This window comes from Chryseobacterium sp. 22543, assembly GCF_052044565.1.
Classification (GTDB): Bacteria; Bacteroidota; Bacteroidia; order Flavobacteriales; family Weeksellaceae; genus Chryseobacterium.
Map to the genome: position 1 here is coordinate 733,358 of NZ_JBQENH010000002.1, position 115,343 is coordinate 848,700.

General features: G+C 36.9%; 98 protein-coding genes, 3 tRNA genes and 1 pseudogene (1 of these 102 cut by a window edge). 59 read left to right on the top strand and 43 right to left on the bottom strand.

The annotated features are described in order from the left end of the window. Positions 1-12 precede the first annotated feature (12 nt). Entirely contained in the window at positions 13-411 is a 399-nt protein-coding gene (locus tag ACTJIP_RS09110) for an ACT domain-containing protein (RefSeq protein WP_440704461.1), read from the top strand. Between the two features lie 152 nt (positions 412-563). Beyond that, positions 564-1,511: an alpha/beta fold hydrolase gene (locus ACTJIP_RS09115; protein WP_440704462.1), complete on the top strand. Its 948-nt coding sequence runs from the start codon at positions 564-566 to the stop codon at positions 1,509-1,511. Between the two features lie 176 nt (positions 1,512-1,687). Here ACTJIP_RS09115 and ACTJIP_RS09120 read toward each other — a convergent pair whose 3' ends face one another. Both ACTJIP_RS09120 and ACTJIP_RS09125 read right to left on the bottom strand, forming a co-directional pair. Beyond that, positions 1,688-2,083, bottom strand: a complete 396-nt coding sequence (locus ACTJIP_RS09120; RefSeq protein WP_077414774.1) for a VOC family protein — start codon at positions 2,081-2,083, stop codon at positions 1,688-1,690. Positions 2,084-2,182: 99 nt separating this feature from the next. Continuing rightward, positions 2,183-2,869 carry a Crp/Fnr family transcriptional regulator gene (locus ACTJIP_RS09125; RefSeq protein ID WP_180565626.1) on the bottom strand — a complete coding sequence of 229 codons (687 nt, stop codon included), beginning with the start codon at positions 2,867-2,869 and terminating at the stop codon, positions 2,183-2,185. 368 nt (positions 2,870-3,237) lie between these two features. Between ACTJIP_RS09125 and ACTJIP_RS09130 the strand changes: the two genes are divergently transcribed. Further along, entirely contained in the window at positions 3,238-3,963 is a 726-nt protein-coding gene (locus ACTJIP_RS09130) for a YoaK family protein (protein ID WP_077414770.1), read from the top strand. A gap of 47 nt (positions 3,964-4,010) precedes the next feature. Here ACTJIP_RS09130 and ACTJIP_RS09135 read toward each other — a convergent pair whose 3' ends face one another. Continuing rightward, positions 4,011-4,826 carry a DUF4249 domain-containing protein gene (locus ACTJIP_RS09135; protein ID WP_180565628.1) on the bottom strand — a complete coding sequence of 272 codons (816 nt, stop codon included), beginning with the start codon at positions 4,824-4,826 and terminating at the stop codon, positions 4,011-4,013. A 3-nt stretch (positions 4,827-4,829) separates the two neighbouring features. Further along, positions 4,830-7,160: a TonB-dependent receptor gene (locus tag ACTJIP_RS09140; RefSeq protein ID WP_077414766.1), complete on the bottom strand. Its 2,331-nt coding sequence runs from the start codon at positions 7,158-7,160 to the stop codon at positions 4,830-4,832. A 416-nt stretch (positions 7,161-7,576) separates the two neighbouring features. Here ACTJIP_RS09140 and ACTJIP_RS09145 point away from each other — a divergent pair, with 416 nt between their 5' ends. From ACTJIP_RS09145 to ACTJIP_RS09165, 5 genes are all read left to right on the top strand, one after another. Beyond that, positions 7,577-8,179, top strand: coding sequence for a TlpA family protein disulfide reductase (locus ACTJIP_RS09145; protein ID WP_077414764.1), 603 nt, complete (start codon positions 7,577-7,579; stop codon positions 8,177-8,179). Positions 8,180-8,288: 109 nt separating this feature from the next. Beyond that, positions 8,289-8,852: a Crp/Fnr family transcriptional regulator gene (locus ACTJIP_RS09150; RefSeq protein ID WP_077414762.1), complete on the top strand. Its 564-nt coding sequence runs from the start codon at positions 8,289-8,291 to the stop codon at positions 8,850-8,852. A 100-nt stretch (positions 8,853-8,952) separates the two neighbouring features. Next, positions 8,953-9,342 carry a RidA family protein gene (locus ACTJIP_RS09155; protein WP_077414760.1) on the top strand — a complete coding sequence of 130 codons (390 nt, stop codon included), beginning with the start codon at positions 8,953-8,955 and terminating at the stop codon, positions 9,340-9,342. Between the two features lie 94 nt (positions 9,343-9,436). Then, the gene (locus ACTJIP_RS09160; protein ID WP_077414758.1) at positions 9,437-10,225 is read left to right on the top strand and encodes an SDR family oxidoreductase; all 789 of its coding nucleotides are present in this window, start codon (positions 9,437-9,439) and stop codon (positions 10,223-10,225) included. Between the two features lie 266 nt (positions 10,226-10,491). Continuing rightward, complete coding sequence (locus ACTJIP_RS09165) at positions 10,492-13,977, top strand: glycosyltransferase family 117 protein (protein ID WP_440704463.1); 3,486 nt, start codon at positions 10,492-10,494, stop codon at positions 13,975-13,977. A gap of 72 nt (positions 13,978-14,049) precedes the next feature. On the opposite strand, the gene ACTJIP_RS09170 is transcribed toward ACTJIP_RS09165, so the two are convergent. The 11 genes and pseudogenes from ACTJIP_RS09170 to ACTJIP_RS09220 all read right to left on the bottom strand — a co-directional run bounded on the left by ACTJIP_RS09170 (position 14,050) and on the right by ACTJIP_RS09220 (position 23,541). Further along, positions 14,050-14,502 carry a hemerythrin domain-containing protein gene (locus ACTJIP_RS09170; RefSeq protein ID WP_428168137.1) on the bottom strand — a complete coding sequence of 151 codons (453 nt, stop codon included), beginning with the start codon at positions 14,500-14,502 and terminating at the stop codon, positions 14,050-14,052. A 66-nt stretch (positions 14,503-14,568) separates the two neighbouring features. Then, positions 14,569-16,812: a nitric-oxide reductase large subunit gene (locus ACTJIP_RS09175; protein WP_077414752.1), complete on the bottom strand. Its 2,244-nt coding sequence runs from the start codon at positions 16,810-16,812 to the stop codon at positions 14,569-14,571. 13 nt (positions 16,813-16,825) lie between these two features. After that, a complete protein-coding gene (ric, locus tag ACTJIP_RS09180) occupies positions 16,826-17,551 on the bottom strand; it encodes an iron-sulfur cluster repair di-iron protein (RefSeq protein ID WP_219072496.1) in 726 nt (241 codons plus the stop codon). Positions 17,552-17,596: 45 nt separating this feature from the next. After that, complete coding sequence (locus ACTJIP_RS09185; protein ID WP_077415858.1) at positions 17,597-18,022, bottom strand: c-type cytochrome; 426 nt, start codon at positions 18,020-18,022, stop codon at positions 17,597-17,599. Between the two features lie 12 nt (positions 18,023-18,034). Beyond that, on the bottom strand, positions 18,035-18,598 hold the full coding sequence (locus tag ACTJIP_RS09190; protein ID WP_077414748.1) for an SCO family protein: 564 nt from the start codon (positions 18,596-18,598) through the stop codon (positions 18,035-18,037). 5 nt (positions 18,599-18,603) lie between these two features. Beyond that, on the bottom strand, positions 18,604-19,434 hold the full coding sequence (locus ACTJIP_RS09195) for a formylglycine-generating enzyme family protein (protein ID WP_440704464.1): 831 nt from the start codon (positions 19,432-19,434) through the stop codon (positions 18,604-18,606). A 39-nt stretch (positions 19,435-19,473) separates the two neighbouring features. Continuing rightward, a pseudogene (gene nirK / locus ACTJIP_RS09200) lies at positions 19,474-20,508 on the bottom strand (copper-containing nitrite reductase); the annotation flags it as partial. 58 nt (positions 20,509-20,566) lie between these two features. Next, positions 20,567-21,019, bottom strand: coding sequence for a hypothetical protein (locus tag ACTJIP_RS09205; protein ID WP_180565636.1), 453 nt, complete (start codon positions 21,017-21,019; stop codon positions 20,567-20,569). 300 nt (positions 21,020-21,319) lie between these two features. Continuing rightward, on the bottom strand, positions 21,320-22,096 hold the full coding sequence (locus ACTJIP_RS09210; protein ID WP_180565637.1) for a class I SAM-dependent methyltransferase: 777 nt from the start codon (positions 22,094-22,096) through the stop codon (positions 21,320-21,322). Between the two features lie 100 nt (positions 22,097-22,196). Beyond that, positions 22,197-22,628, bottom strand: coding sequence for an RrF2 family transcriptional regulator (locus tag ACTJIP_RS09215; protein ID WP_047384164.1), 432 nt, complete (start codon positions 22,626-22,628; stop codon positions 22,197-22,199). Positions 22,629-22,728: 100 nt separating this feature from the next. Then, positions 22,729-23,541, bottom strand: coding sequence for an AraC family transcriptional regulator (locus ACTJIP_RS09220; protein WP_077414738.1), 813 nt, complete (start codon positions 23,539-23,541; stop codon positions 22,729-22,731). A gap of 132 nt (positions 23,542-23,673) precedes the next feature. On the opposite strand from ACTJIP_RS09220, the gene ACTJIP_RS09225 reads away from it, so the two are divergent. From ACTJIP_RS09225 to ACTJIP_RS09245, 5 genes are all read left to right on the top strand, one after another. Beyond that, positions 23,674-24,996, top strand: a complete 1,323-nt coding sequence (locus ACTJIP_RS09225; RefSeq protein ID WP_077414736.1) for a TolC family protein — start codon at positions 23,674-23,676, stop codon at positions 24,994-24,996. 4 nt (positions 24,997-25,000) lie between these two features. Continuing rightward, positions 25,001-26,065 (top strand): HlyD family secretion protein, encoded by a 1,065-nt coding sequence (locus ACTJIP_RS09230; RefSeq protein WP_077414734.1) that lies wholly within the window; start codon positions 25,001-25,003, stop codon positions 26,063-26,065. Next, on the top strand, positions 26,058-27,650 hold the full coding sequence (locus tag ACTJIP_RS09235) for a beta-carotene 15,15'-monooxygenase (RefSeq protein WP_440704465.1): 1,593 nt from the start codon (positions 26,058-26,060) through the stop codon (positions 27,648-27,650). The genes ACTJIP_RS09230 and ACTJIP_RS09235 overlap by 8 nt, the downstream gene beginning before the upstream one ends. Before the next feature lie 195 nt (positions 27,651-27,845). Next, positions 27,846-28,847: a GlxA family transcriptional regulator gene (locus ACTJIP_RS09240; protein ID WP_077414732.1), complete on the top strand. Its 1,002-nt coding sequence runs from the start codon at positions 27,846-27,848 to the stop codon at positions 28,845-28,847. Positions 28,848-28,949: 102 nt separating this feature from the next. After that, entirely contained in the window at positions 28,950-29,588 is a 639-nt protein-coding gene (locus ACTJIP_RS09245) for a DJ-1/PfpI family protein (RefSeq protein ID WP_077414730.1), read from the top strand. Between the two features lie 66 nt (positions 29,589-29,654). Here ACTJIP_RS09245 and ACTJIP_RS09250 read toward each other — a convergent pair whose 3' ends face one another. Together ACTJIP_RS09250 and ACTJIP_RS09255 are read right to left on the bottom strand one after the other, a co-directional pair. Then, complete coding sequence (locus ACTJIP_RS09250) at positions 29,655-30,158, bottom strand: transposase (protein ID WP_440704466.1); 504 nt, start codon at positions 30,156-30,158, stop codon at positions 29,655-29,657. 15 nt (positions 30,159-30,173) lie between these two features. Beyond that, the gene (locus ACTJIP_RS09255) at positions 30,174-30,629 is read right to left on the bottom strand and encodes a MarR family winged helix-turn-helix transcriptional regulator (protein ID WP_077414726.1); all 456 of its coding nucleotides are present in this window, start codon (positions 30,627-30,629) and stop codon (positions 30,174-30,176) included. A gap of 284 nt (positions 30,630-30,913) precedes the next feature. Here ACTJIP_RS09255 and ACTJIP_RS09260 point away from each other — a divergent pair. From ACTJIP_RS09260 to ACTJIP_RS09270, 3 genes are all read left to right on the top strand, one after another. Beyond that, a tRNA-Lys gene (locus tag ACTJIP_RS09260) sits at positions 30,914-30,986 on the top strand. Between the two features lie 244 nt (positions 30,987-31,230). Then, a tRNA-Lys gene (locus ACTJIP_RS09265) sits at positions 31,231-31,303 on the top strand. A gap of 210 nt (positions 31,304-31,513) precedes the next feature. After that, positions 31,514-33,259, top strand: coding sequence for a CocE/NonD family hydrolase (locus tag ACTJIP_RS09270; protein WP_440704467.1), 1,746 nt, complete (start codon positions 31,514-31,516; stop codon positions 33,257-33,259). 99 nt (positions 33,260-33,358) lie between these two features. On the opposite strand, the gene ACTJIP_RS09275 is transcribed toward ACTJIP_RS09270, so the two are convergent. Further along, entirely contained in the window at positions 33,359-34,909 is a 1,551-nt protein-coding gene (locus ACTJIP_RS09275; RefSeq protein WP_175627208.1) for a helix-turn-helix domain-containing protein, read from the bottom strand. A gap of 426 nt (positions 34,910-35,335) precedes the next feature. Here ACTJIP_RS09275 and ACTJIP_RS09280 point away from each other — a divergent pair, with 426 nt between their 5' ends. From ACTJIP_RS09280 to ACTJIP_RS09295, 4 genes are all read left to right on the top strand, one after another. Then, on the top strand, positions 35,336-36,733 hold the full coding sequence (locus tag ACTJIP_RS09280) for a hypothetical protein (protein ID WP_077414720.1): 1,398 nt from the start codon (positions 35,336-35,338) through the stop codon (positions 36,731-36,733). After that, the gene (locus tag ACTJIP_RS09285) at positions 36,733-37,002 is read left to right on the top strand and encodes a hypothetical protein (RefSeq protein WP_175627202.1); all 270 of its coding nucleotides are present in this window, start codon (positions 36,733-36,735) and stop codon (positions 37,000-37,002) included. The genes ACTJIP_RS09280 and ACTJIP_RS09285 overlap by 1 nt, the downstream gene beginning before the upstream one ends. Positions 37,003-37,176: 174 nt before the next feature. Next, a complete protein-coding gene (locus ACTJIP_RS09290; protein WP_077414718.1) occupies positions 37,177-37,605 on the top strand; it encodes a transposase in 429 nt (142 codons plus the stop codon). A gap of 16 nt (positions 37,606-37,621) precedes the next feature. After that, positions 37,622-37,939, top strand: a complete 318-nt coding sequence (locus ACTJIP_RS09295) for a helix-turn-helix domain-containing protein (protein WP_428167889.1) — start codon at positions 37,622-37,624, stop codon at positions 37,937-37,939. Between the two features lie 184 nt (positions 37,940-38,123). Here ACTJIP_RS09295 and ACTJIP_RS09300 read toward each other — a convergent pair whose 3' ends face one another. Both ACTJIP_RS09300 and ACTJIP_RS09305 read right to left on the bottom strand, forming a co-directional pair. Next, on the bottom strand, positions 38,124-38,822 hold the full coding sequence (locus ACTJIP_RS09300; RefSeq protein WP_077414714.1) for a LytR/AlgR family response regulator transcription factor: 699 nt from the start codon (positions 38,820-38,822) through the stop codon (positions 38,124-38,126). Further along, positions 38,819-40,489 (bottom strand): histidine kinase, encoded by a 1,671-nt coding sequence (locus ACTJIP_RS09305; protein WP_077414712.1) that lies wholly within the window; start codon positions 40,487-40,489, stop codon positions 38,819-38,821. The genes ACTJIP_RS09300 and ACTJIP_RS09305 overlap by 4 nt, the downstream gene beginning before the upstream one ends. Before the next feature lie 110 nt (positions 40,490-40,599). Here ACTJIP_RS09305 and ACTJIP_RS09310 point away from each other — a divergent pair, with 110 nt between their 5' ends. The 4 genes from ACTJIP_RS09310 to ACTJIP_RS09325 all read left to right on the top strand — a co-directional run bounded on the left by ACTJIP_RS09310 (position 40,600) and on the right by ACTJIP_RS09325 (position 48,511). Further along, positions 40,600-42,975: a TonB-dependent receptor domain-containing protein gene (locus ACTJIP_RS09310; protein ID WP_440704468.1), complete on the top strand. Its 2,376-nt coding sequence runs from the start codon at positions 40,600-40,602 to the stop codon at positions 42,973-42,975. A gap of 180 nt (positions 42,976-43,155) precedes the next feature. Beyond that, positions 43,156-46,161, top strand: coding sequence for a ligand-binding sensor domain-containing protein (locus tag ACTJIP_RS09315; RefSeq protein ID WP_440704469.1), 3,006 nt, complete (start codon positions 43,156-43,158; stop codon positions 46,159-46,161). Then, on the top strand, positions 46,154-46,768 hold the full coding sequence (locus ACTJIP_RS09320; RefSeq protein ID WP_180565592.1) for a response regulator transcription factor: 615 nt from the start codon (positions 46,154-46,156) through the stop codon (positions 46,766-46,768). Before ACTJIP_RS09315 ends, ACTJIP_RS09320 begins: the two co-directional genes overlap by 8 nt. Before the next feature lie 165 nt (positions 46,769-46,933). Next, positions 46,934-48,511 carry a hypothetical protein gene (locus ACTJIP_RS09325; protein ID WP_077414704.1) on the top strand — a complete coding sequence of 526 codons (1,578 nt, stop codon included), beginning with the start codon at positions 46,934-46,936 and terminating at the stop codon, positions 48,509-48,511. 237 nt (positions 48,512-48,748) lie between these two features. Here ACTJIP_RS09325 and ACTJIP_RS09330 read toward each other — a convergent pair whose 3' ends face one another. The 4 genes from ACTJIP_RS09330 to ACTJIP_RS09345 form a co-directional block, all read right to left on the bottom strand. Then, complete coding sequence (locus ACTJIP_RS09330; RefSeq protein ID WP_440704470.1) at positions 48,749-49,390, bottom strand: cysteine hydrolase family protein; 642 nt, start codon at positions 49,388-49,390, stop codon at positions 48,749-48,751. Positions 49,391-49,419: 29 nt separating this feature from the next. Further along, positions 49,420-49,944 (bottom strand): hypothetical protein, encoded by a 525-nt coding sequence (locus ACTJIP_RS09335; protein ID WP_077414700.1) that lies wholly within the window; start codon positions 49,942-49,944, stop codon positions 49,420-49,422. A gap of 30 nt (positions 49,945-49,974) precedes the next feature. Next, positions 49,975-50,463, bottom strand: a complete 489-nt coding sequence (locus ACTJIP_RS09340; RefSeq protein WP_198424149.1) for a cupin domain-containing protein — start codon at positions 50,461-50,463, stop codon at positions 49,975-49,977. A 340-nt stretch (positions 50,464-50,803) separates the two neighbouring features. Then, positions 50,804-51,280: a GNAT family N-acetyltransferase gene (locus ACTJIP_RS09345; RefSeq protein ID WP_440704471.1), complete on the bottom strand. Its 477-nt coding sequence runs from the start codon at positions 51,278-51,280 to the stop codon at positions 50,804-50,806. Between the two features lie 416 nt (positions 51,281-51,696). Between ACTJIP_RS09345 and ACTJIP_RS09350 the strand changes: the two genes are divergently transcribed. The 3 genes from ACTJIP_RS09350 to ACTJIP_RS09360 all read left to right on the top strand — a co-directional run bounded on the left by ACTJIP_RS09350 (position 51,697) and on the right by ACTJIP_RS09360 (position 58,421). Beyond that, positions 51,697-53,190 (top strand): tetratricopeptide repeat protein, encoded by a 1,494-nt coding sequence (locus ACTJIP_RS09350; RefSeq protein ID WP_440704472.1) that lies wholly within the window; start codon positions 51,697-51,699, stop codon positions 53,188-53,190. A gap of 162 nt (positions 53,191-53,352) precedes the next feature. After that, a complete protein-coding gene (locus ACTJIP_RS09355) occupies positions 53,353-54,777 on the top strand; it encodes a tetratricopeptide repeat protein (protein ID WP_077414696.1) in 1,425 nt (474 codons plus the stop codon). Between the two features lie 644 nt (positions 54,778-55,421). After that, positions 55,422-58,421 (top strand): reprolysin-like metallopeptidase, encoded by a 3,000-nt coding sequence (locus ACTJIP_RS09360; protein WP_440704473.1) that lies wholly within the window; start codon positions 55,422-55,424, stop codon positions 58,419-58,421. A gap of 95 nt (positions 58,422-58,516) precedes the next feature. Here ACTJIP_RS09360 and ACTJIP_RS09365 read toward each other — a convergent pair whose 3' ends face one another. Both ACTJIP_RS09365 and ACTJIP_RS09370 read right to left on the bottom strand, forming a co-directional pair. Beyond that, a complete protein-coding gene (locus ACTJIP_RS09365; RefSeq protein ID WP_440704474.1) occupies positions 58,517-59,683 on the bottom strand; it encodes an FAD-dependent oxidoreductase in 1,167 nt (388 codons plus the stop codon). Positions 59,684-59,710: 27 nt separating this feature from the next. After that, complete coding sequence (locus ACTJIP_RS09370) at positions 59,711-60,466, bottom strand: helix-turn-helix domain-containing protein (protein ID WP_219072505.1); 756 nt, start codon at positions 60,464-60,466, stop codon at positions 59,711-59,713. Between the two features lie 249 nt (positions 60,467-60,715). On the opposite strand from ACTJIP_RS09370, the gene ACTJIP_RS09375 reads away from it, so the two are divergent. Together ACTJIP_RS09375 and ACTJIP_RS09380 are read left to right on the top strand one after the other, a co-directional pair. After that, the gene (locus ACTJIP_RS09375; protein ID WP_440704475.1) at positions 60,716-61,297 is read left to right on the top strand and encodes a Crp/Fnr family transcriptional regulator; all 582 of its coding nucleotides are present in this window, start codon (positions 60,716-60,718) and stop codon (positions 61,295-61,297) included. A 63-nt stretch (positions 61,298-61,360) separates the two neighbouring features. Further along, a complete protein-coding gene (locus ACTJIP_RS09380) occupies positions 61,361-62,296 on the top strand; it encodes a ketopantoate reductase family protein (RefSeq protein ID WP_440704476.1) in 936 nt (311 codons plus the stop codon). A gap of 83 nt (positions 62,297-62,379) precedes the next feature. Here the strand turns inward: ACTJIP_RS09380 and ACTJIP_RS09385 are convergent, their stop codons facing one another. From ACTJIP_RS09385 to ACTJIP_RS09400, 4 genes are all read right to left on the bottom strand, one after another. Beyond that, positions 62,380-62,730: a 4Fe-4S dicluster domain-containing protein gene (locus tag ACTJIP_RS09385; protein WP_077414683.1), complete on the bottom strand. Its 351-nt coding sequence runs from the start codon at positions 62,728-62,730 to the stop codon at positions 62,380-62,382. A gap of 206 nt (positions 62,731-62,936) precedes the next feature. Continuing rightward, complete coding sequence (locus tag ACTJIP_RS09390; protein WP_440704477.1) at positions 62,937-63,521, bottom strand: NADPH-dependent FMN reductase; 585 nt, start codon at positions 63,519-63,521, stop codon at positions 62,937-62,939. A gap of 3 nt (positions 63,522-63,524) precedes the next feature. Next, positions 63,525-64,025 (bottom strand): DUF2480 family protein, encoded by a 501-nt coding sequence (locus tag ACTJIP_RS09395; protein ID WP_077414679.1) that lies wholly within the window; start codon positions 64,023-64,025, stop codon positions 63,525-63,527. A gap of 22 nt (positions 64,026-64,047) precedes the next feature. After that, positions 64,048-64,674 carry a superoxide dismutase gene (locus ACTJIP_RS09400; protein ID WP_440704478.1) on the bottom strand — a complete coding sequence of 209 codons (627 nt, stop codon included), beginning with the start codon at positions 64,672-64,674 and terminating at the stop codon, positions 64,048-64,050. A 194-nt stretch (positions 64,675-64,868) separates the two neighbouring features. Here ACTJIP_RS09400 and ACTJIP_RS09405 point away from each other — a divergent pair, with 194 nt between their 5' ends. Both ACTJIP_RS09405 and hxpB read left to right on the top strand, forming a co-directional pair. Beyond that, a complete protein-coding gene (locus ACTJIP_RS09405) occupies positions 64,869-65,489 on the top strand; it encodes a helix-turn-helix transcriptional regulator (protein WP_219072507.1) in 621 nt (206 codons plus the stop codon). 20 nt (positions 65,490-65,509) lie between these two features. Next, on the top strand, positions 65,510-66,157 hold the full coding sequence (gene hxpB / locus ACTJIP_RS09410; RefSeq protein ID WP_219072508.1) for a hexitol phosphatase HxpB: 648 nt from the start codon (positions 65,510-65,512) through the stop codon (positions 66,155-66,157). A gap of 171 nt (positions 66,158-66,328) precedes the next feature. Here hxpB and ACTJIP_RS09415 read toward each other — a convergent pair whose 3' ends face one another. Beyond that, positions 66,329-66,955, bottom strand: coding sequence for an RNA polymerase sigma factor (locus ACTJIP_RS09415; RefSeq protein WP_440704479.1), 627 nt, complete (start codon positions 66,953-66,955; stop codon positions 66,329-66,331). Positions 66,956-67,197: 242 nt separating this feature from the next. Here ACTJIP_RS09415 and ACTJIP_RS09420 point away from each other — a divergent pair, with 242 nt between their 5' ends. The 8 genes from ACTJIP_RS09420 (at position 67,198) to ACTJIP_RS09455 (ending at position 77,706) form a co-directional block, all read left to right on the top strand. Continuing rightward, positions 67,198-68,154 (top strand): FecR family protein, encoded by a 957-nt coding sequence (locus ACTJIP_RS09420; RefSeq protein WP_257468878.1) that lies wholly within the window; start codon positions 67,198-67,200, stop codon positions 68,152-68,154. Positions 68,155-68,203: 49 nt separating this feature from the next. Continuing rightward, complete coding sequence (locus ACTJIP_RS09425) at positions 68,204-71,491, top strand: TonB-dependent receptor domain-containing protein (RefSeq protein ID WP_440704480.1); 3,288 nt, start codon at positions 68,204-68,206, stop codon at positions 71,489-71,491. 308 nt (positions 71,492-71,799) lie between these two features. Next, positions 71,800-73,092, top strand: coding sequence for a hypothetical protein (locus tag ACTJIP_RS09430; protein ID WP_077415850.1), 1,293 nt, complete (start codon positions 71,800-71,802; stop codon positions 73,090-73,092). A 76-nt stretch (positions 73,093-73,168) separates the two neighbouring features. After that, positions 73,169-74,092, top strand: coding sequence for a T9SS-dependent choice-of-anchor J family protein (locus tag ACTJIP_RS09435; protein ID WP_077414665.1), 924 nt, complete (start codon positions 73,169-73,171; stop codon positions 74,090-74,092). 178 nt (positions 74,093-74,270) lie between these two features. Beyond that, positions 74,271-75,014: a hypothetical protein gene (locus ACTJIP_RS09440; RefSeq protein ID WP_228408694.1), complete on the top strand. Its 744-nt coding sequence runs from the start codon at positions 74,271-74,273 to the stop codon at positions 75,012-75,014. 6 nt (positions 75,015-75,020) lie between these two features. Next, positions 75,021-76,361, top strand: a complete 1,341-nt coding sequence (locus ACTJIP_RS09445) for a S41 family peptidase (protein WP_077414661.1) — start codon at positions 75,021-75,023, stop codon at positions 76,359-76,361. Positions 76,362-76,634: 273 nt separating this feature from the next. Next, complete coding sequence (locus tag ACTJIP_RS09450; protein ID WP_077414659.1) at positions 76,635-76,904, top strand: hypothetical protein; 270 nt, start codon at positions 76,635-76,637, stop codon at positions 76,902-76,904. 79 nt (positions 76,905-76,983) lie between these two features. Next, complete coding sequence (locus ACTJIP_RS09455; protein ID WP_077414657.1) at positions 76,984-77,706, top strand: sterol desaturase family protein; 723 nt, start codon at positions 76,984-76,986, stop codon at positions 77,704-77,706. An 8-nt stretch (positions 77,707-77,714) separates the two neighbouring features. Here the strand turns inward: ACTJIP_RS09455 and ACTJIP_RS09460 are convergent, their stop codons facing one another. After that, complete coding sequence (locus ACTJIP_RS09460) at positions 77,715-78,137, bottom strand: MarR family winged helix-turn-helix transcriptional regulator (RefSeq protein ID WP_077414655.1); 423 nt, start codon at positions 78,135-78,137, stop codon at positions 77,715-77,717. A gap of 50 nt (positions 78,138-78,187) precedes the next feature. Here ACTJIP_RS09460 and ACTJIP_RS09465 point away from each other — a divergent pair, with 50 nt between their 5' ends. Further along, positions 78,188-80,437 carry an ATP-binding cassette domain-containing protein gene (locus ACTJIP_RS09465; protein ID WP_440704481.1) on the top strand — a complete coding sequence of 750 codons (2,250 nt, stop codon included), beginning with the start codon at positions 78,188-78,190 and terminating at the stop codon, positions 80,435-80,437. A gap of 130 nt (positions 80,438-80,567) precedes the next feature. On the opposite strand, the gene ACTJIP_RS09470 is transcribed toward ACTJIP_RS09465, so the two are convergent. From ACTJIP_RS09470 to ACTJIP_RS09490, 5 genes are all read right to left on the bottom strand, one after another. Further along, a complete protein-coding gene (locus ACTJIP_RS09470) occupies positions 80,568-81,602 on the bottom strand; it encodes a phytase (RefSeq protein ID WP_077414651.1) in 1,035 nt (344 codons plus the stop codon). 7 nt (positions 81,603-81,609) lie between these two features. Next, positions 81,610-84,420 carry a TonB-dependent receptor gene (locus ACTJIP_RS09475; protein WP_440704482.1) on the bottom strand — a complete coding sequence of 937 codons (2,811 nt, stop codon included), beginning with the start codon at positions 84,418-84,420 and terminating at the stop codon, positions 81,610-81,612. Between the two features lie 305 nt (positions 84,421-84,725). Beyond that, positions 84,726-85,265 carry a TetR/AcrR family transcriptional regulator gene (locus tag ACTJIP_RS09480; protein ID WP_219072513.1) on the bottom strand — a complete coding sequence of 180 codons (540 nt, stop codon included), beginning with the start codon at positions 85,263-85,265 and terminating at the stop codon, positions 84,726-84,728. A gap of 63 nt (positions 85,266-85,328) precedes the next feature. Continuing rightward, a complete protein-coding gene (locus ACTJIP_RS09485; RefSeq protein ID WP_180565607.1) occupies positions 85,329-86,042 on the bottom strand; it encodes a hypothetical protein in 714 nt (237 codons plus the stop codon). A 126-nt stretch (positions 86,043-86,168) separates the two neighbouring features. Further along, on the bottom strand, positions 86,169-87,050 hold the full coding sequence (locus ACTJIP_RS09490) for a cupin-like domain-containing protein (protein WP_077414643.1): 882 nt from the start codon (positions 87,048-87,050) through the stop codon (positions 86,169-86,171). 234 nt (positions 87,051-87,284) lie between these two features. On the opposite strand from ACTJIP_RS09490, the gene ACTJIP_RS09495 reads away from it, so the two are divergent. The 4 genes from ACTJIP_RS09495 (at position 87,285) to ACTJIP_RS09510 (ending at position 90,689) form a co-directional block, all read left to right on the top strand. Next, positions 87,285-88,586: an Ig-like domain-containing protein gene (locus ACTJIP_RS09495; protein WP_077414641.1), complete on the top strand. Its 1,302-nt coding sequence runs from the start codon at positions 87,285-87,287 to the stop codon at positions 88,584-88,586. A 312-nt stretch (positions 88,587-88,898) separates the two neighbouring features. Then, a complete protein-coding gene (locus ACTJIP_RS09500) occupies positions 88,899-89,810 on the top strand; it encodes a hypothetical protein (protein ID WP_077414639.1) in 912 nt (303 codons plus the stop codon). After that, positions 89,797-90,432 carry an ABC transporter ATP-binding protein gene (locus ACTJIP_RS09505; RefSeq protein WP_077414637.1) on the top strand — a complete coding sequence of 212 codons (636 nt, stop codon included), beginning with the start codon at positions 89,797-89,799 and terminating at the stop codon, positions 90,430-90,432. The genes ACTJIP_RS09500 and ACTJIP_RS09505 overlap by 14 nt, the downstream gene beginning before the upstream one ends. Before the next feature lie 92 nt (positions 90,433-90,524). Next, positions 90,525-90,689, top strand: coding sequence for a bacteriocin-like protein (locus tag ACTJIP_RS09510; protein ID WP_180565608.1), 165 nt, complete (start codon positions 90,525-90,527; stop codon positions 90,687-90,689). 52 nt (positions 90,690-90,741) lie between these two features. Here the strand turns inward: ACTJIP_RS09510 and ACTJIP_RS09515 are convergent, their stop codons facing one another. Continuing rightward, positions 90,742-91,887, bottom strand: coding sequence for an MFS transporter (locus tag ACTJIP_RS09515; protein WP_440704483.1), 1,146 nt, complete (start codon positions 91,885-91,887; stop codon positions 90,742-90,744). A gap of 107 nt (positions 91,888-91,994) precedes the next feature. On the opposite strand from ACTJIP_RS09515, the gene ACTJIP_RS09520 reads away from it, so the two are divergent. The 4 genes from ACTJIP_RS09520 to ACTJIP_RS09535 all read left to right on the top strand — a co-directional run bounded on the left by ACTJIP_RS09520 (position 91,995) and on the right by ACTJIP_RS09535 (position 94,639). Further along, on the top strand, positions 91,995-92,351 hold the full coding sequence (locus tag ACTJIP_RS09520; RefSeq protein WP_077414633.1) for a winged helix-turn-helix transcriptional regulator: 357 nt from the start codon (positions 91,995-91,997) through the stop codon (positions 92,349-92,351). A 50-nt stretch (positions 92,352-92,401) separates the two neighbouring features. Next, entirely contained in the window at positions 92,402-93,397 is a 996-nt protein-coding gene (locus tag ACTJIP_RS09525) for an MsnO8 family LLM class oxidoreductase (RefSeq protein WP_440704484.1), read from the top strand. A gap of 62 nt (positions 93,398-93,459) precedes the next feature. Next, positions 93,460-94,023, top strand: coding sequence for an AAA family ATPase (locus ACTJIP_RS09530; protein ID WP_440704485.1), 564 nt, complete (start codon positions 93,460-93,462; stop codon positions 94,021-94,023). 52 nt (positions 94,024-94,075) lie between these two features. Further along, positions 94,076-94,639, top strand: a complete 564-nt coding sequence (locus ACTJIP_RS09535; RefSeq protein WP_180565611.1) for a DUF6624 domain-containing protein — start codon at positions 94,076-94,078, stop codon at positions 94,637-94,639. 76 nt (positions 94,640-94,715) lie between these two features. Here the strand turns inward: ACTJIP_RS09535 and ACTJIP_RS09540 are convergent, their stop codons facing one another. The 3 genes from ACTJIP_RS09540 to ACTJIP_RS09550 form a co-directional block, all read right to left on the bottom strand. Continuing rightward, positions 94,716-95,060, bottom strand: a complete 345-nt coding sequence (locus ACTJIP_RS09540; RefSeq protein WP_428167875.1) for a YciI family protein — start codon at positions 95,058-95,060, stop codon at positions 94,716-94,718. Between the two features lie 136 nt (positions 95,061-95,196). Further along, on the bottom strand, positions 95,197-95,532 hold the full coding sequence (locus tag ACTJIP_RS09545; RefSeq protein ID WP_180565612.1) for a nuclear transport factor 2 family protein: 336 nt from the start codon (positions 95,530-95,532) through the stop codon (positions 95,197-95,199). 271 nt (positions 95,533-95,803) lie between these two features. Further along, positions 95,804-96,940, bottom strand: a complete 1,137-nt coding sequence (locus ACTJIP_RS09550; protein WP_440704486.1) for a tetratricopeptide repeat protein — start codon at positions 96,938-96,940, stop codon at positions 95,804-95,806. Positions 96,941-97,108: 168 nt separating this feature from the next. Here ACTJIP_RS09550 and ACTJIP_RS09555 point away from each other — a divergent pair, with 168 nt between their 5' ends. The 8 genes from ACTJIP_RS09555 to ACTJIP_RS09590 all read left to right on the top strand — a co-directional run bounded on the left by ACTJIP_RS09555 (position 97,109) and on the right by ACTJIP_RS09590 (position 109,919). Then, a complete protein-coding gene (locus ACTJIP_RS09555; RefSeq protein ID WP_077414619.1) occupies positions 97,109-97,612 on the top strand; it encodes a DinB family protein in 504 nt (167 codons plus the stop codon). Between the two features lie 72 nt (positions 97,613-97,684). Beyond that, positions 97,685-99,451 (top strand): S41 family peptidase, encoded by a 1,767-nt coding sequence (locus ACTJIP_RS09560; RefSeq protein WP_440704487.1) that lies wholly within the window; start codon positions 97,685-97,687, stop codon positions 99,449-99,451. A gap of 576 nt (positions 99,452-100,027) precedes the next feature. Continuing rightward, positions 100,028-102,190, top strand: coding sequence for a type VI secretion system Vgr family protein (locus tag ACTJIP_RS09565; protein ID WP_077414615.1), 2,163 nt, complete (start codon positions 100,028-100,030; stop codon positions 102,188-102,190). A gap of 6 nt (positions 102,191-102,196) precedes the next feature. Next, positions 102,197-103,456 carry a tetratricopeptide repeat protein gene (locus ACTJIP_RS09570; RefSeq protein ID WP_077414613.1) on the top strand — a complete coding sequence of 420 codons (1,260 nt, stop codon included), beginning with the start codon at positions 102,197-102,199 and terminating at the stop codon, positions 103,454-103,456. Between the two features lie 18 nt (positions 103,457-103,474). Beyond that, positions 103,475-108,232 carry an RHS repeat-associated core domain-containing protein gene (locus tag ACTJIP_RS09575; RefSeq protein WP_440704488.1) on the top strand — a complete coding sequence of 1,586 codons (4,758 nt, stop codon included), beginning with the start codon at positions 103,475-103,477 and terminating at the stop codon, positions 108,230-108,232. A 24-nt stretch (positions 108,233-108,256) separates the two neighbouring features. Then, a complete protein-coding gene (locus tag ACTJIP_RS09580; RefSeq protein WP_052198566.1) occupies positions 108,257-108,775 on the top strand; it encodes a hypothetical protein in 519 nt (172 codons plus the stop codon). Between the two features lie 347 nt (positions 108,776-109,122). After that, entirely contained in the window at positions 109,123-109,617 is a 495-nt protein-coding gene (locus ACTJIP_RS09585; protein WP_440704489.1) for a hypothetical protein, read from the top strand. A gap of 217 nt (positions 109,618-109,834) precedes the next feature. Beyond that, positions 109,835-109,919, top strand: a tRNA-Ser gene (locus tag ACTJIP_RS09590). A gap of 1,165 nt (positions 109,920-111,084) precedes the next feature. Here the strand turns inward: ACTJIP_RS09590 and ACTJIP_RS09595 are convergent. Beyond that, positions 111,085-111,900: an HNH endonuclease signature motif containing protein gene (locus ACTJIP_RS09595; protein WP_440704490.1), complete on the bottom strand. Its 816-nt coding sequence runs from the start codon at positions 111,898-111,900 to the stop codon at positions 111,085-111,087. Between the two features lie 361 nt (positions 111,901-112,261). Here ACTJIP_RS09595 and ACTJIP_RS09600 point away from each other — a divergent pair, with 361 nt between their 5' ends. Together ACTJIP_RS09600 and ACTJIP_RS09605 are read left to right on the top strand one after the other, a co-directional pair. Then, entirely contained in the window at positions 112,262-112,522 is a 261-nt protein-coding gene (locus ACTJIP_RS09600) for a DUF4274 domain-containing protein (protein WP_440704491.1), read from the top strand. A gap of 37 nt (positions 112,523-112,559) precedes the next feature. After that, positions 112,560-113,357, top strand: coding sequence for a hypothetical protein (locus ACTJIP_RS09605; protein ID WP_440704492.1), 798 nt, complete (start codon positions 112,560-112,562; stop codon positions 113,355-113,357). A gap of 77 nt (positions 113,358-113,434) precedes the next feature. Here the strand turns inward: ACTJIP_RS09605 and ACTJIP_RS09610 are convergent, their stop codons facing one another. Continuing rightward, positions 113,435-113,815, bottom strand: coding sequence for a helix-turn-helix domain-containing protein (locus tag ACTJIP_RS09610; RefSeq protein ID WP_180565651.1), 381 nt, complete (start codon positions 113,813-113,815; stop codon positions 113,435-113,437). A gap of 329 nt (positions 113,816-114,144) precedes the next feature. On the opposite strand from ACTJIP_RS09610, the gene ACTJIP_RS09615 reads away from it, so the two are divergent. Then, on the top strand, positions 114,145-115,343 hold the 5' portion of the coding sequence (locus ACTJIP_RS09615) for a T9SS type A sorting domain-containing protein (RefSeq protein WP_180565652.1). Its footprint extends 343 nt past the window's final position; only the first 1,199 of its 1,542 coding nucleotides appear in the window; it begins with the start codon at positions 114,145-114,147; the stop codon falls past the right edge of the window.

Below are 115,343 nucleotides of genomic sequence, written 5' to 3' on the forward strand. Positions count from 1 at the left end.
GCATTCAAAAAGATGACAGGAGAAAAAGATTTGGCTGTTCTGCTTCAGAACATGGAATCGGTATTAAATGCCGGAGAATATGTATTTTGTACTGTTGAAAACCTGAGTGAGATACCGGATATAGACAAGGTTTTGTTTTTCTTTCGGGAAACTGAAGCGGTTACTGTTGTTTTGAAAAAAGAGACGGCAAATGAATGGAGTATGATCTACAGTTATATTGCTTCATGGATTACTCTGAATATTCATTCTTCCCTGGAAGCTGTAGGGCTCACTGTGGCCTTTGCAAATGCCCTGAAACAGGAAAATATCAGTTGTAATGTAGTTGCTGCTTATTTTCATGATCATATTTTTATTGCAAAAGAAGATGCTGAAAAAGCAATGAAAGCTCTTCATGCATTGAAAATGGTTTAAGAAGTTTCAAAAAATGATCTTACACTTTCCACTTATCATTTTCACCTTCAAAAATGTCTAATCGAATTCCTAAAATGCCCTGTTGAGAAAGCTTTTGAGTGTTCTGCCTGTTTTTGTGTTTTATGTTTGCACCATAATCAAACAAAACTACAATGAAAGCAATCAGAAAAATCTCAGCCGTTAGCCTATTATGCTTAACTCTTTTTACCGTAATGACAGTTTCCTGCACTGAAGAAAATGAGCCTCCCACGGTACAGGAGGTACAAAACAGAAACCACCAAACTGCCAAAACCCAATTCATAAACGTTAAAGGAAATGCCATTGCATACCGTGTTTTAGGAAAAGAAGATGGAATTCCATTGGTGCTTCTGCCGGGATTGGGTGGGTCAATGGACGATTGGGATCCTGCCGTGACGGATGGACTGGCAAAGAAATACAAAGTAATTATCTTCGACAATAAAGGAGTTGCTTCTTCAAAGGGAATTACTCCCAATACCGTTCAGGCAATGGCTGATGATGCTGTCGATTTTATCAATGCATTGAACCTGAACAAAGTGAATATCATGGGATTTTCCATGGGTGGGTTTATTGCTCAGAGAATCGTACTGACCCATCCTTCACTGATTAATAAAGTGATTTTAACCGGAACAGGTCCGCAGGGGGCAATCGGGTTGTCTAATCTACCTAATATTATTGCAGGAACAGCCGGATTAAGCCCGGAAGCTTCCTATCTAAAATTTGGATTTACAGAATCGGCTCAAAGTATTGCAGAAGGAAAAGCATCTTTTGCAAGAGTTCAGCTTCGTACTACAGACAGAGACCTTCCGTTAAATGATGCTACTTCTAACTCGCAATTTACTGCCGTACTGGCCTGGGCTCAACCTAACGCTGATGCTCTTACAGAAATACAAAAGATCAAGAACCCAGTACTGATTGTTCATGGTGAAAATGACCTTCCGGTGTCTGTTCAGAATGCTAAAAATATGGCGCAGAATTTAGATCAGGCAGAATTGGTGATTTTCCCGGATTCAGGACATGCTTCTTTCTATCAATACCATGATACTTTTGTAGGGAAAGCAATTGAGTTCCTCGGGAAATAGATTTTAATTATAACAAAAAGAGACTGTCTCAAAAGTGTCATTCTGAATGAAATGAAATGGAGTGAAGAATCTAATATGTTCGGTTACTAATAAGATTCTTCCTTCGTCAGAATGACAAAAGTCAATTTATTTGACCTTTGAGGCAACCTCTTTTTATTTTTTATTGAAGGGGTGGCTTAGCTGAATTTTTGCACAGCTTCCACAGTTACCGGAGTAAAAAAGTTAATCAGATTTCCATCCGGATCACAGAACAAAAGTGATCTGTTTCCCCAAGGCATTGTTGTAGGTTTCTGGATAATTTCGGAGGCTAAACTTTTAATTCTTTCATATTCTTCATCTACATTTTTAACCATAAATTCAATAATGGTTGATTTTGTTCCCGCAAATTGGGTAAGACCTTCTGAAAACATTTGCATCGTCCGGATACTTCCGATTGCAATGGTTATGGAATCTGCAGAGAGTTCTGCAAAATCTTCAGTATACCATCTGGCTGTTGCTCCCATGATTTGTTCGTAAAATTCTACTGCCGCTTTGATGTCTTTGCTGATGAGTCTTAATGAGGTAAGTTTCATAAGGTATTTTTTGTTTAAACTAATTTTAAACAAAGGTAACAGGTAGTTATGACAACAGTTTGTCAGTAGAAAATTAAAGCTTTTAAACTAAATTATTTACTAATAAAAATTAGCAATATGAATTAACTGCTTAAAGTTGATAATCTGTATTTTACGACCTTCAGATCTGATGAGTTTTTCCTGTTTAAAATCATTAATAATCCGGGCTAAGGTTTCTCTGGCTGTTCCTACCATATTTGCCAGATCTATGCGGGAAAGGGAAATGAATACTTCCTGATCAGGTTCATTATTTGATTTGTACTTATCATGAAGAATAAGCAAACTCAAAGCAGCTCGCTCCCTGACCGTACGATGAGATAAAACGGCAATAAGATTGGCCATGACACTGAATTCGTGGCTTAAAGATTTCAGCAGCAGTCTTGAAAGTACTGATGACTGGCCTAGGATATCCAGAAAACTGTCTTTTGAAATGAATGAGATAACAGAACTTTCCAATGTAGAGGTAGTGTCTCCATAAGATTCATTGCTCAGAATAGCAGAATATCCGAAAAATTCACCAGAACTGTAAATGTAAATGATCTGTTCCCTTCCATCATTATCAACCTTGTATTTCTTTATTTTCCCTTCATTGAGGTAGTAAACGCCATTAGGTTTTGTCCCGTCAGTAAATATAGGCTCATTTTTACGGTAGTTCCTGGTTTTCATTGCTCCTGTAAGCAGATTTTTATCATATTCAGGGAGCTCATCAAAAAGATACTGATTATTAAAAATAAATTTTGAGATCATAATTTTTCTATACGGACTATTGAATAAACGCTAGGTTTTTTTAACTTAAATCACATTTTAAACTGATACAGATCACCAAGTTTTTTTCCTAAACGAATTACTTTTACAAAAGTAATAAAATTGATTCTGAATTAAAAAACAGAACATTTCAGAGCGTTGCAGAGAAGCTGTTTTACTTTCTGTAAAAGCCTCTAATTTATTATTAAGAATACAAAAAAGAGTACAGCAGATATAAAGAACACTGGATAAATACTTAAGCGGACATGTTTTTCACAGTTTGACACTGACATTTCTAAATTTATTTTTTACTTATTTATTTTATCCAGCTGTTTTTTGACAATAATACACAGCTCTTACAGAGATTTAAAATGTTCAGACACAAAGGGAAAAACAGAACCTATTTTCACAATCTTAAGCTGGCATCAGCACTTTCATTCGTTGCCGGAATAGTAAATATTGTAGGTGTTTTGTCTGTTAAAGTGCTGACAACCAATATAACAGGACATTTTGCTTTCTTTTCTGAAGAGATACTTCTAGATCATTACAACGAAGCACTTACTTACTTTCTGTTTATTATCTGTTTTCTGAGCGGAGCTTTTTGTTCAAGCTTTCTGGTTGAATTCTCGTCAGGGCACAGAACAGTTCGTCCGCATCTCATCCCTTTAATAACCGAAATTTTGATATTAGGATGTGTAGGAATGTCAGATTATAAGGAATTAAAAATCTCGTTATCTCCTTATATCACTGCAGGTCTTTTACTTTTTGCAATGGGAGTTCAGAACTCATTGGTTACAAGAGTATCACAGTCTGTAGTAAGAACAACTCATCTTACAGGGTTGTTTACAGATCTTGGAATAGAACTTTCAAAACTGTTTTTTAAGGAGAGAAAAAATGAACAGAGACAGCTTAAAAAGAATATTACCCTTAAACTGGTTATCATTGCATGCTTTTTTTCAGGATGTATTATTGGCGGCTATAGTTATAATATGATTCAATTAAAAACACTGATTATAACTGCGGGATTATTGTTCTTCGTTATCCGATATGATAAGCTTATGTATAGGTATTATGCCTTGAAAAGAAAGTTGAGATAAGACAAATAAAAAAGGATATTCCGTTGATTGGAATATCCTTTTTAAATTTATGGAGTTACAGGCTGGATTACAAAAGTCTCTGTATCTGTTGTATGGGCAGAAAAATAACCCAAAGCTCCATTATTGATATTACTTGGTGGATTGGCTGGAGTAGCACCTCCGCCATTGCCTCCGGAAATCTGAAGCAGAGCACTATAGTAAGTGAATATATTGTTATCTATAGACTGCATCTCTACATGGATTTTATCTCCCACAATCACTTCATGATCTCTACCTTTGTTATCGTCATTAGGCAGAATCAGTGGCTGTTGGTTCAGCATTCCGTTATTTACATTGTCTGAAAAGGTATTCATATATTTTTTAGGAAGATCATTGATCGTAAAACTAAAAAGATAACGATTCCCAAGCGGCATCGGATCGGTAAAGATCGGTAAAAGGGTATAAGTGGTTTTGTCACCAAATTTAAATGAACTCTGTTCAAGCCCGTCAAAATCAACAATTTCAGGCATACTGCTCTGAGCGGTATACTGTTTTCCTTCCGCCTGTATTTTCAGAGTATAGGTTCTTCCGGGCTGCCCCACAAAAGTAGTTGTCTGATACATTCCGTTTCCTGTGTACTGAAGGGTTTCGGTTTGGCCGGTATCATCACTTAAAATAACCTGAGCTCCGGTTACAGCCGGATACTGATTAGGCTCTGAGAAACTAACTGATTTTGTGATTTTTACGGTATAAGGCCCCGGTTGGTTGGTTACATTTCCTTCGATGACAATATTTCCGCCCTGATCATTCAGATCCAGATCGATCTCTTTTTCACAAGAGGTTAATGCAAAGAGAGATAATATGATATAAAAAGTATTTTTCATGATTTAAAATTTGAAATTATAAGTGATGTTGGGTACCCAGCGGAACAAAGAAGTCTGCATTGCACGTGTAGTTCCGGGATGGTCAGGATTGTCTTCAAAATTGATTGTGTAGGCATTTTCTCTACCATACAAATTATAAATACCGAAGGTCCATGAACCGCGGAATCGCTTATTGGAAGTTGGCTCATAAGTTGCGCTCAGATCCATTCTGTGATAGGCAGGCATTCTGTCAGCATTTCTGTTGCTGTACTGGAATATTGTTTGACCATTCAGCTCATATTTTCCGGTAGGGAAGGTAACGGCATTTCCTGTGCTGTAAACAAACAATCCTGAAAAGCTCCATTTCGGATTAAGCTGGTAGGTGGCAACGATGGATAGATCGTGTGTTTTATCCATTCTGGCGTTGTACCATTCATTATTATTAATTCCGTCGATCTTTCTTTCCGTTTTAGAAAGGGTATAGGAAATCCATCCTGTAAGTTTTCCGCTTTTCTTTTTGGCAATAAGTTCCAGCCCGTAAGCTCTTCCTTTTCCGAACAACAGTTCACTTTCTACATCAGATCCGGCATCAAATCCAATCTGAGCCCCGTTTTTGAAGTCGATTTGATTTTTCATGGATTTATAGTAAACTTCAGCATTCAATTCATAATTATTATTGTTGAAATTTCTGCTGTAGCCCACACTGATCTGATCTGCAATTTCAGGTTTTACCGTATAGCTGCTTCCTATCCACTGGTCAGTAGGATTTCCACTGTTGCTGTTGCTTAAAAGGTGAAGATTTTGTGTGTTGCGGGAATAACCTCCTTTCACACTGCTTACTTCATTGATGCGGTAGTTTGCACTGATTCGCGGTTCAGGATTCACATACGTTTTTCCGAATTTTCCTTTCTCCAGGAATTTACTGTCGGTAAGGACTCCGTTTTCATACGTATTGAATGTATCTCCTCCCAATACACTGAATATTGCAAGTCTTACTCCGTAATTAACGGTTAACTTTTCCGTTGCTTTAAAATCATCGTTGATGTAAACCGCGTTCTCCCATGAATATCTCGGATTTCTTGGAAAGCTGCTCACCGTAGTACCGGAAGCACTGCTTGGAGTAAGCGTATGATAAATAGACTGAAGACCGAAACGTACAGAATGCTTGTTCCCGGCAAACCAGGTAAAGTCCTGCTTAAGATTCCAGTCACGTATTTTTGAATTTAAATCAAATACAGTATCATCATTTTTCAGACTGATTTTATAGTCATAATTACTGTAGATAAAAGATGTATTGGAGAATAGCTTGCTGCTGATAATGCTGTTCCATCTTAAAGTTGCCGTTGTATTTCCCCAGTCTGTATTGAAAGTATCTCCCAATCCCAAAACATCTCTTCCGAAATATCCTGAAAGGTAAATACGGTTATTTTCGTTGATCTGATAATTGGCTTTCAGGTTGAGATCATAGAAGTATAACTTGTTGTCTTTATAATCTTTGTTGGTTTTAAGAAACAAATCGGCATATGTTCTTCTTCCCGAAACAATGAATGATGATTTTTCCTTCTGAATTGGTCCTTCTACACTCAGCCTGCTGCTGATCAGACCGATTCCTCCATTCAGGTTATAGTCTTTATTATTTCCGTCTTTCATTTTTACATCCAGAACAGAAGAAAGTCGGCCTCCATATTGGGCAGGGCTGTTTCCTTTGATGATGCTGGCATCTTTCAGGGCATCACTGTTGAATGTACTGAAAAAACCAAGAAGGTGAGACGCATTATAAACCGGAGCTTCATCCAGCAGGATCAGGTTTTGATCGGTAGCACCGCCTCTTACGCTGAATCCGCTGCTTCCTTCACCGTTACTTTTGATACCTGGTAAAAGCTGTATGGTTTTCATCACATCCTTTTCCCCAAAAAGAACAGGGAGCTTTTCTATACTTTTTATATTTAACGTTTCTGCTCCCATTTGAGCGGAGGTTAAATTTTTATCCTTTTTAACAGCAGTTACAACTACTTCGTCAATAGCCTTTGTTGTCTCTTCCTGAGGCAGAAGAGGGAGATCAAGTTTTATATTCTGATCTACTTTGATCTGCTGTTCAAAATCTTTATATCCCGGATTGGAAATAATGATGGTATAAGTACCTGCAGGCAGTGATAGAGAGTAAAATCCATACTCATTGGCTGCAACATTGATGGTAGGATCTTCACTTACTTTTACCGATACTCCGATTAACAGCTCACCGTTTTTTTTGTCTTTCACAGTTCCACTTACAGAATAGGTTTGTTGGGCTATTGCCAGGGTACTGAAACAGAGCGCTGCGGTGGCAGCGGTAATTTTTAAAAAGGATGTTTGCATTAGTTTATTTTAAAGTAGTAGATCTCTTGTATAGGAATTAATGTTTTGTTGATGTACGATTAGTTGGATGAACAGGGAATTTGTTACATGTAACAAATTAATTATGAAATAAATCCATTGAAAAAGTGTGTTTTTGAAAATGGTAAAAGCAAGAATAAAATAAGACTGTTACATAAAAAATAATATTATGCATTGTATACTGATTTATTAATTGTTTTTTAGTTAATTATGTTAAAAAATAAATTATTAACGGTTGTTATATGAGCTTTATTGCTGTTTGTTAGGAAAATTATGGAACTGAACACTCAAAAGTCTTTTATATCCTGTGATGGAAAGACTGTTAGCTTAAAAATGCTCCTTCAGAGCTTTGATCGGAATTTTAATCTTATCTTGGCTAAGAATTAAGAGGAACGAGTATGGAAAATGTAAAAATCTGGATCAGGAAAAATGGCTCTACAGTAATACTGACAATATTATTCATTATCGTATTGGTGAATAAAGATGCAAAGGCATGGCTGATGAGACAGGTTGCTTCCACGGGAATCCTCAATTCCAGCATATCAGAATCAAAAGAGCATCAAAATACTTCAGCACGGGTTTCTTATGCCGGGTTTCTGGTGAAAAATGAAGATGGAACGGTTATCAATACTGCTGCTTTACAAAACAAAGTCGTTTTCATTAACTTTTGGGCCTCGTGGTGTCCTCCCTGCAGGGCAGAATTTCCCTCTGTGCAAAAACTGTATGATCAATATAAGAACAATCCGGAGATGATATTTCTTACCGTGAATCTTGACGACAATGCTGCTTTTGGAAAATCCTATTTAAAAGAAAAAGGCTATACCATTCCTTTTCTGGTACCGGCTGGCAATATTCCTGGTGTACTTTACAGCGGATCATTACCCACAACAGTCGTGCTGGATAAAAAAGGCAGCATCCGTCTGCATCATAAAGGATTGGCAGATTACAGTAAAGATTCTTTTTACAAACAGATTGATGAACTGTTGAAACAAAAGCCATAATTTTTTCAGCTTATGACTTCTTTACCTTATTGACTTTTGCAGAAATAGAAGCCGAAATACTGAATGTCTTTATGAAAAAAGAATACTTTTATACCACAAGAAATAGAATATGCTGCATCAGCTAAGGACTCACATTGAAAAAATAATCCCTCTTCATGATGATGAATTTGAATTTATATCATCCTGTTTTACCTATAAAAAATATAAAAAACACCAGTTTCTAGTACAGGAAGGTGAACCGGTTCCTTATAATTATTTTGTATTGGAAGGTCTTCTGAAGCTGGTTTATACTGACGAAACCGGAAAAGAGCATATTATAGGATTTGCCATGGAAGATTGGTGGGAAACAGATTTTCCTGCTTACTATCAGCAAACTTTGGCAACGATGTCTTTGGAATGTCTTGAAGATACAGAAGTATTGTGCCTTCAGTTAGAGGATTACAAAAAGCTCTGTGCCCATCTGCCAAAATTGGAGCATTTCTTTCTGGAAAAAGCATATATGGGATTTATTACGGCTCAGCAACGAACCATTTCCATGATGACAACCGGAATAAAAGAGCGGTATGACCAGCTTTTGAAAAAATATCCTTCCCTTGTACAGCGCGTTCCGAAATCTCTTTTAGCTGCTTATTTAGGAGTTTCCAGGGAAACTTTGAGCCGTCTTCCACTATAAAACTGTGAGAGAACTCACTCCATAATCGTGATCCGGATCACAGGGTTTTGCTGTATTTGTTCTGCAATTTTGTACTGTAACAAATAACAAATTCAGGACAATGGAAAAAAGAACAGTTAATCCATGGGAATGGCAGGATGAAAGAAGTTATTCTCAGGCTGTAGAGGTGAAGAATGTTGAAAGTATTTTATATTGCTCAGGGCAGGCGGCTATTGATCCCGATGGAACATCCAGTGATAAGGATATGAAATCCCAGCTGGAACAGGCTATTGCCAATCTGGAAGAAGTGATCCGCACAGCGGGATATGAATGCAGCGGTATAGTAAGATTAAATATCTATACAACTTCTACTGAAGAACTCTGGCCTTATTTTCCCATTCTTCAGGAGTGGATTGCCCATCATAAAATACAGCAGGCCGTAACAATGCTTGAAGTAAATGGTTTATTCGAAACATTAAAAGTGGAACTTGAAGCAACAGTGGTGAAATAAGTGATAAATTTGAGTTAAAAGACAGGCCTTCAAAATATAATTTGGAGGTTTTTTCTTACATTTATTTATACCAATTAATATTGATCAAAATTTTATGAATATTCAACTTTTTTCAAAAAACGCTTTGGTGGGAGGGGCAACTCAGGGAATAGGAGCAGGAATTGCTCTGGAACTGGCAAAATGCGGCGCTAATGTTACCGTTATGGCCCGCAATGAAACAAAACTTAAAGATTTCGTTTCTTCCCTGCCGGTACTCAATCCGGAACAGAAACACGAATATCTGGTGGCTGACTTTTCGGACTTTGAAAGTTATAAGAAAATTATTACAGGATATTTTAATGATCATTCGATTGATATTCTGGTTAACAATACAAACGGTCCGGAACCAGGTTTGGCACTCGATAAAACCCCGGATGATTATCAGAAAGCTTTTGATCTTCTTTTCAAAACGGTTTGCGAAACAACATTATTGGTCTTACCTCATATGATCCAACAGAAAAACGGCCGTATTATCAATGTCTCTTCTTTGTCAGTTAAAGAACCGATCGGAAATCTTGCGCTCTCCAATTCTATCCGTTCTGCTGTCATTGCATGGGCAAAAACCCTGTCGAATGAAATTGCACAACATAATATCACCGTTAATAATGTTCTGACAGGATATTTTGATACCGAACGAATTCAAAAACTGGTTACTCATGAAGCCCAGCAAACGGGTGCTCCCGCGGAAGAAATAAAAAAAGCAAGAGAAAATAAGATTCCCATGAAAAGATTCGGGCAGCCGGAAGAATATGGTCATCTGGTAGCTTTTCTGGCTTCAGAATATTCAAATTATCTTACCGGAACAAGCATTCCTTTGGATGGAGGATTGAGTAATACGTATTAAAAAATTATATAAACCAAGATATTTTAAACCACAAAAGACACAAAAGTTTTTAAGTATTAAGCTTAATCATTAAAGTACACTTAAGTTTTTGAAAATCTTTTATTTTCTCTCTTATTTGAACTTTTTTATACATATCGTTTTAAACTAATAAATTGAAATAAAGCTTTTATGACTTTTGTGGTTAGAAAAAAAAATAATTAAATAGATTTTCTTTCATGTAATAAACCCTTTCCCCCGGTTGTCATATACATATTGAAAAATAGTATATGAAAAACTGGTCTTTTAAAAAATGGAACACCATACTGGGTTGGTTCCTTTTCGCTGTTGCACTTGTCACTTATCTTTCAACAATGGAGCATTCCCTGAGCTTCTGGGATTGCGGAGAATATATTTCTTCTGCGGTAAAACTTGAAGTGACCCATGCTCCGGGAGCCGCCTTATTCCAGATTATGGGAGCGGTGGCAAGTATTTTTGCGTTGGGGAACGAAGAGCATTATTCCCTTGTGATCAATGCGATGTCAGCAGTATTCAGTGCATTTACCATTTTGTTTCTGTTCTGGACGATTACCCATTTTTTAAGACGGCTTTTGAATAAGGATTTTGATGATATTACCAAATCTCAGGAAATTTCAATCCTGTTTGCCGGAGTCATCGGGGCTTTATGTTTTACTTTTTCAGATACATTCTGGTTTTCAGCGGTAGAAGGAGAGGTGTATGCAATGGCTTCACTGTTTATTGCGCTGCTGGTGTGGCTGATTACCAAATGGGAGAATGAATCTAAAGCTGCCGACAGTGAGAGATGGATCATTCTTATTTTCTTTGCCATAGGACTTTCTGTAGGCGTGCATATGATGTGTATGCTGGCTATTCCGGCCATATGTCTGGTATATTATGCCCGTAACTATACTTTTATATGGAAGAGTTTCATAGCTGCTAATCTGATTACATTAGGAATTCTTGCTTTTGTATTCAAGATTATTTTCCCTTTGGTGATGACCATGTTTGGGAAACTTGAAATTTTCTTTGTGAACGGGCTGGGACTTCCTTTCCATTCAGGGACAATTGTGGCATTTGTTCTTATGATTGCAATCAGTTATTTCCTGATTAAATATGCGAGGAAAACAAAAAGAAAAGTCTATCAGACGATCGTTTTATCCCTTGTGTATATGATGATTGGTTTCTCTTGCTGGCTGGTAATTCCCATCAGGGCAAACGCCAATCCACCGATGAACCTTAATGATCCGGATACAGCGATAGGAATGAGAGATTACTATAACAGGGTACAATATGGTGACTGGCCAACGATTTATGGACAAAACTATACTGCATTTCTCGACAGAAACGGTTTGGAAAAAGATGAGGACGGAAGTTACAAAAGAGAAGTGACAGGAGACATTTACGAAAAAGATGAAAAAACAGGAACCTACAGAAAAACCGGGGAACGATTCAATTATGTGTTTAATAAATCGCACATCAGCTTCATGCCAAGGATGTTCAATGAAGATAAAGAGGTTACCGCAAATTATATCGCCTTGTACGGTGCTCCTGATTTTACCTTCAATTATGATAATGAAGAGGTAGCAGACAATCCGGAGGCTAAAAGGATTTTTGATGAACTGAGAGCGAAATATGAAGGAGATTCCATTACCGCAGAAGATTACCTGAAAGTAAAACCCTATGATCTTATTAAGGTACAACGGCCTTCCTTTGCTCAGAATATGGAGTATTTCATCTCTTTCCAGAACGGATACTACTTTGTCCGGTATCTGATGTGGAATTTCGTAGGAAGACAGAACGATCTTGAGGGACATATGGAAAATACCAATGGCAACTGGATCTCAGGATTTTCCTTTATTGATAATGTTTTGCTGGGTGATCAGGATCATATGCCTGCTAAATTTAAAAATGAAAGTACCGTCAAATTTTTCTTTCTGCCATTGATTTTAGGACTTATCGGTTTCTTTTTTCAGCTGAACAGGGATTTCGGGCGATTTTATGCTATCCTGTCGCTGTTTGTTCTTACAAGTATGGGAATTGTCTTCTATACCGGGGTAAAGCCATTTGAAGTAAGAGAAAGAGACTATGCGATGGTAGGTTCATTCTATGCCTTTGCCATCTGGATTGGTCTGGGAGCAGGAGCTGTACTTTGGCTGATTCAGTCTAAACTTAAATCTAATGCAGTCAACATTATCTTGGGAGTCGTGTTGTTGGGAATTCCTTTTATGATGGGGTTCCAGAATTATACTTCACACGACAGGAGTAAAAAGACCGCAGCCCGTGATTATGCCTATTCATTCTTACGTTCGCTGCCTAAAGACGATATTCTTTTCATTTATGGTGATAATGATACTTTTCCCGTATGGGCAATTCAGGAGACAGAAAGATTCAGGGATGATGTGAAAACAGTCAATTTTACCCTTTTAGCCACTCCATGGAATATAGATCAGGTAAAAAGAAGAACATATAATGCCAAAGGAATTCCGGGAGAACTCACTCATGAAGAATACAGAGACGGTGTCAATGATCAGGTTTATCTGATGAAAAAAGAAGATTGGGAAGGCTTTTTCCAGATGTTGAAAGAACAGGGAGCACCAGACACTGCTTTTCAGGAGTTCAGAAAATATCTTACCCAGGATTCTCTGACGGTGAAGGATGCTATCAGATTCTTAAAACTTAAATCATCCGAAAAAGATGAATTGCTGAAGATGTACTTCGGGGAAAAGCAATATGAAAAATATAATATACTCCCGGTAAATAAATTTATACTTCCGGTAAATAAGGAAAATGCTGTAAAATCGGGGATTATCAATCAGGCTGATCTTTCTAAGACAGTAGATCAGATTATGATCAATTATGAAGCGAATACCCTTTACAAAAGCAATCTGATGATGTTGGATATGCTGGCTAATTTCGACTGGAAACGTCCCATTAATTTCTCATCAGGTGGAATGTATGAAAGTGAGAATATTTTTTACCTTGACGAATATCTGCAGTTTGATGGTTTCAGCTACAGACTTGTTCCTATTCACACGCCTCAGAGTCCGGATGGAGATAAAGGAAGGGTAGATGCCAATTCGCTTTATCAGGTGGTGAAAAACTTCAGATGGGGAAATTTTAAAGACCTCAGTATTTATTATAATGAAACGGCTACTTCCAATATTTTAAGCTACAGAATGTCGGTAAGCAGGGCTGTATCTGCACTTGTGGTAAGCGGCCAGAAAGCTAAAGCAGTAGAGCTGCTGGATCTTGTAGCGAAAGAAATTCCAGTGGAGAAATATAATGATCCACGGTCATTAAGCTCAATGGTAACAGGATATATTGTTGCAGGACAGGAGCAGAAAGGTCTTCAGCTGGCAGAAACCCTTAAGAAAGGAATATTTGAAGAATATGATTACTATCAAAATCTTTCTCCGGCATTTAAAGCAGCTGCCAGAAAGCAGATGAGGTCCAAACCAATGGAATATGCATTAGTTGTTTCAGCTGTTACAGAAGCTTACAAAACATTGGGGCAGAATGAAAAAGCACATGCCTATCTTCTAAAGTCAATTGAGCCGATTGATAAAAAATTCAGTGTTTTTATAAACGGACTGCTTCAAATGGGGAAAGAGAAAGCGATAAAAGAATCGGAAAATGTACGACAGATTGCTCCTTTTTACCAATATTTATTCAATGTTATGGAGCCTTTTGATTCTGCATATTCCAGGAAAAAGGAAATTGAAATTACCAATGCCATGATGAAAGCAACACAATAAATTATAGATAGAAAAGCCTTTAAATTCAATATTTAAAGGCTTTTTAATATAACATAAATAATAAAGTTAGGCCTATTTCCAGAATTCATCTTCATAGCCGTCTTTTTCTTCTGTATGAATATCATTCAGTTCTTTTCCGATTTTTTCCAGAGCAGGAACTTCCAATGTTTCTTCAAGATGGGGAAACCATTCACGTTCTTCAAAACGGATATGCTGTTCCAGAAGATCGGCAAAATCTGAGAAAAGATCAATGTTTTCTGAGGATGAAATTTGAGAAACAATATTCTGAATATGTCTGTGCTCTTTCCGTATGCGGAGCATATATTCATCTTCAAGATAAAGAAACAGAATTTCTTCTTCTTCCCTGAAATGTTTTTTCAGATGATGATTCCAGAAATACAGAATATAATCTCTGATCCGGGAAACGTCAATTTCTTTTTTCAGTCCCTGTCTTATTTTCCAGCTGCACAGAAGCCCGAAATGATGATCTTTGGAAAGCGGGATAATATTTTCATTTCGTTTCATGATTTTTTTGATTTAAGGTAATCAAACCTCATAAGTTGAATAACCATGAGGTTTGAATAAAGAATGCTAACGTTTTTCTTTCAACGACCAACCCAATTTAAGTCCGATGATGAATAGTACCAGAAGCAGCTCACCTGCAGCCAGTAAAATATCTCCCGGCACACGCATCCATCTGAGGAAGTGCATGATATCCGTCTGCATAAATTCCGCAGAACGGGCATACCAGTACCCTTCTTTTATAGAGGCTACCGACTGCATAATGCCTATAGGAAGAAGACTGATGGTTACCATGACCAGCAATCCGATATTGGTAAGCCAGAAAGCCCAGCCTATTAATTTGTCATTCCATTGTCTCTCAGGATAAAGTCCCCGTAATACAAACAGCATTAATCCGATTCCTAAAATTCCATATACTCCGAACAGGGCAGCATGACCATGAACAGCAGTGGTATTCAGCCCCTGAATATAGTAAAGCGCAATGGGAGGATTAATGGCAAATCCGAAGATTCCTGCACCCAGAAAGTTCCAGAAACACATCGCAATGAAGCAGTAGATTGGCCATTTATAAGCCTGAATCCATTTGGTTGATTTACTCAGCTGGTAATTTTGGTAGGCCTCGTAACCAATCAGGACAAGCGGTACAATTTCCAATGCACTGAAGGTAGCACCTAATGCCAGCACAGCTGTAGGAGTAGCACTGAAATAAAGGTGGTGGAATGTTCCTAAGATCCCTCCGGCAAGAAAAATAATTGTAGAAAACAATACCGAATTCGTAGCAGATTTCAATCTCAATAATCCTAATCGGGTGAATAAAAATGCTGCGACTACCGTTGCGAATACTTCAAAAAAGCCTTCTACCCAAAGGTGAACCACCCACCATCTCCAATATTCAGCAATGGCCATATGGGTTTGTCTTCCATACATTAATCCTGCCCCATAAAATAGCGCAATAGCTACGGCTGAAAGAGTAAACAGGGTCAGTAAATGACGATCTCCATCCTTACGTCTTAAAGCAGGCAGCAGGGCTCTCACCATTAAAACCAGCCATAAAATAAGGCCAATCAGCAGTAAAATCTGCCAGATTCTTCCCAGTTCCACATATTCATAACCCTGATGTCCCCAAAGGAAATTATCAACAAGGCCAAGCTTTTGCATGACGCCAAGCCATTGCCCGGTAAGAGATCCCAGAACAACGATCAGTAAAGCTCCGAATAAGATATTCACTCCCAGTTTCTGGTACTTCGGTTCATGTCCCGACACAGCCGGGGCAATATAAAGTCCTGTTGCCAGCCATGAGGTAGCAATCCAGAATATGGCAAGCTGTACATGCCAGCTTCTGGAAACTGACTGAGGTAAAAACTGATCCAGAGGAATACCATAAAATCCACTTCCTTCCACACCATAGTGAGCGGTAACGACTCCGGCAAGCATTTGAACCAAAATTAGTAAAGCAACTACCCATATGTATTTTAAAGTAGCTTTCATAGAAGGAGTAGGCTTCATATTTCGCAACGGATCTTCAAGGGGAAGGATTTCACTTACTTCTTCCTCTTTATTTCGGGCATGGTAAAACACCAGAAGACCTACAGCCCCCAACAGAAGTAATATGCTGAAACCTGACCATAAATGCAGTGAAGGGGGAGGAACGTTTCCTACCGATTCATCATGCGGCCAGTTGTTGGTATACGTCACATCATCTCCCGGTCTTTCCGTAATACAAACCCATGTGCTCCAGGCAAAGAAAGCATTCATTTGAGCCATTCTTCCGATATCTTTGATGGTATTCTCCGGGATTGCGTACTGATCCCGGAGTTTTGCCATAGAAGTATCATTCATAAATAATTTTGAATAATACTGAGCTAATTGTTTCTGTACTTCGGCCCGTTCGGGAGAGAAAACAATTTCATTATTGTTTTCATTAAAGGTGTTGGTACGAAGCTCTTTCTTCAGCAGTACCTTATATTTGGCCTGCTCATCATCCGGAAGGTCTTTATACACCTTACCATCTTTTTTGGCCAATTCATCAAGCAGCAGCACAGATTCCCTGTGAAGGTAATCCGCAGTCCAGTCCGGAGCAATATAAGCACCATGTCCCCAGATACTTCCTACCGTTTGCCCTCCAATAGACTGCCAGACATTCTGCCCGTCTTTTATATCCTGTTCGGTAGCGAGCACAGTTCCATCCGTGCTTACTACTTTATCAGGAATTGGGGGGATTTTTCTGTAAATTTCAGTTCCATAAAAGATAAGAACAGCAAACGAAGCAACCATTACTACAGCAAGCCATATCCAAAGTTTTTTAGGTGTCATTCTGTATTAGTTTTTAAGATTCAACGGCAAATTCTTTCTCCAGTCGGATAGCTTTTGGGAAAAGGATATTATTTTCAAGATGAATGTGTTTATGCAAGTCATTTTCAAAATCCTGAAGCATGGCAAATGCTACTTTGTATGTGTTGCAGGCATCTGCGGGAGGAAGATATTCATCCGTAATTTCGGCAATCTTTCTGAAACGTTCACCTTCCACTGTATGCTCGTGCTGCATCATATTAACAGGGTTTTCTACTGTTCCGAAAGCAGGTTGGGGGAGCGCTGTGCCTGATATTTTAGCCTTCATCATATTTCGTACAAAAGGAAACAGGATCAGTTCTTCTTTTTTCATGTGAGCGGCCAGATCGTGAGCCGATTCATTGAATAATGTATTAATTTCAAACAGCTCCGGATGTCTGTCTCCATGTACTTTACATAATTTATCAAGGAAAGCTTGCAGCACAGGCGTTTTTTCTTCTACATAACGATGATGGGTTTTCTCAATATAATCTGCCAGCAAATCCAAAGGCCAGCTATTGAAATCTATTGCAGATCCTTCATTTTTTGGAAGCGCTTCCAGTTCCTCATAAATTTTTTCCGGAGCCAATTTTTTATTACTGCAGGCTTCTTCTATGGTTCTTCCTCCTTTACAGCAGAAATCGATTCCATGTCTTTTAAAAATTGCTGCCGTTCTGAAATCTTCAGCAACCATATTTCCTATAAAGTCTGTTCTTGTATTCATAATATAATACTTTTTTATCTTTTATTATTTTAAATTTTTTAAAACCTATTTCTTAAGTGACAGAATGTATTTTACCATCAGCTTGGCGTTATCTTTGCTCAATCCTGCATGAGGAGTCATGGGAATTTCTCCCCAATTACCTTTACCGCCGTCAATAATTTTCTGTGCAAGCATATCAAGATCTGCTTCTTTGTACTTTGCTGCAACTTCCTGATATGCGGGGCCTACAAGTTTTGAATCGATTTTATGACACGATAAACAGTCTGTTCCTTCCACCAGGGATTTTCCTTCAGCAATTTCTGCATCAGCTCCTGAAAGTGGTGTGGATGCCGGAGTTGCAGCCTGGGGTTTTGGTTCTTCCAGCATTGTATTGGTTTCCTGCGGCTGAGGAATGGGATCTGTACCTTTTTTATCTGAACATGATGTTACAGCAAGTGAAAACAGTGAAACTGCTACAAGTAATTTTTTCATAATCTTATCCATTTAAAGTTGTATTTGTTTTTTTATTTCGCTCACAATAGCTTCGTAATCACTATCGAGACCTTCTTTTTGAAAAGCAAGAGTTCCCTTTTTTGAATACACTGTAATGATGTTGGAGTGGGAGAATTCTATAGGAGATATCTGCTTGTATTTTACAGCCATTATATTGGCCAGTTCTCTGGTATCTTCTTCATTACCCCGGATGAAAGTCCATTCTTTTTCATCGAATCGGTTTACATACAGGTATCTCTTCATTACTTTTGGAGTATCATTTTCCGGATCAATGGAAATTAATACATACTGAATATCCTCTGGATTTGTTTTTCCTACTTTCTGGGCGATCGTTCTCATTTCCGCGGTCAGTTTTGGGCAGGCCGTTTTACAGGAAGTGAAAATCATTGCAGTCACCAGTACTTTTCCTTTCAGATCCGAGAATGTAATATTCTCACCATTCTGTTTCTCCCAGTTTGTCTGTACATTGTAGATAGAATCAGGGGTTATCCCTTCATTTTTCTTGCTGCAGGATATCATCATCAAAGCCAGCAGCATGAGGGTTATATTTTTCATAAGGGTCAATTTTTGTTTTTAGCACATCTGAATCCGAGATTATTAAGGCAGTAATCTGCTTTTATACTTCCCCTTAATGCATACCGGATAAAGGCTGCATAATTTCTTAGATCAGAAGAAGTTACTGCTGCTCCGGCACAGAAGAGGTTGTCATTCACCGTATTATCTTTTCTGGATTCTCCACTCATCATTACCGAATTGAAATCATAAGTCCATTCCCAAACCATTCCATACATATTATAAATTCCGTAATAATTGGGTGATTCCTGTTTTATAGGTTGTTGGTTTTTATCCTTTTTTTGATAAGCTTTCAGAATATAATCTGTAAAAGCGGGATCCCTGGAGGCATCCGGAGTATATTGATCTGCCAGTGCCGCATATTCCCATTCGTCGATTGCCGGAAGTCTTTTTCCTGTACTTTTAGCATAGGCTTCAGCGGCAAACCATGAAATATTGGTGACAGGTGCTTCCGGGCTTATTCCTGCCGGGATTTCATAATCACTTTTCCAATGTTTAAGGTAATTACTGTCTGCATAGAGTCTTAGTACTTTGCTTCGTGTCCATTGAGGATTTGCTTTAAGAAACTCAAGATATTCCCGGTTCGTAACAGGGCTGTCATCCAGGTAAAAAGTCTGTACTCTTACAATCCTTCCTGAATCTTTGCCTATGAATGCCTTATATGTTCCTCCCTGTATTCTGATCATTTTTTTCTGACTTACAATCAGGTTTAAATGTTTTTGGGCTGGAATTTTTATTTTCGCTCTTTTCGTCTTTTCGGAACAACATGTCATTACTGAACAGACTGCCAGACCTACTATAATTACAAAAGTTCTCATTGTTTCTCTTTTAAAATCCCAATGAACCTTAATTCATTACTGGTTCTTTTTATACACTGCCGGATTGTCTGGTCCGGTTACTTTAATCTTACCTAGAGCACCTTTGTTGAATGCCCTGAAAATTGCATGATCTACAATCACATATTCTCCGGGAACTGTCGCTTTAAACTCTACAATAGACGCCCCGCCGGGAGGAATTACAGTGGTCTGTACATTATCATTTATTTTGCTGCCTCCTTCGATGTATACTTTGTCAAAGATTTCCCCGATAATATGGAAAGAAGAGGTAAGATTCGGGCCGCCGTTCCCTACAAAAAACCTTACTGTTTCCCCTGTTTTTACCTGAAGTTCTTTATCGCCTAAAAGAGAGGCTGTATTTCCATTGAAGACTACATATTCAGGATGCTCAGCAATCGCTTTATCCATGTCAAACTCCTGCAAACCTTTATCTCCGAATTTTCCTTTCGTGTAAAAATCTCCCTGCATGATATAGAATTCCTTGTCTACTTTTGGAAGTCCGCCTTCAGGCTCTATAAGAATAAGACCGTACATTCCGTTGGCAATATGCATTCCTACAGGTGCTGTTGCACAATGGTAGACATATAATCCGGGGTTGAGTGCTTTGAAAGTAAAGACAGCTTCTTTACCGGGAGCCACAAAAGTAGCTTCAGCACCACCGCCAGGTCCGTTTACAGCATGAAGGTCAATATTATGGGGGAAGGTATTATTTTCATGGTTTTTAAGATGAAGTTTAATATCATCTCCAACTCTTGCCCGGATAAAGCTTCCGGGAACTGTTCCGTTGAAAGTCCAGAAATTATACTGTGTCCCATCTGCAAGTTCTCCCGTTTTCTCTATCGTTTCCAGTTTTACAATGATTTTTTTAGCAGCACGGGTTCCAACAGGGGCGGGAACATGAGGTGGAGCTGGCATCTTTAATTCTTCACTTGTTCCATCCGTTTTTATATTCTCCGTATTGGTACCATTGACTGTATCGGATGAAGTGCTTTGTTTACAGGCATTGAATATCATTACTGTGCATAATGCTGTGGTGAGTACGATCGTTTTTTTCATAATAAGGGAATTAATAGTTTAAATTTTTCTGTTGGAGTAAATATTGTGCAGAGTTGCTTCAGTATTCATTTTTTTGTTTTATAAATTGTAAGCTGATGGCTATACACAGAAATATTGCTTTGGCAGATTCAGCATAGATGAAATAATTATGCATTTCTGACGATAAAACCGGTTTTCCAGCTGATAACAACTGGGCCCGGTTATCAAGGGCAGGGAGCATCCAGAATTTTTCTAACAGCAGGATGGCTAATAAAACGGCTATTATTATAAAGTCTGTTTTCGTGTATTTTTTTCTGCTTACGAACATTCCTGCTACAATAAGAATAAGGAAAACACATTGTATTTTAGTGGATATTCCGAACATCATCATTCCCAGCTCAAGGGCTACAGGAAGTGTCATTCCCGGAACCTGAAACTTCATGGGGGTTTCCAGAAAACTGACCGTGATAAAAACACCTGCCATCAGGCAAAGCATCATTAGCACCAATGGGTTTTTAGCATTCAGTTTCATTTTTATTATTATTTGAGATATTAATACCTTTTTATCTTTTATTAAATTGTTTTCTGAGAAAATTTTGTTAAATAATCGATAAATATTTAGTCTTTTAATTTTAAAAATAGGAACCAGATACTTATATCATGAGCAGGGATATCTTTATCCTGAACTGCTGATGAACTGTAATTTTTACCGGTTTTTGAAGGTGCTTTCTTCTCCTTTTCTTATACAAATATAAAATCTATTTTAAGGATAAAAGAGTGAATTGTTTTTTATTTGTTCTGACTTTTATCACCTTATTTTCACTTTCAAAATTTATTCTTTTGTTGCGATAATCACCACAGCACACATGTTTTGTTCATGTTTTTTGAATATCTTTTTCATTTTGAGCACTCTCTTTCTGATGGAAGGATTGAGTAATATATTTTTAGCAATTTTAATGGCTCCGGAAACCCCTTCGTCATCAATAATTCTTTGAGGTTCCAGAAGATGCATGGGTGCAGTTTCTACTTTCAGTACTTTAAATCCTTCTTTTTCCAATAATGCGGTCCACTCAGAAACGGTTAGCGGACGTGCATTCACCTTGATAGCCAAAGCCAGTTCCTTCTGAATATGCAGTTTTACATTACTGTCGAGATTCTCCGGTCTTAAAGCCAGTTCATGAATTGCATAATATCCTTTAGGTTTCAGGATTCTGTAGGCTTCCTGAATAATTTCTGCTTTCCGGTGATCTGCATGCATGCTCAGCATCGCTTCTCCATAGACTTTACTGGCCGATTGTTCAGGTAAAGAACTCTCTGCTGCATTTCCCAGTTTAAATTGGGCTGATATCCCTCCAAATTCCCTGTTAAGATACTCTACGGCACTTTGTTCCGCATCAATTCCTATATAAGAACCAGGTTTTTTTTCCAATGTCATGTGCGCGGTGAATCCAAGACCGGGAGCAAATTCCACCATATCATCAGCAGAGGTGATGTCCAGCATTGATAACATTTTTTTGGTCAGCGCAAGACCTCCGGGACGCAACACTTTTTTACCGATTTTAGCCAGTAACCAGTGTCCGGACATTTTCTCAATATTTTCTGTATACATTAGATTGTTATTTAATAAGTTAATTAAATTATAAGACCCCATTTTTTTGAATTTATTTAATATATAAAGACTTTTTTGTCTTTTATTTATTTAAATTTTTTTACACCTTCAGATGGGTTAGTTTTAAATCCAGGTTATCAACAAAAGCCTGAATTTTTGAAGTTTCAAGCATGATACGAAGATCTTGTCTGATGCTTTTAAACTGCTCATGCAAAGGGCAGGGATGTATTTCTGAGCATTGCTCCAGACCAAGTCCACAACCGGAGAAAAGCTTATCACCATCAATTTCCCTTACAATATCAGCAATGGAAGTATTCAGGTTTTTCTGATCCATATAAAAACCTCCATTCGGGCCTTTGGCAGATTGTACAAATCCTTTTCTGCTCAGGTCCTGCAAAATTTTGGCGATAAAGTGTTCCGGCGAATGAATGCTTTTTGAAATGTCTTTAATCCCGACCCTGCTGCCATTTTTAGACTGCTGGGCGATGTAGATCAAAGCTCTTAAGGCATATTCACAGGTTTTTGAAAACATTTTTCTGAGTTTTATGATACAAAGATAGAAAGATATTTTTAATAAAAGATAAATTACTCTTTTATTTTTTTAAAGCTGACGAAGGTCATAAATAAACTGGCTATCCGATGGAACTTTGAGTCGTTTTATTACTCTTTCTCAAGTCTGAAGGTCTGGATTGTGTAAATTCGCGAAAAGTATCACTAAAGGCGCTAATGGAACTGTAGCCTACATCATCAGCAATTTCATTGATAGGCTTGTCTGTATTTAAAAGTAATTCAATGGCTTTGATGATTCTTAATGTTTTCAGGTATTGAAGAAAAGAAATATCCATATCTGCTTTGAAAAGTCGGGACATAGAGCGTTCACTCAGGCCAAATCTGGTGCTTACATTGGCCAAAGTAAGTTTTTCGCTGATATTCCATTCCAGATAAGATACAATTTTCATCATTTGTTTGTTGTGAGTGGCAGGAAGAATGATGGGTAACGGCTGTTGATGGGTTTTGGGCAGTATTTTTTTTAAAGCGACCAGAAATTCAAAATTTTCGTCTTTTGCAGTAACATGTTTTTCATCCCATATTTCAGTATACTTGATCATCTGAATCAGCAGTTCTGATGCCGGATATATTCCCAGTCTGCTGTAGAAGGGATCTGAGAGGTCATCATGAGCATAGAAATAAAGAGAACGAAGAACTGTAGCAGAGTGTCCGATCTCTAAAATATGTTCCATTCCCTGCGGAATCCAGAAGAAATGCCGGGCCGGAACCACATACGTCCTGTTGCTGATCGTAATATAGGCAATACCACCTTCCACATAGCTCAGCTGTCCTTTCGTATGCTTGTGGAAAGGAATCAGTTTTTCCGATTTCTCGTGCATAACAAATACACTTTTGTCGTCTTTATCAATATCAGGAAGTGCAGCAATTAATCCCATAAAAAAATATAAAATACCAATGAGAATGCAAATATAATCATTTGGCCGGAATCATGTAAAAGTTGACTATTTTAGATAAATATAATTTCCGGATTGAGGATAAATTTGCAGTGCAATAATTCAAAAATTCAAATGAAAATTTATGTCGCCGGATTGCTGATGCTGGGAATTTCCTACACAATATCAGCTCAGACAGGCAGTTCAACAAAGGATACCCTACGACTCTCCTTAAAAGATGCATGGCAAAAAGCTGAAGAAAACAGCCGTCATATCAGAATCAATACCATCAATGTAGACATTGCGGAAGCTGAAGTAAAAGATGCAAAAAGAGAACGGCTTCCGGAAATAGAAGTTAAAGGTTCTGCAGAAAAAGCGTCCAACATTCCCATCTATGAAAACGGAATCTTTTCCAAACCAACCCAGCATGAAGTCATTCACACGCTTTACCGGGCGGGAGCAGATTTTTATCTGAACATTTATAACGGAAACAAGCTGAATCTTAAGATTAAGGAAAATCAGACTCTTCAGAAAATTAAGGATATCCAGAAAGAGCAGTCTGTTTCTGATATTCATTATAAAACTGCAGCGCTTTATCTTGAACTCCAGAAAGCTTTAATTTTCAGAAACCTTATACAGCAAGATATTGCCGATCAGAAGACACAGCTTAAAGAAATTCAGGCCCTTTATAAAAACGGAGTCGTTTTAAAAAGTGATGTTTTAAGGATTGAGCTTGAACTTTCAAAACGGAAGATGGCTTTAGTAACTATAGAAAATGATATTCTCATTGCTACACAAAAGCTGAACATTATCCTGGGTATTCCTGATGAGCAGATTGTTATTCCTGAAGCACCATTTAATCAATGGAATGAAAATACTCCTTACAATGACTATTTGAAACTGGCGCTGGATCACTCTTTCAGTTATCATGTCTCTGAACAGCAGACAGAACTGAGTAAGATAAAACTGAAGCAGGTAAAAGCCAATGTAAGACCTAAAATCGGGATGTATGGTGAATTCTACTATGCCAATCCGCAGATTTTTCTTTATCCCTACAATCCTTATTGGTATTCATTGGGAATAGTTGGAGTCAAGGCATCTTTTTCCATTTCTTCTCTTTATCATAATACCCATAAAGTAAAAGCCGCACAGTTGGAATTTGAAAAAGAAGAGGAGGTACACAAGGATACAGAAGATAAAGTAAGACAACAGGTGAAAGAAGCTTATCTGAGGTATCAGGAAGCTCTTGAGCAGATAAAGGTAGCGGAAGCCAATGTCATTCAGGCCAAAGAGAATGCACGTATTATTAAGAATACTTACTTCAGCCAGACTTCTCTTATTACAGAACTGCTGGATGCAGATATACAGCTTCTTCAGACAAAATTTGAACTGGAAGCAGCAAAAATTATGGCACAGAACAATTATTATTTACTACAAAACATTACAGGCGTTTTATAATACAATGAAAAAAAAATATACTCCCACGGACAGGTTGATCACAAAGATCACAGGATGGATTTCAGTCTTAATCGTTGCCGCACTTGCCATATGGGGCGGTTTTACTCTAAAGAACTATTATGCATATGAACAGACCAATGATGCACAGGTTCAGGAATATGTGAACCCTATTATTTCAAGAGCCGGAGGCTTTATCGTAGCTGTGAAATTTGAAGAAAATCAGGAAGTTAAAAAAGGGGATACGCTTCTGATTATAGATAACCGTGAATATATCCTTCAGCAAAAACAGACTCAGGCAGCTCTTCAGAAAGCCCGTGCCCAGCTGAAAGTATTGGAAAGCAACACAGGTACCACAGAAAAAGAAGCTGCAGCAGCAATGGCTCAGATAGATGCCAATAAAGCAAAAGTATGGAAGCAGCAGCTTGATTATAACAGATATAAAAAACTCTATGATGAAGAATCTGCCACAAAACAGCGGCTTGAAGATGTAAAAGCAACGTTGGATGTCAATGAAAGTGATTACAAATCTTCTCAGGATAATTATGCAGCTTCAAAATCAAAAATAAATGATATTCAGGCAGAAAAAACAGTTGTACTGGCAGAAATTGTAAGACTGGAAGCACTGCTGGACCGTCATAAACTTGATGTCAGCTATACCGCAGTTACTGCTGCTTATGACGGAAGAATGGGGAGAAGAACTGTTGAAGTTGGGCAGATGATTGATGCCGGAGAAACGTTGGCATTTATTGTCAATAATGAAACAGATAAATGGGTGGTTGCGAATTATAAGGAAACACAGATCAAGGATATGCATATCGGGGATCATGTGAAAATTGTAGCAGATTCTTATCCTGACAGGGAATTTAAAGGAACTATCATTTCGCTTTCCCCGGCTACCGGATCAAGTTTTTCATTACTGCCACCGGATAATTCTACCGGGAACTATGTGAAGATTGTACAGCGTATTCCTGTGAGAATAAAAGTAGATGGAACAAGAAAAGATATTGATGTGCTGAAAGTGGGAATGAATGTGAATGTATATGCCGACAAAAAACATTCTAATGGCTAAAAGACAAATGCCCTTTTTCAAAAAATGGGCACCGGAATGGCTGATCAAGATCATTCTCTTTTCGATGACTCTTCCGGGAATCATTATATTTTTTCTTCCTTTAGCTAATGTGAATGCAGCAGCGGGATATTATGGGAGCGAACCAGCGGATATTCAGTTTTCTGTAGCACTGTTTTATGCAGGATATGTAGGATTTTACAGTTTGGAAAGAAGATTTTTTAGCTTTCTGGCTGCAAAGGAATATTTTCTTCTGTTTACCACACTGCAGATTTTGGCCTGCCTCGTATGTTATTTTACCCGTGAAATTTATATCCTGTTTCCGGTGCGTTTCATGCAGGGAATGTTATTTGCAGGAAATGTGAATCTTTCGCTTACCCTGATTTTTACGAGGCTGAGCAGTGAAAGAGGAAGGGAGATTAGTTTTTCAGTGTTCTTCGGAATTCTGATCTGTGCGCTGCCGTTTAATAATCTGATCACTGCGGATCTTATTGATTCCTATAATTTTAATATTGTCTATAAAACGGCAATATTCTCTTACCTGCCGGGACTTATTTTCCTCACTCTTGCCATGAGCAATTACAGAACCCATGCGAGATTTCATCTGTATAAGCTGGATTGGCAGAGCTTCGGGCTGTTCAGTACGATCCTGGTACTGGTAGGATATATTACCATTTTTGGACAGGAATATTACTGGCTGGAAGATAACCGGATTCTGGGTAGTGTCATAGGAATTGTTGTTTTGGGAGGGATATCCATTTTCCGCCAGCAGGCCATTAAAAGACCCTATATTGATCTTCGGATTTTTAAATACAGAAACTTTAAAGTAGGGTTGCTGATCCTTTTTGTGATGTATATCTGTCGGTTTGCCTCAGGAATTGTCAACAATTATTTTGCTTCGGAACTGCATCTGGATCCGTTTCATATTTCCTATATCAATATTTTCAATCTTGCAGGGTTGGTTGCAGGGGTAATTATTGCCTGCTGTATGGTTTTGCAAAAGAAAAATATAAGGTATATCTGGGGCTTTGGATTTCTAATGCTTTTGATCTTTCATGGATTAATGTATTACTCTTTTGATGTTCAGGCTGATGAGTTTAATTATTATATTCCGTTGTTTCTCCAGGGATTGGGGGTAGGATTGATTATGGTTCCGACTATTATTTTTATTATTTCTTCAGTTCCTGCTATTATTGGTCCTTCAGCTGCTGCAACGGCTCTGGCAGTCCGATATCTGGGATTTTGCATCAGTATAGCACTGATCAATTTTTTTGAATTGTTTGAAAAAAGTCGCCATTATAATGCTTTTCAGGATCATTTAAGTGCTGTGGATTCGGCAGTCAAAAATTTTCTTCATCAGCAGACAGCTAAACTTATTTCCAGAGGGATGCCTGAAGACAAGGCGGTAAAAGCGGCCAATAAGCTGCTGGTAGGAAGAATGAATGTTCAGGATCATGTCCGTTTTGCTATGGATTATTATGAAATGATGATGTGGCTGCTTGCGGCTTCACTGTTATTGATTTTTCTTTTTCCCTATCTGAATCGTACAGCTCTTTATTTGAAATCACGAAGACTGTCACCAGCTTAGGTGAAATTTTTAATGATTTGGAAAGTATAGCTAGTTAAGCTAATTTTATAGTAGAGTGCTGAGACTGTCTTATAAATAAGGCAGTCTCTTTTGTTATGACAGAAAAAGTAAACGTATTTTGGCCGGAACTGTATGTTTTTTGTCATTGCAGACAAGGCACTTTCTCGCTACATTTGTACTCATACAGAATGAGATATGAAGAAAGAAGAACAGCATACCGGAAAGAAAAATATAGTGCTTTTAGCATTACCACAGGTACAGCTGCTTGATATTGCCGGACCGTGGGATGTTTTTACATCAGCAAACCGCTTTCTGAACAGCGAAAGTAAGGATTCGGGTTATCATGTTCATTTGGTATCCGGCACATCAGAAAAGATAATATATTCCGGTTCTGGAATGCCGTTGTCATGCAGTCACACCATTTATGATATCGACTTTCCTATAGATACTTTACTCGTAGCTGGTACCAACTTGAGTGTGCTGGACGAAATCAGTCCCGATGTCTATCTTTATCTTCAAAATATAACACCACAAGTAAGGCGGATGGGATCAGTATGTGTGGGAGCATTTGTACTTGCCAAAGCAGGCCTTCTGGATGGCCGGCAAGTCACTACCCATTGGAAATTTGCAGATATACTGCAGAAATCTTACCCAAAGTTAGAAGTCAATGTTAATCCATTTTTTATTTGTGACAAACCCATCTATACTTCTGGAGGTGTTTCTTCAGGAATGGATCTTGCGTTGGCACTCTTAGAGGAGGATTTTGGTAAAGCTTTGGCAGCAGAAGTTGCCTGCCATCTTGTTCTGCATTTAAAAAGACCCGGAATGCAGTCTCAGTTTGGAAATGCATTGCCGGAATATGAAACGATGTCTCCCTTTACAAAGCAGGTTCGAGATCTGTTGAAAGACAAACTCGGAGAGATGGTAACCGTAGAATTCATTGCTGACTCTCTGAATATGAGTGTCCGCAATTTTTCGAGGGTATTTGTAAAAGAATCAGGATTAACTCCTGGCCGGTTTCTGGAAAAAATGAGGCTGGATCAGGCCAGGAATCTGCTGGAATATACTGATATGAGTATAGAGATCATTGCTGATAAGTGTGGCTTTAGCAGTGTTGTTTCGCTGCGTCGTTTATTCATTAAAAATATTTCTCTTACCCCGGCACAATACCGGAAAACATTTAAGCGCATAGAATAATCATTTTTCCCTTGCTTACAATAAAACTGATGATCATCAATTGTCAGTAAGGAAGAGCTATGCCTTTATTCTCAAAATAATCATCTTAAAAATAACAGAATTATGAAACACGTACAAAACAGTAAAACAATGAATGTAGCGTTTTTAGTCTATGATCAGGTAGAAGTACTTGATTTAAATGGTCCTTTGGATGTTTTTGTCAAAGCAAATGTCATACAGCCCAACAGTTATTATTGCTTTACAGTCGGAAAAATAAAAGAAGCCATATACACCGAAGCAAATACGATGGCTGTTATTCCTACCTATGACTTACAGACGTGTCCAAAGCCGGATATCATTGTCATTCCCGGCGCAAACCCTGACCATATTATGAAATATATTCAGGATAAGGATTTTCGGGAAACTGTGCTGAAATGGATTAAAAATCAGTACGACACCGGAACTGTTGTATTTACTGTATGCACGGGAAGTATGCTGCTATCGGGGACGGGTATACTTGCTGGTCATAATATCACAACTCATAGTATGCTGTTAGACGTTTTGGAACAGCACAATCCTGAAGCTAATGTCATCCGGAACGTACGTTATATTGATCAGGAACAGCTGATAACAACTGCAGGAATTACAGCCGGAATTGATGCTGCTCTCTATCTTATTGGAAAGCATCTGGGCCAGGAAACCGTTGATACTATCGTTAAGCTTTTTGAATACCAGAATAGTAAAGCTGATGTTTCAATGTAAAAGAATTTGATTAATCATTTTTGCCGACTGTAATGAGCCGGCAATTTTTTTTAAAAGAGGGTTTAATTAATATCGGAAGCTGAATAGTTTAATACAAAGAGGAATAAGACCTATGGAAACAATAACATAAATAGCTACCCGAATATAGTTAAGGCTTTTCCAAAGTGAGATTCTGGATAATATTTCTTCTGAAACAGAAGAGGATGTTGCCAGGTTTTGAAACTGTATAATGTTTGGTGCGAAAAAGGCTAATGTCCAGACTCTTACTGCTGCATGAATGATGAATAAAGCCAGAAGCCAGTTCCTTACCGGATCAATTTTCCAGCAAAAAAAGAGGGCAAGAATGAAGGCAATTTCGTGAAGGGAATGAAGGATAATCCAAAAAAACTGCAGACTTGTTCCTTTTCCGTTCTGAAGCAGCTTAAAGGTGTCGGGTTGGGAAGAAGCCCATTTAGGCACAAATACAAGAGTTTCGAAAATCTGTGCACCATTCATAAGGAAGTAAAGCAATGTCGTAATGCAAAGCCATATTTCTGCACGGGTAATTGAAGTGACGGTTAAACTTTCCATGGGTTTATTATGGTTTTATGGGTTGTTTAAATGATCTGCTGTTTCTTTCATAAGGAGGGTCGCTTCCCTGAAATACCGTTCAATAGATTCTATTTCCTTTTGAGAAAAAGCAGCAATGAGGCTAAGTGTTTTTTTCTGCAGCTCATCGAAAATAGGTCCCAATAATTTCATACTATTCTCAACATTTGGAATGATGACTACCTTTCTTCGGTCTTCCCGGATAAATTGTCTTTTAAGAAGGTCTTTTTTCTCCAGACGATCTATCAACCCCGTCACAGCACCGGTAGTAAGACCTGTTAACTTTGATATTTCACCGGCTGTGATAGATTCATACTGCAAAATAAGTCCCAGATACTTGTGATCAGCACTGGAAAGACCTGCTTTTCTGGCAATAGCTTCGTGCATAAAAATAGAAGCATCAGAATAGGCTCTGCTGGCCTCACGAAAAAGAGATATAGTATCTTTAGTCATTAATTTAATTATTTAATAATTATCTTAGTTGCTAAGATATGTTTTATTTTTGACTTAGCAAAATATATTTTATGTCCAAAAAACCGGTTCATCCGGAGATTCCTGTTGTTCCTAAGATTGTATTGGAAAAAAAATAATTATCGTAATTAATTTATAAACAGGTGTTTGACTTTTTGGGTGTAAATTTTATTGTAAAAAAGCATAGAAAAATTTGGAATTAAAGACTGTTTTTCTATCTTTGCAGTCCCTTAAACAAAGGGATTTACTTGAAAAAGTAAGTGGCCGACTCGGTAGCTCAGCTGGTAGAGCAATACACTTTTAATGTATGGGTCCTGGGTTCGAATCCCAGCCGGGTCACTAGTAAAATGGATTGCTTAATTGAGCAATCCATTTTTAGTTTAATTATATTTCTTATTCATTTTATAATATTTGAAATTCAAATGATCTGATCTGCGATAGAACATGAAATTTTTGTCTCTGATTTTGTAAAAGTTAGCAGTATTTGGATCATAAAATGTTTGGGAAGTATTGTAAATAAAGAAAAAGTTTCTATCTTTGCAGTCCCTTAAACAAAGGGATTTACTTGAAAAAGTAAGTGACCGACTCGGTAGCTCAGCTGGTAGAGCAATACACTTTTAATGTATGGGTCCTGGGTTCGAATCCCAGCCGGGTCACTTAAAAGAGACAACTATTATTAGTTGTCTCTTTTTAATTTGTCTGAATTTCTGGGACACTTATAATTGCACTATTAATAATACTCAAAGAAACTCCTGTAATTATTTCCGGTCGGGAATTTATTTTAAATATTTAGCTCAATTAGATGTAATAAATTAGGGTTATAGTTGTCTTATAATAAATACCTGCTAATCACAATTATCCGTTTTATGAAGTACAAAACAATTTTTATTTTGCTGTTTATTATATTGGCTATGATTAATGCTAATGCTCAAAAGATATTATCTCAAAATCTCAGGAGTAAAGATGAAGTCTATGATATTCAGGACAGCATTATGATCAGAACGCGTGATGGAGCTCTGCTCTCCGCTATTGTTGTTCGTAAGAAAAGTGATACAAAACCTAAACCTGTTATACTGCAATTTACCATTTATGTTCGTGATAAAGACAGGGATTTACAATCACTTAAAGATGCTGCAGATCGCGATTATATTGGTGTAATTGCTTATACAAGAGGTAAAAGATACAGCCCCAATGAAATATACCCATATGAGACCGATGGAAACGACACTTACGATGTTATTGACTGGATTAGTAAACAATCATGGTGTAATGGGAGTGTCGGAATGTACGGAGGAAGCTATAATGGGTTTACACAGTGGGCTGCAACCAAGAAAGTTCATCCTGCACTGAAAACAATTGTTCCCTATGTCGCTAACCGGCCGGGAATGGGATTGCCTATGGAAAATAACATTTTCATCAATCCAAATTATGAATGGTCTTTTTATGTTAGTAATAACAAATACCTGGATACAGAAACCGGCAATAATAGAAACCGGTTCAGAGCTATGATGTTTAAATGGTGGGAAAGTGGTGCAGCCTATAAGAAAATGGACAGTATTGATGGAACACCTAACAGATTGTTTCAACGCTGGATAAGTCATCCTGATTTCGACGATTACTGGCAACAGATGGCTCCGTATAAAGAAGATTTTGCTCAGATAAGAATTCCGGTTTTGGCTTTTGATGGGTATTATAATGACTCCCAAAATTCAAGCCTATACTATTTACGGGAACTTAACAAATACAGTCCGGATACCCCGGTATATCTGGTGATAGGACCTTATGGACATTTTGGAACTCAGGTGGGAGGTGAAGAGATGATCAATGGATATAAAATAGATCCTGTGGCCCGCTTTAATATCAAAGAATATACTTACCAATGGTTTAATTTCATATTAAAAGGTGATAAGAAACCTGATTTTTTAAGAGATAAAATTAATTACCAGGTTATGGGTACTGACCAATGGCGCAGCGCACCTTCTTTAGATGCTATGCACAATACATATCTGAAGTTGTATTTGAGCAAAAACAAGTCGGGCAAATTCTATTCTTTAAGCTCTAACCAATCGAAAAACTCAGAATACTTTACCCAAGAAGTTGATTTTTCCGACCGAAAGAGCAGCAATAACGATTATTATCCGGATCCAATTGTTCGAGACAATATTGATGATAATGGTTTTGTCTTTGTTACTGAACCCTTTAAAGAGCCTTTTCTTATCAATGGCTCCTTTCTTGGGCAAATCAATTTAATCTGTAATAAAAAGGATCTTGATATAGGTCTCACATTATATGAAGTTACTGCTGAGGGTAAATATTTTCACTTGTCTTATTATATTGGTCGCGCAAGTTATGCAAAAGATCCTACCAAGCGCACTCTATTGACACCCGGAAAAAAAGAAACCATACCCTTTTCCAATACCCACCTGATAAGTAAGCAACTCCAAAAAGGAAGCAGGGTGGCAATTGTACTTAATGTTAATAAAAATGCTTTTTCCCAACTTAATTATGGCACAGGTAAAGAGGTCAGTGAAGAAACAATTCTTGATGCCGGGGAACCTTTAAACATTAAATGGTTTAATGACAGTTTCATTGAAATCCCTATTTTAAAATAGAAACTTTTTCTTGTGATCCCTTGTAATCTTTTGAAATAGGATAGTAGTCTAACTTAACAGTCGTAATCAATCAATGAAGAATTCTTTTTCTAACAAGCTTTATGAATTGGCTATATGTTTTTCATGTACCCTACAGGAAGCTTTCAGTTTATCAATAAAATAGGAGGGAGTTACACCATGTTCATTTTTAAAGGCGGTTACAAAAACCTTGTGGGTGACAAATCCACTTTCTTCAACGAGATAACTTATTTTATATTCTCTGTATTGGGGTTCATTATAGAGTTTGTGGACAACGTAGTTGATCCGTAATCCGTTGATGTAGTTTGAGAAATTTTTACCCCGGTGGATTTTGATAATTTCCGAAAGGTATTTAGTATTGGTGTTGAGGTTATTAGCGAGCCATGTAAGACTAACTTCTTTTTTCAGATATTTTTCTGAGGTTTCAAATTTCTCTAGTTTCTGAAGTAAGGCCTTTACAGTTTCGTCCGGTATAATAACAGAAGATTTGACCTCATTATTTGATGTCACCAGGTTGTTTTCTTCTTTCTTATTTTTTAATTTAGAAACCAGTTCCTCATATTTTTTTTGATGAATTTTGCTTTTTCTTCTCCAAAAAATGAAGATAATAATTGCAACTATCAATGCCAAAATGCATGTGATAGCCCATTGCTTTTTAGAATTTTCCTGATGTTCCTTATCTACTTGCTTAACCATCTTTTTCACAGTAGCATCTGTAGTGTTTTTTTCCATAAAACGAATACTGTCTTTAAGAGTAGTATACTTATCCATGTAAAACTTCGCTTTTTCCTTATTCCCTAATCCCAGATAATCAGAAGCTAGAATCTCATAAGAATCAACCTTGTTGTATGGATTGGGAAATTGTTTCTGCAGGTTAAGGGCTTGATTTCCGTATTGGATAGATTTATGGTATTCTTTCTTTTCCATATACAGCCAGCTGTATTGATTTAGTAGCATCGTTTTTTCTGTCTGCTCAATATCATACTCTTTATTTTCGTAAACAGTAGACGCTGCCAATAGATGCTCTTCAGCCTTATTAAGATTTCCTTTTACAGTAGGTTCCTCTAGACAATATATTGCTATTCTTATGTTGATAAAGGCAATAGCTCTGTATTTTTTCTTTTTGGATATCCCTTTACCATTATCAGTTACTTTTTTATTAGCTTCAAGGCTTTTATTAAGAAAGTATAATATGGAATCCTTATGTTTTTTTTCTCCATATCGTTTTGAATTACTGTAATATGCGGTCATATTTTCATAATAGGTTCCTCGAAAATAGTATCTTTTATTTTCATTGCTGATATCTTCAGTGTAATGTATTGCTGTTTTCAAATCTTTAAGACCTGCATCGTCAAGACCAAGTGTAAAGAAAGTCAGAGCACTCTTTCCATATATCTGAGACAGTATACCTGCAGTATCTTTTTTATTTTTAGCTATTTTTTTTAGCTCATCTCCTAAATTGAGTACATGTTCATTCTTACTTTCTCTAGAATATACCGTCATTAATGCACTTCCTGCAGTCAGAATTCCGAATTGGAAACCTATTTTTTTAGACTCATTAAGTAATCGGAGATATTCTTTTTCTCTGTAGTCATCTTTTTCATTTCTATTGACTTTTCTAATTTGTTTCATAATAGCGAGTTCGGAAGGATTGCTTTGTGCAGAAGCAAATTGAAAAGAAAAAAGAATAAGAAAAAAATTAAGTAATTTCTTCATGATAATAATGAGGGTTGTTAATTCAGGCAATTGTTTTTATGATAGTAATTTACTATTTGCATGCAAATTTAGAGTATAAATTCTGTAAATGTCCCTATTTCCACGTATGCATATTGGAAAACACATTTTGCCATGTAGAAATTAAGTTCTGGCTATAATGCGTTGAAAATCAGTAATTGTAATTTGTAAAATAAAAATTGAATATAGAAATAGTATAGAATAATTCGGAAAGCACCAAGTATAACCTTTGTTGGGGGAGGTATGTTCATCCTAATATTGTCATTGCTTATTGAATGGTCTTTTATTAAAATATCTCAAACTAATTTTAATTTATTAATACAAATGAAAAAACAAATTACCCTTTTAGGAACATTATTAATTTCCTCTATCGTATTTTCACAAGTGGGCATCAATACAGATGCTCCGAAGTCCACTTTAGACGTGGTAGGAAAAGCAGCTGACACCAGTTCATTGGACGGTATCATTGCCCCTAGAATTACAGGCAATCAACTAAGAGCTAAAGTATATACTACAGATCAGACGGGTGTGTTGGTATATGTAACAGCTGCAGATACAGCACCTTCAGGGCAGACTGTAGACGTTATCTCAATTGGATACTATTATTTCAATGGAATCAAATGGAAGAGTACGGGAAGTGATATTAATATTTACAAAGCAAACGGTTCATTGGCAGGAACACGAACACTTTCCCTAAATAGTAATGTCTTAAACTTTACAGGTACCGATCAAAAAACTTTTTGGAGCGCGGATGGAAGTATTAACCAAAATAATTTGTTATCCTCATCTGGTTTAGCTTCTATGGCTTTTTATGGAGGTAATAATGCCAATTTATATATTCAGCAGTTCAGAAGTGGAACATCACAGATTATAGCAAGTGGAAGTAATACGAATCTTCTCATAGGTACAGGAGGTACAGATGCACCTTCTTATATCCGTTTTGATACTTCTGCGGGAAGTGGAGCAGTTGGAACAGGAAAAATGTTCATTAGCTCTGTTGGTAATGTAGGGATTGGAAATAATAATACCTCAACAGAAAAGCTTGATGTTATAGAAGGTACAACAAGGATTAGACAGCTCCCATTTAACGGTGCTAGCAATGCTATTAATACAACACCAGGAGGTACGGCTTCAACAAATCAAGATCAGACATTCACAGCAACCAGAACCGTAGTAGCTGATGCCAATGGGGTTTTAGGCTATGTAACAGGACTTCCGACTACAGGTGGCGGAACTGCTCCGTCAGGATCTATTAATGTGGGTGAAACAATTTCGCAGGTATATTCTATCCCAGCATCAACTACGAACGTCAATACATTTAATCTGAACACCTATATTATGGCCAATAGCTTACCTGTATTACCGGTACTTGATGGTTTACGGATAGATATACAGGGAGTGAACGGATCTTACTATGATCCAAGGATTTATAACGTTTCCGGTAATACTCAGTTAATAAGCTATCAGTCATTTGCAACGCAGGTCAATGAGAACGAAACTTCACTCAATAATTCTGTAGCAACAGGAGGTTATGTACAAGTGGATAGTAATAATATTGTATACTGGATGACTTCAGCGGCAGAAGTTGAAACAACGAATGTACAGGTTCAGATAGATGCAAGCACATATAGATGGTATGAGTTCAAATGGTGGTGCATGGAAATAGGTACGGGGCCTGCGGCTACCAAGAAAATTTTCTTGTCCATCACTCGTAAGGCATAATGTCAAACAGGAGATTTCTTACGTATAGCCTTGTAATTGCTGGAAGTCAATATTCTCTCAACATTGAAATCAATATCCTGAGATTCGAGGATGCTTATGTGGATGTAAATAAAGCAATGATTCTTCCCAAAATAGCTAGTCCACACCTCAACATTGTCAACCCTGCCGCTGGCATGATGTATATGATACCACAAAAAAACAGCTGGCCATTTATAACGGAACTGTGTGGAGCTTTTGGAAACCATAAAAGGATTGATAAAAAACAGTAAACAGGTAATGTAAAAGTAGAAGGAGCCTGGTTGTATTCGATGGGCTCCAACTGGAACTACTGGAAATGATTTTTCGGAATTAAAGAACATTTTTTAACATAAAACACAATTTATATATATCATTTCATCCTGCCGGAAGAGGACTTTTGGCAGGACTTTTAATACAAAGATTAAATGAATTTTAAAGACATTCATATAGGAAGCATGATTCGGAAAGCAGTTATAGAAAACAATGTAGAAACTTCCCGTATCTGTAATTACTTTCAATGCACAGAAAAAGAAATAGAGAAAATGTATCTGTCAGGAAGCATAGATATCCAAATATTACTAAAATGGAGTAAGCTTTTGGAATATGATTTTTTCAGACTCTATTCCCAGCATATTATTCTGTATGCACCGTTATCACGGAAAAATATATCTGAAAAGCGAAAAAAGATAATCAGCCTTCCCCAGTTTCGTAAGACTATTTATACTCAGGAGGTCATAGATTTTATTCTGGAACAGATCAACACAGAAACCATGACGAAAAATGATGTGGTAGAACGATATGGTATACCCAAGACAACACTTTTTAGGTGGATTAATAAATATAACAACAGATAATAAAAACATTTTGAATATGAAAAAATATGTTACACCAGATTTTAGACAGATTTACAAAGACATTCTTACCAGAAAATATCCGGAAAAATATGAGACCTGTGAAGGGGTTTTGCTAAAAAAAAATATTTTTACTTTGGACATCCTGAAAATTAATGCCCTTATTTTTGGCATATCAGAGAAAAATAGCCAGAAATACCGTTCATATAAAGAGTCAGATATTCTGTACATGTTAGAATATCAGAAAAAAAATAAGCTTAATAACGGACAATTGGCTGATTATTTTAAACTAAGCAGGAATACTGTGACCAAATGGAAGAAAATATATAAAAGTTAAGAAATAAAACATAGTTTATTCAGCTGTTAGCTCAAACAGCTTATCCAGATTTTTTATAAAAGTGTTCAAAATGGTTGCTTTTATGTCTAAATATTAGTTTTTCAGATTGTTACTGATGTGGTGCTAATAGCTTTATTTTCAAACGATTCTCAATGTAAAAGCTGAAAAAATACTTTAATATATGCTAAATCACCTTATTTTTAAGTTCTTTATATTTTGAACGTCCTATGGGCAGTATTTCACCGGTTTTAATCTGCAGCCCATATCTTGAGCCGGGATTAATCAGTATTTTTTCTGCCTCTTGGAGATTGACGAGATAAGACTTATGAATCCTTTCAAATCTATCAGGAAGAAGCTGCTGCAAAAGTTCAAGTGATTTATCATGCAATTCCTGTTTCCCATTTTTAAGATGCAGTTCTGTATAGATTCCTGCTCCTTTGATATAGATAATTTCAGAAATGCTGATAAGCCGGATTTGTCCGGATTTCTTTACTGCAAGATATTTCATCCCATCATCCGATTTTAATGCAGGGCTAATAAATCGGTTCAGCGCCTGAAAAAACCTTTCTCTGTCAAAAGGTTTGGGAACGAAATCAAGTACACCATAAGCAAAAGCAGTAATAGCTTTGTCCGTATTGGCTGAAACAATAATGGTATGAAAAGAAGCCGCTACCATCTGTTCCAATACTTCAAAACCATTATCACCATTGAGATTCAGGTCTAGAAGAAGTAAATCCGGAAGTTGACTGGTAATTTGATCAAGCCCTCTCTGAAGAGAATCACAGATTGTGATCTGGATAGGCCTGTTTCCAAAGAATTCGGCAGTCATACGCTGTAAACGACGGGCGATTCTGGCTTCGTCTTCAATGATCAGTATATTCATGGTTTTAAAATTTGAATGGTAGATATCCAGCCGTTTTCTGTAGCATGCGAATCGAATCTCCAGTTTTGCTCATAGCTTTCAGTGAGGCGTGTCCGGATATATCTAAGCCCATTACCTCCTGCACGTTCTGTGAGAATATGCCGGTTCTTTGCGATGGTTTCAAAAACATATTGATGATAGCCTTCTTTCGTTACAACATAACGAAGTATGAATTTAACAGAGTTCTCTGGTAAGGGTTCACTGTGGGTGATACCATTTTCCAGCAATGTATGAATAATAGCGGGTGGTATCAGCTGACTTTCATCTATTCCGTTTTGCTCCCATATATAATTAATCTCCTTACGAAACCCCATTACCGACAGGTGTTGACGGCAAAGCTCCAATTCCTTTGTTATGGGAATCAGGGTTTGTTCAGAAATTTCGTTCATAATATCAAACTCTGCAGCCAGTGCCTGTATAAAACGCGCTCCTTCTTTTGGAGATTCTTCTACCCAGTCCATCATTGAAGTCAGGGTATTTCTTAAAAAGTGAGGCTGAATATTTTTTTTGAGCAGTTCCAACTGCAGCCTTGAGGAAAGTAAAATTGCATTCTGACGCTCAGCCTCCATAACACTTGTACGGATGGAATGCAGATAGAGCATGCTCAGAACAATGATAGTGAAACTGATGAACAGCCCAAAATCATAAACCACTAAACGATTGACCATCGCACTCATTAAAAGCGCGAGCATAGCTATAAACCCTCCTTTTTCCTTTTGAATGATACCATTCAAAACGACAATGAAAGAGGCAATAAGCATAGCTAAACTATAGAGCCTGGCAGTCAGATCATAGTGTCCGTAATTGGACCAGTAAAGAAATACTAAAGCTATCAGAAGTGCTGCCATCAGCCATTTTCCCTTTTTAAAATTGAATTGGATGATAAAATACAGCGGAACCAATAATGCATTAGCAAAAGTCAGCCAACCGATAATCTCAAGGCGTATGAAAAACTGGGAGTAAGGGATTGTAACATGAAACTTCAGATATTCCATGATCAGTAAGGAAAAAAACAGAAAACAGATGATTCCGAAGATCAATATATCCCATTGTTTTCGCTTGCTGTTTACATAAAGAAAAAAGTAATACACAGCTGCGATAAGGAAAGCTCCTGCCATGAGATTCATATAAGACATCGTAACCAATGGGCTTGTCAATAAGGAATTATAAGGATCTAATTTATATCCAATACCACGTTGTATGTGTGGAAGTAATGATTGTGAACTGCGTAGGGCAACTGTGTGAAGACCAGGCGAAATCAAATGATCCGGAATTCTGTAATAACTGCTTTCAGTACCGGGTATTTCCGGTTTGCCATTTTGTGGAATCTGACCGTTATGACCAATCAATATTCCGTCCCAGTATACTTCAAAAGAACCAAAGGATTCAATCTGAAGACCAAGCGGTAATACCTCATTTTCAACCTTACGCAGATCTAAATGAGTTCGTGACCAGAAAATTTTATCAGAAGTATTTGCTCTCTCGGGTGACCAGTTCTTATCATTATAATCCTTAGATGCCCAAGACATATCGTCACCTGTTTTGTAAACAGGTATAGGATCTTCATTACGAATAACAGATGGGTTCAGTATGCCGAGCAAAATCAGCAAAAACATAAAATTCTGCATAATGTAAATATACAAGGTAATTTATAAAAGCTGATGGCAGTTTGCAAGTCTGTAGAGCCGTTCAGATGTTTTTACTCGAAATGAGTACTTCTGGAATTTAATTTTACATCATGAAACAAATACTACTCATTTTTCTGATCATGTTAACTGTTCAAAATTCCTTTGCACAGCACGCACAAATAACGGGTGTCATTTATGAAAATCTTTCTGTTCCTATCCCGCATGTCAATGTAACACTAAAAGATAGTACGGAAAAAATAATTATGACCAGTATTTCGGATACCAAAGGAATATTCAAGATGGAAAATATACCAGCCGGAACCTATCATATCACTTATAATCTGATAGGTTTTAAGCCAGTCAGTAAACCAATAGAAGTGAGTACGGACCTGCTGACAGATGTTGGAATAATAACTTTAGAGGCTGACACAAAACTTTTGAAGGAGGTAGCATTAACCGGACATCGGAGTTCGATCAATTTAAAACTTGATAAGAAAGTTTTTGAAGTAGGTAAGGATGTTCTCTCTCAAACAGGAGCGGTAACTGATCTGTTGAACATTGTTCCATCAGTCAGTGTGAGTCCTACGGGTGCGATTAGTCTTCGTGGTAATGCTAATGTATTGATATTAATTAATGGACGACGAACCGGATTAACTCAGGGTAATGTCCTGGAACAGTTACCTGCTGATCAGGTGGAACGTGTTGAAGTAATTGCCAATCCTTCTTCCAGATTTGATGCCGGAGGGTCGGCAGGAATTATTAATATTATTCTTAAAAAAAATAAGAAAGATGGATTCAGCGGGCAGCTAAGGGTAGTTGGCGGTATTCCTAATGAAACACGTGTTAGTCCCAGTTTAAATTATAAATCAGATAAACTTAACCTATTTGCAACGTATGGTTTGCGATTATCAGATTATGTGGGTCTCTATAAAACAGAGCAATTTACCGGACTTTCAGGTAACGCGGTTTATCTGAGCCAACGCCAGGATGAGAACCGCCATGATAATGCCAAATTGCTTTATTTTGGTGCAGATTACCAGATTAATGACCATAATACGATTACTGCAGCCTTTCTTAGGAATTCTACACATGATCATGATAAGACCTGGCTGAACTATTTATATTCAGGAAAGGGTGGTGTCACTGATAGTACACTTAGCCGCAGTGGCGAATCATGGGAAAAGCGAAGTTACAATCAGTTGGAATTTAATTATACAAAAAGTTTTGAACGCACCGGCAAAAAATTTACTGTGGATATGCAATATGATTTCTGGGACAGTGATAAAGAATGGAATCTGGCAACTAATAGAGTTTTTCCAGCTCCTGTTATCTTTCCCACAATCAGAACAAGCTCGGTAGGAGGGAGTAAGGATCTGATGATTAAAACAGATCTGATACAGCCACTGGACAGTACTTCGACACTGGAATTTGGATTGAAACTGGAGAACAGGAGGGTTAACAGTGATTTCACTGCTGAACAGCAAAATTCTGCGGGCTGGGAAATTATTAATCAGATCGACAATCATCTTTTATATAAAGAACTTATTGGGAGTGCTTATGTGCAGTTTGCAGGCAAAATGGGGGAGTTGAGTTATCAGGGTGGTATAAGAGGCGAATTGACCCGTATAGGTATTGAAGACCGTATAGGAAGTTACACAAATGATAAAAAGTATAGCAGGTTATTTCCTACGTTAAATGTCAGTTACCGTTTTAATACAGGTGCCACCTTACAGGGGAGTTACAGTAAACGGATCAACAGGCCATCATTGGGAATGATTTATCCTTTCAATGAATTGACCGATCTGAATAGCCGTTATATTGGTAATCCGGATCTGAACCCATCTTATGCTCATGTGTTTGAACTGGCTTTCCTGAAGAACTGGAAGACCCTTACTTTTAATCCATCCCTTTATTATCAAAAAAATACTGGGGTCATTGAAGATTATACGTATCAAAATGCAGATGGTTTGTTTATTACCATGCCGGTTAATATCAACAAAGAAGAGCGCAGTGGTTTAGAGCTTTCCGTATTGTATAATCCTATTAAATGGTTACAGTTAAATACTGAACTTAATATATTTCACTATGTCAAACAGGGAAGTTATCAGAATCAGATCTTCGATTATTCAGGAAATACACTTACAGCCCGTGTAAGCGCTCAGGTGAAATTGAAGAATAAACTTGCTTTTCAGTCGGTGTATAATTTCAGGGGAGCCAATGCAACTGCCCAAACTTACTCAAACGCTTTGCATAGTATTGATTTTGGGTGCAGCAAAACTTTCTTAAAGGATAAAGCAACAGTGTCCTTTGATGTAAGTAACCTGTTCGATCTTCGAAAATCTATCAGCAAAACCACAGGAGCAGATTACCAGATCAATCAGACCAATATTCCCAATGCAGCCCGTTACCGATTAACACTTGTATATCGACTTAATTTAAGAGATAATCAGACCGTCCGGCAGGCTAAATCAGGTAACCGTAATTGATCGTATTTACATAACCCTCTCCAAAATAGAAATAATTTACTGCAATTAAATAAATGAAGAAGTTACGACTTGAGATCATTATACGAATTGAATGACTACTTTTTATATGAATGTTGGTATTTGATAATTTATTTATACATAAATGAATTATCTTTACAGTATCAATAAATAATAATAGGTTTGTACAGAAATATTCTTGTAGTCGGCTTTCTACTTGCTTTTCTTTCGATTTATTCCCAGCAATATACTACCCAGCTTTTCAATACGGATAACGGACTTCCTCAGAATAGTGTAAAAGACATTATTAAAGACAAATATGGTTTTATTTGGCTGACAACAGAAAACGGAATTGTACGATATGATGGCCTTAATTTTTTAGTATATAAAAATTTCCCCCTGAATAGCCAGAGGTTTACCTATTTTTATGGTAATCCTGAAAAGGATAGTATTTTTACAGATGGAGATTATGGAAAAACTGTGCTAATCCATCAGAAAGCTCCAAAGGTAATTAACAATATAAAGAAATCTCCCTCACTTATTGCTAGGGGGTATATAAATTATAGTTTATCTATTTCAAACTATACCTACAGCTATTTTTTTATGAACTTTAAAAAAGGGCGGTATTTCATTGCGGAGAATTCCATTATTTATGAGGGTCGGCATTCAAATTCCCAGATCCAGGTGATTGAGAAACCTGTTTATAAAAATAGTCCCAATACTTTTGTCATTGGAGAGACTTTATTTTATATTGATCATAATGCTAAAAAAGTAAGAACAATAGAAGAGGGAAGGTTTACGGCTGATTATGATGTGCCTGTTATTGCTGATGTCAGAAGTAAAGTATTCTGGAACAGAATGAGTGGACAAGGGTTTGTCTTAAATAATAATACTCTTTATCGGTATACCTATAGTAATGGAGCATTCAAAATATCAAAACTGGTTCAGCTGGAAAATGTAATTCAGAGCACCTTAATGAGTATTTATTATGATGAAAAATACAAAAAACTTTATTTGGGGAGCAGCACAGATGGGTTGAAAATTGTGAGTTTAACAGATTTCATTTCCTCGAAAAAAAAAAATCCAAAATCGCTGGCCGTTTTTTATGCTATTCAACCTTTTAGTGACTCATGTGTAATAACACCTGAAGGTGAAATATATAATAGAAATGGACTGGTTAAAAGTAAAAATTTTGGGAAAAACATATCCTATTTTTTAGGTTTTGATAAGTACAGAAATATTATTACAAGAAAGGAACAGACTCTTCTTGTATATGATAAGCAGAGAGATTTTTTGGATTTTCAAAGAATTTCTACAGGAGAAGAGACCGTTAAAGATTTTTTATTTGCTAATGGAAAATATTATGTCTTGTCCTCCAAACAAAAAAAGGGAAGTACTGAATTCACGGGTGTTTTGAGCATATATGAAGACTGGCCCTATAAATCTTTAAAGAAAAAATATTTTTTTGCCAGTGAACCCACCAGAATTATGTTGACAGATGGTGGCAATATTTTAGTAGGAACTATAAAAGGTTTGTTCAAACTCCCGGCTGTGCCAGGTAAAATATACAAGTTAAATGGTCATAATGAATTGTCGATCCGGGACGTGATACGCAGCAAAGATGGAAACATATGGATAACAACCCTGGGAAAAGGTTTTTATCTTTTAAAAAATAACAGTCTCATAAAATTGCCGGTCGATTCTGAAGGAAACCTTCTGTCATCCCACACCATATTGGAGGATAGAAATGGCTATTTTTGGATTTCCACGAACAATGGCTTGTACAAAATAAAGGAAAACATGTTGTTAAAATATGTTCAGAATCGAAATTTTAAAATACACTATTACAAATACTCAAAAGAAACAGGCTTTAGTACTAATGAATTTAATGGTGGAGCTAACATAAATGGTAATAAATTAAAAAATGAAGAGTTTGTGTTACCTTCCTTAGATGGTCTTGTTTTTTTTAATCCTTTAAAGGTCAAAAGTTATTATCCAACAGACATATACTTAGAAAGAGCCAGAATTGATGGTAAAGAAAGTTTTTTTGCAAATACTTTAACACTTAGTCAGGAAAACACGAGAGCAGAAATTTTTATTGATGTTCCTTACTATGCAAATCCTGATAATGTTATCATTCAGACACATCTTGATAATGAGAAAAAAAATGAATGGATATCTGTAGGAAAAGATAGAAAGATTTTGCTTGGAAGTCTTGGTAATGGTACACATATTCTTACTGTTAGAATGCTTGTTTCTGATCAGCAGAAATATATCTTCAAAAAAATAAAAATTACTGTTCCCCCTTTTTTTTATCAGACTCTCTGGTTCAAACTGTTAACATGCTTCCTGCTGTTATGCTTATTTTATCTCTCCATAAAATGGCGGACAAGTTTCCTTAGAAAGAAAAACTATGAATTGGAGGCAGTTATTCAGTTGAGGACCAAAATTTTATCAGAAACTGTCAATAATCTTGAAGTTACTCAAATAAAATTGGGAAAGGAAATTGAACAGCAGAAAAAGCTTATTGGTACTATTACCCATGATATTACTACACCGTTAAAGTTTATTGCTTTAACAAGTAAAGAAGTTTTAAATTATCAGGAAATGAGCGTATCCAATACGGAAAGGATTTTGAACTCTATTTACAAGTCGTCCAACCAACTCTATAATTTTACAAAGACTTTGAAGGAGTATGCTGATATTTACAATGAATACAGAACTGATGAGACTGAACTTTATTCGTTGTATAGCCTTGTGGAAGAAAAGAAAATTCTTTTTGAGGAAATTGCCAATAATCATAATACCACAATTGTAAATCTGGTCAGCAAACAATTAATGATCCGTACCAGCAAAAACATCTTGGCTGTTATTATTCATAATCTGATAGATAATTCAGTGAAATTTACAAGAAACGGAATTATTACGATCAATGGATCAGATAAGGATACATTGATAATTTTAGAAATTACCGATACAGGTATCGGGATGGATGACCAGAAAATTGAGTACTATACTAAACTTCAGGAGAATATTGAAAATGAGAAGTTATTATTACAAAAGTATGGTATGGGTCTTCATCTTGTACTGCAATTGCTCCAAATGATAGAAAGTAAAATTATAATCAAAAGAAACGAAGCAAAAGGAACTTCTTTCCAATTAATCTTAAAAAATCGGAATAATGATTAAAAAAATCCTCATAGCGGATGATCATGATATTGTATTAACGGGAACTTCTATCATTTTAGAATCACGTATTCCCAACACTGTAATAGATACGGCTGCAGACTATCCTGAGGTTCTGGATAAAATTTCCGGACAAAAATATGATTTACTCATATTGGATATTAATATGCCCGAAAGCAGGAATAAAAAAATGATTTCAGAAATTAAGAGCATCCAGCCTGAAATCAGGATACTTGTGTTTTCAGCATATGAAGAAGATATTGGAGTACAATATATCAAAGAAGGGGCAGATGGCTATATTAATAAATTAAGCAAGGTAGATACAATTTCTGAAGCAGTCATGAAAATGTTTGCAGAAGGCAATTATTATCCCAATGGTATTGTAAACAAACTCTTACAGCCATCTGCACTTGATGGCATTAAAAGTTTGTCGGAAAGAGAATATGAAATTTTCATATTAATGGTAAAAGGAAACGGAAACCTGGAAATTTCAAATGAAATGGAAATTCAGATGTCCACTATAAGTACTTATAAAAAAAGGATTCATAAAAAATTAAAAACAACCAATTTGGCAGACCTTATTAAATTATATGAAGCTTATATGTCATAGCTGTACTGTATTTTCAGTAGAAATTAGTTTTTCAAAGTGTAGAAAATTTTCTACAAATTGCTTAGTTTATTTCTACGTATTGTGATCTTTCCTGTAGTATTTATTCTAATACTTTTACATTATGTTAAACAACACGGTTTAGTAATGTAAATAAAATAATGATAAATGCTTAAAATTTCTACAAAACTAATTTTTGCAATGCTGGCTTTTAGCCCGGCCGTTGCTTTTGCCCAGGCTGGAAGTGTTGGGATTAATACTGTGAACCCTGGTTCTACCATGGATATTAACGGATCGTTAGCCGCAAGTTATAAAGCGGTGAATACAACGTCTTATAATTTAACATCATCAGACTTCCATGTTTCATATAACGGAGGGGCAGATGCTATATTTAACCTTCCATCTGCTATTAGTGGAGTCGGGAATTTTAAAGGGCGGATTTACAGAATTAAAAATAATACGAACTTTAAAATAACAGTCTTTTCTGCGGCTCCGGAAACAATTAATGGCAGTGCTACTATTTCAATTCCTGCGAATCAAAGTGTGGAACTGGTAAATACGGGGCTTACAGGAACAAATTCTACATGGGAACTCCTATCAGCAGGCTCTTCTTCTACAGGAGACTACATTATTGTAAAACCTAACGCGGCTCAAGTAGTATCTACAGGGTCAGATGTGACCTTCGGATCTGTAATTGCTTCTAATAACATCACTTATAACTCAGGTGTTTTTAATCTGAAGGCGGGCAAGACCTATGTGCTTCGATGTCAGTTGCACGCTACTGATTTTTCTTTGGCAGGAGGATTTTTTGTTTATGAATGGGTAGATGCTTCCAATAACTCTGTTCTTCCTTCCAGCACCACGGGAGTAGTTGATGCAATAAATAACTATCCGGCAACATCCCTTGGAGGGCAGCCTGAAGCTTATGCGATCTACAGACCTATCGCTGATACATCTGTAAAGGTAAGATTAGGGGGAGCTGGAACCGCTCAACTGAATCCAGGGATAGGTTTTATGACAGTTACAGAACTTGCCGGAGGTAACGGAAATGGGGGAACAACAATCATTAATAATAACATCACAGCAAGTAATGGTCTTACTCTATCCGGAACAGATGTAAAATTGGGAGGAACTCTTTCACAAGCAGCAGATATTGCAACCGCAGGGAATAACTTAAGCATTAATGGTACTGGGAAAGTTCTGGTTGGAACCAATATTGTACCTGCCGGAGCTTCCAGTGCAAAGATGGTTATTGATAACGGAACTACTAATGGAGCCCTTCAGATTAAAGACGGTACCCAGCAACTGGGATATGTACTCACAAGTGATGCTAACGGATTAGCAACATGGTCTTCTACGGTTACTACTGCATTTGCCAATAACTGGACCTCTTATACCGGAACATTGGTAAATCCTTTTACCGGAACTACAGGCGGTGGTGGGCTGGCCACAGGGATTTCAGTAACGATACCGGCAAAAGGATGGTATTTTTTCCGCTCTGGTCTTACAATTGCTTCTGACTGTAACGATTATGTATTTTATATTAATGGGATTGGAGAGGTCTGGAAAACCTACTGTAATGTTTCTACTGTTGCTAATATGAGTCCAAGGGATCAGAACCGGGTACTGTATTTTTCAACACCCGGAACCTATCCGGTATTGGCTATTAAAACTAACGGAGTGGTTCCTGCTTTTAATATAGGAAACCCTAGCTTTTATTTAGATTTTGTGAAGTTTCAAAATTAAGTTGCTCAATATATTTATAAGATTATCAGATCAAGAAAGATTCTAAAAACACACCATGAAATTTTAGCTGTAAAGTATATATTCTTTACAGCTTTTTACTTCTTGTATATAAGTATTCAAGAAAGGAAGCCTGAATTGTGTAATGGGGTCGTAAAAAAACTGTGCAGTGTTTAATCAGCTAAAAAGGCGCATGAAAATACGCCTTCTGTTTATATCAGTTTTATAGATAATCGTCTTCTATGATCCGGTGCTGTTTTCTACGGGTAATGCAGTGATAAGTTCATGGGTTGTGAGGAGTGCATGAGCATAGGTAGGCCCGTTCAGGACATGTGCTGCATGCATCATTTCGGAGGTGAAGGCTGCTGTTGCATCTTTTACCAGGGTTACATGATATCCTAACTCCATTGCAAAACGTGCCGTACTTTCAACACAGGTGTTAGCGAGCAATCCTATAGCGATGGCATGGGTTATATCGCGTTGCTTGAGCAGCATATCCAGATCTGTATTGGCAAAACCACTTTGTGCCCAGTGTTCCTTGGCAATAATGTCTCCTTCCTGAGGAGTAAAATCAGGATGCCATTCGCCTCCCCAGCTGTCTTTTGCAAAAGAATGACGTTCCATAATGCTTATCTGAGTAGGGTTGGGAAATTTCCAGTATTGGTAATCTGTAGGTTCCCATCGTTTGTGCGGAACAATAAAGATCTGTATACCTGCCTGCCTTACAGCTTTTACGATGCTTCGCAGATTATTCAATAAATTGTTGCTTTCTGCAACGTCTTTCACTCTTGGCCACACTTTCCCACCTTCAGATAGAAAATCATTGTAAGGATCAATAAATAACAAAGCTGTTTTATTATGTTCATAGATTGGTGTTTCCATTTTCTTTTTTATTTAATATAAGATTAATTTTATCTCAATGCATGTCTTTCAATACTTTTTGCAAACAAAGGCGTCTCGCTTTGATTGTGATATATAGAAACTGGCTGTCGTTGGGTTTTAAAAAGTTCAAATGGGATTCCCTGCTTTTCCAGTCCTTTAAGGAAATCATCAGTAGGTCTTGATAGGACTCTGTTGGTAAATTCACAAGTATTATCATCTATCTTTCTTACACTCATTTCCCAGTGTACAAGGATAGTAACACGGCCGGTAGGGGTAAAAACATCCGAAACAGACTCCAGGATAAGGTGTGTGGGCTCGGACACGGTTTCTATATAATGCTGTACCATTGGATTTCCTCCAAGTATTTCTACATTAATAGACATTCTTTTACCCTCAGTAGAGGTCGTAACGCCTGCCGCAATGTGAGCAGGGGAACATGCCTGATATTCGTGTTCCGGAAGGGTAAAGCACCATTCCGGAAGGTTGATTTTTTCAATCGGTGCGTTGATCACAGCAGAAAAGCTTGAATCAACAATAATGGGTTTATTTTCCATGTTAATTATATTTTAATTCATTTTAATAATTCATTTTCCTTTATTTCTGGGATCATCCGAAGGATTCATATAGCTTATTCCCAAAGGCCCAAAGGCGCTGACCTGTGTTTCATAACTTCCTGATTTTGCCCAATGAAAATGCGGTGTATTTCCAGGAAGTACCACAACACTTCCCGATGGATAAGCCTTTAATTTAGCAGCATCGAACTTTTCGCCTATACCAATATAAAATACACCGCTTATGACTGTATATATTCTGTTTTCAGGATGCTTGTGCGGAAGCAGTACCACGTCAGAAGGTACTCTTACCCGAACTACATAGGGTTCTGCCTTTTTCGGATCTCCTATCAGTACAGCAAGACGGGCTTCAGGTGGAAACGCTGGAAATGCTGACCATTTGATATTTTCTGGATAGATATCTCCCCATTCATTATTGGATAAACTTTGAGCATGAGTATGGTTGGTGTTTAGAAATGCAACGGTGCAAAGCAGAGTTATAAAGTAATTTGTTTTTTTCATTTTTCAGAAATTAATTATTGTAATTTTTATCCAGTTACTTGTATTCGGATGAATTGGGATAACGGAAAATCATAGAGCAAAATTCGGTAGAGTTTGACAATGGATTGCGTGACCTACCTCACATAAACAGGACATTCAGCTATTAAGACATACAATAAAGAATGAATTGAGGCCAAACAGAAACGCCATGTAAAAATGATAACTTTTACATGGCGTTTCTTGCTTTTAAAGCTGAGTAGTATTCGATTAATTGATCGATGATTTTCGAGCAACGGACAGAAGAGGGATCAGGACAATAAACTTCTCCTCATTAAGATTTACTATTAAAAATAAAATATTCTTATCCGGGAATATATTTCATACTGATTTCTTCAGAAAGAGTATTAGGTATTTCGTGAAACCCTATTTTCCGGTACAGATTGTAAGCCTTGTCATTTCCGGGAATAACCTCTAGAATGATTTCAATGCCATTAAATTTTTGACAGGCCTCGGCAATAACGGCCTCAATCAGTCCCTGACCTATATTTTTTCCTTGAAACTCTCTTTTTACATACATCTGGTAAATACTTCCGGTGCTATCTTCATTTTTAACAAAAGTACAGATACCCACGAGTTCCTGCTGTGCAAAAGCTCCATATACAAATCTTTCCGGTGTTTGTTCTTCAATATCGTTTTCTATCCGAAATTTTTCAATACTCAGGGCTTCCTGATAGGTTGCTCCAAAAGATTCAGGGAATTTTTCCAGACTTTCCAGGCGGATGGCCCGGTACATTTTACTTTCTCCGGAGATAAGTTTTCGATAGCTAATATTTATCATAGTCAGTAGGGTAATCATTTCCATTAATATCCGGGTACAAGTATATAGATTATTCTGAACTTCTTTTAGTATGCCCGGTTGAATTTCAACAATTGTATTAAAATTTTTAAACTAAACGATGTATTTGTAACAAATTTCACTTCAGTTAGTCTTATTATAAACAAAAGCAATCATTTTTTGAGCGGAAAAGTTTATAGAGCAGTCCGGAAAGCTTAAAAAATGTTTGTTTAAGGGGAAAATTTGGTACTTTATTTAAATGTTACATTTTTGCAAAATTAACAGCTTATTTCATAATAAGCATGATAAATTATGTATATTTATAACACTTATTGGGGAAAATAGTAAAATAATAGTAGAAGTTTATCAACATATTTTAATGAAATATGTATAGGTAGATATAGGGAAAAGTGGTGCTGATGGAAAGAATTAATCTAATCATTCTTAAGAATAAAAAAATACATTCAAAGGATATAAAAAAAATAATAGCCTGTACAATCTGTATAGGGTTATTTTTATGTATGCTTTCGTGCAGCCATGATTCTCAGGATAAGGAAAGAGAAAATTTTGATACTTCTCTATTAAACCAGACTTCAGACCTTCAGTTGTCAGGGGAGTATGAAGCTTTTATCCGGCTGAATATAAAATATCTGAAAAAGGCTGCGAAAATGAAATATAAAGCCGGAAAAGGTCTTTGCTATCTGAATATGGCAGGGGTGAATGTCTCGACAGGAAATTATGATAAAGCCCGCTTTTTTTTCAACAAAGCAGAGAAAGATCTGAAAAACTCTGAGAATAATTATCATAAAGCAGCATTCTATAATGACTATAGCCTGTATTATTCTCATCTTAAAATAAATGACAAGGCTATTGAATGTAATAATAAAGCATTTTATTTTTTAAAACAGGCTGCAAAAACTAGTCTTGCCCGAAAACTTCTTCCAAGACTGTACGTGAACAAAGGAATTTACTATGCCTGGAAAGGGTGGTTCGGAACTTCTTTAAAATGTTTCACCAAAGCGAATGTACTGGAAAACTCGGCCTACAGCAATTGTATGGTCGCCCAATATTATTTATTTGTTCATAAGCCAGATTCTGCAGGAATATATATTGAGGAGGCAGATGAGAAAATGCTAAGCCAAAAGACAACTGATGTAGAATCCCTATGGGTTTATTATACGATGGGATACTACTATAATGAAATAAATAGCAGTGAGCAGGCTGAGAAAGCACTTAGAAAAGCTCTGGACATCAATATTAAAACGAGACGTACTTATTCTTCACATATAAAAGAGGTTTATAAGGCACTGGCAGACCTGTATAAGAAAAAGAATGACGGCGGGAAAGCTTATTTCTATCTGAAAAAATATATGGAAGAAGAAGGCAGATTTGATGCTGCAAGATTTACCGCGATGAATAAGGCGACCGAGGATTTTATTTCTGAAGTAAAGCAGGAGTCGGACTGGCATAAAAATGATCTTCCGTTATTTATTGCCCTTTCTATCGCTGTCTTTACCTTTTCAGGAGTATATGTACGGAAGATAATTAATAAGTTAAAGCTAAAGAAGAATTCCTTAAAAGAAGAAACGAATGAGTTGAAAAACAATGTGGAAACTAAGCAGTTGGAAGAAGTAACAGAACTTGCCAAACGGAATGATTCTTCTTTTTTATTAAAATTCAAAGAACTGTATCCTGATTTTATAAAAGCACTTTTGAAAATCAATCCTGATCTTGAAAATTCAGAACTGACTTTCTGTGCTATGTTGAAACTACGCTTTTCTTCCAAAGAAATAGCAGATTATACCTTTGTACAGCATAGATCCGTACAGCAGAAAAAATACAGAATCAGAAAAAGATTGAATATTCATGGAGAAACGGATATTTATGACTTTTTTGAAAACTTAACAGAATAAAGAAATTCATCACAATAAAAGGTGTCTGATTCTGTTTTATAAAAGATTTTATTGTTAATCTCAGTAGAAGCACCATTGGAGAAAAGAATAGAGTGCAATTTATTCTGAGAGATCATTTTTAATCATAATTTATACAGAAATTTAGCTTAAATAAAGAAACATATGACACGTATTTTTCTTGCTGTTTTACTTATTATTTTAGTTTCATGCCATTCTTATTCAAAAAAGGAGGCTGAAAAGAAATTTGATGTTTCTCTTCTGAAGCAGAATGAGAAATTCAGAGTGGCCGGAGAATATGACTCTCTGATCAATCTCAATAAAAGGTATTACAAACTGGCTGATAAAATAAATTATGCAGACGGAAAAGCGCTGTGCTACATCAATCTGGCAGAGCTTAATATTTCATTAGAAAATTTTCAGAAATCTCAGATTCTTTTCGATAACGCAAAAGAAATCCTGGATCATTCAGAAGATAATATACACAAAGCCAGATTTTATAATGTTTACGGCAGGTTCAATTTAGAACTCCGACGGGTTGACAAAGCTTTTCAATATAATAATGAAGCGATGAGCCTGATCCAGAAAAGCGGTCAATCTGAACTTAAAAATGATCTTCTTTTCAGTATTTATTTCAGACAGGCCATTTATTTTATCCAAAAAAAGGATTATGAAAGAGCACTTGAATACTTTCACAGGGCAAAAAAAATGGATAATACAGGTCTTACCGATTGTGCAATAGGTGATTACGTTTATATGCATAAGAATAAAGATTCTGCATACAAATACGTTGCTACTGCTTATAATAAAGCTAATATAAGAGGGAAGGAAGACGGAATTGCCCTGTATGCCAATACTATTATGGGAGAATATTTTCTTACCAACAAACAGTATGATAAGGCAGAAGAAACTCTTAAGAAGGCTTTGAAAATCAATGAAAAGACCAAACGTATCTATGCCTACTATGGTAAATATATCTATAACGATCTCAGGATGTTGTATGAACGTACAGGAGATAAAGAAAAAGCATACCTTTATTTGAAAGCATATACAGAAGCTTATTATAAAACCAATACATCTTTAGCGGCCACGATCAATCAGGATATGGAATCTTTCATTACCGGAGCCCAACAGGATGCAGCCCATCATAAAAGTAAAATATACTGGATTTTCTTTTTATCATTGGTAGGTCTTTCTCTGCTGGGATTATATGCATGGAGAATTATCAGAGCCCTTGGAAAAAGAAAAGAAGTACTTACAATAGAAGCCGAAAATCTGAAAATCAGAATGAATGACAACAAGCAGGAAGAGATCATAGAACTTGGTAAGAAGAATGATCCTGAATTTCTGAATCGTTTTAAAGAAGTTTATCCTGAATTTATAGATCAGCTTTTAACAATTAATCCCGGCCTTGAAAGTTCTGAATTGATTTTTTGTGCGATGCTGAAACTGCATTTTACATCCAAAGAAATTGCAAATTATACTTTGGTTCAGCACAGAAGTGTGCAGCAGAAAAAATACAGAATAAGAAAGAAACTGAATATTCCTGGAGAAACAGATATTTATCATTTCTTTGATACCTTGAAATAATTTCAAAAAAAACTGTCTGATTTATCATGTCAGACAGTACTCGAAAATATTCTCTTTTCACCACTTGAATTTTTTTGTGGTTTCTCTGTTCAAATATGAAAATTTTTAATGAAAACAAGAAAAAAAGCTATACTACATGAATACTACATCACATATTTGTATTTTTAAATAACTGATAGTTAAGTTATTGTGTTTTATGTTGGATTTGTGGATTTATTTTAGAAAAAAGGACCAGCAACTTTAAAGCAGTTCGTTTTTTAGCCTGTATTTTAAAATAATAAACTCTTTGACAATGTTTTTTAGCCCTGATTTTCCATGTTTTTTTATCAGTATCTTGATAAGAACTCTCAAATAATTTCACCTTTTCAAAATCTTTGTGGATTAAATAAATAATTAGAATTAAAGTGTAAATCCTTGAAATATAATTATTTATAATCATGTTGTATCTGTGTAGTATCGTTTTTTTTTGTTTTTTATTCAGAAAATGTAAGTTTTGCAACGGGTTTAGTTGTGAATATCACATGATATGTTTTGTTTTATTGAATTTATGATAATGATTATCAGTGTCTTTGAAGGCAGAAGCCGGATAATCCTTTCAATAAAAATCACAATATACTCCTCCAAAATAACTTTAATAGAGCTTTATGAAAAAAAGAATTTTATTTGTTTGCGCATTAGCGTCTTGTTTTACAGTTTTCAATGCTCAGAGATGGGAATCTGTTTCTCAGAAATCTTTGCAGATAAGAGAAGGTGTAGAAGTGCAGCAGTCTTACAGAGTTGATCTGAAGTCCCTGAGAGAAATGCTGAAAAATGCTGAAGAAACGGGAAAGAATGCACGTCCTGTTATTATTTCTTTACCAACAGCAGAAGGAAAGATTGAAAAATTTGCTGTCTATAGCAATCCTGTAATGGATAAATCGCTTGTAGACAAATATCAGCTGGGATCCTATGTGGGAATTGGTGTGGATGATTCTTCTAAGTATTTAAGATTCAGTACATCCCCTACTGACATGCAGTCTATGATTATCAAAGATGGTGTATTCCAATTTATAGAACCCATAAGTACGGATAAACAAACTTACGGTGTATTTTATAAATCAAAAGAAACAGGGGAGCATGGTTTTAAATGTGATACCGGGGAGTATGATTTTAAAAATATGAATAAGCTGGTAGAAAATGGTAAAAAAATGCTTTCCGGAGTGGGAATTACAAGCAGACCTACCAATACAAAATACAGAAATTTTAGAATGGCATTATCCGTTACCGGAGAATACAGCCAATATCAATTGACCGCAGCGGGAACTCCTGCCAACGCAACAGATGATGTGAAAAAAGGAGTTGTTTTGGCAGCAATGAACAATACCATGACCCGTATAAATGGTGTTTTTGAAAGAGATTTTGGTGCTCATTTAACAGTTCAGAACCTTCCACAGATTATATATCTTGATGCTGCATCTGATCCTTATACAGATAATTTAAATCTTCAGTTACAGCAGACCCTTACTTCTGCAGTAGGAAATGCCAACTACGATATTGGGCACGTTCTTCATCAAAATGCAGAAAGAAGTGGAAATGCCGGTGGAATTGGGATTGTCTGTACAGATCCTGCCAATAATACAGAAATTAAAAAAGGATCAGCTTATACCCAGGGACCTGTACCTGTTGGTGAAGTTTTTGACTTTACCGCAGCACATGAAATGGGACACCAGCTGGGAGCTAATCATACATTTTCAAATACTTCTGTTACAGATGCTCTTCAGGGAGCGAATGTAGAACCGGGAGGAGGAACAACAATCATGGGATACGCAGGGATTACCTATGATAATGTACAGGCAAACGCAGATGGATATTTTCATTACAAATCCATTGATCAGGTACTGACCAATTTAGAAAATAAATCTACATGTGGAGCATCTCAAAATATTATTAATAATACAGCTCCGGCAATTAATCCATTGTCAGCGTATAACATTCCTAGAGGAACGGCTTATTATCTTGAAGCTTCTGCTGCAGATGCTGAAAATGATGCTGTAAACTATACTTGGGAGCAGAACGATACTACAGATGATTTTTCTACCATTTCAGGAGATAGCGGATGGGGGTATAATCCCAAAGGAGCCTTAACGAGATCAGTTCCTGGTACACCAAATGGAAGAAGATATTTTCCTAAGCTGGAGACTGTGATGAACGGAATACTTACAGATAAGCAGGGATGGGAAACTGTATCATATATTCCTCGAACATTGAATTATGCTGTAACGGTAAGAGATCTGAACGCTCAGCGCCCAATGGTTTCAACCTCAACAACTACAGTAACAGTTGGGAATGATGGTCCATTCAAATTCAATGGGCTTACTGCATCTTCAGTGTTGTATAATGATGCTGTAGGCACAATTTATTGGGATGTTGCCAATACGAATGCTGCACCTTATAATACAGCGAGCGTAAAAATAGATTATACTACAAATAATGGAGCCAGCTGGACGAACCTTGTTGCTGCAACTCCTAATACCGGAAGTTTTAGTGCACAAATGCCGGCTAATATAAATGGAGCTGTAAAATTAAGAATATCAGCTGTAGGAAACGTTTTTTACGCAGTATCTCCTGCCATTACTGTGGGCAGTGCACCTACATCTCCTACGTCAGCACCTACAGGTCTTTCCACTATAGATACTGAGATTTTCAAAACAACAGCGAGGGTATCTTGGAACAGTGTTCCGGGAGCTACCTATTCTGTTAATTATAGAAAAGCAGGAACTGTAAACTGGTCCAATGCAGTGAGCCCGGCAAATTCATTAGTATTAAATAACTTAGAAGACGAAACAAATTATGAAGTACAGGTTGCAGCTGTAGTGAACTCTGCTGTCGGAGCTTTTTCTAATAATTATGCATTTAAAACAAAAGGTTTAAAGACAGGAGTTGATTACTGTATATTGAATTCAGGGTCACCTTACTTTGCCGGAATTGTATCTGTTAAAGTAGCGAATTTGGATTACTTTAATGGGGTTGCAAGATCATATATAGACTTAAGCGAGGATCCTTCTAAAATAGTGAATCTTGTTCAGGGGAGTTCTTATACACTAAAGCCTGCTGTTGTAAACTTACTTGCTGCTGCAAATGAAAATGTCTCTGTTTGGATTGATTATAACAGAAACGGAGTATTTGAAGCTACTGAGAGAGTAAGCAGTATATCAGGTGGTGCTCCGAAAGGGCTTGTAAATTTTGGAGATCATAACTTTACGGTTCCAGCCACATCATATACAGGAGATAAATTATTAAGAATGAGAATTGTTGGTAAATATTCAACTGCAGCTCTTACTGATACTTGTGGTGAACTGGCAAGCAATGCGGGTGGTATTTTGGATCTTCCTGTTAAAATTACTGCTGGTGCTCTTGCTGTGAGAGAGGCTATAGACACAAAATCTTCAGAGGTATCTATTTATCCTAACCCTGCAGATACATTTGTAGAAGTGAAAAATCTTAAAGGTAAGGCAGATTACAAAATCTACAGTGCAGACGGAAGATTAGTTCAGGAAGGTAAAATTGAAGGTAAAATCAACGTTGCTTCTTTGGTAAAAGGAATGTATGTGATCACTATAAAAGATGAGAAGAATACTTACAATACTAAGTTAATCAAGAAATAACACACATGAATCTCTGCATCAGGATCTAAAAAAGCGGAGAGAAAAAAAGTTTATTTAACTGAAAAAGGCTGTCTCTGGTTGAGGCAGCCTTTTGTTTATAATGAAGTAAGATGACCATTAAAGAAATCCAGCATGGTTGTTAGTGACTTTTCAGAATGCATCCGTTCTCCGTTTTCAAGAGATTCCTGTGTGGCAATAGCCGCTCTTTTACGCATATGATGTTCATAGCCGGAAATTGCTTCCTGTAATGTGCTGTAGCTGTTATTTGTTAAATATTCGCTCAGTTCAAGGGCATCCAGCATGGCCATATTAGCGCCTTCTCCTGCAAACGGAGGCATTACGTGGGCAGCGTCACCAATCAGTGTCAGATTGGGTTGTGCTTCCCAGGTTTGATCTGAAGGCATAGAGTAGATCAGGCGCGGAATAAACGGCGTTACAGCATTTTCAAACAACTCATCCCAGATAGGATTCCATCCGGAATATTCTGTTTTGAACCATTTTAGCATCTGTGCATGATCAGAATAATCAAGACCGCTGTCAGCAGGCCAGTTTTCATCAGCTTTAAAGCTTGCATAAAATCCCAGGTCTCCATTGCCTTTCTGACCTAATAAGATATTTTTGGTATTTCCAAATGCCATTATTTTCCCACCTTTAATCATAGCATCAATCTGAGGTGCATTTTCTTTTGAAACATTGCCTTCCAGCATGATGATTCCGGAATAAACAGGTTTAATATCAGTAAGATAAGGCCGTATTTTAGAATTGGCTCCATCACCGGCAATAACAAGATCTGCATATTCTGAAGTTCCGTTTTTGAAATGCAGAAGCCATCCTTCATTCTTACGCTCCATCGTGAGGAAATGACTGTCCCAGACTACGGTTTCAGGATGTAATGATTCTAAAAGCATATTCCTTAAAGGCCCGCGGTCTATTTCAGGGCGGAAATGTTCTTCGCCAAAATCTTCTTCAGGTTTCGTCTCATGATCATTGAAAAATATTTCAGCCTGTTCATTCATGATCAGGGTTTTGTCTGCTCCGGGTCGGAAAGTCTTCTTAAATTCCTCCAGCAGCTCAGCTTTGCGTATGGCTGCCAGCCCTGAATCTTCATGCATATCAAGAGGGGAACCCTGTACCCGTGCATTTTTATTGAAATCTCTTTCATATACTTTTACGTCTGCACCTTTCAACTGTAAAAGTCTTGCCAGTGTAAGTCCTGCGGGACCGCCGCCAACGATTGCTATTGATTTATTGTCTATCAGCATTGTTAGTTTAAATTTTACAATGCAAATTTATTTTCCTTTTAACACTGATAATAGTACAAATCGGTCGTTTTTATTTTTAGATAATTCTTTGGGAGCAACTCCTGAAAATTTCTTCACTTCTTTGATGAAATGGTTTTGATCAGTATAATTGAGTTCGGGAAAGAGTCTTCCCTGTGCAATGTGTTCCAAAGATGCTCTGAAACGCAAAATAGTAGAGTAGGCTTTTAATGATAAACCGAGCTGTTTGGTAAAATAACGGTTAATCTGTCTGCTGCTCCAGCCTGTTTTTTCAGAAAGTTCCTGCACGCTCATTTCACCCTTTGAAGTATAAACCAGGTCGAAAAGTCTGCGTTTTCTTTCATCTACCTTTGAAGGAAGCAGTTCTTTTATTTTTTGAATTGCTTTTGTACAACAGCTGGAAAAATCATTTAAATCATCTGCTTTAAAATTCCAGAAATCGGGAGAAAGTTCTTTTCCTATATTCAATAGATCTGCAATGGAGGTATTTAAAATATATTCAACTGCAAGAGGTTTGAAACTGACAACAAAAGCAATTGTCTGAGGAGCAATATATCTTTGTTCAGGATAAGTTTCCAGTCCGAGAAGGGTAATATGAAAAGGTTCTGAGGCAGACTGTGAAAAAAATAAATCAATTCTTCCGTCAGGAATAATCACGACTTCTTTAGCCTCATCTGAAAGATTCTGAAAAGTTCCCAGATTTTCAACAAAATCCGCGATCTCTTCATCAGGTTCGATAAAATTATAATTGAAGTCATTGTCCATAATATAGTCTGTGGCAGACTGGGTTTAATGAATGAAATTACAAAATTTGTTATATATCAGCAAGATATTCTTCATTGTACAGGATCAAAACAAAGCCTAAAGTTTTCAGCAAATTAAAGATAAAAATAGTAAAAGTTTATAGGATAATATTTTAGAATTAAAAGATTTGTGCTTTACTTCAATGGTTTTTAAATCTTATTTTTGTTTCGGAAAGATTTCAAAAATAAATGTATAACAGCTCTTATTCTCATGGACAAATCATTACTTAACACCTACTTTCATTCCTTATTCAGTATCAAAGCGGAGGTGGTTGAAAAGATCACAGAAAAATTTATCCATTTTGAATTAAAAGCAAATACTGTTTTGCTGGATAAAGATGCCATCAGTACCAAAACCTATTTTCTTGAAAAAGGGTATGTCCGCTCGTTTATACTGAATGAAGATAATGAGGAAATTACCACCAATATTTATAAAGCTCCCTGCTTCGTTAATGATTTTTTATCCTTTTTCAGACAGCAGCCTGCCAAAGAAATATACCAGACGGTGACTGACTGTGTTTTCTGGGAAACAGGATTGGAAAATGTACAGGATAATTTTCATAATATTCCTGAATTCAGGGAGTTCAGCAGGCTTCTTTTTGTCCTGAATTACTATAATATTCATGACAGACTGATAGAAATGGCAAGTCAGAAAGCTTCCACAAGATATTTCAATCTGATGAAGAAAGATCCGGATATTTTTCAGCATGTTCCTTTGAAGATACTTGCTTCTTATCTGGGTATCAAAGACAGCTCACTGAGCCGGATCAGAAGGGATATTCATAAAATATAATTTCTTTTCATTTGTCAAGTGATATTTCAGAGATCATCACTGATCTTTGCTAAAAATAATTTCATGAACAAAAAACATATTGTCGTTGTAGGATTAGGTGGAGTAGGTGGTTATTTTGGTTTTAAAATAAATCAGACCAATGAAACTTCCGGAAAATATACTGTTTCTTTTGTTGCCCGTGGAGAAACTTATGAGAAAGTAAAAGATAACGGATTGACTTTGCTGTCTCCTGAACATGCTAATCCGCAGACTCATCCTGATACAATTGTACAGAACATCAGGGAGATTGAAAATCCTGATCTGGTACTGATCTGCGTAAAAGAATACGATCTTGAAAACGTGTGTAAACAGTTACTGCCAGTCATCAATGAAAATACAGTCTTACTTCCGATGATGAACGGTGCAGATATCTATGACAGAATACGCAAAATAATTCCTGAACATACAGTTCTTCCAACCTGCATCTATGTAGCTTCTCATATTAAGGAAAGAGGAACCGTGGAGCATAAAGGAAAAGCCGGGAAAATGATTGTGGGAAGAGATCCTGAGCATTTTTCTACCTCTGTAGAGTGGATTACCGATCTTTTGAGCGAAAGTAAAATTGATTTTGATTTTAAAGACAATTCATTAACGGATATCTGGACGAAATTTATTTTCATTGCCAGTTTCGGATTGGTAACAGCTAAGTATAATTCATCTATAGGAGCTGTATGTACTGATGAACAGCAGAGAAACGAAGCCGCTGAAATTATGAAAGAAATAAAGCTGATCGCAGCTAAAAAAGGAATTGATTTGCAGGAAGACATTATCAGTGCAACTTTCGAGAAAGCTTCTACATTTCCTTTTGAAACACCCACATCTTTACAGCTTGATGTTAACTCAGGAAAGAAAGATAACGAATTGGAATTATTTGCCGGAGCTGTCTTAAAGTATGGAGCTGAACTTGGTATCGAAACTCCTTTTACCCAAAAAATCTACACTGGGATTAAAGCAAAATAAGTTTGCGCTAAGACCGGAAAAGAAATATAAAAGGGTGGGTTTTAGCCCGCCCTTTATTGAAATTAAATATAAAAGATAGAAATTTAAGCACTGTGCATGAATTTTTGCCGGTCCAATAGTACTTCCTCTGTTTCCCGATGATCAGGATCATCTATACAGCAGTCTACAGGACATACAGCTTTACATTGTGGTTCCTCATGAAAACCTTTACATTCCGTACATTTTCCGGAGACAATATAATAAACTTCATCCGAAACAGCCTCATTGTAAGCATCGGCATCTCCTTCTGTTCCGTCAGGAAATGTAATATGCCCTGAAAGCTTTGTTTTGTCTTTCCAGCGCCAGTCGATAGCGCCTTCATAAATGGCTGAGTTGGGGCATTCGGGTTCGCAGGCTCCACAGTTGATACAGGCATCCGTTATTTTTATAGCCATATTGTGTATGTTTAGAGGGTTTTTAAAAGGGATTTCTGCAACGTCGGACGATTCAGAAATCCCTGCTAAACTTAATTACAGCAGTTCAACACTGTTCTTTTGAAAATAAACAGCATAAAGTGTGCTAATTTTTATTTTTAAATCATTAATCTGCAGCAATTTCTACCGGCAGTCCATGCATCTGCATTGTAAAGGGCATCTGGAAGCTAATCTTTTGGTAGTATGAATGTTGAAGAATTCAGGCTTTCTATTTTTTTAGTTGTTGCGATGCTGATCAGCTTATCAAACTTACCGGAATAAAAATCCGAAATTTCAGTTGAATGTTCAGGATCAAATAATGATGACCTGACAATAGGGACACTGAATGGCAATGGCCAGGCACGCAATGACTTGGCAATTGAATCCATAGCATTGATTCCCTGCATTGCCTGCAGACCATCAGCCCAGCATACTAACCCAACTGTTTTATCGGTAAGATAAGGTTCATGCCTGTTGGCAGTCACTTCAAGCCAGTCCATGCAATTTTTCATCACTCCCGGAATACTTCCATGGTAAAGCGGAGCCAGCCAGATGTGCAGATCGGCATTGGTAAACATTTGGGTCATACGCTCTACTGCTAAAGGAGTTTTAGTAAGCGTGACATCAAATAGCGGAATGCCGGAATCCGCAAGGGTGAAAATGTCAGTCTGAATTCCCAACATTTTCAGACGTTCTGAAAAATAGTCGGAAATCAGTCCGGAAGTAGATTGTGTTCTTCTTTCCAAAGACCCATTGAATATGATTGCTTTCATTTTTTATTGTTTAAAAATTACTTTGGGTAAACCTATCTCACCATACATCAGTGTTTTAACTAACGGTTTCAGAAGTCCAGCAGCTAATAAATAGAGCGCAGGATCATGATGGGTGCTCGCACGGACAACTACTTTCTGATTTCTGTAATGCTTCAGGTCTGCATAAATGAGACGGCGTTTCCAGAGGTCGAGCAGAACCGTTTCTGCACTGTTTAAATCAACATAAGAAGCATAAGGAGATAGTTTTTCCATGATCAGCATATAGGCCCATGGCGGGATAATGGCATCCGTAGAACAGATGATTCCTACTGCTTTTTCGTTATAGACAGAAAAATCCACCGCAGCAATTGATTCTTTAAATTCTTTCTCCTTGACAATCATTCCCATAAAAAGATGATCTTTAATATCCAGTTCTACAATTTCCGTTGTAGGCTTGTAGTCTGAAAGGTCAAGAGCAATAATGCCTGAAGCCTTTGCTTTATTGATAAAAGTTTCCTCAGTCATAGTTTATTATATTTGATGTTAATTATCTTACTTTTGATAAAGCCTCTTCATATTTTTTCTCCACAGCAGACCAATCCAGAACAGACCAGAAAGAATCCAGATAATCTGCCCTTTTATTCTGATAGTTCAGATAATAAGCATGTTCCCACACATCTATTCCAAGAATAGGGAAGCCTCTGTTCATCGAAAGAACATCCATCATTGGGTTATCCTGATTAGGTGTGGAACTGATAGCCAGAGATCCATTGAATTTTATAAAAAGCCATACCCATCCGGACCCGAATTGTGACAGACCTGTTTTTTTCATTTCTGCTTTAAGGTTCTCAAGACTTTCAAAAGTAGCAATGACAGCATCATTAAGTGCACCTTCAGGATTAAGTTTGGGTTGAGGTGAAAGAATTTCCCAGAATAAAGAGTGATTGTAATGTCCTCCGCCGTTATTTCTTACAGCAGGGCTGTATTCACTTATCCTTTGCAGTAAAGAATCAAGATCGGGATTGATTTCACTGGTTTGTGCCAGGGCTGCATTCAGATTATCAACATAGGCCTGGTGATGGCGCTGGTGATGAATGGTCATTGTTTCTTTATCTATAAAAGGTTCCAAAACATCATAAGCATAAGGTAACTGTGGTAATGTAAATGGGTTCATCGTATTTATTTTTTTGATTGTTGTTTGACAAAGGTAAAAATATATTTTAATTAAACAACTTTATAGTTGTTTAATTGGATGTGCGCTTTCAAAATATAACTGGTTGTAAATGTTTGGTTTGTCTGTTGTTTTTGGAGGTTATAGAAAATGACTATATTTGTTGTTGAAAAATAAAACAACCTAAATATTGTCAAATGAAGAAGCCGGCTGCTGATCGTATTCTGATGTTTTTAAAGATGAGAGGTGAAGTTACATCACTTCTTATTGCTGAAGAATTGTCGATTACAAAAGAAGGGGCAAGAAAACATTTACTGAATCTTGCTCAGGAAGGATTGATCCGGTCTTCGGTGAAGAGCGAAGGGGTAGGACGCCCATCTGCTTACTATACTCTTACAGAAAAAGGATTGGCTCAGTTTCCCGATACTCATGCAGATGTAACCGTTCAGATTCTGAAATCAGTGAAAAATCTTTTAGGTGAAAATGCCCTGGATTTATTAATCAGTGATCGTGAGAAGAATACTCATGAACGATATGAAAAAGTACTTTCTAAGGCAAAATCTCTGGAACAACGCCTTGAATCCCTGGCAAAAGTACGTAGTGAAGAAGGATATATGGCAGAATGGAAAAAAGAAGGGAAAGATTACTTACTGATCGAAAACCATTGCCCGATATGTGCTGCAGCAACAGAATGTCAAGGGTTCTGCCGTGCTGAGTTATCCAATTTCCAGTCGTTGATCGGGAAAGAATATACGGTTGAAAGAGTAGATCATATTGTTTCCGGCGGGCAGCGCTGTGTTTATAAAATCAGCCAGTAATTTAATTTATCATTCAAAAAATGGCTTTAAAAGCAGTAATATTTGATATGGATGGAGTCCTGATAGATTCAGAAAAATTCTGGACTCATGCAGAGCTTGATGTATTTTCGTCTTATGGAGTACAGGTTACAGAGGATCTTGCAGCACAAACCAAATACATGACCACTCAGGAAGTGACAGAATTCTGGTATGAAAGATTTCCATGGGAAAATTTTGATGCGTCTGATCTGGAAAATAAAGTAGTCACAAGAGTGATTGAAATGATACAGACCAAAGACTGTACAATGTCCGGTGTACAGGAGTTTATCAGACATCTTAAGAATAAAGAATATAAAATAGGGCTGGCAACCAATGCCCCTTTGCGTGTGGCACATATTGTTCTTGAAAAACTTCAGGTTCGTGATCTGTTTGATACCGTCCATTCGTCCGAATTTGAAACCCAGGGCAAACCTCATCCTGCGGTATATCTTACCTCTGCAAGAAACCTTGGTGTTTCTCCTGAATACTGCATTGCTATTGAAGACAGCCACTCAGGATTAAAAGCAGCAAAAGATGCAGGAATGCAGACCATTGTTTTCACCAATAATGATGAAAGCATTGATTCTGATCTTGCCGACTTTAAAATATTGAACTTTAGCAATGCTTTATTGCCGGTGTTTAGTGAATAGTGAATCCGCCTCGCTGTGAATTTTAATATGTAGTGTAAAATTGACGATTGACTGCGCAGCAAATTGACTATTGATATTAAGATTTGAATAGTGAATAGTGAATCCGCTTCGCTGTGAATTTTAATATGTGATGTAAAAATTGACTATTGACGCAATCACGAATCCCATCTCTCAATACTTCATCAAAATCTCCATCAGCATAAGAATAGAGACCAGTTTTTTAGACGACTGATACTCCGGATTCAGTTGCTCACGGATTTCCCCCAAAGCTTTGCTTAATTTATTACTTACCGTCTTATTGCTGAGTCCCAAAGCTTCTGCGGTTTCATTAACGGACATGTTTTTCCGGATCCTCATATCATATACCTGCTGTTCCGTTGAAGGAAGCTGGGCAACCACTTCATCAATCATCGATAATAAAGCATTGATCTCATTTTCTTCAAGAATTTCAAAATAATCTGTATCCGATATCTCAAATTCATTGGGGATATCAAACTCGTCAATACTCAGCGTGAGAGGAGCTTTTTTATAACTGTTATAAAAGTCAAGGATACGGTAATGAAGATGGCGGAGAAGATAGCCTTTTGCACTTTCTGAATCGTCAGTTTGTATCACATCTGTATTCTCAAGAATCTTTACCCACAGGTTCTGAAGGATTTCCTCAGCGATTTCCTTATCCCGGGTCCGTACAAAGACAAAGCTATATAGACTATCCCAGTATCGGTCATACAGCAGCATAAATGCAGGACGGTCGCCTGATTTTATTTTCTTTAATAATGTATAGTCTGTTGGGCTCATATTGTTGATGCAAAATTACCTAAAGGAAAATTAACTTTTTGTGAACTTTGGGTGTGGTAAGATTAAATATTTCTGAAAAACGGGAACAAAATAGTGGGTTAATGTTGGGTAAATGTGAAAAATGGTGAAAATTATTAACAATTTGCTCATAATGTGAATATAACGTTAAGAATGCCCTGGGGAAGTTTTTCATTTTCACTGTCTTATAGATAGAAGTATCTGTGAATACCATGAAAGACTTTATGAAAAATCGTTTAACATATAAAAATATTGAAGCCTTTGTTTTCAAACTTTGGGAACGGGAAGTTTCTGAAGAATCAATTTCTGAAAAGGAAAAAGAACTTTTAACAAAATGGAGAATCCGTACTGAAAAAGATCTGGATGCTGTTCATAGAAAAGAATCCAGAGAAAGAGTATTGTCGGGACTGGAGCATTATTTTCCTCAAACAGATCATATTTCTATACATTCTGTAAAAAGGTTTAAAACACATCTATATAAAATTGCAGCGGTTATTATTCTGCTTTTGTCGTTGGGAGGTATTTTTACGTATACAATGTTCATTAAGCCTGATGTTTATCTTGCAAAATCAGAAAACCGTATTGTTCATCTGGAAGACGGGTCTGTGGTTACCCTTTTACCAGGAGCGGAACTTACCGTTGAAAAATCATTTCCTGCTTCTACCAGAATTGTGGATTTAAAAGGAGATGCAATCTTCTCCGTAGCCAAGTCAAAAATACATCCTTTTGTAGTGCGTGCTGATGGTTTCAGTACTAAAGTTTTGGGAACTGTATTTAAAATCTCACAGTCAGGAAAGAGAAAAGCGGTTGATCTTTATGAAGGGAAGGTGGCCGTATCTTCTCCGGGAGTTCCGGTTTCTTTCCTTAAACCGAATCAGAAATGGACAAATTTCGGGATTGCGCGTACTACAGCGGTTATTTCAATACGTCCGGTGAAAAATACAGCCAAGAAAATTTCTGCAATACTGTCTTTAAGCTTTAACGACGTTCCTTTAAAAGAAGTGGTAGCTGTTCTTGAGAGTAACTACAACACAAAAGTATTATATCCTAAAGATGCTGAAGACAAGAAGATAACTGCTGACTTTACCGGAGGAACGGTAGGAGAAAATATTGAATCACTGGCCTTCATCCTGGGATTGGAAGTACAGAAAAAAGAAAACACCTATATCCTGAAAAAATAAAACACTACTCAAAAAATTAAATAATCATAATCAAGAGAACACTTTAAGTATGAAAAGTTTGAAATGTGGGATTACCATAGCAGCCTTATTTTTTACTGTAGCCACAGAAGCACAGGAGCTGGTTCAGAAAGTAACATTTTCTGTACCTGCCAACAGACCGTTGATTGAAGTTTTGGAGGAATTTGCCGGAAAAACAGGAATGAGACTGGCCTATTCTAAAGTAGATATTAAAGAGCTGAAGGTAAAGGGAGTAAAATGTGAAAATACTTCTGTTAACAACTGTCTGAAGGATATTACCAATGGACTTCCTGTTGTGTATCGTCTGCATGGTGATCTTATTTCGATAAAATATGAAAATTCTAACATTTCGGTATTGGGAAACGGGCGTATTTCCGGTAAAATAGTGGATGAGGTAGGAAATCCCATTACCGGAGCTGAAATTACTATAGCCCGGAAAACTGTAGTAACAGATAATAACGGAGATTTTACGGTAGATCTTCCCTCGGGAACCTATAACCTTACAATAAAAGCTCCAAAATACAATACGCTGAGAGTTGAAAAACTATCCGTCATCAATAAAGAAACAAGTTCCGTATCATTTGCCCTGAACAAAGCTTCCGATAAAATCACAGATATTAAAGAGGTCGTAATTACCGCCGCCCGTAAAGCAGATACACAGGCAGGGCTCCTTGCTCAACAGAAAAAAGCGGCACAGATGAGTGACGGTATTTCAGCAGAGCAGATTTCCAAAACACCGGACAGCGATGTAGGAGGAACTCTGAAAAGAGTAACGGGAATTACCACTATTGATAATAAATATGTAGTCGTAAGATCTATGGGTGAACGATGGAATACAGCAGCCATGGACGGAATTAATCTCCCAAGTACGGAAGCTTATAATCAGAATTTCTCATTTGACATCATTCCTACAGCCATGGTGGAAAGTGTAGTGGTGAGTAAGTCTGCAACACCCGATATGAACGCCAGCTTTGCAGGAGGTTATGTAGAAGTGAGAACCAAAGATATTCCCAATGAAAATTTTACAACCGTAACAATGGGAACTTCTTATAATGATCAGTCGGCATTTAAAGAATTCCTGACACGCAAGCGGGGAAAGTATGATTATTTTGGATATGATGACGGAAGCAGGGATTTCCCCAAAGGACTGGAAGCCATGAACTGGACGGATCCGAAATTTTTTGAACAGTCCAAACAATTTACCAATGATAATTTTAGTACCTACAAAACCAGAGGTGACATGGGATCTAATATACAGCTGGCCCTGGGAAGAACTTACGCTCTGAGGAACAATAATAAATGGGGATTTGCCGGAGCATTTGTCATCAGAAACGAACAGAATAAACTGGATATCGACCATACGGGAAGAGGAAACTGGCTGGATACAACAGGAATGCCGGATGCCAATGGGCAGATTCCGTTTTACAATTTCAAAAACAGCGGAGCTTCCTACAATTATAATTCTACGCTCGCTGGGATGTTGAATTTCGGGTTACAGCTGGGAAAAAATAGAATTTCATTCCGTAATTCATATACCCATATTTTTGATAATACTTTGACAAGAGTTACAGGATGGAATGAATATTCAACCGGGAGCGGAATGGCTGCCAATGCTGAACTAGCCTATAATTATTTTTATAACGGAGTTATTCCCAATAATGATCCGGCTCAGATCAAAACATTAGACAGACCTTATACCGATAATACCAATTACCCGATTTTTCAGACCCTTTTGCAAAATAAGCTGGAAGGAAGCCATAAAATAGGAAATACAGAGATCAGTTGGTTTGGAGCCCGTACAGGAGTTTCTTCCGATACCAAAGATTATACACAGTATATTACCCGGTATGATTTTATCGGAAATGAAATCTTAGCCTTTCATAAGATCTATAATTCCGGAGCAGATTTCTACAGAGGATATATTGAAAACAGAGAAACAGACTACAACTATGGAGCTTCTGCGAAATGGGATATAGACGCAGGAAGCTTTAAAAATACTATTAAAACCGGATATGCCGGAGCTATAAAAAACAATACCAACCAACAGCAGAAGTTTTTCCTTCGTGTTGATGAAAACCGGGACGTTCCGAATAGCGAGAAGAACTATTTGACGATGTATGGTTCGCTTGCTGACTGGTTTAATGGCTCCCATTATGTTCCGGGTGGTATTGGTTGGGAAACCAGAGGACTTTATAAAAATGACAAATATGAAGGAGAAGTTAATCAGCATGCCGTATATGTTATGTTTGACAACCGTTGGAAGAAGTTAAGATTGGTATGGGGGCTTCGTGCAGAATATTTTAAGTACAATATGATTTCTCAACAGCTGGATCCCTCAGATTCCAAGTATATCATGAGAGCTGCGATAGAAGATAAACCATGGCAATGGATGCCTTCTGTGAATTTTACATACAGTCCTACCAATAAAATCAACCTGAGACTTGCTTATAATAAATCAGTAATTCGCCCTCAGTTTAATGAAAGAACAGGATTGCCCTATTTTGATCCAATCGCCAATGGGTTGATTTACAATACAGAAATGAGTTCTTCAGTCATTAATAATTATGATTTCAAATTTGAATGGTTTCCGGGGCTGGGCGAGATATTTTCTGCAGGATTGTATTACAAAAATATAGACAGGCCAATTGAACGTGAAGGGCATATTTCCAGTGAAGGGAATCTTTTCTTATACAACGGAAATTCAAAAAATGCAAAGCTGATAGGAGTGGAAGCCGAAGTAAGAAAAAGTTTAGGCTTTATTGCGGACGGAACTTTTCTGGAAAAGCTTTTCATAAGCGGAAACTTTACCTATAACCATACGAAAGTAGTGGCTTTTAAAGACCTGTATAAAACAGGTGATAATGATGAAACCTACGAAGTGAAACGACCGCTTTACGGACAGACTCCTTATGCCTACAACCTTGGATTGGTCTATGATGGAAGCCGTCTGGGACTAAGCTTTTTGTATAACGCGAAAGGAGATCAGTACATCACAGTAGGATATGCTTACAAAGGAGAGGAAATACAGCGTCCTTATGCTGTAGCCGATGCACAGCTTTCTTATAAATTCCTTCGTAACAGAAACTTTGAAGTGAAATTTAATGTAAGAAACCTCTTCAACAGGGTGAAGGAATATTATAACAACTTCAATTCTTATCTCGCTGCCAAAAATGGAGGAGGAAGTAACGTTGGTACAGAAAGAGAAGCATGGGATCTTCTTCCGGGAGCAACAGACAGGTATGATAAAAATATTGATAAGATCATGTTTCGGGCGTACAGCGGAAGAATGTTCAGCCTAAGTGTGAATTATACTTTTTAAAAAGAAGACACCAAATATATAATATAAAAGAGCTCAAGATAGCATCGTACAGGTTTCGGTAACCTGATCAAAGACTGGAAAAATACTGATGAAGCGCACAGCAGTACCGGTTCAGAAAAAAACCGAGCGTTAATGGCTTTTCCCAGGTATTAACGGTTTCTATGGGAACTTCCCCAATGTAGCTCCTCCTGCAGTGACGGATGAATTCTAAAAACCAAATCGAAGGAATAGAGAGGCAGATATTCCTGAATATTAAAAAACTGATCTGGTATAAAATAACACGACCGGATTTATTAAAAATTATAACAATGAAAAGACTAACTCTAATTGCAGTGGCAGCATTATCTCTTACAGCTTGTCAAAACGATCAACTGGCGGATTCATCATCTCCATTCGAAATGAAATCTACTTCTGCTGAGTACCTTACAGCTTCGGCTCTTCCGGTAACCAGCGTAAGTGGTGCTATTACTACAAATACTACATGGAGCGGTGTAGTTGAATTAGATGGAGTTGTAACCGTAAAAAATGGTGCTACATTAACAATCCAGCCGGGTACATTCATTAAAGCTAAACCAAACACCAGCAATACTGCTACAGGAGTTTTGGTAATTGCTAAAACAGGAAAAATCAATGCAGCAGGTACTGAAGCACAGCCAATCATCTTCACAAGCTACAAATTGCTGGACGGAAATGAAGATACAACTGCTGCTCCTGGTGATTTCGGAGGAGTTATCATATTAGGAGATGCTCCTACCAACACTCCTTTCACAAAAACAATTGAAGGATTATCTGGTCCTGATTTCTATTACGGAGGTACTAATGCTTCTCACAACGGAGGAACATTGAAGTATGTACGTATTGAGTTTGCAGGATTCGATCTTTTAGCTCCAAACTCAGGAAACGAAATCAACGGACTTACTTTAGGAGGAGTAGGAAACGGAACTACTCTAGATCATATTCAGGTATCTTTCGGAAAAGATGACTCTTTTGAATTCTTCGGTGGTACTGTAAACGCTTCAAACCTTGTTTCTTTCGCTGCGGATGATGATAACTTCGATTTTGATAACGGATATACAGGAACTATTACTTGTGCTCTTGCTTTGGCAGATTACAACTCTACACACAGTCTTAGCGGATCAAGCCCGGATTCTAACGGTATTGAGCTTGATAACAACGCAGACGGTTCTTCTACATCATTGTTGACTCACCCGGTTATCAACAACCTTACGATCGTTGGTTCTAAGAACTCTACTAAAGGTGCTTTGTATGAAAACGGTATCCACATCAGAAGACACGGAAGATTAACATTAAATAACGCTGTGGTTACAGGTTATCCTGTGGGTATCAAAGTAGAAGGTACAGGTTCTGAACTTTCTTCAGCTTCAGCATACAGCACAATCCAGATCCACGGATTTACTACTTCAGTTACAGGTACAGGAACAGCAGGAATCCCTGCATCTAACCTGGCGACTGGTACTCCTGCATCTCTATGGGGTATGAGCCAGCCTTTCTTCAACGAAGGTGGTTGGAATGTATCTCCAAGAAACTGTGGAAACTTCCAGGGACTTTGGACAAAATACAATTTCTCAATTGTAGAATAATAAAAACTTAAAAAAAGCAGGGAACAGCACATGCTGATTCCTTGCTTTTACTTCAAAAACCTTAATAATCAGCATTATGAAAAAAATAATTTTATCATCTGTTCTGTTTTTATCTCACATGGCTGCAGCACAGTCTCTGGTATGGGGAAATTCTTTTGATACTCCTGCTGACCTTCAGGGATGGACTTTCCATGATTTGAACAACAATAGCAACGGATGGGTACAGGGGCAGAATATCTATCACAACGGAACATCCTTAGCATATGGAACTGCCGGCGTTCTTCGTCACTCTATCAGTTTGGTTCCAAGTGGAAGTGTTACAGGATTTGGGGCAGAAAATGACTGGATTATTTCTCCTCAGATTGATCTTACCAATACTGCAGGAACTGTTACTCTGGCTGCCTATATCGGGAGACAGAGATCTACTCATACTATTGTTGCCAGAGAACTTTTTATCTATGTAAGCACACCACAGAAAGAAGTTCCTACATTATCAGATTTTCAGGCAATGACCGTAGATGCAAGTGGAAATGATGTTCAGAGTATTTATAAAATACAGGTAGGTGACTCAGCCAATCCCTTTCCGGCTGATCTTACCCAGTTTGTAGAATCCCTTGTAGATCTTTCTGCTTTTGCAGGGAAGAAAATCTATATCGGAATGTGGTCAAACAGAAAAGCAAGCGGAAATAATGTCCAGAATATCAATATTGATGAAATGGGAATCTACGCTACTTCATTTTTGGGAACTAAGGATGTAAAAAGAAACAAAATTGTAACACAAATAGCAGAAAATCCGGTAAAAGAATCTCTACAGCTGCAGCTTAATCCGGCATTGAAAGAAAATATGACGGCGGTAAACATTTATAACGCAGCAGGACAAAAAGTACTTACCGCTCAGTATTCTAAAGCGATCAATACAACAGGGCTTACATCTGGAGCTTATATAGCAGAAATTACAGATGGAAAGACTACGGAAAGGTTGAAGTTTATTAAAAAATAACCCTTCTTCTCTTAGAAACTGATTTTAGAAACACCATGAATTTTTAATATAAGATAATGGATAGTATTTGATAAAGACTATCCAGAACATATCCAACTAGTTTTTTTATAATTATATATTGCCCTGCTCTCGGGTAGGGCAATATTTTTAAGTTTTACAATGAAATAATTGAAGAAAGATGAATAGAATCTTTGCATTACTACTATTATTTACTGTACTGTTTTCATGCACAGACAACAACACGATGGAGTTGTATGATAAGGTACAGAAACCCGGAGAGGTTAACATCAAAGGATTTTCCAAGCCTGATGTCCTTCAGTTGAGGTTGAATGGAGCACCTGTATCCATTGACGGAAAAACGTCTTATACCAATAAAATAGAAACGCAGCTTCAGTTTGTCCTGGATCAGGGTGAAACCAATAAGCTGTCTGTATATAATAATGAAACAGGTACCGAAATTGCAAAATACAATATTACTTATGACAATATAAATGATTATAAAAACTTATACTTTTTCAATCTTCCGGGGATTTATCTGCAGACTTATGCGGTAAAACCTCAGGTTAATCTTGGAAAAGTAGGGTTTGAATTTATTTTCCCTAATCTTGGCGAATTTTCCGGAACCACCCTGAAAGATGTGAAAGGCGTTCTGAAAAGAGAAAATGGAGTGGTGCTGGCAGAATTTGACAACATTGGGAAAGACAATTTTACCGCAGTGAAAATCTATAGTTTTTTCAGTTCTGCAGCTCCGGTATACCTGGAATTGTACAAACCCGGAACTACGGTGCCTTATTCCGGATCTAAAATGATTCAGGTAAAATTGAAACAGCACACAGGGGCAAACATGATTGTTCTTCAGGAAAAAATGGAAAATGGAGAATGGGTGGTAAAAGGAGATATTGATGTCGCAGAATATCTGTAATTGCGTATGAAAAATTTTTTTAAACTTCAATGCATTGCCATCGCAGTCTTTCTCATTTCGTGTACGAATAATAATGACGAAAGCGCACCTGTTTTTCCGGAAGGAAGTACAGAATCTGTGAATCTCTGGGTTCAGGACAGTATGAAACGGTACTATTATTGGGCAGATCAGATGCCTGCAAAACCAGATTACCGCCTTCCCGTAAAAGATTTTTTTAAAAGTCTGCTTTCTTCCCAGGATCGGTTTTCTTTCATGGTCAATACTGAAGATTCTTCTACCTATCCACGTTCCATAAGGAATATGTACGGTTTTGATTATACCGTTGCCAAGCTTGCCAATAACCAGGTTGTTACAATCGTTAAGCTGGTTCTTCAAAATTCTCCGGCTTTCAATGCGGGGCTGGAACGGGGAATGATTATGACCAAAATCAATGGAAAAGTTATTACAGCAGCGAATGCAGAATCAATGGCCGCATCTATTAAAGACCAGACCGTTGTAGACCTCACCGTAGGAAAATGGCAGAATGGAGCGGTTGCTGATGAAAAAAATATTACAGTTTACTATGGCTTCTCTTTTGAACAGCCCATTTTATCTAAAGTTTTTGAGAAAAATGGTAAAAAAGCAGGATACCTGTATATCTACGATTTCCCAGACGAAATGACACAAACTCTGAACCAGAAGTTTGCAGAATTTAAGGCTGCCGGAGTACAGGAACTCATTCTTGATCTCCGCTACAACTATGGAGGTTCGGTGTCCTCTGCCGCGGCTCTTTGCTCACTGATTCCTTCAGGGCTGTCGTCTGGTTCGCCATTCATTATTTTTAAAGGAAATAAAAACGGAGGAGAAGTAAAAAGAACATTTGCCCAGCAGATCGCTTATGATCCCAAAGCTCTTGATTTTACTACTTTACGTGCCAATGCATTGGGACTACAGAAAGTATTTATTCTCACATCCAACAGTACAGCATCTGCAGCGGAAATTGTCATCAACAATCTGAAGCCGTATATGCAGGTTATTCAGATCGGGGATACTACGCTGGGTAAAGATATGGCTGGATTTGTAGTGGAAGATAAGCGGAAACCGAGAAAAATTTCCTGGCAGATTCATCCGGTAATTTATAAAGTATTTAATGCCAGCGGAACCGGAGAATACAGCAATGGAATTTCTCCACAGGTCATGATCAACGAATATGCCGGGCTGCCACTATTACCGTTGGGCGATCCTAATGAAACTCTTATTTCTTCTGCCCTTAACGGAGGCTATTTCAAATCTGCAGCTCAGGAAAAGACCGGAAGCGTAAAAATTCTATATCAGAGTGATGTACCTCCGGTGATGATGGAAAAATAGAATTTGGATTGAAAAGACAAAGAAAGGAAATGAATGTCAATATTTTAAACCATTAAGAAGTTTGAAGAAATAAAGTATAGTTAAGATCAATCATTCTGATCTTAAGTTAAAGCGAAGCTTGATCTTAATAATCTTAACACCTTAATACAATCTTAATGGGTCAAGAAAAATTAAAAGGTTTATTTAACTAATAAAAAATAATATATCGAATAGTAAAAGGATAAAATCTTTTGCCCTTTTACCTATTCAGGAACACCATAAAATCACAAAATCATGCAGGGAATAGAACCGAAACTTCACATGAACCTGACCAGCCGTATTGAATATTACCGGCTGTTGATAGAAGCTGCAGAAGATCCTGAAAGCCAGCCTTCGGATGTAGCGACGCAGATTTCAGAGCTGGGTCATCTGTATGAAGAATATCTGCTTAATAAAAAGAATCTGGAGAACAGCATCAAAAACTATCGGCAGTATCATAATGATTTACGGAAAAACCTTACCGTAAGACTTCGGGAACTTAGAAGAAAAGCAAGACAGAAATAATACCTGAAATTTACTTTATCAGCTGATTTTACAATGAAATTCTTACCTTTATGACATCAAGCTGAAGGATGACAGGTTTATGAATTTTAATCACACAGAACTTTCCGGTTATTTGCATCTATTATGGCAGTTTTCCTGGCCGCAGTGGATCATATTCAGCCTTATCATTAACGGTTTTCTGTACCTGTTTTCTATAGGATTATATGTTTTCATTGAAAAGACTTGCCGTAAAAGTCAGCTGCAGGAAAAAAAACATCCCGTCACAAGATCCGACTTCTATCTCAGTCTCTTTACCATAATCTGTAACAGTTTTGTTATGCTGCTGGGAGTTTTCTTATGGAAAAACGGATGGATTGTACTTGGAGAAACTCAATCGGTAGTCAGGATCATAGCAGAAGTTGCGGCTTTGCTTCTTTTGATGGATCTTCTGATGTATTTCTTTCATTATGGAGCCCATTTGCCTTTTATCTACAAAATACTGCATAGAAAACATCACGAGCATGTAAGTACCAATTTTCTGAGTCTTTTTGTTCTGCATCCTTTTGAAACAATTGGATTTGGATTGATGATGCTTGCTTTGCTTATTGGATATGATTTTTCTGTAATTTCTATTTCCATTTATCTTATGCTGAACCTTATCTGGGGAACCATAGGGCATCTGAACAGAGAGTTTTTTCCGGCCTCATTTGACCGCTTGCTGGTAGGAACAACAAGATTTCATAATCAGCATCATTTGGATGAAAGCAAAAACTTTGGATTTTATACTTCCATCTGGGACAGGGTATTTGGAACCTATAAGTAGGAAAAGTATTATAATTTTACATGATTCAGCACTTTGCTTAGCAGGTAATTGAAATTTTTCAGTTCTTTAGAAGTCAGTATAGAAGCCGTCTGTCCGGTAATATTTTTACGGAAAGTTTCCGAATTTTCTATAATAAACCTTCCCTTATCCGTTACTGAAAGATTGAATTTCCGATGATCTGTTTCTTCCTGTTTCTTAATAATCAAATCATTGCTGATCAGAAATTTCAACTGCTTCGAGATGGCTGCCTGGCTGATATTAAATGCTGTTGAAATTTCCCTTCCTGTGGCTGTTTCTTTTCTTAAAATAAATTCAATGATATTATAATGAGCAGCCGTTACTCCATTGATATTTCCCCGGTTCATATGAGCCAGAATAAGACATTGGAAATTTGTAAATGTGTTAAAAAACTCTTTTTCAATGGGTTTCATGATAAATATACTTAACTTAGTTAATTATTAACAAAGTTAAGTATTTTAAAATGGAAAATATAGAAATTACCAATGCCCGGCAAAATAATCTCAAAAATATTTCCATAAAAATTCCAAAATATAAGATCGTGGTTTTTACGGGAGTATCAGGATCCGGGAAATCTTCATTGGTTTTTGAAACCATTGGAGCAGAAGCTCAAAGGCAGATTAATGAGACCCAGAACAGTTTTATCAGAAACCGTCTGCAGCATTATGGTCTGCCTGACGTAGATAAAATTGAAAACCTGAATGTTCCTATCATCATCAATCAAAAGCGGTTAGGAGGAAATGCCAGATCTACCGTGGGGACGGCAGCTGATGTGTCTGCTTCCTTAAGGCTGCTATTTTCGAGAATGGGAAAACCCTTTGTAGGATATTCCAACGTTTTTTCATTTAATCATCCGCAGGGAATGTGCCCGGAATGTGAGGGGCTGGGTTTTGTTCAGACCCTGGACGTGAATGCTTTAATTGATCGTGAAAAATCTTTACATGAAGGTGCAATCCGTTTTCCGACCTTCCAGCCGGGTGGATGGCGTTTAACAAGATATACTTTGTCCGGCTATTTTGATAATGATAAAAAGCTGAAAGATTTTACTGAAAAAGAATGGGAGATTCTGCTGCACACACCTGAACATAAGCCTAAGCATCCACATAAAGAATGGGGGAAAACTGTAAAATACGAAGGAATTGTTCCAAGAATAGAAAAAGCGTTCCTGAAAAAAGATTCTAAAGAAAACATCACAAGAAAAGATGCACTGAAGAATATTGTCATCACAAAAACCTGTCCCTCATGTGAAGGAAAACGGTTGAATGAAAAAATACTGTCCTGTAAGATCAAAGGAAAAAGTATTGCAGATTGTATGGCACTTTCCGTGGATGAACTGCTTGAGTTTGTTACTTCGCTGGATTCAAAACCATATGAAGTTATCATCAAAGAACTTTCAGCAAAACTCCAGAATATGATGACCATCGGGTTGCAGTATCTGACTCTTGACAGGAGTACCAACACCCTTTCCGGAGGAGAGTCTCAACGTATAAAAATGGTGCGGAGTCTTGGAAACAGTCTGATAGATCTTTTATATATTTTTGATGAGCCCAGTATCGGTCTTCATCCAAAAGATCTCCAGAATATTATCACCATTATACAGCAGATCAGGGATAAAGGAAATTCTGTCTTGATTGTAGAACATGATCCGGACCTGATAAAAATGGCAGACCATATTATTGATATAGGCCCGGGTTCAGGAAGAAATGGAGGAGAAGTAATATATGAAGGGACATTTAAAAACTTAAAGGCCTCAACTGGCAAAACAGGTTCTTATTTTGCAAGGAAACCGTTTATAAAGCAAAAATTCAGAAAGCCTGATGGCTATCTGGAAATTAAAAGTGCCAACAGGTACAATCTTAAAAATGTGACTGTAAGTATTCCGACCGGAGTAATGACAGTTGTAACTGGCGTTGCAGGATCTGGTAAAAGTACGCTTATTAATCGTATTCTGCCAGAGCTTTATCCTGATGTGACCATTATTGATCAATCTTTATTTGCTGCAAGCGCTCGTTCCAATTTGCTTACGTATCTGGGGATATCAGATATTGTGCGCAGGCTTTTTGCACAATCTAATCATGTTTCAGACAAGCTGTTCAGCAGAAATAGCGAAGGAGCCTGTAAAAACTGCAAAGGATTGGGAACAGAAAAGATTGATCTTGCTTTTATGGATGATATTGAGCAGCCTTGTGAGGTTTGCGGAGGTTCAGGATTTGATCCTGATGTGCTGCAATACAGATACAATGGAAAAACAATTGTGGAAGTTATGAATATGACAGTTTCTGAAGCAGTTTCTTTTTTTAAAGAAGAACCTGTTCTCAAAAATTTTGACCTGCTAATACAACTGGGACTTGACTATCTGACTCTTGGACAAAGGCTGGATAGCTTTTCCGGAGGTGAAAGACAGCGCCTGAAATTGACAAGAGAGCTGAAAAACACCAATCAGATCATTATTCTTGACGAGCCGAGTACAGGGCTGCATCCAAGTGATACACAAAAACTGTTGACTTTTTTTAACGGTCTTGTAGATCAGAATAATACGCTGATTGTCATAGAACATAATCTTGATATTATTGCACAGGCAGACTGGATTATTGATATGGGGCCAGGTGCCGGAAAATTTGGAGGGAAAGTCTTATTTGAGGGTACTCCGCCGGAGCTGTTGAAGAACAAAATGTCATTCACCGCAGAGTTTCTGAAGAAACATATTCAGTAAGATAAAATAATGAAGAGTATTAAGTTGAACTGTATTGTCATTGCGAACCAAAGGTGAAGCAATCTCATAAATGCGGTTCAACTTAATACTCTTAAAACCTTATCGGCCTTAATGGTTTAAAGGTTAATTTTTATTTAGTGGCTTTCACAGCAGATTGAATAGCTTTCTCAACCATTCTCCAATCATAAAAATGAAATACTCTGCCATTACTCATCGCAACGAAAACTCCTTTAGGAAATTTGGGTCCTAAATTAACATTTGTCACCTCAGAACCATCACTTTCCAGCGTAGAAACGGGAATTTCGGCAATTTTTCCTTTAGACTGATCCTCTCTCAGATATACATTGAATGTATCATTCTGCTGATTCGAAACAAGAATATATCCTTTTCCTTGAGAAGTAGGATAGATTGAAATTCCTTCCACATCAGATTTAAAATCTCCTTTCCCGAAAACCGATAATTCTTCATTCCCTTTGGCCGGATCTGCATAATATTTGTGAACGCCAAACTGTTCATCAGAATAATAAATATAGCCCATTTCATCATCTACAGCAATACTTTCAATCTCTTTCAGCCCGCTGTATTTCCCGAATTTACGAACAACTTCTCCTGTTATAAAACCGCCCTTTTCAATCAGTTTATATTGCCAGAGGTATCCGTCATCCGGACCTGATTTTCTTCCCACAACAGCAAATATTTCTTCTGTCTGCGGATTTTTATAGAGAGAAATTCCCATCGGATCACGTTCAGATTCTCCATCAAATACAGAGATTTCTCCAATTTCTTTCAGCTCAGGAAGCGTATATAACTTTACTTTGTTGGTTTCCCTTTCCGTTACAGCGGCGATATCTGTTTTTTTGCCATTTAGTATAAAACCATATTCCAGATCAACGTTATTGGGACGTTTCAATCCCGAAACCTTATTGATAATTTTTCCGTTAAGGTCAAAAGCATACAATCCTCCGTCGGTATCTTTATCGGTTCCTATGATGATGCTTTTTGAGGCATCCTGTGGATTAATCCATATGGCGGGATCATCAGTATCATGAACCACTGTTTCTGTAATAACAGCTGGTTTTAATTTTTCCGCTAAATCTTTCTGCCCTGTACAGTTGATCACAAAAGGAAGAACTGAAAGAGCCAATATATAATGTATATTTTTCATGTGTATTTTAAAAATCAAATTTTACCCCCATTGTAAATCTTGGCCTGTAATATTCAGCCTGAGCGGTTCTGCTCTGGATTCCCTGGTAATACCTTAACGGCTGATTCGTCAGATTATTGGCTTCTGCAAAAACTCTGAGCTGGCTTGTAATCTTGTAGGAAGCATTGGCATCGAGGAAAAACTGTTTGTCATAATAACGGTCGTCAAAGGCTTTTCCTCCCAGTTCATCAATATAATGAGACGCATAGTTCATGGAAACTCTTGCTGAAAAACGTTTATTTTCCCACGAAAGAGATCCGTTGAACATATGAGGAGCAGCGCCGGGAAACCCTACATCTGTTCTCTCAGTGCCTTCTTCATTGGTGATTCCTTTTGCTTTGGATTTGGTGTAAGTATAGTTTACATAAACTCCAAGTCCTTTCCAGAAAGCGCCTGGAATAAAGTCAAGCTGTCTTTGTAAAGCCACTTCAAACCCATAAATATCTACATTGTCACCATTACGCTGCTGGGTAAACTTCCAGTTGCTTTCTCCCGCAGGAATTGGGTTGGACTGTCCTGCAAAATCATTCGCGAAATCATTCGCAGTATAATTTCTTTGGGAATACGTATAAATAAAATTATTCAGGTTTTTATAAAAAATACCTCCGGAAAGTATCCCTACAGACTTAAAATACTTTTCTGCCATAAAATCAAAATTATAGGCATAGGTTGCTTTTAAGTTTGGATTTCCGGCTGCTACGATCTCGTCTTCTGAAATAACATTAAGGTAAGGAACCAGTGAGTAATAATTGGGGCGTGCCAGAGCTGTGGTAAATGCTGCACGAAGCACAAGATCCTGCACCGGAACATATTTGAAGGAAATATTCGGAAGTACATTGGTGTATGTATTCGTATTATTGATTTGTCCTACCAGGTCCTTTTCATTCATCACATAGTTTCCGGTGTAATCAATATTGGTCGTTTCAACACGCGCTCCAACGATCATGGATAATTTATCATTGAAATCCTGATCCCAACGGATATAGCCTGCATAGATCTGCTCCTTCGCATTGTAGTTGCTTGAAAGATATTTTTCAGGCTTTAATTTACCATTAAACAAAGTTGGATTGAATAAATCCAGCCCTCCAAGGAAAGAAGGGTCAACGAATGTTCCCGGAACGTAATTTCCCGGCTGGAAGTTCTGACCATCAAGATTTATTGTCGGAACAGATAAAAGGCTTCCCATAGTGTTGACCGGAGTAAAGGCGTAGAAGTCATTCTCTCTTTCTTTTTTCTTCAAACGCATGCGGAAACCGGTACGAAGACGTCCTTTCTGGCCATCAATCACTGAAAATGGAAAACGTACATTCATTTTTGCTCCCAGTTCCTTTTCCTGTGTAAAGTTATTGGCATCGGAAAGATCACTCAATTTATAACTTCCTAAATTATCTGCAGCAAGGAGATTGAACATCGGTTTTTCAGGATTACTAAGGTCAGGAGAGAAATTCATTTTGCTGTTTTCAAACTCTATATAACGCTGGTGAGGCTTATCTTCACTGGCGATTGCATAGTTGACAGACCAGTCAAGATCTACCTTGGAACCTAATAAATGTTCTCCTCTTAAAGCATAGTTCTGAACTTTCTGTTTTTCAAGACGGGTATTGTCATTATCAGCATCACCGCCTTTATTCTGTCTTGTGATACTTCCTTTCCAGTCTGTAATCTCAGTTTCATCGGCGTTATAGACCGGTTTTATTTTATACCCTAATGCCAGTCTGGTTTCCTTATCATTTCTGAAATTATACATTGCAGAAGCGTAGATCTTGTTTTTGGAATTGAATTCATAATCCATATTAAGATCAAAACTGTGTCTGATACGGTGTTCATTATAATAACGTACACCCATTTTGCTTACATAAACAGTCTGTGCAAGATCGTTTGCCTGGCTCCATACCGGTTCTATATTATCCGAACCGAAATTGTTGTTGTTATAGGAAAAACTGAATACAGCCCCTAGTTTTTTATCCAAAAACCGGTTTCCATAGACAAAACCGGCGGTATAATTTCCTTTTTCGCGGATTGGATTGTATCCTCCGGCAACGGTTGCAGAAATTCTTTGTCCATTCGGGGAAGCTCTGGTAATAAGATTGACGGAACCTCCGATGGCATCAGCGTCCATATCTGGAGTCAGGGTTTTATTAACCTCAATCGTAGAGATCATATCAGAAGGGATCAGGTCCATCTGTACATTACGATTATCTCCTTCAGCAGAGGGAATTCTGTCACCATTCAGGGTAACGGAGTTAAGATTGGGAGCCAGTCCTCTGATAATAAGATTTCTGGCTTCTCCCTGATCATTTTGTATGGTAACTCCCGGAACACGCTTCAAAGCATCCCCGATATTGGCATCAGGAAAACGCCCGATCTGATCAGAAGAAATTACATTGGTAATATTGGCGTTGTTTTTTTGCTTGTTTAAAGCTCTTGCCTGATTTTTTAAAGTAGCTCCTGATACTACAACTTCTGCAATAGAGGTTTCTTTTTTATCGAAAATAATATTCTGGCGGGTGTTTTTCTCACTTTCAACTGTAACGTTGTATTCATGAACACCATACCCAAGATAATCAATTTTCATGGTATAACTCCCCGGAGGAACGTTCAGGAAAACAAAGTTTCCGTGTTCATCTGAAGTGGTATAAATATTCCCCGGACTTAGAGAGATTTTAGCTCCCGGTAGGGCTATTTTCGAATCGTCATTAATGTTTCCGGAAAGAGATCCGGTTTGCGCATAGAAAAAAATAGAGGCACAAAATAAAACAGATGTAAAAATTTTCTTCACTTTTCCTTTTTTAGATAAAAATCACAGCAAAATTAAACGTCTGTTTGGGAAAAGTGTTGAAGAGAAAATTAACTGTTTCTTAAGAATTGTTAATATAGATGATTTTGTAAAAGATAAAAGATATTGTTGTTAAAGTTCAGACAAAAAATAAGATAGATATAGATTCCTCGGAATGATAAACTGTATGGATATACTAAGCGTATATAACTGATGAAATAATTATGAATACTATACAAATACACGCGCACATTGTCATTCCGTAGGAATCCAAATAATGCATTTAATTTTTTTGAAATTTGACCTTTTTAAGATTTTGAAATATTAAGTATTTCCTGCACGATAATTTTAGATTTCTCTATCAATTCATTGGATCTATAGAGCTGGCTGGTAAGTATAGAGCTTTCAAAAAGAAGATAGATATGGGCGGATGTAATATCGTTTTGGATGTCTTTATTGAAGCATTCTCTCAGTTTATTTTTATGATATCGGATTACCTTGTGAATCTCTTCCTTATCGGCAGGGATTTCAGATAAAATATTCAGGAAACTGCATCCTCTGAAGTCTTCTCTTTTATTCATGTAAATCAGGAAATCAAAGGACTTTTGGAATTTTTCCTGCAGTGTTTCTGCTTCCGATGTAAATTTTTTAAGTTCAGACACCCAGTAATCATATCTTTTATTGAGAAATTCAATGCAAAGTTCCTCCTTAGATTTAAAATGATGGTAGAAACTTGCTTTTGAAACGCCAGCTTCATCAATAACCTGGTTGATGCCTGTATTGTTGTAACCTTGCTTATGGAAGAGAACCATTGCTGTATTTAGTATTCTTTCGCGAGGTTTGGGCATCGTATAAAATTTTTACAAATGTAAAAAATAAACAGACTGGTAGGTTTGAAAATAAAATTATTTTTAAATAAACCCTGTGGCATAATATAGCTGAATAACAAAGAAAAGTACGGTAAAAAACCATACGATATAAGGATGATAGGTGAAGTTATTTTTCAGAATATAATGCAACGCTTTGAAAAGTTTGAAAATTCCGATAATTCCAATGATAATAAAAACCAGAAAGACCAGAAAGAACAGGTATTCTCTTGTACCATAGTTACTTATCTTGCCCATATTTTGTATATAAGCATCTACATTCATAGTTTGCCCAAGAAACATTGCCGAACTGATTAATATAAAAAAAGGAGTGGAGGTATACACCGTTGTATAAATAAAAGAAAATAATAACGTTCGGAAGGTGACTGTATTCACTTTTTCTTTTTTGTACCATAACAAAGCAACAGTGAATATGACTGCGGTAATATTATTCATCAAAAAAATAAAGAGCGCTTTTTCTACCATGCTTAACCCTTTGATTTTTGAAATAATATTGTGCTCACCACCATAATCCATTAAAAGTACGGAGACAATCACGGAAGTATACACTGAAAGTTTGATAGGAGAGAGATAGTCGCGAAAACGTTCTGTCTCCTCTTTTTCCATCTCGTGTACGGAAAGATCATAGCAGCGGCGGGGATCCTGAAACAATTTAAAAATGGTTACGGGAACCAACAATATTTCAATAATAATCTGCAGGCACAGCTTTTCAAAACTATCAATCAACTTTTCAAACATATAGAAGGATATTAAGGGAACGTTTTTGCAATTTAATCAATTTTTGTATTACATCTTAAAACATAATAAAATAGTGGATGACTTAAGATAAATCATCCACTATTTTATGGTATAAAAACGTTCTTATTATTTAGGAAGTCCTCTTTTTAATGCATTATTGGCTATTTCTACCGCTTTTCTTTCTTTCCAGTCCATATATCTTTTTTTGTATCGGCCTTTCATGAAATTATCAAAATTACGCTGAACAGCAAGATTCCAAAGAGAATGTGCTTTTACAGCCCAGCTTTTGTCCCATGCACGCAGGGAAATAGAGAAAGATCCATCCAGATATTTCATCCAGTGCCACCAGCCGGTAGGCATGAATAAAGTATCTCCGTGTTCCAGGAAGCATTCGATTCCTTCAATACCATCCAATGCCGGGAATTTTTCAAAATCAGGATTGGAAATATCATAATCTTCCAGTGCATAGGTAGCATACGGAAGTTTATAAAGTCTGGATTTCCACTTGTATTCAAATAAAAGAACATGTTTTCTTCCATTGAAGTGAGTGTGGAAAATATGAGGCATGTCTATATCATAATGAAGGAAAGTTACAGAACCTTTACCTCCGAAAAACATACTCGGATATTTATCTAAAAACCCACCCATAAGATTCTTTGGCGGAACATAATCGTCCAAAAGTTTCGGAGCAAATTTTATAGGGTCAAAGAAAAAGATTCTCAGATCAGTAGGTTCTCTCTGAATAAGGTCTACATAATCACTGAAAGGCATTTTCGTAGTCGGAGTATTGATAGGAGCGGCAGGATCTGCTTTGGAACTGTCGTAAAGGGGAACTTCAACGTCGCCAACCACTTCTTTCATATACTCCATTGTCCACTTTTGGTAGGCAGGCCATTTTCTTGCCATATTTCTGATTACCACTGGCTTACATGGCTTTAGATATTTTTCACGGAAATCTTCTTGTGAAATATCATCTACAATATCAATTGGTTTAAGGATTATTCCCATTCGTTCAAATTATTAAGCTAAAGTATTAAATATTTGCGACAATAAAACGGAAAGAAATAAAATTATTTGGAATTAATATAAATAAATGATAAAATACATATTTCTGTCTTTTTTTTAGAGTTATTGTGTTAGATTTTTAGTTCAAATAGTTTTAAAATATACTGTGTTTATGCTGTAAAATGATCGTTGTGAAATAGAATAATTGTATGTATTATTGTGACATTAAAAACAGCCATGAAAACTTTCACTACGATTATTTTTTCGCTTGTATTTGCAAGTGCCTTTTCACAAAAATCAGCTAAAATTTTCACTTCAGATATTGACAATTTTTGGGTTGCCTATGACAGCATTCAAAAAACAAACGATCATACCCAAAAACTGACCCTGATTAAAGAATTATATATCGATAAAGGAACAGCAGGCTTAAAAGCTTTTATGAAAGCCAGAGACTATAATGATACTGTGTTTATAAACATTATTGATAAGTATCCTAAATTCTGGAATTCGATCAGACCAAATACTCTGACTATAAAAACTAAAACAAATGAGCTGGAAGCCAGTGTTATCCGGCTGAAGGAGATCTATCCGGATCTTAAAGAAGCTGAAATGTATTTTACGATAGGTGGACTTAATTCCGGGGGGACAGTGAGTGGAAATAAGGTATTGGTGGGTGCTGAACTGGCAACAGGGCTTCCGTCTACAGATGTTTCAGAATTTGAGGAAGACTGGCTGAAAACCGTATTTGGCCAACAATCTCTGGATAATATCGTCTCTTTAAATGTTCATGAATATATCCATACCCAGCAGATCGGAGACCGTAGAAGAGTTTTGAATAAATCTATAAAAGAAGGATCGTGCGATCTGATTGCTGAACTGGTGATGAATAAACCACTGGAAAGGAAATATCTCTCTTATGGAAATGCTCATGCAGCTGAGGTTAAAGATCTCTTTAAAAAAGAAATGTTTACCGGTAATTTTACAAACTGGCTTTATAATGGAAGAAAGAAGGGAGAAAGTGCCGATCTGGGATATTATGTAGGATATGAAATCTCTAAATCTTATTACCGGAATGCAAAAGATAAAAAACAGGCTGTAAAAGATATTATTGAGCTGAATTATGACAACGATAAAGCTGTTGAAGACTTCCTCACCAGATCAAAATTTTTCAAAGAAAAAATTGATAAACAAAAGCTGATCAAAGAATATGAAAAAAATTTACCCTATGTTGTAAAAACAGAACCTGCAAACGGGTCCGTAAATGTAAGTGCTGACACAAAAGAAATAAGAATTACCTTTTCAAAAGAAATGGTTCCCAAAAGCTATTCCTTCAATCTTTCCGATAAAGGAAAAGAGTATTTTCCAATTACCAAAATAATAGGAATGGAAAATAATGACAGAACATTGGTTCTTTCAGCAGATCTGAAACCGGGTAAGGAGTATGAATTTGTGCTGACGAACAAAAGTTTCGCTTCTAAAGACGGGTATCCCCTGAGAGATGAAACACTTCTTGTAAAATTTAAAACAAGGGATAAATAGTTTGATCATTATGAATGATAACCAGCTTTTATATCTAGCTTCAATAGTTTGTTTCTTTCTTATTATTCTAACCTTCAGGCATAGCCGGAAGTTTGGCGGTGTCAATATGCTCCTGTTCTGCTTATACAATTCAATATTATATTATCATTTAATTTATGATAGCAGTGGAGGAGCAGGTCTTGTATGGTGGTTTTGCCTGCTTGTTGTATCAGGATGTCATATGCTGGCACTTTTGATTTACTTTGTAATAACAACTATTATCAAAGACAACAGGTTACGAAAAAATAAGGATTAAAAGATAACTGTAAAACCTTGAAGAAATTATTCAATCATTTAAAATTCAGATTTCATCAAAGTTTCAGACTGCTCAATCTGAACCCAAGAACAGGTATACCTGTGCTGATTATTCTGGGAGTTCTTGTCATCATGAAGCTGCCTGAAAGCTATTATTACCCGCCTTTATTTTTTATACTGGCATTGCTGTTTCATTACGAAAGAAAAGATATTCCTTTCCTTAAAAAAGTCTTTGTCAAAAGCTGGCGTTGGATTATTGTATTGGAAACGGTATTCATTTACAGTATTTTGTTATGCGGAAATATTCATTACATATTTGAGAAAACCGCATTACTTTCATTGCCGATGTTTGCTTTACTGGCCTTTATCACTCCAAGAACCCAGCCATGGATCACATTTCAGTGGAACTTTATTCCGGATGATTTATTTGAATGGAAAAGCTTTCTGAGAAAAAATACCTTGCTGGCAGTTTGGGGATTGGTTATTCTCTGGTGTTCAGCTTATCACTTTGTGGCTCTGGTTCTTACAGGAGTTTTTGCACTGGATTATATCTCACATCTTTACGAACCTAATGAAAATAAAGAAATGCTGGAGATGTATTTTAAAAAATATACTTTAAAAGAGAAACTCAGAAGGAATTCTCTGCTTTTCAATGCTTTGTTGTTACCAACATACGCTATGTTTCTGATTCTGAACCCTGCTGAAAGTTTATATATACTTTATTATTTTGCTTTTATGAACCTGTATTGTATGCTGATTCTGACCAGAAAATATAAGCAGTACCATCATAAAGAAAAGAGTAATTACTACACTATAGGTGTTTTTATTGAGTATACAATATCCAGTATAATCATTATCCCGGCGGTATTTATATTGAAAAATAATATAAAAGAAGCTTCTCAAAATATTAAAACCTATGTTGGAGATTAAAAATATACATGTTCATTTTAAAAATCAAAATGTTTTAAACGATCTGAATCTTTTTATAGAAGAAGGCTGCATATTGGGACTGCTTGGGAAAAATGGGGCGGGAAAGACTACTTTGTTTGAATCCCTGTACCAAAGTATACCATTCTCCGGAGAGATCAGCTGGAGAAATGAGCGGTTGAAACGGGAAATGATTTCTTACCTGGAAACCGAAAACTATTTTTACCCTTACATTACGGGAGAAGAATATCTTGCTTATTTCACTTCAAAAAAAGAAGTTGAAATTAAAGAGACTATTGAAAAATTCAATCTTCCGATGAAAAAATATGTGCAGTATTATTCCAGCGGAATGAAGAAAAAGCTGGCCCTTATCGGAATGCTGATGCTGGATAAGCCTATTAATATCCTTGACGAGCCATTCAATGGAGTAGATTTTGAAGGAGTTCACATCCTTTATGGTATCATCAGACAGCTGAAATCCGAAAACAAAGTAGTTATTGTGAGTTCCCATATTATTGAAACTCTTTTTCATACCTGTGATAAAATTGCTTTTCTACAAAACGGCAATATTGAAAAGATATATGAAAAGGAAGAATTCAGCCAATTGAATGTACTTAAATTCTAGATCGTTTTTTTAATACTATTTAACATTAGGAGAAAGAATTCTTAAGGATTTTTTTTATTAAATTGCCTTTTCAAACTAATAACTTATTTATTATGAAAAATCTAAAGAAAATCGCGAGACAAAGTTTAAAAACAATCACAGGAGGTCGCCCACCTGCAGAAAGTGAGTGTATAGCATGTGGCTGTCCTACATCAACATGTTATTATAAAAATGGAAATGGCGGCGGCGGTGGTTGTGCCGATATCAGATGTGCATGATCATTTTTCTATAAAAAACCTTCCGGAGTACGGAAGGTTTATTTTTACGTTATTATGGCTTGTTTTCTTCATACTTCTTTTTGATAAACAACATCATAACTGCCAGAAATAATGCTGTAATACTTGACCATATTATGTTTTTTATACCAAAACGGGCAATCCAGAATCCTCCAAATAAAGTACCTGCGGTTACGGCAAAGTTTCCACACGAAGTAAAAATACTATTCATAAACTCCGAAGAATCTGAAACAGAAGAAGTGACATTGATATTGCTGATCAGAAAGCCTCCCGAATGTACCAGTCCCCAGCACCCGATAATCCATATCATAGGTATAAAATAGGTTCCAGAATATCCCATCAGCAGATGAATTCCTGATAATAGAATTAAAAACAGGAGAGTAGTCTGAAATGGAAATCTGCTCATGTATTTTCCTGCAATTTTATTTCCTGCAATTCCCACTGTTCCAAATAAAAAAAGCATGAGGCTTATCTGTTTGCCATTCATCCGGGTAACCTTCTTTAAAAAATCTGCCATATAGCCATATGTAGAGTACATGGCTGCAATGGTGAAAAATGCAAGGAGAAGTCCGATCCATAAATGGGTATTGTAAAATATTTTAACAGAAAAACCTATTGAAGGCTTGTTTGTATGTTGAATAGGCGGTAAGCAGATCCATACACCAGTCAGTGCAATTCCATTAATAAAAGCGGTAAGCAAAAAGGAAGACTGCCAGGAAAAGAGATCAGACATAAAAGTCGCCAGTGGAACACCCATTACCGTTGCCAGAGTAAGCCCCGAAAAAATAATGCTAACAGCCCTGGATTTCTCTGTAGGATCTGAGGTTTCTCCGGCCATAGATAAAGCAATCGACCAGTAAACTGGATGAAAGAACGCGGGAATCATTCTGACTACAAGGAGCATATAAAAATTGGTGATGTACGCAGACAGAATATTGGTAGCAACGAAAATAAATAATGAAGAAATCAATAGATTTTTTCTTTTGAAGGTAGATAATGCCATCAGCATAAAAGGGCCGAAAACAGCAACAATCAACGCAAAAGCACTCAGCAGCCATCCCGCTTTTTCAATGGAAACCCGGAACGCTGAAGCTATTTCAGGCAATACCCCTATAACACCAAATTCTGTGGTTGTGATTCCGAAAACACCAAGTGCCAGTACATACAGATTTCTGTTCATTTTCATTATTTTTTTGCAAATTTGCAGAATAGACTATCAGGAAACTATATACTTACCTTTTAGTTCTATACTTACCTTTTTGAAAGTGTAAATAAAAAACGATTATTATGCCTCAATTTTTCCACGATAAAAGACTGTATTATACACCTATTGAATTTGCATTAAGTCATATTGGAGGAACCTGGAAAATGCCGATTCTATGGAGATTACAGGAAAAACCTCTTCGTTTCAGTGAGCTTAAAAAAGATATTCCTCATATTACAGATAAAATGCTGACCAGCCAGCTGCGAGAACTGGAAGCTAAAGACATGATTCATCGTGAAGTATTCCCCGTAGTGCCGCCGAAAGTGGAATACAGCCTTACGGAGAAAGGGAAAAAAGCCATTCCGGTTATTGAGACCATTATGCAGTACGGCTATGATCTGATTAAAGATGAAGGCATTGTTTTTCCGCCTAAAGAATAAAAAAATATATTGTCTTTTTTCATACCTTCACATAAAATCTATTCTATAGTATGAAGCTGAAATTAGGGATCTTGGACCAGTCACCTGTAACAATGGGTGGCAGTGCAGCCTCCGCATTGAAAAACAGTATCAACCTTGCTTTACTGGCTGAAGAAACAGGCTTTCATAGTGTCATGTATGCCGAACATCATGGAGTAGAAGCTTATGGGAGTTCCAGTCCTGAACTTTTAGCAGCAATTATACTAAGTAAAACAAACCGTATCAAAATAGGAACCGCCGGAATTATGATGCGGAATTATTCTGCCTATAAAATTGCGGAATGGGCCAAAATGCTGTCCACTCTGTATCCTGAACGCTTTATTCTCGGATTGGGAAAAGCTCCCGGAGGATTGAAAGATGCTGTTATGGCACTCAATAATCATAAGCCGGTAGTGTTATCAAACATGGAAACGAAACTCGAAGAGATCATTCAATTGATCAGAGAGGAAGAAGAATCTTATGACGGACTTATTGCGCAACCTACCCATGTGCAGCACATTCCTGAAATCATGTGGCTGGGATCAGGAATGACTTCGGCAAAAGAAGCGGCTAAACATGGGACAGGATATTCCTTCGCTGCTTTTATGAACAGTGAGAACGGGATGGAAAATACAGAAGCTTATCTCAAAGAATTTGATGGTACTCAATATTTTTCCCAGCCTTCTCTGCAGGTGGCAGTTGCTGCATCGGTAGCAGATACCATTGAAGAAGCCAGACGGAATGCTTATGGAATGGCCTACCAGTTTTTACAATCCCGCCAGTTAGTCAGTCCCAATGCTGTTCTTTCTCCTGAAGTCGTAGAGCAAAAGATTTTGGGAACTAAAGATGAAGATGAGTTTTTCACCTTTTTAGAGAGAATTATTATAGAAACACCGCAGTCTGTGGCGCAGAGATTGCAGCAGATTTCAGAAAAATACAATACGGATAATCTTTTGATATTGAGTAATATGTATAAGGAGGGAGATCGTATTTATACCTATAAAAATATCATTAAAAATAATAATTAAGCCCTGTAAGAAAGCCAAAATTTCTGTTTTACTGGGGCTGTATTTAAACATAATTCGAATGCATGAAGCAGGATATTTCAAAATTATATATTATTACGGGCGGTCCCGGAGCTGGAAAAACAACGGTGCTGGATGAATTAAATAAATATGGATTGACAGCAGTCCCTGAAGAAGGCAGGAGAATTATAAAAGAACAGATTGAGTCCGGAGGAGAAGGGCTTCCCTGGCTGAACAAAGAACTTTTTGCCAGTCTGATGTTTGAAGAATCGGTAAAAACCTATCTGGAAATAAACCAAGCGCCCCATTTGAAACCTGTTTTCTTTGACCGCGGAATATGGGACACGCTGGGTTATATGAGGCTTGAAAATATTCCTGTTCTGGAATTAATGACAGCAAGAGCCAGAGAAATGGTTTATAATAACAATGTTTTCATTTTTCCTCCATGGAAAGAGATTTACGAAAATGACCCGGAGAGAAAACAGACCATTGAAAAAGCCATCCTCACTTTTGAATGTATGAAAGAGATTTATGAGGAGTACGGCTTCAATATCATTGAAGTACCGAAAGTTACTGTAGAAAAGAGAGCCCGTTTTATCCTTGACAGAGTTCTGATAAAACTGAAATGAGTAGACTCAGCTGAGGTACATCCTTTATCACCAATCAATTATCATTAATAATATGGACAATTTCTTATTTGAAAAAGAACTGATCGAACTTGCTGATAAAGATCTCACTGTAAGAGAAGAGCTGCTCGCTGCCGGAAAACTGTCCGGAGTTTACCATCCTGAAATGGAAAAGGTTCATAAAGCTAATGCACTCCGGCTCCGGGAAATTATAACTGAGATCGGGTTTCCAACGCTCTCAAAAGTAGGTGAAAAAGGAAGCAATGCCGCATGGCTGATTATCCAGCACGCTATTGGTGAGCCAGAGTTTATGAAAGAATGCTGTATTATGATGGAAGAAAACAGCAGTGATATTAATCCGATACATAAAGCTTATTTATATGACCGGATTCAGTTCTTTCAAAGTAAACCTCAAAAATATGGAACACAGCTGACGGCCGAAGGAATAATATATCCCGTAGAAAACAAAGAAAATTTAAACAAAGAACGCGAAAAAGTAAACCTTCCGGTATTGCCTGAGATAGAAATCAACAAAATTCCGGAACCTGAGGACATTCCGGAAATAGATGATAAAAATGTTGAATATACAGTGTGGAGAAAAAAAGTAGGCTGGATTTAAAAAGATTGCAGAATGAAGAAAGGGATTTTATACGTAAACTATAATAACTTCCAACTCCCATCTTCCTGCTTCCATCTTATTGACCCACTTTCAAAACCTCACGCACTTCAATATTTCCTCCGATTTTAAAGATAGGATTGCTCTTAGCCATTTCTACCGCTTCATCAATAGAGTCTGCCCGTACAATAATATACCCGCTGATAAATTCTTTGATTTCGGTATAAGGACCATCCGTTACAATATTATCCGCCTTTACCGTTTTTGCAGCTCCCGGTGCGGGCAAAAGAGTATTTCCCTTATCTACAAGCTTGTTTTGGGCAGCGATACTTCCCAGCCAATTCAGACGCTCCCGGATCTGTTCCGGAGAAGGCTTAAAATCAGAAATGTCTTTCAGTCTGAAAATTAATGCAAATTCTTTCATAAGCAGATTCTTTATTTAAGTGACGATTAAGACATAAAAATAGGGACAGCGTTTTAATTTTATTTTAAATCTGCCCTTTGGTTTTTGCTCAAATGTCATACAATCAGGTGCCGTATTTCCAGGATATTCAAGATTTTTACTTGTCCAATAAAGGTCTGGGATCAAACAGTACTTTTAAGGTGTGAATCTTCCCCTCTTTAATCTGATACCATCCGGAAGCTTCTATCGCTTTTTCTCCCATATCAATAGTATACCAGAAACATACATCTTCACCAGACGTAAAAGCTTTCAGAATTGTATACTTAAACTTCATTTGCTTCATATCTTTGATATAAACCGAAGCATTATCCCTTTTTCCCAATACTCCGATAAATTTAAAATCAGGATCAAGACAGCTTTCCGCCTTGTCAAAATTTTCTTCATTTAAATACTGAATAAACTGTTCTGCCACATTTTGGGTTGTATTGTCCATAAATATTGTTTTTATTGTTGAATGCAAAATTAACGGTTCATTGAATAGCTCACTTGTGACTATAATCACAAAAATAACTGGAATTTTCTGTTAGGTAATTATATACAATTTTACATTAATCCTGCTATCTTATTATTATGACTCTGTCATTCTGAATGTAACGTAGTGAAATGAAGAATCCTGGCTTTGCATGAGATTCTTCCTTTGTCAGAAATCGAAGATTCGACGTAGTCAATGACAATGATGTAAAATTGTATGTATTCGCCTTCTATTATTTTAAAATAAGAATTCTCCCTTTTGCATACGCAATCTGATCTTTTTCTTTTTCCTGATCCGGATGGTTTTTAAGGTACATCTGATAGTAGGTGACCGCATTCTTAGGCTGTTTCAGAGTCAGATCATAAAGAAGACCTAAACGATAATAAATAATATTACTCGTACCAAAGGTTAATCCTCTTTTATAAGCTGTTAATGCATCATTATACTGGCTTTTGGCTTCATAGATGCCTGCCAATGCGGCATAATACAGCGTGGTATGATCTGAAACAGCTTCATCAATAGTCTTTTGTGCATAGATAGCAGCATTATTATAATCTTTCAGTTCACGATAGCTCAAGGTCATGAAATACAACGTGCCTTCATTTTGTACTCCCATATCTTCCAGCATTTTATAAAGACTGATGCATTTCTGATGCTCCTTTACATAAAAATAAGCCTGGCCCATATCATTCATTACATTCACATCAGCATGGTTTTTCAGGAGTTTTTCACCAATTTCAATCACTTCCGGATATTTGGCAAGTTGATTGGCAACGGGTAATAGAGCCTGCTGTAAAGTGAAATTTTCTGTGTCAGAAGCGATGGCTGTTTTTAAAACATCATAAGCAGGCTGATATTGTTTCAGGCCACTGTAAGTCAGAGAAAGATCATAAGCTACATCGGGATCAGTAGAATTCAGGGAGCTTGCTTTTTTGAGGTAGTTCAGTTTAGTTTCGGGAGTATCAGCATAGGTGGCAAGCTGCTTGTAAGCATTGAAGTTAAGACTATCCAGCTGAATGATCTGTTGAAGGTAAGCCTTGGCATTAGTCACATTTCCCCGTCTGGAATTGATGCTTGCCAGACTAAATAGAGTTGGCAGGCTGTTCGGTTGTATAGTATTGATTTTTATATAATTTCTCTCTGCTTCCGGAAGTTTTCCGGCCATCATATGACAGTAGGCTATTTGTGAAAGAGCTTTTATATCCTGCGTATCTCCGGGATATATGCTTTGAAGGTATTTGGCAGCATCGGCATAGCGCTGTGTCTCATAATATTCAAGAAGCTTTTCAGTGTCAATTTTTGCAGACTGAGCAGTGATATTGTTAAAGCCTAATAGTATAATGCACAAGCAAATTCCTATTTTCATCATGGTTATTTTTTAACTAAAATATTGGATATTTAATACGCCTCCAAATTTTACGGTCACATATTGGGGATTTTTTTAAATTTTATGAATAATTTATAGTAAAATCAAAACTTCTCCCCATTAGATTGCTTATATTCATCCTGTAAAAAAGACAGACAAAGCTCAATAAATATGGAAATAAAAACGGTACAGTCATTCATCAATTATTATGAGAAAATAAGAGAAAGAACAAACCGCATTATTGCAGTTGTTCCACCTGAACATATAGATTTTTCCTATAAACCCGGGAAGTTTACTATTGGCGATCAGATAAGACATATTGCTACCATAGAACGCTATATGTATGGAGAAACCATTACTGGAAAGAAAAGTGCTTATCCGGGATGTGGAAAAGAACTTGCTGATGGCTATGAAAATACCGTGAAGTTTTTCAATGAAATGCACAGACAAACGCTGGAAATCATTAACGGCCTTTCTGATGAAGATCTCACCCGCAAATGTTTAACTCCGGCCAACAGTGAAATCTCTGTTTGGAAATGGCTTCGCGCGATGATAGAACATGAGATTCATCACAGAGCAGAATTATACATCTATCTCAATCTTTTGGATGTGAAAACACCTCAGATTTACGGATTTTCTGCCGAAGAAGTTCAGAACCTGAGCGTAAAACTATAGAATGGAAGTAGATTTTAAAGAGTTTCAATCCATTTGGGTTAATTTGTATATTAGCCCATTCAAAAAATAATAATGGCCAGACCTTTTATCATCCCTCTTTTACTATTTTTAAACAGTGCCTATGCACAAACCCATTCAGATCTGAAACCTGGAGACACTTTAAAATATTCTCCCCAATCTCATAAATCTTCCTGGATCTCGGTACAGTCTGCAGATGCCAATCTGGGAATTGCGCTGCTTATGGATGGAAAAAAAGTAAAAGAACAGGACGATTCCAGAGGTATAAAGAGTGTTGAACGCTTCTATTTTACTCCGGAAAAAGGAAAAAAATATGAATTTAAAATCTGGGCCAAATCGTATTCAGAAAAAAGTAAAACGGCCGGAGTTTCCATTACAGAGTCCCGAAATGTGCCTGTTCTGGGAGGGAAATTCAGTCCTGATCAGTTTGTAGAAGATCTTCAAACATTCCGTTCTATAAGAGAAAAAGCAAATTCCGGACTGTATGTATACAGAACAAGAAAGCAAATTGACAGTATTTACCGACAGGCTGAGGAAGAAGCCAGAAACAGCAAAAATATTTTTGATTTCTATAAAGTCATTGCAAAGATTACCGGATTTGAAGGAAGCTGCCATAACTATACAGATCTTCCCAATCACGCTTCTTATTATCTCACACAGAAACCGGAATATTTACCCATTACTTTAAAGAATATTGACGGTCGTTTGCTTCAGGATTCAAAAGATAATGCATTGCCTCTTGGTGCTGAGATCCTTTCTATCAACGGAGTTTCTGCAAAAGAAATGATCAGCCGTTTTTCTCAGTATTATTTTTCTGACGGATATTCAGCACCCTACAAAGAAATAACAGGTTTTGAAAGAGGAATGCTGGATAAATTTTATATGGAATTCGGAACCCACAAAAACTATCTCATCAGCTATAAATGGAACGGAACTGTAAAAGAAATATCACTGCCGGGAATATCGTTGGACGATTTTAAAAAACTTCAGGATTTAAGATTTTCGCTTGCCTTTGACAAAAAACTGCTGTCTGAAAAATACAGTTTGAATAAAGAAGGAGATGGAATCTATCGCTTATCCTTGAGAGGGTTTGATTTTGCAACCGGGAAAGAAGATCCTGCCTATAAAAAATTCAGTGCTTTTCTTGACCAGATGATGAATACTCTGGAAAGCGAAAAAACAGAAAACCTGATCATAGATCTAAGAGGAAATATCGGAGGTACAGGGGCTCTTTATGAAAAAGTATTTTCTTATCTTACCCAAAGACCTTTCCGCGACAGCCAATATGCTTATACCAACTTTAATGAAGTGCCTATGGAAGAAAAGCTGGTCATAACACCTCTTTTTCTTTCCAATGGAGTACAGGACAAACATGGACTGAATGCCTATCTGAAACAGCTTTATCCTAAAGAGGTTCAAGGAAAATATTATTGGGCAGATGACAAAAATCCTTTGATTTTACCCAATAACAAAACTTTTAAAGGACAGCTTTATCTGCTTGTAGACCAACGAGTGGCTTCCGCAGCTTCACATTTGGTCTCACTGATAAAATCTTATACCAATGCCATTGTGATCGGGAAAGAAACGGTAGGAGGGTATTATGAGCATAACGGGCATCTTCCGCTGGTATATGAACTTCCCAATACCGGTATCCAGACCGGATTCTCTATTGTGCATGTCATTCAGGATGCGCAGAATCTTCCTGATCAGAAAAGAGGTCACGGAATTATCCCTCACATTCAGATACAGCAGACTGATCAGGAATTTCTTGATCAGACTGATATTTATATGAAAAAAGTATCAGAACTCCGAAAACCGTAAAACCGATTCCTTTTATTGTATTACTAAATATAAAACCGGCTCTAAATTCATTATTTGCAGCTGGTTTTTTTGTTGCCAGAATCCATTTTTATTTTAGATTATTTCTATTTTAAGTGATAAATTTATTGTTTTTATTTATTAAAAATTGTTAAATATTCATTTGATAAAGAGGTATTTATTATTTTATTTAAATCATTTATTTTAGAATTATTAATTAAAAGTCGTAGAACTACTACAAAATTTCAGATTAGTCACAGAAAATTTTTTGAATAGAGATTAGCGTTTTATCTTTGTAATAACACCAAATCCAATTACAAAAAAATTAATAATGATTAAAATTTGCATATCATCACAATAAACTCAGGAGAAATCCTGGAATCCAGCAGGGAAATAAAGTAGATAAATATGCTGCTTTATCTTTTTACTCATTACATTATACCCTGTTTTTGATCTCAATATCCGGCTTTTATTCCTTAGAATAGAATACGGATAACGAAAATGTATCTGATCTTTTTGATTCAGGTAGATTTTAGCCTTTAAAAAATTTGACACCCAATCAATCAAAATACTACAACTATGTTTCAGGACGATCATTCACCCAAAATGCCTGTTTCCAAAGATAAAATTCCAGCTGTAAATAATCTAAAAGAGACTCTCAAAGACCAGGCAGTAAGCAAAGCTGCCCAGAAAGTACAGGAAAAATCAAGTGGAACCATTAAAAAAGCTACCGAAAAAATGGTTCAGGCGCAGGCTTATACCGGAATGGTTCAAAGTGGGTCCCAAATGTTTATGAATCAGGTTAAGCAGCCTAATCCACCCACATTGGTAGAGGATAAAGTATGGTCAAAACAACCTACTTCCGGAATCTATAATGCCAATACAATCCCTGGCAATCAGGTAGCGGGAATCAACCGTGTGGTAAAGCTTGAAATTGTAATTGACGGAAAAGTAATCAAACATTTCAAACATTTTCAGCTAAAACAAAGTGCTGTAAAACATCATGAGTTCGATCTTATGCTGGCTCACGATACACTGGGAAGCACGGAAAACCATAATCTGGAAGAAGCTCAGAACTTTCTGGGAAAAAGAATTACGGTTATTTTCAGATACAAAGACGTTGAAGACGGCCCTGAAAGAAACTTTGTAGGTGTAATCACTGAAGTAGGTTTCAGTCAGGAAAAAGGAAGTCTGGGAAATATTGTTCTTACAGGTTCAAGCCCGACTGTTCTTTTGGATGCAGCTCCTCATATTCAGAGTTTTGGCGGAGCACAGGAGATCAGTCTGAACAGTATTGCAGATCAGGTGATCAAAGAAGGTCTTGGACAGAATTCCTTTGATTTCAGAGTGGATGCCGCCCACGGAAACATTTCGTACAGCTCACAATATGAAGAAACCCATTACAACTATCTGGCAAGAATAGCAGAAGCGTATGGTGAACAGTTTTATTATGATGGTGAAGTTCTGCATTTCGGGAAGCTTCCACCTCAGGAAAAGCCTGTGAAACTTACTTACGGAAGCAGTGTGAGTGACGTAAAAATCAAAATGAAAGCCCAGCACGTGAATCCTTCATTTTATGGATATAACAGCAGTAAAAATGAAAAATTAACGGCAGGAAATTCTAAGATTACCCATACTTCAGATATTGCTAAAAGAGCGTATGAAATATCAGAAAAAACCTTTACAACCCCTTCATTGAGAGTAGCTCCAATAAAAGCAGTGTCTTTTATGGATGTGGAAAACTCTCAGAAAGGAACAGCCGGAAGTAAAGCTTCAGAAGTATTTGTTATTTCAGGCATTACTACAGTACCATTCCTATATCCGGGATGTATTGCTGATATTGAAATGCGGAAAGCAGAAAGCAGTGAAACCACCTATTTCACCAAACTGATGATTATAGATATGTATCATGAGGTGGATGCAAGAGGATATTATACCGGAACATTTGAAGCAATAGCTTCTGACACAGGATTTATTCCCCGCCCGGAGTTTCATATTCCAAAAGCGGATGCACAATTTGCCAAAGTGATTTCCAATACAGACCCTTTAAATCAGGGAAGAGTTAAAGTTCAGTTTGACTGGCAGAATGGTTCTACCACTACAGAATATATACGGGTGATGACTCCCGATGGAGGTGGAAGTGAAAAAGTAAGTAAAAACCGAGGCTTTATGGCCATTCCGGAAGAAGGTGATCAGGTAGTGGTCAACTTTGCCCATCAGCATCCTGACCGTCCCTTCGTGATGGGAGGAATGTTTCACGGTGGAGTTGGCGGCGGCGGCGGAACCGGAAATAATATTAAAAGCTTAAGCAGTAAAAGCGGACATACCATGAGTCTGGATGATGCGGGAGGAATTACCGTGAGAGATAAAGACCAGAATTCTGTTTTTCTGGATGGTGCAGGAAATATAAGTATAGACAGTAAAATTTCTATTACCCTGAACTGTGGAAGCAGCTCTATTTATATGGATAAAGATGGAAATATTCAGATCAAAGGAAAAGAAATATTTGTACAGGGAGTTAATATCGGAGTTGGGGGAACAACAAGTATCGGAGTTGGGGTAGGACCTGAAGACGGTGATCCTACTTCCGGAGTCGGAATCAAGTCAGATACCCTGGATATCGGAACCAAAACCCTTTCAATGAGAGGAGATACGGAAGCCAATCTCAGCAGTGGAGGAAAAATTAATGTGGGTGGCGGAAGTGAAACAAATATTGTAAGTGGAACTGTAAAACTGAATTAAAAGCAGATGAATCCAGTAGATTTGGAGTTGGTAAAATTAAAAAGACAATGGCAGAAAGTCGTTTTAAAGAACGAAGAAAAACCTATGCTGATCTGTATAGGAGAAAAACATGAAACCGATCTTTTTGACGGATTTATCAAGTCAAAACTTTCCGAAGATGAAGAAGGGGATGATATTTTTTTACTCCATTATCAGGAATTTAACGGAATGAAATCCTTTGGACAGACTTTACTGGATGAATGGACCGAATTCTACGAAATGCTGAAAAAAAGTGAAGAAAATATTCCGCAATGGGACTTCAAAGATCCGGGAAAAACTTTTAAAACTGATGCTTATAAGGCATTTTATCCTTTACTGGAATTAAAGAAAAACTTCCCGAATATTAAGGATTCCAAAATCTACCTATATATTGCCCCACTCAGGATCAGTGATACAGAAGAATTGTCCCTGTGGGTGAAAGAATGGTGTAAGATATGTGAGATATCAGAAAATAAAGATATTAAACTGGTTTGGGCAGAACATCATACCTATAGAACACTATCGCAGATTCCTTCAGCGCACAGTTTCAGGGTAGAAGTGGATATTCATCAGTTAATGCAGAATACAGCAGCTCATACAAACAGGAAAAAAAACAGTCCGGATACAGATTTTCAGCAGCAGATTCTTATAGCGAGCAATCATTTAAGTAAAGAAAGATTCAAAGAAGCGGAGCATGCCTTAAAAACAGCAGTGAAGCTGGCTAAAGAACAGAAAAATAAACAGGGAGAGATTTCTGCCTATTTTATGCTTACCCAGTCATATACAGCAGACAAGAAAAAAGATAGAGCAGAAGATACGTACAGGACAATATTTGAAGAAGTAGAGCCCGACTCGCCTTTGGAAGTTCAGATGTATATGAATTATGGAAGCCATCTGTTAGGAAATTCCAAAAAATCCAAGGCTGAAAAAATATTTGAAAAAGCTGCAGAAACAGCACAAAAGATAGGAGAATATGCGATGGCTATTGAATGTTACAGAATCATTGCAACATTGAATGATACTGTGCTGACAAAAGATAAAATGATAAGGTATTTTGAAAAATGCCTCGACATAGCAAAATTAATGGAGCCTTCAGTACGGGACCAAAGCAGCCTGCGGTTTGTAGCCTCAATGCTGATTCTCAAATACGAAGGAGATCGTGATAAAAAAACAATACTGGACAATGAAATGAAGACTTATTTTGGTGATGAATGGAGAGTGAGTGTAGAAAAACCAAAAGCAGGGTAATCTCAAATTAAAACAATCATGGCAGATCTGAATAAAAAGACAGTAAAACCGATCAAAGTTGCAAAACCGGATATGAACCCGGAACGCTCCCTGAAGGTGAACGCAGACGTTACTTCGGTTAGCTGGGACAAAACCAAGCAGGGATGGAAGAATGGGATGAAAAATAATGTTGACTCCCTGAATCCTGTTTCTATGGTTAAATCCTTAGCCGGAGGAGACGGTGGTCTGCCACAAAAAAGTAGTGGCGGAGGCGGTGGAGACAGTGCTGTAACAGCTGAAAAAGCTGCTCCGGAAAGCAAGGTGAAGCTAATTAAAGTCAATACACCGGCAATGCCTTCCACTGCGATTCAGCATACGAGTAAGCATTTTGATATTGTGCTGGCAATTGATATCCACTGGACATTGATTCCACCACCGCCATCATTTATGCTGATTCCTCTGCCGTTGCCACATCCTTTTATCGGAATTGTGTTTGACATCATGGATTACATCACCATCACCATTCCGATTCCACAGTTCGCAAGAAATCTGATGCCCTCGTTGCCGGAAAGTATTCCGATGGGAGGCTCTATTTATGTTCACGGAAGACATAAGGCAACCACTACAACAAGTGTAATGGGAGTGGTGATTCCATTCAGACATATCACATCATTAATTCCTGTATATTTAATTCCTTTTCCTCAGGAAGCTCCACATGAAGGGGAAGTTTATTATGGTTCACAGACCGTTCTGGCGCAAGGAAGTAAAATGAGTGGAAATCAACCGCAACAGGTGCTTACCTGTATGGGATTTCCTTTTGGGATGACTATGCTGCCCGCCATGCCGGACAAACCAAAGAAAAATCCACTGGCTTATTTCGCCTTCTATAATAATTTTTCAAGTATGTATATTCAGATCAATACAGGAGGTCCTGTGTTGGTGGGTGGAGCTTTTGTTCCGCATGTGTATACCCCCGGAGAAATGCTGATGCGTCTTGCGGGGATGTTTTTGATGAGAAGCCTGACTAAGAAAATAGGAAAACTGGGAGCCAATGGATTAAAAAAACTCAATAACAGTGTTCTTAAAAAAGCGCCTTTCAATAAATTTAAATTGGCCAATGCCTTATCCAAAAAATTATGTCATTACGGCCTTGAACCTGTGAATTTTGCAACCGGTGCCATGGTTTTCGAATGGGAAGATTTTATTATTCAGGGCAGTACACCTTTAACTTGGAGAAATATCTGGCACAGCGACCGGCCTTACGATTTTGGTCCTTTAGGAAACGGTGTCTTTAATAATCATGACCTGTTTATTCTTCCTGAAGAAGACAATAAGTTTGCCGGTTGGATGCATCCTGATGAAAATATTGCAATGTTGATTCCCGCACCTGAAATTGGTGAAGAGATGACCTATTTCAGAGATCAGAAAATATGGCAGTACAGACCAAGCAGCAGTGTTTGGGTTATTCGTAAAGGAACTGATATTTATACTTATAGACGCTTTTATCATGTTACGGAAGGACCAATTTATAAGGTAATTCGTATTGAATATGGAGATGGTACGATCAGAGAATATGAGTATGAAGACCGCAATATTATCCTGAAAAGCATAAAAGATGTAAAGAGTGGATTCAGCATAGAAACTGTTATCAATCCTGAGTATAAAAAAGTAACAGAAGTATATTACTGTTATAAAAAACAAAGAGATTTACAAGTTCGCTATGATTATGATGAAAGAGGCAATCTTACCCATGTTTGGGATATTCATAAAAAGGCTATTGTATTTGACTATGATGGAGAAAACCATGTTGTGAGAAGAACTAACCGGAACGGAATGAGCTATCAGTGGGAATATGACAAAAACGGAAGAGTAGTTCATACCAAAGGTACGGATGGATATATGGAAGGAAAACTTCATTACCATGATGAGGAAGGCTTTACAGAAGTTATCTATCCAAAGCAAAACAATAAAACAGAGGAATATCATTACGATGAAAACTTTCTGGTTTACAAAAAAGTAGATGGAGAGGGTGGAGAAACATGGTACGATTTTACAGCGCACAACGAACTAAAGATGATAGGAACGCCTGAAGGACGTGTTCAGGGGTATACCTATGATGAAATGGGAAATATTAAAATTTTCCATACTCCGGATGGAGAAGAATACCATTATCAGTACAATGAATTCGGACAGGTAATTGCCCGTTTCTCCCCTTCGGGAGCTTCGGAAACATGGATCTATGATGATGAGGGAAAACTGATAAGCTATACCGATCCTGCCGAAGAAAGTGTATATTATGAATATGCAGACGGTGGCAGACTTCCCGAAAAAAGCATAAAAGAACATATTACAACATCTTACGAATATAATAAGAGAGGTCAGCTTATTCAGCTAACCAATACAATAGGAGCTGAGCAATATTGGAGGTATGATGAATATGGAAGATTATTGGTTTTCAGCCCCAAACCTCTAAACAGAGTCCTTTGGAACAGAGATAAAATGGGAAGGGTTGTAGAAGTGAATGAACAGGGGCAGTTGCCACTAAAACTTCGTTACGACGCCTATGATCTTCCGGTGTATGCTACCGATGGGCGCGCAGAATGGCTGATGAGCTATACGCCAATGGGAAGGCTTAAACGTCAGGTCCGCAGGGATGCTCTTTCTCATAAAAAAGAAGAAACGTTGGTTTTCGGATATGATGCTTATGAAAATCTGATGAGAATTACCAATGAAAAAGGAGAAGTTTACCAGTTTGAAAGAAACTATAATGACGAAGTCACCGGGGAGACAGGTTTTGACGGCCAGAAAAAGTTCTTTGTAAGAGATAAAGACGGAATGGTCACCCAAACCAGAACTCCCCACGGGAAAGATATTTTTTATGAATATGATCTGGGCGGAAGATTAACACAGATCCATTATCCCGACGGAACCTGGGAAGCCTATCAGTATGACTCCTCAGGATTATTGGTTAAAGCAGATAATGAAAACAGCAGTGTAGCTTTTCAGAGAAATAAATTAGGACAGATCACCAGTGAAAAACAGGGTGCGTACACCATTCAATATGAATATGACACTCAGGCAAATCTGATCGGTTTGAAAAGTAGCTTAGGAGCCGAAGTAGACTATTCTTATAATGATCTGGGACAGCTTAAAACGGTAACTGCCACTATTCCGGAAGTGCATGCACCCTGGCAGATGAATCTTGAGATCAGCCGGAACGGACAGATGCATTCCCGTGAAATGACCGGCGGGGTAGAAAGCACTTTTGAATTTGATCATATCGGAATGCCGGTAAGTCAGAAAGTAACAGTGAATAAAACCAATACTACCTTCCATAAAGATTATGACTGGGGAGCCGGAAGCCGATTGCTGCATACGCTGGACAGGGTGACGGGAGGAAGAACAAGATTTGATTACGATGCTTTCGGAAGTCTTGTTGCTGCAGAATATTCGAACGGAGAAGTACAGTACAAAAATCCGGATGCTACGGGATGTTTATATGAAAGTGCCCGGCAGACTGACCGCGTCTACGACGAAGGAGGAAAGCTGATGCGCGATAAAAACTGGTTTTACCATTACGATGAAGAAGGAAATTTATTGTTAAAAAGTAAACGGCCTATCAATGATGCCAAACCGGAGCATAAAGAAGAACAGGAGAATGCACATCCTTATTATAAAACCATTGCTTCAGATTGGCTGAACAGCCCGAAACTGCCGGATGGAGCTGATTTACCCGATGTAACCGAATACTCTCCAACAGAAATACAAAACCCGGAATGGTTTTCCGGAGACTGGGCGTATTCCTGGAATGCTAACGGGATGCTGGCTAAAGTAAAACGCCCCGACGGCAAAGAGGTAAGCTTTGAGTATGATGCCCTCGGAAGAAGAACCTCAAAAATTGGCCTAAAGAAAATAACTCGTTATATTTGGGATGGTAATGTTCTTCTGCATGAATGGAGCTATGATGCTGAAGAAGTTTCTGTAACGGTTGTAGATGATGACGGAAATATCATTGTGGGAAAAGAACCTGTGGAGAATGTGGTGACCTGGGTGTATGAAAGAGGAAGTCATGTACCAAGTGCGAAAATAATAGATAATGAATGTTACACGATTGTTAATGATTATTTAGGAACGCCAATACAGGTTTACACTGAAAAAGGAGAAAAGATTTGGGAGAGAGAACTCAACATTTATGGAGATATAAAAGTTGAAATTGGTATTGGAAATTTTGTGCCTTTCCGTTATCAGGGACAGTATTATGATGTTGAAATTGATCTTTGCTATAATAGGTTAAGATATTATGATGTAAACAGTGGTCTATATATTAGTAAAGATCCGATAGATATCGATGGAGGTTATAATATTTATGCATATGTTCATGATTCTAACAACTATTTAGATATATTTGGATTAGCTGGGCAAAGATGGGCTGGAAAAACTAAAAAAGATGGTACGCCTTATCAAAAACCAGGCCCGAAGAGTAAAGGAACTGGTGATCATAATGCTAAAATTGATGAAATCATAGCAAGAGAAACAGCTAAACCTGGAGTAGAGCATATTGGTGGAGGTTCTAAAACAGAAATAATATTAGAAGACCTAGGAGGGCATAAAGATGTGAGAAGAATGGATGCATCATTTAAAAATGCTGATGGAGATATATACCACATAAATGTTGGACGAACATTAGAAGATGGAAAAACAGGAGTAATAAGAGAAAGGCTAGCTTTGGAAGATGTTAGAAATGCTGGCCATGATGTTACTTTTGAAGGATATGGTAAAGCATCTGCGTATAGATAATTTAAAATAGTAAATAGAGATTAAATGGCAAGTAAAATAAGTATTTTAAATACAATTGATAATGTAATAGAGTATGCTAAACCTCTTTTAGATAAGTATGAAGTTTATATATATATTGAATATAGAGATTCAGGAAAAGTATGGCATACTTTGTTAGAAAATAATGTTAAAGAAATTGAGATTAATGAAAGTTATAGTTGTTTTTTTCTATCCACAAAGTTAATTGATGTTTCACAGAAAATAAGTTTCTATAGTGATGAAATATATGGTTATACAATAGAGGGAACCGGAGGTAGAGAAGATGGAGATAATATTGAACAGACAGCATTAAGAATGATAAGCAAGACTCCTGAAAAAAATATTAAATCATTTTTTAATGCACTGCTTAATATGCTAAAGAAAGATGCTGATTATGAGAAAGGGGTTTACTCTGGTGCGGGAACTTTTTACAAGGATATTTTTTATTTAAAAAGTATGGGGCAAAGTAAAATATTTTGGTTTGATTTCAAAAGAAAAGATAAACCAATTAAAATTACTGAATAACTAAATTTGATGAAATACTATCGGTTGATATACAATTGGCTAAAAGATGTTATTGAGTAACAGAAAAATAGGATGAAAAATCTAATAAATTTGAAGCCAAATTTTACGAATAAAAAATTATATCAACGGTTATTTACTCAAAAAAAATATTGAGTCTTACCCTTCCGATATAGAAAAGTTGAAAGAATTTATTTTAAACTTTAAAAATGCATGCGAAGATGAAACCTTAATCAAGGATTTATTTTCACGGGCTGAACTGAACTGATCAAAATAATAAAAAAAATCTGAACATGTTTACACTATGATCAACAGATAAAACTTAATCCAAATCCAATCCAAATATATATATGAAGAAAATATTCTCAGAACTTAAAGGTTTCGTGGTATTCAGTCCGCAACTTTTAGCAAAATATCTACAGGATAATCATCTTTCGGGTACTAATATTTTAAAATACTTCGTAGAAAACGAACATGGAGATGAAATAACCAAATCAGGAATCGCAATCCCCATCATAGGGGTAGAAGAAGACCATTATGCATTTCGGGTTTCAGTAAATGACGAAAGGATTTTGAATGATGATGAGGTAGAGGTGGAGTCACGAGGCTGGATATTTCAGACCGCTAATAATGAAATAAAAGTTGTTGGTATCGGTTATTTAAAAGACGTTACTTCTATTAATGAGGAAAACAGTATTACTTTATCTTTAGAAAACGGATGGTATTCGTTAAAAATACGGGGAGGAAATAAAAATGGCGAAAGATTATTCGAACTGAATATGCACAAACAGGACCTGCATCCGGCTTTTAGCGGAGATGTCACCACCGAATATTACTACGGATAAAAATAGTTGTTAAAAATAATATAGAAGACTGGACACTCCCTGTTTAAGGGGTAAATAGCTGATGATGAGTTCTTAATATTCTCATTTTTCAAGCCTGAGAAAATAGATTTTTCTCCAAAGTTGTAGAAATACGAATTTTATTGAAAAAAGATTTTGTCAGTAATAAAAAAGTTTCTATATTTGCACCACTGAAAACAACGGTACAACCGGAGTTAAAGGAGAGTTGGCAGAGTGGTCGATTGCGGCAGTCTTGAAAACTGTTGACTGTAACAGGTCCGGGGGTTCGAATCCCTCACTCTCCGCAAGATGCGAAAACGGAAGTTTTCAAAAAGCATCAAAAATAGATAAATCCTGCAAAATCAATGATTTGCAGGATTTTTTTGTTTATGGCAAATGCTGTAATTTCCAAAAATACTCCAAAAGTTTGTGGCAATTATGTGGCAATTTTTAAATACATGAAAAATTGCCACAAAAACAGAATACAAAATGCCATAAAACACTTTTAATTAATTTGTGATGAACGTGTTGCGAGTCTAAACGTCTTGATTTGAAGAGCTTTTAGTTTGACATTTATTTGACGAGGGAATGACCACTTTTTTAGTTATTTCTTTAATTGATTAAAAAATCTTTAAATTAATATAATAAATCATGTTTATCGGGACTTGTGAACTTATCAATTATCAATGGCCATTTTATATCGAAAAGGAGGCTTATATGAATGTTAATGCGATACAGAATATTTATCTAGAAAAGTTGCCTATATAACACAGTTATATACGGGCTGTTTCTCTAATTTTGGATGGCTTTCTAAAGATTCCCGGTTTTATAAACGTATTTTGCAGGGAAACCTCTATTTTGCCTCCAGTATTAATAAAGACGACAGCTCTGTTTCTAAGATTATGGAATATCTACCCGAGCAAAAAACAATGACAGAAAATTCTCCACTACCTTTCCATATCCATTTCACTATACTCCCCAATTTCTGTTGTGTAAGCGGTATTATATGGAAAGATAACTTAGAAAGGGTGTTTATATGTCTATCCGAGTGTTCCATCCCAAGGGATATGATTGAGAACTCGCCGGGGGCCGTTATGCATATCTTTCGGAGTTATTAGAAGAATATGATTCTGTTAAACATCCTCAGCTCCAGGATTGGATCAAAGGGAAGGAACTTAGTATCCATAGGATTCACAGTGATTCTAAGAAGTACTGGGGGAACAGCTTTTATAGCCATTATCTAAAAATAAAGATGATTGGTGCTCTTGGAGATGTTCTTTTTACTTCAAAGACATTGAAAGAAGTTGCGATAAGCCATAACTTTGTTAAGTATAACAATATGTACAAGGCTTTTAACAGATATGATATAGACCTTAGCAAAATTTCCAGATTCGCCAAATTGTAATATTTATATTGATCCCTAATATTTACAGTAATAGGATGAGCAAAAGTCCTTATAATTTTAAGACATTACGGATATATTTTAAACTGATGATAATCTCCTCTATTGGATAAGGACAGATCTCTTGGAACGGTGAAAGTATGGGTATGGTCAAAACTGCACATTCCAATCCCAGGCTCAGGAATATTCCTTTTACTTATGCTGTCGTAAATTGGATAAGGGCGTATAATGTTTACCTTTCCATTGCATCCTGAAAAAATACACTTTGCTTCATGAATAATGGTTGCAGGTCTTCTTTTTAGATCCCTAATAACTTTTATTATGTACATGACACTCATAATAAGTAATAAACTCATCAGAAACACTGAATCGATCTCCCACTTTGCTTTCATAATATATATGAAGAAGAAAACCAGAAGGATGTTAAAAATAGCAATACTAAACAAAGCTGCATAGGCATTGAAAGGATTAAACGCCTTTTCTTTCGGATAATAAACTACATGTGGATACGTAGCAAACTTACCATTACCTATAGGATAAGGATTATAAACACCATTTAAAGTGTCTCTCACATGCTTTTCATGATTTGTCTTAATAGTCTGCAGTTCTTCTAATGAGAAGTATTTTGTTTTTTCATGACACGTGGGATGCAAAAGAAAGAGATTTTCATATTTATCTTTTTCTTTAATGGGAATCTCCCTGTAACTTGGTACATTGGTGTCATGTCGGGAAATTATATGGGCCTGATGAACGGTACATTCAAGAGTCTCCATATCTATAAATGGTTTCTTACAGTATGCACAAAAACCGCCTGACAAAGCCCAAAGCAGCCTGAAATCTCTGTCGTCAAGCCTTTTTCTGTATTCAGTATTTTTCTTTTTCATATATTTAAAAATACTAATTTATTTAGTTGCATATTTTAAGGGTAAGAATATAGATGATATATATCTATTAAAATTTTAATAAAACATAAACCATGAAGTTCAAAGTATCAGAAAAGAGAGCTGCTTTCTTGGCTCATCATTTTTTAAACTATTCCTTTGAAGGAAGAGAGCTAGATATAAAAACTTTTAATACGATACAGGAGACGATAGAGTTACATTAAATCTCTGTCGTCAAGCCTTTTTCTGTATTCAGTATTTTTCTTTTTCATATATTTAAAAATACTAATTTATTTAGTTGCATATTTTAAGGGTAAGAATATAGATGATATATATCTATTAAAATTTTAATAAAACATAAACCATGAAGTTCAAAGTATCAGAAAAGAGAGCTGCTTTCTTGGCTCATCATTTTTTAAACTATTCCTTTGAAGGAAGAGAGCTAGATATAAAAACTTTTAATACGATACAGGAGACGATAGAGTTACATTATATCGCCCAAAATCATAATTACGATAATGGCAATGACCTGCTAAAGCATATTATTAATCATCGCCAATGTGATATTTCTACGGCAAGAATGATTTTCTTTCGCTCAGATATAGATGGTTTTTATAAAGGATAAAAACAATTGTGAAGACACAGATCTTATTACCTCCATTTTGAAAAATTTTGAGAAGAACTTTTATTCACAGGAGCTATTTTATTATCATCCTGATCAGGATCAGGATTCTTTACATTTTGATCGGCAGGAATTTATTAATCAGTATCAATCTGTAGATACCTTATTTTCAAATCCTAATGGTAAAAGAATAGAACCTTCTTTCACTGAAACATTTCATCAAAGAAATTTAAAATTCTACCAAGGAAATCTAACTATTACAAATGAAGATGAAAAACTGCTTCTAAAAACAGTCCATAATGAAATATTATTTCAAATTCCTACCGGATTTGTGCGTGTTGATCATGAAAGATACGATGACTTTTTTACGGCATGGAAATTTTCTGAGAACTTAAGGAAACGCTTTGATACCTCTGACAAAGCCCTAAAAAAGGTATTGGTAAAACCCCAGCTTATTGTTGAAAATGATGATTTCATCATAGCATTGAACATTTATAATAGTAAACCCTTACAATTAACAGACAATGTAACCAATGTTGCTACCATCCTAAGAAATGAGCTGGTCTATCTTGAGGCATTTGTTGATATCATAGCGGTTGAGAATGATTTTATCAAATTTAGACGAATCAAACATGATAATGTGTGGTTTGTATCAACCAAGGTAATGCAGGTTAAAGTGGTAACTATTGAAAATCTCCAATATCTGAAAATACTTTTAGTGGAAGTCGATGGCATTCTATTTTCACTGTTTATTATTACCGATACCCTGGATAATTTTAATAAAGAGATCATCCCTGAGATAATACATTCTTTTTCAATTCAAAACATGCAGGGCTAATTTTGAAATATCGTATATATTTGCATCCCCATTGAAGAGTAAAAAACATGACAAAAAATTAACGAGAATATTTACTCTTATTTTTTAATTTTATCGATGAGAGTTTCAATAAGTTTATTTTGAACACTAAGAAGATTAGTAATTGCGTCCTGATTCTTTAAAATTCCATTTATGAGCTCAGGTGATTCTGCATAAAAATTGGAATGTGGATTACCAATATTTTGAATACTGCAATCATTATTTGTTATATTAAAGGTAGGAACTTCCTCCAGAAGATCATTTAAGTCGATTTCATAAACTTCAGAAATCTTTAATAGGTTTTCAACAGCGGGTTTTGCCAAATGTGTTTCCCATTTATGATATGCCGGTTGTGAAATATTCAATAAATCAGCAACCTCCTGTTGCGTATATCCTTTCTTTTTACGTAGCCTGGTTAATTTAGTGCCGAGAGAAACCATAATATATATTTAATCAGACAAATTTAATGAATTTTAATATAGAAAAACTATACAAATTCATAACCAGCAGTTATTAAATTTATAACCATAAGCATTGTTGCTGAAAATCCATCACGCTATCTTGCCTAAATATTTTAAATGAAATATAATACGACATGTATTGTCGCTGACCCAAATTATCTTTGGCTTATTAACCAATTGGCTTAAAAACAGAAGGATTTAGTTTTTCATCTATCAGGGAAATCACGGGTCGTTAAAATAGGGAAAACCACATATCTCTACAGAAGAAACTAAACTAAATTTGGCGGAGCCAAAAAAAACTAAGAACTATGAAAAAAAACTTTTACAGTATACTCTTATTGTATACTGCAATTTCTTTACAGGGACAACAGGTCCTCTGGCAGAAAGACATCAAATCCTCTACCCAGGATTTTCTAAGCCAGGTTACCACTACAATGGATCAGCAGTATCTGATCACGGGAAGCTCTATCCAGAGTGACAAAGTACAACAAGCGAGCAAGCAGAACAACGGTTATGATTTTCACCTTATCAAACTAAATCAACAGGGAGAAGAAGTCTGGGAAAAATATTTTTCCGGGCAGAATCATGATTATCTCTCTGCTGCTGTTACCACACAGGATGGTGGATTTTTAATTTCTGGAACCACATTCTCCGGAAAGGGTCTTGATAAAAAGGAGGAATCTAAAGGAGGATCAGACATCTGGCTGATCAGAATCAATGAATTCGGAGATGAACTGTGGCAGAAAACGTTGGGAAGTTCTTCCGATGAAGAAGCCAGAGCAGTCATTCAAACTACCGATTTAGGATTCTTTGTTGCAGGTAATGTGCAAAACGCTGCAAAAGGCTATGGTTCTAAAGATGTCTTGATTACTCGATTGGATAAAGACGGAAAAGAATTATCCCAGCTTGTTTTAGGTGGAAAGGGTTTAGATGAAGTCGAAAAAATGATTCCAACCCGTGACGGTGGTGCATTACTCGGAATATACTCACGAAGTGATACCGGAGGTATAAAGAAAACCGAAAATTATGGAGAAGGAGATTTTTGGGTGGTAAAACTTTCTAAAGAAAATAAAGTGGAATGGGGAAAAAACTTCGGAGGAAAAGCAGATGATCACCTCAGAACATTGGCTTTAACTGCTGATGGTTTCATCATTGGAGGAGAATCCAGGTCAGAGAGATCAGGAAATAAAACTGCGGGAATAGAGGAAGGAACAGATCTTTGGCTGATTTCTCTAAATGACAAAGGCGATGAGCAGTGGCAAAAATCCTACAATTTTGGAAATCGTGACATTTTAATGGGCATGAATGTTCTTCATTCTGCAGATGACAAATCTTCAAAAGGAATTTTATTGGGTGGTTATACTCCTTCAGAGGGACGAGCGGAGAAAGAAGACAATACTTTTTGGATTCTTTACCTCGATGTAAATGGTACTGAACAATGGCGGAAACACATTACCGGAGAATCCAGGCAAAAAGAAGAAAGACTTTCCGATTTGAAGCTGAACAG

What these genes read in the sequence shown, in the direction of transcription:
- ACTJIP_RS09110 (WP_440704461.1), top strand. Translation starts at nt 13, where the DNA reads ATGACAGGAGAAAAAGATTTGGCTGTTCTGCTTCAGAACATGGAATCG.
- ACTJIP_RS09115 (WP_440704462.1), top strand. Translation starts at nt 564, where the DNA reads ATGAAAGCAATCAGAAAAATCTCAGCCGTTAGCCTATTATGCTTAACT.
- ACTJIP_RS09120 (WP_077414774.1), bottom strand. Translation starts at nt 2,083, where the DNA reads ATGAAACTTACCTCATTAAGACTCATCAGCAAAGACATCAAAGCGGCA.
- ACTJIP_RS09125 (WP_180565626.1), bottom strand. Translation starts at nt 2,869, where the DNA reads ATGATCTCAAAATTTATTTTTAATAATCAGTATCTTTTTGATGAGCTC.
- ACTJIP_RS09130 (WP_077414770.1), top strand. Translation starts at nt 3,238, where the DNA reads ATGTTCAGACACAAAGGGAAAAACAGAACCTATTTTCACAATCTTAAG.
- ACTJIP_RS09135 (WP_180565628.1), bottom strand. Translation starts at nt 4,826, where the DNA reads ATGAAAAATACTTTTTATATCATATTATCTCTCTTTGCATTAACCTCT.
- ACTJIP_RS09140 (WP_077414766.1), bottom strand. Translation starts at nt 7,160, where the DNA reads ATGCAAACATCCTTTTTAAAAATTACCGCTGCCACCGCAGCGCTCTGT.
- ACTJIP_RS09145 (WP_077414764.1), top strand. Translation starts at nt 7,577, where the DNA reads ATGGAAAATGTAAAAATCTGGATCAGGAAAAATGGCTCTACAGTAATA.
- ACTJIP_RS09150 (WP_077414762.1), top strand. Translation starts at nt 8,289, where the DNA reads ATGCTGCATCAGCTAAGGACTCACATTGAAAAAATAATCCCTCTTCAT.
- ACTJIP_RS09155 (WP_077414760.1), top strand. Translation starts at nt 8,953, where the DNA reads ATGGAAAAAAGAACAGTTAATCCATGGGAATGGCAGGATGAAAGAAGT.
- ACTJIP_RS09160 (WP_077414758.1), top strand. Translation starts at nt 9,437, where the DNA reads ATGAATATTCAACTTTTTTCAAAAAACGCTTTGGTGGGAGGGGCAACT.
- ACTJIP_RS09165 (WP_440704463.1), top strand. Translation starts at nt 10,492, where the DNA reads ATGAAAAACTGGTCTTTTAAAAAATGGAACACCATACTGGGTTGGTTC.
- ACTJIP_RS09170 (WP_428168137.1), bottom strand. Translation starts at nt 14,502, where the DNA reads ATGAAACGAAATGAAAATATTATCCCGCTTTCCAAAGATCATCATTTC.
- ACTJIP_RS09175 (WP_077414752.1), bottom strand. Translation starts at nt 16,812, where the DNA reads ATGACACCTAAAAAACTTTGGATATGGCTTGCTGTAGTAATGGTTGCT.
- ric (WP_219072496.1), bottom strand. Translation starts at nt 17,551, where the DNA reads ATGAATACAAGAACAGACTTTATAGGAAATATGGTTGCTGAAGATTTC.
- ACTJIP_RS09185 (WP_077415858.1), bottom strand. Translation starts at nt 18,022, where the DNA reads ATGAAAAAATTACTTGTAGCAGTTTCACTGTTTTCACTTGCTGTAACA.
- ACTJIP_RS09190 (WP_077414748.1), bottom strand. Translation starts at nt 18,598, where the DNA reads ATGAAAAATATAACCCTCATGCTGCTGGCTTTGATGATGATATCCTGC.
- ACTJIP_RS09195 (WP_440704464.1), bottom strand. Translation starts at nt 19,434, where the DNA reads ATGAGAACTTTTGTAATTATAGTAGGTCTGGCAGTCTGTTCAGTAATG.
- ACTJIP_RS09205 (WP_180565636.1), bottom strand. Translation starts at nt 21,019, where the DNA reads ATGAAACTGAATGCTAAAAACCCATTGGTGCTAATGATGCTTTGCCTG.
- ACTJIP_RS09210 (WP_180565637.1), bottom strand. Translation starts at nt 22,096, where the DNA reads ATGTATACAGAAAATATTGAGAAAATGTCCGGACACTGGTTACTGGCT.
- ACTJIP_RS09215 (WP_047384164.1), bottom strand. Translation starts at nt 22,628, where the DNA reads ATGTTTTCAAAAACCTGTGAATATGCCTTAAGAGCTTTGATCTACATC.
- ACTJIP_RS09220 (WP_077414738.1), bottom strand. Translation starts at nt 23,541, where the DNA reads ATGGGATTAATTGCTGCACTTCCTGATATTGATAAAGACGACAAAAGT.
- ACTJIP_RS09225 (WP_077414736.1), top strand. Translation starts at nt 23,674, where the DNA reads ATGAAAATTTATGTCGCCGGATTGCTGATGCTGGGAATTTCCTACACA.
- ACTJIP_RS09230 (WP_077414734.1), top strand. Translation starts at nt 25,001, where the DNA reads ATGAAAAAAAAATATACTCCCACGGACAGGTTGATCACAAAGATCACA.
- ACTJIP_RS09235 (WP_440704465.1), top strand. Translation starts at nt 26,058, where the DNA reads ATGGCTAAAAGACAAATGCCCTTTTTCAAAAAATGGGCACCGGAATGG.
- ACTJIP_RS09240 (WP_077414732.1), top strand. Translation starts at nt 27,846, where the DNA reads ATGAAGAAAGAAGAACAGCATACCGGAAAGAAAAATATAGTGCTTTTA.
- ACTJIP_RS09245 (WP_077414730.1), top strand. Translation starts at nt 28,950, where the DNA reads ATGAAACACGTACAAAACAGTAAAACAATGAATGTAGCGTTTTTAGTC.
- ACTJIP_RS09250 (WP_440704466.1), bottom strand. Translation starts at nt 30,158, where the DNA reads ATGGAAAGTTTAACCGTCACTTCAATTACCCGTGCAGAAATATGGCTT.
- ACTJIP_RS09255 (WP_077414726.1), bottom strand. Translation starts at nt 30,629, where the DNA reads ATGACTAAAGATACTATATCTCTTTTTCGTGAGGCCAGCAGAGCCTAT.
- ACTJIP_RS09270 (WP_440704467.1), top strand. Translation starts at nt 31,514, where the DNA reads ATGAAGTACAAAACAATTTTTATTTTGCTGTTTATTATATTGGCTATG.
- ACTJIP_RS09275 (WP_175627208.1), bottom strand. Translation starts at nt 34,909, where the DNA reads ATGAAACAAATTAGAAAAGTCAATAGAAATGAAAAAGATGACTACAGA.
- ACTJIP_RS09280 (WP_077414720.1), top strand. Translation starts at nt 35,336, where the DNA reads ATGAAAAAACAAATTACCCTTTTAGGAACATTATTAATTTCCTCTATC.
- ACTJIP_RS09285 (WP_175627202.1), top strand. Translation starts at nt 36,733, where the DNA reads ATGTCAAACAGGAGATTTCTTACGTATAGCCTTGTAATTGCTGGAAGT.
- ACTJIP_RS09290 (WP_077414718.1), top strand. Translation starts at nt 37,177, where the DNA reads ATGAATTTTAAAGACATTCATATAGGAAGCATGATTCGGAAAGCAGTT.
- ACTJIP_RS09295 (WP_428167889.1), top strand. Translation starts at nt 37,622, where the DNA reads ATGAAAAAATATGTTACACCAGATTTTAGACAGATTTACAAAGACATT.
- ACTJIP_RS09300 (WP_077414714.1), bottom strand. Translation starts at nt 38,822, where the DNA reads ATGAATATACTGATCATTGAAGACGAAGCCAGAATCGCCCGTCGTTTA.
- ACTJIP_RS09305 (WP_077414712.1), bottom strand. Translation starts at nt 40,489, where the DNA reads ATGCAGAATTTTATGTTTTTGCTGATTTTGCTCGGCATACTGAACCCA.
- ACTJIP_RS09310 (WP_440704468.1), top strand. Translation starts at nt 40,600, where the DNA reads ATGAAACAAATACTACTCATTTTTCTGATCATGTTAACTGTTCAAAAT.
- ACTJIP_RS09320 (WP_180565592.1), top strand. Translation starts at nt 46,154, where the DNA reads ATGATTAAAAAAATCCTCATAGCGGATGATCATGATATTGTATTAACG.
- ACTJIP_RS09325 (WP_077414704.1), top strand. Translation starts at nt 46,934, where the DNA reads ATGCTTAAAATTTCTACAAAACTAATTTTTGCAATGCTGGCTTTTAGC.
- ACTJIP_RS09330 (WP_440704470.1), bottom strand. Translation starts at nt 49,390, where the DNA reads ATGGAAACACCAATCTATGAACATAATAAAACAGCTTTGTTATTTATT.
- ACTJIP_RS09335 (WP_077414700.1), bottom strand. Translation starts at nt 49,944, where the DNA reads ATGGAAAATAAACCCATTATTGTTGATTCAAGCTTTTCTGCTGTGATC.
- ACTJIP_RS09340 (WP_198424149.1), bottom strand. Translation starts at nt 50,463, where the DNA reads ATGAAAAAAACAAATTACTTTATAACTCTGCTTTGCACCGTTGCATTT.
- ACTJIP_RS09345 (WP_440704471.1), bottom strand. Translation starts at nt 51,280, where the DNA reads ATGATAAATATTAGCTATCGAAAACTTATCTCCGGAGAAAGTAAAATG.
- ACTJIP_RS09350 (WP_440704472.1), top strand. Translation starts at nt 51,697, where the DNA reads ATGGAAAGAATTAATCTAATCATTCTTAAGAATAAAAAAATACATTCA.
- ACTJIP_RS09355 (WP_077414696.1), top strand. Translation starts at nt 53,353, where the DNA reads ATGACACGTATTTTTCTTGCTGTTTTACTTATTATTTTAGTTTCATGC.
- ACTJIP_RS09360 (WP_440704473.1), top strand. Translation starts at nt 55,422, where the DNA reads ATGAAAAAAAGAATTTTATTTGTTTGCGCATTAGCGTCTTGTTTTACA.
- ACTJIP_RS09365 (WP_440704474.1), bottom strand. Translation starts at nt 59,683, where the DNA reads ATGCTGATAGACAATAAATCAATAGCAATCGTTGGCGGCGGTCCCGCA.
- ACTJIP_RS09370 (WP_219072505.1), bottom strand. Translation starts at nt 60,466, where the DNA reads ATGGACAATGACTTCAATTATAATTTTATCGAACCTGATGAAGAGATC.
- ACTJIP_RS09375 (WP_440704475.1), top strand. Translation starts at nt 60,716, where the DNA reads ATGGACAAATCATTACTTAACACCTACTTTCATTCCTTATTCAGTATC.
- ACTJIP_RS09380 (WP_440704476.1), top strand. Translation starts at nt 61,361, where the DNA reads ATGAACAAAAAACATATTGTCGTTGTAGGATTAGGTGGAGTAGGTGGT.
- ACTJIP_RS09385 (WP_077414683.1), bottom strand. Translation starts at nt 62,730, where the DNA reads ATGGCTATAAAAATAACGGATGCCTGTATCAACTGTGGAGCCTGCGAA.
- ACTJIP_RS09390 (WP_440704477.1), bottom strand. Translation starts at nt 63,521, where the DNA reads ATGAAAGCAATCATATTCAATGGGTCTTTGGAAAGAAGAACACAATCT.
- ACTJIP_RS09395 (WP_077414679.1), bottom strand. Translation starts at nt 64,025, where the DNA reads ATGACTGAGGAAACTTTTATCAATAAAGCAAAGGCTTCAGGCATTATT.
- ACTJIP_RS09400 (WP_440704478.1), bottom strand. Translation starts at nt 64,674, where the DNA reads ATGAACCCATTTACATTACCACAGTTACCTTATGCTTATGATGTTTTG.
- ACTJIP_RS09405 (WP_219072507.1), top strand. Translation starts at nt 64,869, where the DNA reads ATGAAGAAGCCGGCTGCTGATCGTATTCTGATGTTTTTAAAGATGAGA.
- hxpB (WP_219072508.1), top strand. Translation starts at nt 65,510, where the DNA reads ATGGCTTTAAAAGCAGTAATATTTGATATGGATGGAGTCCTGATAGAT.
- ACTJIP_RS09415 (WP_440704479.1), bottom strand. Translation starts at nt 66,955, where the DNA reads ATGAGCCCAACAGACTATACATTATTAAAGAAAATAAAATCAGGCGAC.
- ACTJIP_RS09420 (WP_257468878.1), top strand. Translation starts at nt 67,198, where the DNA reads ATGAAAAATCGTTTAACATATAAAAATATTGAAGCCTTTGTTTTCAAA.
- ACTJIP_RS09425 (WP_440704480.1), top strand. Translation starts at nt 68,204, where the DNA reads ATGAAAAGTTTGAAATGTGGGATTACCATAGCAGCCTTATTTTTTACT.
- ACTJIP_RS09430 (WP_077415850.1), top strand. Translation starts at nt 71,800, where the DNA reads ATGAAAAGACTAACTCTAATTGCAGTGGCAGCATTATCTCTTACAGCT.
- ACTJIP_RS09435 (WP_077414665.1), top strand. Translation starts at nt 73,169, where the DNA reads ATGAAAAAAATAATTTTATCATCTGTTCTGTTTTTATCTCACATGGCT.
- ACTJIP_RS09440 (WP_228408694.1), top strand. Translation starts at nt 74,271, where the DNA reads ATGAATAGAATCTTTGCATTACTACTATTATTTACTGTACTGTTTTCA.
- ACTJIP_RS09445 (WP_077414661.1), top strand. Translation starts at nt 75,021, where the DNA reads ATGAAAAATTTTTTTAAACTTCAATGCATTGCCATCGCAGTCTTTCTC.
- ACTJIP_RS09450 (WP_077414659.1), top strand. Translation starts at nt 76,635, where the DNA reads ATGCAGGGAATAGAACCGAAACTTCACATGAACCTGACCAGCCGTATT.
- ACTJIP_RS09455 (WP_077414657.1), top strand. Translation starts at nt 76,984, where the DNA reads ATGAATTTTAATCACACAGAACTTTCCGGTTATTTGCATCTATTATGG.
- ACTJIP_RS09460 (WP_077414655.1), bottom strand. Translation starts at nt 78,137, where the DNA reads ATGAAACCCATTGAAAAAGAGTTTTTTAACACATTTACAAATTTCCAA.
- ACTJIP_RS09465 (WP_440704481.1), top strand. Translation starts at nt 78,188, where the DNA reads ATGGAAAATATAGAAATTACCAATGCCCGGCAAAATAATCTCAAAAAT.
- ACTJIP_RS09470 (WP_077414651.1), bottom strand. Translation starts at nt 81,602, where the DNA reads ATGAAAAATATACATTATATATTGGCTCTTTCAGTTCTTCCTTTTGTG.
- ACTJIP_RS09480 (WP_219072513.1), bottom strand. Translation starts at nt 85,265, where the DNA reads ATGCCCAAACCTCGCGAAAGAATACTAAATACAGCAATGGTTCTCTTC.
- ACTJIP_RS09485 (WP_180565607.1), bottom strand. Translation starts at nt 86,042, where the DNA reads ATGTTTGAAAAGTTGATTGATAGTTTTGAAAAGCTGTGCCTGCAGATT.
- ACTJIP_RS09490 (WP_077414643.1), bottom strand. Translation starts at nt 87,050, where the DNA reads ATGGGAATAATCCTTAAACCAATTGATATTGTAGATGATATTTCACAA.
- ACTJIP_RS09495 (WP_077414641.1), top strand. Translation starts at nt 87,285, where the DNA reads ATGAAAACTTTCACTACGATTATTTTTTCGCTTGTATTTGCAAGTGCC.
- ACTJIP_RS09505 (WP_077414637.1), top strand. Translation starts at nt 89,797, where the DNA reads ATGTTGGAGATTAAAAATATACATGTTCATTTTAAAAATCAAAATGTT.
- ACTJIP_RS09510 (WP_180565608.1), top strand. Translation starts at nt 90,525, where the DNA reads ATGAAAAATCTAAAGAAAATCGCGAGACAAAGTTTAAAAACAATCACA.
- ACTJIP_RS09515 (WP_440704483.1), bottom strand. Translation starts at nt 91,887, where the DNA reads ATGAACAGAAATCTGTATGTACTGGCACTTGGTGTTTTCGGAATCACA.
- ACTJIP_RS09520 (WP_077414633.1), top strand. Translation starts at nt 91,995, where the DNA reads ATGCCTCAATTTTTCCACGATAAAAGACTGTATTATACACCTATTGAA.
- ACTJIP_RS09525 (WP_440704484.1), top strand. Translation starts at nt 92,402, where the DNA reads ATGAAGCTGAAATTAGGGATCTTGGACCAGTCACCTGTAACAATGGGT.
- ACTJIP_RS09530 (WP_440704485.1), top strand. Translation starts at nt 93,460, where the DNA reads ATGAAGCAGGATATTTCAAAATTATATATTATTACGGGCGGTCCCGGA.
- ACTJIP_RS09535 (WP_180565611.1), top strand. Translation starts at nt 94,076, where the DNA reads ATGGACAATTTCTTATTTGAAAAAGAACTGATCGAACTTGCTGATAAA.
- ACTJIP_RS09540 (WP_428167875.1), bottom strand. Translation starts at nt 95,060, where the DNA reads ATGAAAGAATTTGCATTAATTTTCAGACTGAAAGACATTTCTGATTTT.
- ACTJIP_RS09545 (WP_180565612.1), bottom strand. Translation starts at nt 95,532, where the DNA reads ATGGACAATACAACCCAAAATGTGGCAGAACAGTTTATTCAGTATTTA.
- ACTJIP_RS09550 (WP_440704486.1), bottom strand. Translation starts at nt 96,940, where the DNA reads ATGATGAAAATAGGAATTTGCTTGTGCATTATACTATTAGGCTTTAAC.
- ACTJIP_RS09555 (WP_077414619.1), top strand. Translation starts at nt 97,109, where the DNA reads ATGGAAATAAAAACGGTACAGTCATTCATCAATTATTATGAGAAAATA.
- ACTJIP_RS09560 (WP_440704487.1), top strand. Translation starts at nt 97,685, where the DNA reads ATGGCCAGACCTTTTATCATCCCTCTTTTACTATTTTTAAACAGTGCC.
- ACTJIP_RS09565 (WP_077414615.1), top strand. Translation starts at nt 100,028, where the DNA reads ATGTTTCAGGACGATCATTCACCCAAAATGCCTGTTTCCAAAGATAAA.
- ACTJIP_RS09570 (WP_077414613.1), top strand. Translation starts at nt 102,197, where the DNA reads ATGAATCCAGTAGATTTGGAGTTGGTAAAATTAAAAAGACAATGGCAG.
- ACTJIP_RS09575 (WP_440704488.1), top strand. Translation starts at nt 103,475, where the DNA reads ATGGCAGATCTGAATAAAAAGACAGTAAAACCGATCAAAGTTGCAAAA.
- ACTJIP_RS09580 (WP_052198566.1), top strand. Translation starts at nt 108,257, where the DNA reads ATGGCAAGTAAAATAAGTATTTTAAATACAATTGATAATGTAATAGAG.
- ACTJIP_RS09585 (WP_440704489.1), top strand. Translation starts at nt 109,123, where the DNA reads ATGAAGAAAATATTCTCAGAACTTAAAGGTTTCGTGGTATTCAGTCCG.
- ACTJIP_RS09595 (WP_440704490.1), bottom strand. Translation starts at nt 111,900, where the DNA reads ATGAAAAAGAAAAATACTGAATACAGAAAAAGGCTTGACGACAGAGAT.
- ACTJIP_RS09600 (WP_440704491.1), top strand. Translation starts at nt 112,262, where the DNA reads ATGAAGTTCAAAGTATCAGAAAAGAGAGCTGCTTTCTTGGCTCATCAT.
- ACTJIP_RS09610 (WP_180565651.1), bottom strand. Translation starts at nt 113,815, where the DNA reads ATGGTTTCTCTCGGCACTAAATTAACCAGGCTACGTAAAAAGAAAGGA.